The 114,480-nt window shown below is 70.5% G+C and carries 99 protein-coding genes, 3 tRNA genes and 1 other RNA gene (2 of these 103 only partly in view); 66 read left to right on the forward strand and 37 right to left on the reverse strand.

The features are described 5' to 3' along the window. The 7 genes in view from ACFWJ8_RS02040 to ACFWJ8_RS02070 are tightly spaced (at most 52 nt apart) and all read left to right on the forward strand, a layout consistent with a single transcriptional unit that may run on beyond the window. On the forward strand, window positions 1-188 hold the 3' portion of the coding sequence (locus ACFWJ8_RS02040) for a response regulator transcription factor (protein ID WP_378808289.1). It extends 499 nt beyond the left edge of the window; only the last 188 of its 687 coding nucleotides appear in the window; its start codon lies off the left edge, out of view; its stop codon occupies window positions 186-188. A gap of 10 nt (window positions 189-198) precedes the next feature. After that, window positions 199-1,266: a sensor histidine kinase gene (locus tag ACFWJ8_RS02045; RefSeq protein WP_378808291.1), complete on the forward strand. Its 1,068-nt coding sequence runs from the start codon at window positions 199-201 to the stop codon at window positions 1,264-1,266. A gap of 51 nt (window positions 1,267-1,317) precedes the next feature. Further along, on the forward strand, window positions 1,318-1,794 hold the full coding sequence (locus tag ACFWJ8_RS02050) for a VOC family protein (protein ID WP_378808293.1): 477 nt from the start codon (window positions 1,318-1,320) through the stop codon (window positions 1,792-1,794). Continuing rightward, window positions 1,791-2,930: a PQQ-dependent sugar dehydrogenase gene (locus ACFWJ8_RS02055; RefSeq protein WP_378808295.1), complete on the forward strand. Its 1,140-nt coding sequence runs from the start codon at window positions 1,791-1,793 to the stop codon at window positions 2,928-2,930. Before ACFWJ8_RS02050 ends, ACFWJ8_RS02055 begins: the two co-directional genes overlap by 4 nt. Window positions 2,931-2,982: 52 nt before the next feature. Continuing rightward, on the forward strand, window positions 2,983-4,068 hold the full coding sequence (locus ACFWJ8_RS02060; protein WP_378808297.1) for a putative zinc-binding metallopeptidase: 1,086 nt from the start codon (window positions 2,983-2,985) through the stop codon (window positions 4,066-4,068). Window positions 4,069-4,081: 13 nt separating this feature from the next. After that, on the forward strand, window positions 4,082-5,761 hold the full coding sequence (locus ACFWJ8_RS02065; RefSeq protein ID WP_378808299.1) for an acyl-CoA dehydrogenase family protein: 1,680 nt from the start codon (window positions 4,082-4,084) through the stop codon (window positions 5,759-5,761). Window positions 5,762-5,783: 22 nt separating this feature from the next. Next, window positions 5,784-6,983, forward strand: a complete 1,200-nt coding sequence (locus ACFWJ8_RS02070) for a glycoside hydrolase family 3 N-terminal domain-containing protein (protein ID WP_378808301.1) — start codon at window positions 5,784-5,786, stop codon at window positions 6,981-6,983. 1 nt (window position 6,984) lies between these two features. Here the strand turns inward: ACFWJ8_RS02070 and ACFWJ8_RS02075 are convergent, their stop codons facing one another. The 4 genes from ACFWJ8_RS02075 to ACFWJ8_RS02090 are packed head-to-tail and all read right to left on the reverse strand — an operon-like array spanning window position 6,985 to window position 10,395. Then, window positions 6,985-7,881: a 3-methyladenine DNA glycosylase gene (locus ACFWJ8_RS02075; protein ID WP_378808303.1), complete on the reverse strand. Its 897-nt coding sequence runs from the start codon at window positions 7,879-7,881 to the stop codon at window positions 6,985-6,987. A 28-nt stretch (window positions 7,882-7,909) separates the two neighbouring features. Then, window positions 7,910-8,623, reverse strand: a complete 714-nt coding sequence (locus ACFWJ8_RS02080) for an SOS response-associated peptidase (RefSeq protein WP_378808305.1) — start codon at window positions 8,621-8,623, stop codon at window positions 7,910-7,912. Between the two features lie 30 nt (window positions 8,624-8,653). Further along, the gene (locus ACFWJ8_RS02085) at window positions 8,654-9,700 is read right to left on the reverse strand and encodes an App1 family protein (RefSeq protein WP_378808307.1); all 1,047 of its coding nucleotides are present in this window, start codon (window positions 9,698-9,700) and stop codon (window positions 8,654-8,656) included. A gap of 5 nt (window positions 9,701-9,705) precedes the next feature. Beyond that, window positions 9,706-10,395 (reverse strand): DedA family protein, encoded by a 690-nt coding sequence (locus tag ACFWJ8_RS02090; RefSeq protein WP_378808309.1) that lies wholly within the window; start codon window positions 10,393-10,395, stop codon window positions 9,706-9,708. Between the two features lie 42 nt (window positions 10,396-10,437). Here ACFWJ8_RS02090 and ACFWJ8_RS02095 point away from each other — a divergent pair, with 42 nt between their 5' ends. From ACFWJ8_RS02095 to holA, 5 genes are all read left to right on the forward strand, one after another. Beyond that, complete coding sequence (locus ACFWJ8_RS02095; protein ID WP_378808311.1) at window positions 10,438-11,745, forward strand: anthranilate synthase component I family protein; 1,308 nt, start codon at window positions 10,438-10,440, stop codon at window positions 11,743-11,745. Between the two features lie 122 nt (window positions 11,746-11,867). Then, the gene (gene leuS, locus ACFWJ8_RS02100) at window positions 11,868-14,444 is read left to right on the forward strand and encodes a leucine--tRNA ligase (protein WP_378808313.1); all 2,577 of its coding nucleotides are present in this window, start codon (window positions 11,868-11,870) and stop codon (window positions 14,442-14,444) included. 271 nt (window positions 14,445-14,715) lie between these two features. Next, on the forward strand, window positions 14,716-15,267 hold the full coding sequence (locus ACFWJ8_RS02105; RefSeq protein WP_378808664.1) for a helix-hairpin-helix domain-containing protein: 552 nt from the start codon (window positions 14,716-14,718) through the stop codon (window positions 15,265-15,267). 28 nt (window positions 15,268-15,295) lie between these two features. Then, window positions 15,296-17,617 carry a ComEC/Rec2 family competence protein gene (locus tag ACFWJ8_RS02110; RefSeq protein ID WP_378808315.1) on the forward strand — a complete coding sequence of 774 codons (2,322 nt, stop codon included), beginning with the start codon at window positions 15,296-15,298 and terminating at the stop codon, window positions 17,615-17,617. A gap of 38 nt (window positions 17,618-17,655) precedes the next feature. Next, the gene (gene holA, locus ACFWJ8_RS02115) at window positions 17,656-18,693 is read left to right on the forward strand and encodes a DNA polymerase III subunit delta (RefSeq protein WP_378808317.1); all 1,038 of its coding nucleotides are present in this window, start codon (window positions 17,656-17,658) and stop codon (window positions 18,691-18,693) included. A gap of 79 nt (window positions 18,694-18,772) precedes the next feature. Here holA and rpsT read toward each other — a convergent pair whose 3' ends face one another. Together rpsT and ACFWJ8_RS02125 are read right to left on the reverse strand one after the other, a co-directional pair. Next, window positions 18,773-19,033, reverse strand: coding sequence for a 30S ribosomal protein S20 (rpsT, locus tag ACFWJ8_RS02120; protein ID WP_345543335.1), 261 nt, complete (start codon window positions 19,031-19,033; stop codon window positions 18,773-18,775). Between the two features lie 117 nt (window positions 19,034-19,150). Continuing rightward, complete coding sequence (locus ACFWJ8_RS02125; RefSeq protein WP_378808320.1) at window positions 19,151-19,870, reverse strand: alpha/beta fold hydrolase; 720 nt, start codon at window positions 19,868-19,870, stop codon at window positions 19,151-19,153. A 64-nt stretch (window positions 19,871-19,934) separates the two neighbouring features. Here ACFWJ8_RS02125 and lepA point away from each other — a divergent pair, with 64 nt between their 5' ends. The 11 genes from lepA (at window position 19,935) to era (ending at window position 31,020) form a co-directional block, all read left to right on the forward strand. Continuing rightward, complete coding sequence (gene lepA / locus ACFWJ8_RS02130) at window positions 19,935-21,785, forward strand: translation elongation factor 4 (RefSeq protein WP_378808322.1); 1,851 nt, start codon at window positions 19,935-19,937, stop codon at window positions 21,783-21,785. Between the two features lie 10 nt (window positions 21,786-21,795). Then, window positions 21,796-22,446, forward strand: a complete 651-nt coding sequence (locus ACFWJ8_RS02135) for a DUF1990 family protein (protein WP_378808324.1) — start codon at window positions 21,796-21,798, stop codon at window positions 22,444-22,446. A gap of 13 nt (window positions 22,447-22,459) precedes the next feature. Next, window positions 22,460-23,677, forward strand: coding sequence for a radical SAM family heme chaperone HemW (gene hemW / locus ACFWJ8_RS02140; RefSeq protein ID WP_378808327.1), 1,218 nt, complete (start codon window positions 22,460-22,462; stop codon window positions 23,675-23,677). A gap of 122 nt (window positions 23,678-23,799) precedes the next feature. Next, window positions 23,800-24,840: a heat-inducible transcriptional repressor HrcA gene (gene hrcA / locus ACFWJ8_RS02145; RefSeq protein WP_378808329.1), complete on the forward strand. Its 1,041-nt coding sequence runs from the start codon at window positions 23,800-23,802 to the stop codon at window positions 24,838-24,840. Between the two features lie 50 nt (window positions 24,841-24,890). Further along, entirely contained in the window at window positions 24,891-26,006 is a 1,116-nt protein-coding gene (gene dnaJ, locus ACFWJ8_RS02150; RefSeq protein ID WP_378808332.1) for a molecular chaperone DnaJ, read from the forward strand. A 3-nt stretch (window positions 26,007-26,009) separates the two neighbouring features. Continuing rightward, window positions 26,010-26,747, forward strand: a complete 738-nt coding sequence (locus tag ACFWJ8_RS02155) for a 16S rRNA (uracil(1498)-N(3))-methyltransferase (RefSeq protein ID WP_378808335.1) — start codon at window positions 26,010-26,012, stop codon at window positions 26,745-26,747. Window positions 26,748-26,813: 66 nt separating this feature from the next. Next, window positions 26,814-27,161: an HIT domain-containing protein gene (locus ACFWJ8_RS02160; protein ID WP_378808337.1), complete on the forward strand. Its 348-nt coding sequence runs from the start codon at window positions 26,814-26,816 to the stop codon at window positions 27,159-27,161. Next, window positions 27,139-28,251 carry a PhoH family protein gene (locus tag ACFWJ8_RS02165; RefSeq protein WP_378808339.1) on the forward strand — a complete coding sequence of 371 codons (1,113 nt, stop codon included), beginning with the start codon at window positions 27,139-27,141 and terminating at the stop codon, window positions 28,249-28,251. The genes ACFWJ8_RS02160 and ACFWJ8_RS02165 overlap by 23 nt, the downstream gene beginning before the upstream one ends. Then, window positions 28,248-28,718, forward strand: coding sequence for an rRNA maturation RNase YbeY (gene ybeY / locus ACFWJ8_RS02170; RefSeq protein ID WP_378808342.1), 471 nt, complete (start codon window positions 28,248-28,250; stop codon window positions 28,716-28,718). Before ACFWJ8_RS02165 ends, ybeY begins: the two co-directional genes overlap by 4 nt. Further along, window positions 28,715-30,067: a hemolysin family protein gene (locus ACFWJ8_RS02175; protein WP_378808344.1), complete on the forward strand. Its 1,353-nt coding sequence runs from the start codon at window positions 28,715-28,717 to the stop codon at window positions 30,065-30,067. The genes ybeY and ACFWJ8_RS02175 overlap by 4 nt, the downstream gene beginning before the upstream one ends. Before the next feature lie 47 nt (window positions 30,068-30,114). Beyond that, entirely contained in the window at window positions 30,115-31,020 is a 906-nt protein-coding gene (gene era, locus ACFWJ8_RS02180) for a GTPase Era (RefSeq protein WP_378808666.1), read from the forward strand. A 4-nt stretch (window positions 31,021-31,024) separates the two neighbouring features. On the opposite strand, the gene ACFWJ8_RS02185 is transcribed toward era, so the two are convergent. Continuing rightward, window positions 31,025-31,654: a hypothetical protein gene (locus tag ACFWJ8_RS02185; protein ID WP_378808347.1), complete on the reverse strand. Its 630-nt coding sequence runs from the start codon at window positions 31,652-31,654 to the stop codon at window positions 31,025-31,027. A gap of 249 nt (window positions 31,655-31,903) precedes the next feature. Here ACFWJ8_RS02185 and leuA point away from each other — a divergent pair, with 249 nt between their 5' ends. Next, the gene (gene leuA / locus ACFWJ8_RS02190; RefSeq protein ID WP_378808350.1) at window positions 31,904-33,664 is read left to right on the forward strand and encodes a 2-isopropylmalate synthase; all 1,761 of its coding nucleotides are present in this window, start codon (window positions 31,904-31,906) and stop codon (window positions 33,662-33,664) included. Between the two features lie 106 nt (window positions 33,665-33,770). On the opposite strand, the gene ACFWJ8_RS02195 is transcribed toward leuA, so the two are convergent. Next, window positions 33,771-34,457, reverse strand: a complete 687-nt coding sequence (locus ACFWJ8_RS02195; RefSeq protein WP_378808353.1) for a trimeric intracellular cation channel family protein — start codon at window positions 34,455-34,457, stop codon at window positions 33,771-33,773. Between the two features lie 59 nt (window positions 34,458-34,516). On the opposite strand from ACFWJ8_RS02195, the gene recO reads away from it, so the two are divergent. The 5 genes from recO to ACFWJ8_RS02220 all read left to right on the forward strand — a co-directional run bounded on the left by recO (window position 34,517) and on the right by ACFWJ8_RS02220 (window position 38,964). After that, the gene (gene recO / locus ACFWJ8_RS02200) at window positions 34,517-35,260 is read left to right on the forward strand and encodes a DNA repair protein RecO (protein ID WP_378808356.1); all 744 of its coding nucleotides are present in this window, start codon (window positions 34,517-34,519) and stop codon (window positions 35,258-35,260) included. Next, window positions 35,257-36,069, forward strand: coding sequence for an isoprenyl transferase (locus tag ACFWJ8_RS02205; RefSeq protein WP_378808359.1), 813 nt, complete (start codon window positions 35,257-35,259; stop codon window positions 36,067-36,069). The genes recO and ACFWJ8_RS02205 overlap by 4 nt, the downstream gene beginning before the upstream one ends. 110 nt (window positions 36,070-36,179) lie before the next feature. Beyond that, a complete protein-coding gene (locus ACFWJ8_RS02210; RefSeq protein ID WP_378808361.1) occupies window positions 36,180-37,574 on the forward strand; it encodes a glutamate decarboxylase in 1,395 nt (464 codons plus the stop codon). A gap of 26 nt (window positions 37,575-37,600) precedes the next feature. Beyond that, window positions 37,601-38,287, forward strand: coding sequence for a hypothetical protein (locus ACFWJ8_RS02215; protein WP_378808364.1), 687 nt, complete (start codon window positions 37,601-37,603; stop codon window positions 38,285-38,287). Then, a complete protein-coding gene (locus ACFWJ8_RS02220) occupies window positions 38,284-38,964 on the forward strand; it encodes a DsbA family protein (RefSeq protein WP_378808366.1) in 681 nt (226 codons plus the stop codon). The genes ACFWJ8_RS02215 and ACFWJ8_RS02220 overlap by 4 nt, the downstream gene beginning before the upstream one ends. Window positions 38,965-39,026: 62 nt before the next feature. Here the strand turns inward: ACFWJ8_RS02220 and ACFWJ8_RS02225 are convergent, their stop codons facing one another. Continuing rightward, window positions 39,027-39,530, reverse strand: a complete 504-nt coding sequence (locus ACFWJ8_RS02225; RefSeq protein ID WP_378808369.1) for a glutathione peroxidase — start codon at window positions 39,528-39,530, stop codon at window positions 39,027-39,029. Between the two features lie 60 nt (window positions 39,531-39,590). Here ACFWJ8_RS02225 and dusB point away from each other — a divergent pair, with 60 nt between their 5' ends. The 7 genes from dusB to ACFWJ8_RS02260 all read left to right on the forward strand — a co-directional run bounded on the left by dusB (window position 39,591) and on the right by ACFWJ8_RS02260 (window position 46,405). Continuing rightward, window positions 39,591-40,757, forward strand: coding sequence for a tRNA dihydrouridine synthase DusB (gene dusB / locus ACFWJ8_RS02230; protein WP_378808371.1), 1,167 nt, complete (start codon window positions 39,591-39,593; stop codon window positions 40,755-40,757). Further along, window positions 40,747-42,108: a deoxyguanosinetriphosphate triphosphohydrolase gene (locus ACFWJ8_RS02235; RefSeq protein WP_378808373.1), complete on the forward strand. Its 1,362-nt coding sequence runs from the start codon at window positions 40,747-40,749 to the stop codon at window positions 42,106-42,108. The genes dusB and ACFWJ8_RS02235 overlap by 11 nt, the downstream gene beginning before the upstream one ends. After that, on the forward strand, window positions 42,108-43,976 hold the full coding sequence (dnaG, locus tag ACFWJ8_RS02240) for a DNA primase (protein ID WP_378808375.1): 1,869 nt from the start codon (window positions 42,108-42,110) through the stop codon (window positions 43,974-43,976). Before ACFWJ8_RS02235 ends, dnaG begins: the two co-directional genes overlap by 1 nt. Before the next feature lie 81 nt (window positions 43,977-44,057). Continuing rightward, window positions 44,058-44,846, forward strand: coding sequence for an ATP-binding cassette domain-containing protein (locus ACFWJ8_RS02245; RefSeq protein ID WP_378808378.1), 789 nt, complete (start codon window positions 44,058-44,060; stop codon window positions 44,844-44,846). 77 nt (window positions 44,847-44,923) lie between these two features. Then, window positions 44,924-44,996 (forward strand) — tRNA-Asn (locus ACFWJ8_RS02250). A gap of 65 nt (window positions 44,997-45,061) precedes the next feature. Beyond that, window positions 45,062-45,730, forward strand: a complete 669-nt coding sequence (locus tag ACFWJ8_RS02255; protein ID WP_378808380.1) for a hypothetical protein — start codon at window positions 45,062-45,064, stop codon at window positions 45,728-45,730. A 36-nt stretch (window positions 45,731-45,766) separates the two neighbouring features. Beyond that, the gene (locus tag ACFWJ8_RS02260; protein ID WP_378808383.1) at window positions 45,767-46,405 is read left to right on the forward strand and encodes a DUF1345 domain-containing protein; all 639 of its coding nucleotides are present in this window, start codon (window positions 45,767-45,769) and stop codon (window positions 46,403-46,405) included. A gap of 49 nt (window positions 46,406-46,454) precedes the next feature. Here ACFWJ8_RS02260 and ACFWJ8_RS02265 read toward each other — a convergent pair whose 3' ends face one another. The 3 genes from ACFWJ8_RS02265 to def form a co-directional block, all read right to left on the reverse strand. Further along, a complete protein-coding gene (locus ACFWJ8_RS02265) occupies window positions 46,455-47,057 on the reverse strand; it encodes a DUF305 domain-containing protein (protein ID WP_378808385.1) in 603 nt (200 codons plus the stop codon). 84 nt (window positions 47,058-47,141) lie between these two features. After that, window positions 47,142-47,594, reverse strand: coding sequence for a DUF6153 family protein (locus ACFWJ8_RS02270; protein ID WP_378808387.1), 453 nt, complete (start codon window positions 47,592-47,594; stop codon window positions 47,142-47,144). Window positions 47,595-47,684: 90 nt separating this feature from the next. Beyond that, on the reverse strand, window positions 47,685-48,251 hold the full coding sequence (def, locus tag ACFWJ8_RS02275; protein ID WP_378808389.1) for a peptide deformylase: 567 nt from the start codon (window positions 48,249-48,251) through the stop codon (window positions 47,685-47,687). 42 nt (window positions 48,252-48,293) lie between these two features. On the opposite strand from def, the gene ACFWJ8_RS02280 reads away from it, so the two are divergent. The 3 genes from ACFWJ8_RS02280 (at window position 48,294) to nagE (ending at window position 51,615) form a co-directional block, all read left to right on the forward strand. Further along, entirely contained in the window at window positions 48,294-49,412 is a 1,119-nt protein-coding gene (locus tag ACFWJ8_RS02280; RefSeq protein WP_378808392.1) for a DMT family transporter, read from the forward strand. A 28-nt stretch (window positions 49,413-49,440) separates the two neighbouring features. Continuing rightward, a tRNA-Ile gene (locus tag ACFWJ8_RS02285) sits at window positions 49,441-49,514 on the forward strand. A 166-nt stretch (window positions 49,515-49,680) separates the two neighbouring features. Continuing rightward, on the forward strand, window positions 49,681-51,615 hold the full coding sequence (gene nagE, locus ACFWJ8_RS02290) for an N-acetylglucosamine-specific PTS transporter subunit IIBC (protein WP_378808395.1): 1,935 nt from the start codon (window positions 49,681-49,683) through the stop codon (window positions 51,613-51,615). A 56-nt stretch (window positions 51,616-51,671) separates the two neighbouring features. On the opposite strand, the gene ACFWJ8_RS02295 is transcribed toward nagE, so the two are convergent. Beyond that, the gene (locus ACFWJ8_RS02295) at window positions 51,672-53,678 is read right to left on the reverse strand and encodes a DUF262 domain-containing protein (protein ID WP_378808398.1); all 2,007 of its coding nucleotides are present in this window, start codon (window positions 53,676-53,678) and stop codon (window positions 51,672-51,674) included. A 164-nt stretch (window positions 53,679-53,842) separates the two neighbouring features. On the opposite strand from ACFWJ8_RS02295, the gene ACFWJ8_RS02300 reads away from it, so the two are divergent. Both ACFWJ8_RS02300 and ACFWJ8_RS02305 read left to right on the forward strand, forming a co-directional pair. Next, window positions 53,843-54,616, forward strand: a complete 774-nt coding sequence (locus tag ACFWJ8_RS02300; RefSeq protein WP_378808400.1) for a hypothetical protein — start codon at window positions 53,843-53,845, stop codon at window positions 54,614-54,616. A gap of 147 nt (window positions 54,617-54,763) precedes the next feature. Further along, a complete protein-coding gene (locus ACFWJ8_RS02305) occupies window positions 54,764-55,267 on the forward strand; it encodes a DUF3145 domain-containing protein (RefSeq protein ID WP_378808402.1) in 504 nt (167 codons plus the stop codon). A gap of 193 nt (window positions 55,268-55,460) precedes the next feature. On the opposite strand, the gene ACFWJ8_RS02310 is transcribed toward ACFWJ8_RS02305, so the two are convergent. The 6 genes from ACFWJ8_RS02310 to aceE all read right to left on the reverse strand — a co-directional run bounded on the left by ACFWJ8_RS02310 (window position 55,461) and on the right by aceE (window position 63,066). Beyond that, complete coding sequence (locus ACFWJ8_RS02310; RefSeq protein WP_378808405.1) at window positions 55,461-56,699, reverse strand: beta-ketoacyl-[acyl-carrier-protein] synthase family protein; 1,239 nt, start codon at window positions 56,697-56,699, stop codon at window positions 55,461-55,463. A gap of 59 nt (window positions 56,700-56,758) precedes the next feature. Beyond that, window positions 56,759-57,007 carry an acyl carrier protein gene (locus ACFWJ8_RS02315; protein ID WP_013586517.1) on the reverse strand — a complete coding sequence of 83 codons (249 nt, stop codon included), beginning with the start codon at window positions 57,005-57,007 and terminating at the stop codon, window positions 56,759-56,761. Between the two features lie 74 nt (window positions 57,008-57,081). After that, window positions 57,082-58,083 (reverse strand): beta-ketoacyl-ACP synthase III, encoded by a 1,002-nt coding sequence (locus ACFWJ8_RS02320; RefSeq protein WP_378808408.1) that lies wholly within the window; start codon window positions 58,081-58,083, stop codon window positions 57,082-57,084. Window positions 58,084-58,096: 13 nt separating this feature from the next. Continuing rightward, window positions 58,097-59,008, reverse strand: coding sequence for an ACP S-malonyltransferase (locus ACFWJ8_RS02325; protein WP_378808411.1), 912 nt, complete (start codon window positions 59,006-59,008; stop codon window positions 58,097-58,099). Window positions 59,009-59,108: 100 nt separating this feature from the next. Continuing rightward, a complete protein-coding gene (locus ACFWJ8_RS02330; RefSeq protein ID WP_378808414.1) occupies window positions 59,109-60,329 on the reverse strand; it encodes a PucR family transcriptional regulator in 1,221 nt (406 codons plus the stop codon). A 7-nt stretch (window positions 60,330-60,336) separates the two neighbouring features. Then, complete coding sequence (aceE, locus tag ACFWJ8_RS02335) at window positions 60,337-63,066, reverse strand: pyruvate dehydrogenase (acetyl-transferring), homodimeric type (RefSeq protein WP_378808417.1); 2,730 nt, start codon at window positions 63,064-63,066, stop codon at window positions 60,337-60,339. 141 nt (window positions 63,067-63,207) lie between these two features. Here aceE and ACFWJ8_RS02340 point away from each other — a divergent pair. Continuing rightward, a tRNA-Val gene (locus tag ACFWJ8_RS02340) sits at window positions 63,208-63,280 on the forward strand. 23 nt (window positions 63,281-63,303) lie between these two features. Here ACFWJ8_RS02340 and ACFWJ8_RS02345 read toward each other — a convergent pair. Further along, window positions 63,304-64,821: an amino acid permease gene (locus ACFWJ8_RS02345; protein WP_378808419.1), complete on the reverse strand. Its 1,518-nt coding sequence runs from the start codon at window positions 64,819-64,821 to the stop codon at window positions 63,304-63,306. Window positions 64,822-64,910: 89 nt separating this feature from the next. Between ACFWJ8_RS02345 and ACFWJ8_RS02350 the strand changes: the two genes are divergently transcribed. From ACFWJ8_RS02350 to rnpB, 3 genes are all read left to right on the forward strand, one after another. Next, entirely contained in the window at window positions 64,911-65,642 is a 732-nt protein-coding gene (locus ACFWJ8_RS02350; protein WP_378808422.1) for a zinc ribbon domain-containing protein, read from the forward strand. An 18-nt stretch (window positions 65,643-65,660) separates the two neighbouring features. Then, on the forward strand, window positions 65,661-67,388 hold the full coding sequence (locus ACFWJ8_RS02355; RefSeq protein ID WP_378808425.1) for a bifunctional 3'-5' exonuclease/DNA polymerase: 1,728 nt from the start codon (window positions 65,661-65,663) through the stop codon (window positions 67,386-67,388). Window positions 67,389-67,434: 46 nt separating this feature from the next. Further along, window positions 67,435-67,796: RNase P RNA component class A (gene rnpB, locus ACFWJ8_RS02360), an RNA gene on the forward strand. Window positions 67,797-67,825: 29 nt separating this feature from the next. Here rnpB and ppgK read toward each other — a convergent pair. After that, window positions 67,826-68,590: a polyphosphate--glucose phosphotransferase gene (gene ppgK, locus ACFWJ8_RS02365; protein WP_378808427.1), complete on the reverse strand. Its 765-nt coding sequence runs from the start codon at window positions 68,588-68,590 to the stop codon at window positions 67,826-67,828. A gap of 94 nt (window positions 68,591-68,684) precedes the next feature. Here ppgK and ACFWJ8_RS02370 point away from each other — a divergent pair, with 94 nt between their 5' ends. From ACFWJ8_RS02370 to ACFWJ8_RS02380, 3 genes are read left to right on the forward strand one after another with little or no spacing between them, the layout of a single operon-like run. Beyond that, window positions 68,685-68,912 carry an SPOR domain-containing protein gene (locus ACFWJ8_RS02370; RefSeq protein WP_378808429.1) on the forward strand — a complete coding sequence of 76 codons (228 nt, stop codon included), beginning with the start codon at window positions 68,685-68,687 and terminating at the stop codon, window positions 68,910-68,912. Window positions 68,913-68,972: 60 nt separating this feature from the next. Next, window positions 68,973-70,310, forward strand: coding sequence for a type I glutamate--ammonia ligase (glnA, locus tag ACFWJ8_RS02375; protein WP_378808431.1), 1,338 nt, complete (start codon window positions 68,973-68,975; stop codon window positions 70,308-70,310). A 13-nt stretch (window positions 70,311-70,323) separates the two neighbouring features. Beyond that, window positions 70,324-73,326 (forward strand): bifunctional [glutamine synthetase] adenylyltransferase/[glutamine synthetase]-adenylyl-L-tyrosine phosphorylase, encoded by a 3,003-nt coding sequence (locus ACFWJ8_RS02380; protein WP_378808433.1) that lies wholly within the window; start codon window positions 70,324-70,326, stop codon window positions 73,324-73,326. Window positions 73,327-73,368: 42 nt separating this feature from the next. On the opposite strand, the gene ACFWJ8_RS02385 is transcribed toward ACFWJ8_RS02380, so the two are convergent. Together ACFWJ8_RS02385 and glnA (ACFWJ8_RS02390) are read right to left on the reverse strand one after the other, a co-directional pair. After that, the gene (locus ACFWJ8_RS02385) at window positions 73,369-74,067 is read right to left on the reverse strand and encodes a peptidase M23 (RefSeq protein ID WP_378808435.1); all 699 of its coding nucleotides are present in this window, start codon (window positions 74,065-74,067) and stop codon (window positions 73,369-73,371) included. Between the two features lie 131 nt (window positions 74,068-74,198). Further along, the gene (glnA, locus tag ACFWJ8_RS02390; protein WP_378808437.1) at window positions 74,199-75,623 is read right to left on the reverse strand and encodes a type I glutamate--ammonia ligase; all 1,425 of its coding nucleotides are present in this window, start codon (window positions 75,621-75,623) and stop codon (window positions 74,199-74,201) included. A 132-nt stretch (window positions 75,624-75,755) separates the two neighbouring features. Here glnA (ACFWJ8_RS02390) and ACFWJ8_RS02395 point away from each other — a divergent pair, with 132 nt between their 5' ends. Further along, the gene (locus ACFWJ8_RS02395; RefSeq protein ID WP_378808439.1) at window positions 75,756-76,148 is read left to right on the forward strand and encodes an RDD family protein; all 393 of its coding nucleotides are present in this window, start codon (window positions 75,756-75,758) and stop codon (window positions 76,146-76,148) included. Window positions 76,149-76,220: 72 nt separating this feature from the next. Here the strand turns inward: ACFWJ8_RS02395 and ACFWJ8_RS02400 are convergent, their stop codons facing one another. After that, a complete protein-coding gene (locus ACFWJ8_RS02400) occupies window positions 76,221-76,931 on the reverse strand; it encodes a DUF4191 family protein (RefSeq protein WP_378808442.1) in 711 nt (236 codons plus the stop codon). Window positions 76,932-77,055: 124 nt separating this feature from the next. On the opposite strand from ACFWJ8_RS02400, the gene ACFWJ8_RS02405 reads away from it, so the two are divergent. Beyond that, window positions 77,056-78,378 (forward strand): hypothetical protein, encoded by a 1,323-nt coding sequence (locus ACFWJ8_RS02405; protein ID WP_378808445.1) that lies wholly within the window; start codon window positions 77,056-77,058, stop codon window positions 78,376-78,378. Window positions 78,379-78,394: 16 nt separating this feature from the next. Here the strand turns inward: ACFWJ8_RS02405 and sucB are convergent, their stop codons facing one another. From sucB to ACFWJ8_RS02420, 3 genes are all read right to left on the reverse strand, one after another. After that, the gene (gene sucB, locus ACFWJ8_RS02410) at window positions 78,395-80,104 is read right to left on the reverse strand and encodes a 2-oxoglutarate dehydrogenase, E2 component, dihydrolipoamide succinyltransferase (RefSeq protein WP_378808447.1); all 1,710 of its coding nucleotides are present in this window, start codon (window positions 80,102-80,104) and stop codon (window positions 78,395-78,397) included. Between the two features lie 62 nt (window positions 80,105-80,166). Beyond that, the gene (lpdA, locus tag ACFWJ8_RS02415; RefSeq protein WP_378808450.1) at window positions 80,167-81,540 is read right to left on the reverse strand and encodes a dihydrolipoyl dehydrogenase; all 1,374 of its coding nucleotides are present in this window, start codon (window positions 81,538-81,540) and stop codon (window positions 80,167-80,169) included. Beyond that, window positions 81,537-83,024 carry a leucyl aminopeptidase gene (locus tag ACFWJ8_RS02420; RefSeq protein ID WP_378808452.1) on the reverse strand — a complete coding sequence of 496 codons (1,488 nt, stop codon included), beginning with the start codon at window positions 83,022-83,024 and terminating at the stop codon, window positions 81,537-81,539. Before ACFWJ8_RS02420 ends, lpdA begins: the two co-directional genes overlap by 4 nt. Before the next feature lie 85 nt (window positions 83,025-83,109). Between ACFWJ8_RS02420 and ACFWJ8_RS02425 the strand changes: the two genes are divergently transcribed. The 4 genes from ACFWJ8_RS02425 to ACFWJ8_RS02440 all read left to right on the forward strand — a co-directional run bounded on the left by ACFWJ8_RS02425 (window position 83,110) and on the right by ACFWJ8_RS02440 (window position 86,863). After that, window positions 83,110-84,027: a PAC2 family protein gene (locus ACFWJ8_RS02425; protein WP_378808455.1), complete on the forward strand. Its 918-nt coding sequence runs from the start codon at window positions 83,110-83,112 to the stop codon at window positions 84,025-84,027. Between the two features lie 256 nt (window positions 84,028-84,283). Next, a complete protein-coding gene (locus ACFWJ8_RS02430; RefSeq protein ID WP_378808458.1) occupies window positions 84,284-85,618 on the forward strand; it encodes an RNA polymerase sigma factor in 1,335 nt (444 codons plus the stop codon). Further along, complete coding sequence (locus ACFWJ8_RS02435) at window positions 85,615-86,310, forward strand: coenzyme F420-0:L-glutamate ligase (protein ID WP_378808461.1); 696 nt, start codon at window positions 85,615-85,617, stop codon at window positions 86,308-86,310. Before ACFWJ8_RS02430 ends, ACFWJ8_RS02435 begins: the two co-directional genes overlap by 4 nt. 112 nt (window positions 86,311-86,422) lie before the next feature. After that, window positions 86,423-86,863 carry a VanZ family protein gene (locus tag ACFWJ8_RS02440; RefSeq protein ID WP_378808464.1) on the forward strand — a complete coding sequence of 147 codons (441 nt, stop codon included), beginning with the start codon at window positions 86,423-86,425 and terminating at the stop codon, window positions 86,861-86,863. 7 nt (window positions 86,864-86,870) lie between these two features. On the opposite strand, the gene ACFWJ8_RS02445 is transcribed toward ACFWJ8_RS02440, so the two are convergent. After that, window positions 86,871-87,893: a sugar-transfer associated ATP-grasp domain-containing protein gene (locus ACFWJ8_RS02445; RefSeq protein ID WP_378808467.1), complete on the reverse strand. Its 1,023-nt coding sequence runs from the start codon at window positions 87,891-87,893 to the stop codon at window positions 86,871-86,873. 43 nt (window positions 87,894-87,936) lie between these two features. Between ACFWJ8_RS02445 and ACFWJ8_RS02450 the strand changes: the two genes are divergently transcribed. Further along, window positions 87,937-88,617, forward strand: coding sequence for an alanine racemase C-terminal domain-containing protein (locus tag ACFWJ8_RS02450; protein WP_378808470.1), 681 nt, complete (start codon window positions 87,937-87,939; stop codon window positions 88,615-88,617). Continuing rightward, a complete protein-coding gene (locus ACFWJ8_RS02455; RefSeq protein ID WP_378808473.1) occupies window positions 88,614-89,663 on the forward strand; it encodes an alanine racemase in 1,050 nt (349 codons plus the stop codon). Before ACFWJ8_RS02450 ends, ACFWJ8_RS02455 begins: the two co-directional genes overlap by 4 nt. A 21-nt stretch (window positions 89,664-89,684) precedes the next feature. Here the strand turns inward: ACFWJ8_RS02455 and ACFWJ8_RS02460 are convergent, their stop codons facing one another. Then, window positions 89,685-89,903, reverse strand: coding sequence for a hypothetical protein (locus ACFWJ8_RS02460; protein WP_378808475.1), 219 nt, complete (start codon window positions 89,901-89,903; stop codon window positions 89,685-89,687). A 170-nt stretch (window positions 89,904-90,073) separates the two neighbouring features. Here ACFWJ8_RS02460 and ACFWJ8_RS02465 point away from each other — a divergent pair, with 170 nt between their 5' ends. Further along, window positions 90,074-92,155, forward strand: a complete 2,082-nt coding sequence (locus ACFWJ8_RS02465) for a type IIA DNA topoisomerase subunit B (protein WP_378808478.1) — start codon at window positions 90,074-90,076, stop codon at window positions 92,153-92,155. A 64-nt stretch (window positions 92,156-92,219) separates the two neighbouring features. Here ACFWJ8_RS02465 and ACFWJ8_RS02470 read toward each other — a convergent pair whose 3' ends face one another. Continuing rightward, the gene (locus ACFWJ8_RS02470; protein WP_378808481.1) at window positions 92,220-94,679 is read right to left on the reverse strand and encodes a DNA topoisomerase (ATP-hydrolyzing) subunit A; all 2,460 of its coding nucleotides are present in this window, start codon (window positions 94,677-94,679) and stop codon (window positions 92,220-92,222) included. Window positions 94,680-94,747: 68 nt separating this feature from the next. On the opposite strand from ACFWJ8_RS02470, the gene ACFWJ8_RS02475 reads away from it, so the two are divergent. Further along, window positions 94,748-95,863 carry an alkaline phosphatase family protein gene (locus tag ACFWJ8_RS02475; RefSeq protein WP_378808483.1) on the forward strand — a complete coding sequence of 372 codons (1,116 nt, stop codon included), beginning with the start codon at window positions 94,748-94,750 and terminating at the stop codon, window positions 95,861-95,863. Between the two features lies 1 nt (window position 95,864). Here the strand turns inward: ACFWJ8_RS02475 and sepH are convergent, their stop codons facing one another. Then, a complete protein-coding gene (gene sepH, locus ACFWJ8_RS02480; protein ID WP_378808486.1) occupies window positions 95,865-96,911 on the reverse strand; it encodes a septation protein SepH in 1,047 nt (348 codons plus the stop codon). 206 nt (window positions 96,912-97,117) lie between these two features. Between sepH and ACFWJ8_RS02485 the strand changes: the two genes are divergently transcribed. Beyond that, window positions 97,118-97,411, forward strand: a complete 294-nt coding sequence (locus tag ACFWJ8_RS02485; RefSeq protein WP_018170895.1) for a DUF4193 domain-containing protein — start codon at window positions 97,118-97,120, stop codon at window positions 97,409-97,411. Here ACFWJ8_RS02485 and ACFWJ8_RS02490 read toward each other — a convergent pair. Next, window positions 97,386-97,904 (reverse strand): DUF3093 domain-containing protein, encoded by a 519-nt coding sequence (locus tag ACFWJ8_RS02490; RefSeq protein ID WP_378808489.1) that lies wholly within the window; start codon window positions 97,902-97,904, stop codon window positions 97,386-97,388. The two genes, ACFWJ8_RS02485 and ACFWJ8_RS02490, sit on opposite strands and share 26 nt — an antisense overlap. A gap of 12 nt (window positions 97,905-97,916) precedes the next feature. Here ACFWJ8_RS02490 and dut point away from each other — a divergent pair, with 12 nt between their 5' ends. From dut to dxs, 5 genes are all read left to right on the forward strand, one after another. Then, window positions 97,917-98,369: a dUTP diphosphatase gene (gene dut, locus ACFWJ8_RS02495; protein WP_220301396.1), complete on the forward strand. Its 453-nt coding sequence runs from the start codon at window positions 97,917-97,919 to the stop codon at window positions 98,367-98,369. After that, window positions 98,366-98,965, forward strand: a complete 600-nt coding sequence (locus ACFWJ8_RS02500; protein WP_378808493.1) for a DUF3710 domain-containing protein — start codon at window positions 98,366-98,368, stop codon at window positions 98,963-98,965. Before dut ends, ACFWJ8_RS02500 begins: the two co-directional genes overlap by 4 nt. Next, window positions 98,962-99,768 (forward strand): DUF3159 domain-containing protein, encoded by an 807-nt coding sequence (locus tag ACFWJ8_RS02505; protein WP_378808495.1) that lies wholly within the window; start codon window positions 98,962-98,964, stop codon window positions 99,766-99,768. Before ACFWJ8_RS02500 ends, ACFWJ8_RS02505 begins: the two co-directional genes overlap by 4 nt. 135 nt (window positions 99,769-99,903) lie before the next feature. After that, complete coding sequence (acnA, locus tag ACFWJ8_RS02510) at window positions 99,904-102,738, forward strand: aconitate hydratase AcnA (RefSeq protein ID WP_378808498.1); 2,835 nt, start codon at window positions 99,904-99,906, stop codon at window positions 102,736-102,738. A gap of 97 nt (window positions 102,739-102,835) precedes the next feature. Further along, window positions 102,836-104,794 (forward strand): 1-deoxy-D-xylulose-5-phosphate synthase, encoded by a 1,959-nt coding sequence (gene dxs, locus ACFWJ8_RS02515; RefSeq protein ID WP_378808500.1) that lies wholly within the window; start codon window positions 102,836-102,838, stop codon window positions 104,792-104,794. Between the two features lie 15 nt (window positions 104,795-104,809). On the opposite strand, the gene ACFWJ8_RS02520 is transcribed toward dxs, so the two are convergent. After that, window positions 104,810-105,502: a TetR family transcriptional regulator gene (locus ACFWJ8_RS02520; protein WP_378808503.1), complete on the reverse strand. Its 693-nt coding sequence runs from the start codon at window positions 105,500-105,502 to the stop codon at window positions 104,810-104,812. 42 nt (window positions 105,503-105,544) lie between these two features. Here ACFWJ8_RS02520 and pepN point away from each other — a divergent pair, with 42 nt between their 5' ends. After that, window positions 105,545-108,052 carry an aminopeptidase N gene (gene pepN, locus ACFWJ8_RS02525; protein ID WP_378808505.1) on the forward strand — a complete coding sequence of 836 codons (2,508 nt, stop codon included), beginning with the start codon at window positions 105,545-105,547 and terminating at the stop codon, window positions 108,050-108,052. 63 nt (window positions 108,053-108,115) lie between these two features. Here pepN and ACFWJ8_RS02530 read toward each other — a convergent pair whose 3' ends face one another. The 4 genes from ACFWJ8_RS02530 to ACFWJ8_RS02545 all read right to left on the reverse strand — a co-directional run bounded on the left by ACFWJ8_RS02530 (window position 108,116) and on the right by ACFWJ8_RS02545 (window position 113,330). Next, window positions 108,116-110,260: a 3-hydroxyacyl-CoA dehydrogenase NAD-binding domain-containing protein gene (locus ACFWJ8_RS02530; protein WP_378808507.1), complete on the reverse strand. Its 2,145-nt coding sequence runs from the start codon at window positions 110,258-110,260 to the stop codon at window positions 108,116-108,118. Window positions 110,261-110,272: 12 nt separating this feature from the next. Further along, window positions 110,273-111,478, reverse strand: a complete 1,206-nt coding sequence (locus ACFWJ8_RS02535; RefSeq protein ID WP_378808509.1) for a thiolase family protein — start codon at window positions 111,476-111,478, stop codon at window positions 110,273-110,275. A gap of 72 nt (window positions 111,479-111,550) precedes the next feature. Beyond that, window positions 111,551-112,750, reverse strand: a complete 1,200-nt coding sequence (locus tag ACFWJ8_RS02540; RefSeq protein ID WP_378808511.1) for a ribonuclease D — start codon at window positions 112,748-112,750, stop codon at window positions 111,551-111,553. After that, the gene (locus tag ACFWJ8_RS02545; RefSeq protein ID WP_378808513.1) at window positions 112,743-113,330 is read right to left on the reverse strand and encodes a DUF3000 domain-containing protein; all 588 of its coding nucleotides are present in this window, start codon (window positions 113,328-113,330) and stop codon (window positions 112,743-112,745) included. Before ACFWJ8_RS02545 ends, ACFWJ8_RS02540 begins: the two co-directional genes overlap by 8 nt. Before the next feature lie 124 nt (window positions 113,331-113,454). On the opposite strand from ACFWJ8_RS02545, the gene ACFWJ8_RS02550 reads away from it, so the two are divergent. Beyond that, window positions 113,455-114,480, forward strand: the 5' portion of a protein-coding gene (locus ACFWJ8_RS02550) for an alpha/beta hydrolase family protein (protein WP_378808515.1). It continues 129 nt past the right edge of the window; 1,026 of the gene's 1,155 nt are visible here — the first part of the coding sequence; the start codon lies at window positions 113,455-113,457; its stop codon lies off the right edge, out of view.

Consider the following 114,480-nt stretch of genomic DNA (forward strand, 5'->3'; position numbering starts at 1 on the left):
GCATCGTGAGTGCCGAGGACCTGCTCGAACGCGCGTGGGACGAGAACGCCGATCCGTTCACGAACGCCGTGCGCATCACGGTGTCGGCGCTGCGCAAGCGACTGGGAGAACCGTGGGTGATCGCGACCGTGCCGGGGGTCGGGTACCGCATCGATGTGACGACGGACGAGCGGTCACGGGATGACTAGGCGGCCGGGCATGAGCGTTCGGCTCAAGCTGACGCTCAGCTACGCCGGATTCCTGATGGTGGCGGGGGCCCTGCTGCTCGCCGTCGTGTGGCTGTTCCTTCTGCGGTACGTTCCCGACGGCAACCTCACGGGGCCCGGTCCGGTCGTGCCCAACCGCGGCGACCTGGAGCGGGCCTTCGTTCCCCGTGCCGCCTGGGCGCTCGTGGCGCTGCTCGTGTTCGGGCTCGTCGGCGGCTGGATCCTCGCGGGACGCATGCTGGCGCCGCTGCGGCGGATCACGGACGCAACGCGCCGTGCCGCCGCGGGGTCGCTGTCGCACCGCATCGCGCTCGAGGGCCGCGCGGACGAGTTCCGCGAACTCGCCGACAGCTTCGACACGATGCTCGCGAGGCTGGAGGCGCAGGTGGAGGAGCAGCGACGGTTCGCGGCAAACGCCTCGCACGAGCTGCGCACCCCGCTCGCGATCACGCAGACGCTGCTGGACGTCGCTCGCACGGACCCCGACCGCGACGCGGACGAGCTGATCGCGCGGCTGCGCGAGGTGAACACGCGTGCAATCGACCTCACCGAGGCTCTCCTGGTCCTCAGCCGCGCCGAACAGCGCTCGTTCGTGCGCGAGTCCGTGGATCTGTCGCTGGTCGCGGAGGATGCCGCAGAGACGCTCCTCCCGCTCGCCGAGGCGCGTCACGTGACCATCTCGACCTCGGGCGACATCGTGTCAGCGCTCGGATCCCCGACGCTGCTGCGGCAGCTCGCGACGAACCTCGTGCACAATGCGATCGTCCACAACCTGCCGGCGGGTGGAAGCGTCGAGGTCATGACAGCGCGCGACGGCGGCACCGCGCTGCTGACCGTGGAGAACACGGGAGAGCCGCTGAGCCTGCTCCTCGTCGGCACGCTCGCCGAGCCCTTCCAACGCGGCACCGACCGCGCGCGCAGCGACCAGTACGCCGGGGTCGGACTCGGCCTGGCGATCGTGAAGAGCATCGCAGAGGCGCACGACGGCCGTCTCGCCCTCGCCGGCCGAGCCGACGGAGGACTCCGGGTGACGGTGCGCCTCCCACTCGCCCCGGCGTGACGTCCACGGCACCCGTTGCGCGCCCGCCGGGCGTCCGCGAGGGTGGGAGGCATGACCGACGTGACCCCCTTCCTGTGGTTCGACGACGCGGCTGAGGAGGCTGTCACCTTCTACACCGCGCTGGTCCCCGACTCCGAGATCGTCGCGCTGGGGCGCTACCCCGACGAGGTGCCGGGCATGGGCGGCAAGGTCATGCACGTCCACTTCCGGCTCGCCGGGCGCGACTACTTCGGGATGGATGCCGGTCCGCAGTTCCCGTTCACGGAGGCGGTGTCGCTGTACGTGTCGTGCGGCGACCAGGCCGAGGTCGACCGGTACTGGAACGCGCTGGTGGCCGACGGCGGTGAGGAGCAGCCGTGCGGGTGGCTCAAGGACCGCTGGGGCCTGTCGTGGCAGATCATCCCCGATCGGCTGGTCGAGCTGATCCGGCATCCCGATCCGGACGTCGCTCACCGCGCCGTCCAGGCCATGCTCCGCATGCGTCGCATCGACATCGCCGCGCTCGAAGCCGCCGTCGCGGGCACATGACTCCGCGTGCACGGTGTGCGGTGATCGGATGCCTCGTCCTGGCCTCGATCGTCGCGGCCGGGTGCACCGCGGCGCCGCAGCCTGTGCCGTCCAGCGCGGCCCCGACCGTCGGCCTCTCGCCGTCGACTGCGCCAGAGCCGGCATGGTGGCGGACGACGCCCGACGTCGCGACGCTCGCGTCCGGTCTCGCCTCCCCGTGGTCGGTGGTGCCGCTGGACGGCGGCGGCGCGCTCATCTCGCAGCGCGATGACGGCACCGTGCGGGAGCTCACCCCGGACGGCGGGCTGCGGACCGCCGGCACCGTGCCCGGGGTCGTCTCGGGCGGCGAATCCGGTCTGCACGGTCTGGCGCTCCTGCGGACCGCCGACGGCCCTGTGCTCTACGCGTACTTCGGCGCCGCCGACGACAACCGGGTGGTGCGGATGCCGCTGCTCGGCGTCTCCGGGGCACTCGAGCTCGGCGAGCCGGACGTCGTGCTCGACGGCATCCCCAAGGCGCGCAACCACGACGGCGGACGCATCGCGTTCGGCCCCGACGGCTGCCTCTACGTGACGACGGGCGACGCGGGACGCCCCGAGGCCGCGCAGGACCGCGACGCCCTGGGCGGGAAGATCCTGCGCCTCACACCCGACGGCGACGCCGCGCCGGGCAACCCGTGGGACACCCGCGTGTGGTCGATGGGCCATCGCAACGTGCAGGGGATCGCGTGGACGGCCGACGGCACCATGTGGGCCAGCGAATTCGGCCAGAACACGTGGGACGAGCTCAACCGCATCGAGCCCGGGGCGAACTACGGCTGGCCGGTCGTGGAGGGTGCCGCGCAACGGGACGGTTACGTCGATCCCGTGGCGCAGTGGCCGACGAGCGAGGCGAGCCCGAGCGGGCTCGCCTCCGTGGGGTCGACCCTGTTCCTGGCAGGTCTGCGTGGGGAGCGTCTGTGGCAGGTCGACACGGCGGACGGCGAGGCGGCCGGTGAACCCGTCGCCGCCTTCACCGGCCAGTTCGGGCGACTGCGCGACGTCGTCGCCGTGCGGGACCGATCGCTGTGGGTGCTGACGAACAACACCGACGGACGGGGCGATCCCGGTCCCCACGACGACCTGCTGCTGCGGGTGCCGCTGGCGCCGTCGCCGTAGCCCGGGCACGTGGGCGGGCTCCGCGCACCCCGGGGCACGCTACGGTGAGACGGTGAGCTCGCAGCCCCGCTGTCCGCATTGCCGCCACTTCGTGTACCTCGACACGCTCCAGTGTCCGAACTGCGAAGCCGAGATCGGCTACCACCTGCCGTCGCGCGAGTTCCAGGGGCTCCGCCACGGTCAGGCCGTCATCGACGGCGAGGTCTGGTACGCGTGCTCGAACCGCGAGTGGGCGTGCAACTGGCTGGTGTGGGAGAACGCGCCCGCCGGGCGCTGCTTCTCGTGCCGTCTCACGCGCCGCCGTCCTGCCGCAGACGACACCGTCGCGCTCGAGAAGCTCGCCAAGACGGAGGAGGCCAAGCGCCGCCTGCTGCTGCAGCTCGCCGATCTCGGCCTGCCGATCGTCGGGTGGGACGTCGAGAAGGGCGGCCTCGGGTTCGACCTGATCTCCAGCCTGTCCGACGGCAAGCGCGTCACGATCGGGCACGCCAACGGCATCATCACGATCGACCTCGCCGAGAGCCTCGACGACCGGCGCGAGGCGCTGCGCGTGAAGCTCGGCGAGCCGTACCGCACGATCCTCGGGCACCTGCGCCACGAGGTGGGGCACTACTACCAGAACGTGCTGCTGACCGATCCTGCGATGTGGGACCGCTGTCGCGAGCTGTTCGGCGATGAGCGCACCAGCTACCGCGACGCCCTGCAGCGCCACTACAAGGTCGGCGCCCCCGCCGACTGGCACGAGTCGTTCATCTCGGAGTACGCCACGATGCACCCGTGGGAGGACTTCGCCGAGACCTTCGCGCACTATCTGCACATCACCGGGACCCTGCAGACGGCCGCGGTGATCGGCATCCATCTTGACGCCGCCGTCACGAACCTGCGCGACACCGACGTGGTGCCGCTGGACTCGTACGAGGACGAGCCGATCCAGCGCCTGCTGACCGACTGGGAGTGGATGTCGCAGGGATTCAACCGGATCAACCGTTCGATGGGATTCGGCGACCTGTATCCCTTCACGATCGTCACACCGGTGCGCCACAAGCTGGCGTTCATCCACGACATCGTGACGCGCGCGCCCCTCAGCCCGCGCGAGCAGTACGCACTGGCCACTGCCGGCGACTCGGAGCGCTCATGAACACCGAACGCTCATGACGACCTTCGCCCGGGGGCAGCGCGTCATCGGAGCGGCCACGCACTATGTCGAGAACCAGGCGCCCTGGCGCGTGGACGTCGACGAGTACGGTCTCAATACTCCGCTCGTCTCGGCGGTCGCTTCGTTCGGAGGCGGCTGGGCAGACGATGCGCTCCACGAGGCGGGCGGCCTGGTCGGCTCCGCCTCGTTCCAGCGCGACGCGGAACTCGCGAACGTGCACGCCCCGCTGCTGCAGGCCCACGACCGGTGGGGCTTCCGCCTCGACGAGGTCGAGTACGACCCGTCGTACCATCGCGTGATCAGCGAGGCGATCGCGCGCGGCGCGCACACCTCGGCGTGGGCCGATCCACGCGAGGGCGCATCGGTGGCGCGCGCGGCGATGTTCATGCTGTTCGCCCAGGTCGAGCCGGGTCACGCCTGCCCGGTGTCGATGACTCACGCCGCCGTCGCGTCGATCGAAGGGTCGCCGTGGGTGGCGGAGGAGTGGATGCCGCGCCTCCTGTCGCGGGAATACGACCCCCGCCTCGACGTGCCCGGCGGCAAGCAGAGCGCGCTGATCGGCATGGCGATGACAGAGAAGCAGGGCGGTTCCGACGTCCGGGCCGGCACGACAGTGGGCGAGCACATGGGCGGCCACGCCTACCAGCTGACCGGCCACAAGTGGTTCTGCTCCGCACCGATGTCGGACGCCTTCCTGGTGCTCGCACACACGCGCACCAGCGGCAGGGACGAGGGGCTCTCGTGCCTCTTCGTGCCACGCATGCTGCCGCACGGGATGCGCAACGTCTTTCGGATCCAGCGTCTGAAGGACAAGCTCGGCAATCGCTCGAACGCGTCGTCCGAGGTGGAGTTCGACGGCACCGTCGGATTCCTTCTCGGCGAGCCGGGCCGAGGCGTGCGCACCATCATCGAGATGGTCGAGCGCACCCGGCTGGACTGCGTGCTGGGGACCGCCGCGGGCATGCGGCAGTCGGTCGCCGAGGCGGTGTGGCACGCCCGTGGTCGCACGGCGTTCGGCCGGCTGCTCGTCGATCAGCCGGCGATGACGTCGGTACTCGCCGATCTCGCCCTGGACTACGAAGCCGCGATGCTCACCGGTCTGCGCCTCGCGCAGCTGTTCGAAGCCGGCGCCTCCGACCGCGACGTGGCGCTGCGCCGCCTCGCCACCCCCGTGTCGAAGTACTGGATCTGCAAGCGCGGCCCCCACCACGCCTACGAGGCCATGGAATGTCTCGGCGGCAACGGGTACACCGAGTCGTTCCCCCTCGCACGCCGGTACCGGGAACAGCCGGTCATGGCGATCTGGGAGGGCTCGGGCAACGTCATCGCGCTCGACGTGCTGCGTGCTCTCACACGGGATCCCGAATCGGCTGCGGCGTTCGCGGACGAGCTGGCGACGACGACCGGTGCGTCGGGCGTCCTGGATGCGCACGTCGATCGCACGCTCACGCTCCTGGCGCGCCTGTCGGCGGCCGATGTCGAGGAGGCTGCCGCGCAGGCCCGACGACTCAGCGAGAGCCTCGCACTCGCGTTCCAGGCGTCGCTCATGCTCCGCCACGCGCCGTCCAACGCCGCCGAGGCCTTCATCGCGGCGCGGCTCGGCGCCGACCGCGGCGCGCAGTACGGCGTGCTGCCGACCGGGACGGATGCCGCCGCCCTCGTCGCCCGTCACTGATACGGCGCCCTAGGCTGGCAGGATGTGGTTCCCACGGCGAGTCTGGACCGGCGCTCTGGCGCTGGTGGCCGTCTCGGCGCTGGCCGGGACCGCTGCCGCCGCCCCCGCCGTCGCGGCGACGAGCCCGGCCGGGGTGACCGTGCAGCCCGCCGGTGCCGACGCGATCGTCGCAGCGGCCCGCGACCTCGTCGCGGACATGACGGTCCGCGAGCGAGCGGCCGCCGTCGTGATGGGGCATGTCCCGACCACGGATGCCGCCGCCCTGCGCTCGTACATGGAATCCACCCGCATCGGCGGATTCCTGCTGATGGGGGCGAACATCCCCGACGACGACGAGGCGGCGCTGCGCGCACTCACGGCACAGCTGACGATCGATCCGGCCCTGCCCCCGCTCATCGCCGTGGACCAGGAGGGCGGCGACGTGTCGCGGCTGCCATGGGACACGTTCCCGTCCGCGCTCACACTGAAGGGCGCCCCGGCGGCCGCGGTCCAGGACGCGTTCGCCGGTCGTGCCGCGCTCGTGCGACGCGCGGGAATCGGCGTCAACTTCGGCGTCGTCGCGGACGAGACCGACGACCCGGCCTCGTTCATCTATCGCCGCGTGCTCGGCACGACGCCCGACCTGGCCGCCTCGAGCGTCGCGGCCGCGGTCACCGGCGAGGGAGGGGTCGCGGCATCCACTCTCAAGCACTTCCCCGGGCACGGCGCCACCGAGGCCGACTCGCATGCGACGATCCCCGCGACGCCGCTCTCGTTCGACGAATGGCGCGCGACCGACGCCGTGCCGTTCGCTGCCGGGATCGCTGCCGATGCGCCCCTCCTGATGTTCGGGCACCTCGCCTACACCGCCGTCGACCCGGCGCCGGCGAGTCTGTCGGCAGAGTGGCACCGCATCGCCCGCGAGGACCTCGGCTTCACCGGCATCGCCGTCACCGACGATCTCGGAATGCTGCAGTCCTCCGGCGACCCGAGGTACGCCGATCCCGCGGCCAACGCCGTGGCCGCGCTCGCCGCGGGCAACGACGTCGTGCTCACGGTCGTCTCTTCGACGGCGGACACGGCACCCGCCATCGTCGACGCGATCGTCGCGGCCGTCGACTCCGGCGCGCTCCCGGCGACCCGGCTCGAGGAGGCGGCAGAGCGCGTGACCGCGCTGCGGCTGCGTCTGGCAGCCGACGGTCGCGGGCTCGTGCCCTGCGCGGACTGCGCACCCGCGGGCTGAGTCAGGCGTCGACGATGTCGAGCAGCCGCGTGCGCAGCGCCTGACCGCGCTCGGCGAACCCCCGCTGCGCCCGCACGTAGGCGGCCTTCCCCTCGGTGGTCTCGATGCGCACCGGCTCGTACCCCCAGTCAGCGAGGTCGTACGGAGAGGCCCGCATGTCGAGGACGCGGATGTCGCGGGCCAGCTCGAACGCGTCGAGCAGCACGTCGCCGGGCACGAGCGGTCCGAGCTTGACCGCCCACTTGTACAGGTCCATCCCGGCGTGCAGGCACCCCGGCTGCTCGAATGCGGCCTGGCGCTCGCGGGTGGGCAGGTCGCGGTTGAGCGGAACCGCCTCGGGGGTGAAGAAGCGGAACGCGTCGAAGTGCGTGCACCGCAGGTCGTGCGCCTCGACGACGGCGTCGGTCGCCTCGCGTCCGAGACGAAGCGGAACGGGATGCCGGTGCTCGCGCTGCCGGTAGACCATGGCCCACTCGTGCAGGCCGAAGCAGCCGAAGCCCGGCGCACGGTCGGCCGTGGCGCGCAGAATCGTCCCCACATTCGCGATGAGCGTGCCCCGCTCGGCGCGGAAGGCCGCACCGTCGACGCGCAACGAGTCGGTGGCGGACCCGGGTGCGTACCAGCGCCACGAGGCGCGCGCGTCGGCTGCGGCATCCCTCAGCTCGACATCCTCACCGGGATGCCAGCGATGCAGGATCGCCGGCTTGTAGGAGTAGTACGTGAACAGGAAGTCCTCGACCGGGTGCGACTCCTGGCGCGCCGAGCGCCGGCGGTGCGCCAGCGTGAGCGCGTGTGCGCGCTCAGTGTGCGCGGCCTCGCGCGCCCGCCACTCGTCGGCGGCGAGCACCGTCGGGTCCGGGGGAGCGATGGTCACCGCTCGAGGATACGCGGACGGCATCCGCGCTCCCTGGGTGGGTGGGTCCGAATCAGTCCTCGACGGGCTCGATCAGCTCGGGCGAGTTGTTGCGGACGTTGCCCACGGCTTTCGAGACGACGTGGTCGTCGAGCGTGTCGGCCAGCGCCGGAGCCGCGTCGATCGCGGCGTCGAGGACGTCGCGCACGTTGTCGGTCGTGGGGTCGAGCCACGCGTCCGCGTGGTCGGGGTCCAGGAAGAGCGGCATGCGGTCGTGGATCGAGCCGAGGTGGCCGATCGCATCGCGCGTGAGGATCGTGAAGCTCAGCAGCCACCGCTCGGGGTCGTCGTCGCCCTTGGTCTGGTCCCGCCACCACTCGTACAGACCCGCGAGGAACAACGGCTCGCCGTCGGCGGGGTGGATGTAGTGCGGGGTCTTGACCCCGTCGACCGTCTTCCACTCGTAATACCCCGACGTGGGCACGACCGCGCGGCGCTTCTCCAGCGCTCCGCGGAACATCGGCTTGTCTTCGAGCTCCTCGGCACGGGCGTTGAAGGCGCGCACGCCGATCTTGGTGTCTTTCGCCCACGACGGGATCAGGCCCCAGCGGGCCGACTCGAGACGTCGCGTCGGCGGCTCCGTCTTGGCCGAGTCGAGCACGATCGCGGCGCGATCGGTGGGGGCGACGTTGTACGAAGGCTCCGGCAGGTCATCGCCCTCGACATCGACGCGCAGCACGCCGACGAGATCGGAACCGGCACTGGCCACCACGAAGCGTCCGCACATGGCAGTCAGCCTACGCGGGGCCTCCGACGCTCAGGCCTGCGCGGCTCCGACGACGCCGACGTCCTCGAGCCGCTCCAGCAGCCCGGCGCCGTCGCTGTCGCTCACCCACGGGACGGCGGCGGCGGCATGGTCGTTGACGGCGGTGCGGCCACCGGCCAGAACCGCCTCTGCGGGCGAGAGACGTCGGATCGCGACGGCCACCACCTGGCTCGGGTGCTCGTCCGTGAAGGTCGTGTAGATCGCGTCGTCGTGCTGGCCGTCGTCGCCGATGAGCAGCCACCGCACGTGCGGGAACTCCTGGGCGAGGCGGCGCAGATTCGACAGCTTGTGCGCGATGCCGCTGCGGAACCAGCGGTCGTGCGTAGGACCCCAGTCGGTGAGCAGCATCGCACCGGGCGGGAACACGTGCCGCCCGAGGAACCGCATGAGCGTCGGGGCGATGTTCCAGGCGCCGGTCGAGAGGTAGACGAGCGGCGCACCGGGGTTCTCGCGCACGACGCGCTCCATGAGCACCGCCATGCCCGGCACCGGCTGGCGGGCGTGCTCGTCGACGACGAACGAGTTCCAGGCGGCGAGCAGCGGACGGGGGAGCGCCGTGACCATGACGGTGTCGTCGACGTCCGACACGACGCCGAAGCGCACATCCGGTGCCACGATGAAGGCGCGGGTCTCCACCGGATCACCGCCCTCGACCGACATCGTGAAGGTCTGCCAGCCCGGTTCGAGCTCCGCCGGGATCTTGGTGTCGATCACCCCGCCGCGATCGGCGACCACCTCGTGCGCCACGCCCCCGATCGTGATCGTGACCTGTGCGTAGCCGATCGGCACGGCGACGAAGCTGCGCCATCCGCGGACACCGGCGTACTCGCCGTCGCCTACGGGCTTGACCGGAGGCACGATCATGACCCGGCCGAGCACGCGCACCCAGTCTGGCGCGCCGTACCCGGGGAACGGGGTGACGGTCGGGATCTGTCCACGCCGGCGCGCGCGACGCTCGCGCCACGCGTGGAACCGGTACTCCAGACGCGCGAGCCAGAGGACTTTGGCGCGCTCGGTGGACGTGTCGGTTTCGGGCATCCCCCTCAGTCTTTCACGTCCGGCGTCGGCGCTTCCGCCGTGCCGTCCGCCGAGGGGTCGTGTTCGAGGTGCCTGCGCTCGCTGCGCTCGATGATCTTCTTCGCCACGAACACCAGCACGAGGAACACGACGATGACCGCGACGAAGATGTAGCCGGCGTAGTGCAGCTGGTCGGCGAGCTCGCGGTACGTGCCGGCCGCGGCCGCCGCGACCGAGATGTACAGCGTCGACCAGATGACGCACGCGGGGATCGTCCACGCGAGGAACCGGCGATACGAGTACCCGCTCATGCCGACCGTGAGCGGCACGAGGGAGTGCAGCACCGGAAGGAACCGGGAGAGGAAGATCGCGGGTCCGCCGCGGCGCTGGAGATAGCGCTCGGAACGCGCCCAGTTGTCCTCGCCGATCCAGCGGCCGAGCCGCGAGTGACGGATGCGGGGACCGAGCACACGCCCCAGCCAGAACCCGATGCTCTCGCCGGCGATCGCCCCCGCGACCACCGCGACGCCGAGCAGGACGGCCTCCAGCGGCGAGGAGACCGCCGTCGCCGCCACGATCACCACCGTGTCGCCGGGCACGACGAGGCCGATCAGCACGCTGGTCTCCAGCATGATCGCGACGCCGGCGAGGAGCGTCCTGACGAGTGGGTCGACGCTCTGCACGGCGTCGAGCAGCCACGACAGGAACTCGTTCACGGCACGAGCCTAGAGGGCCGGCCGTCCCTCTAACCTGGGAACATGTCGGAGGCTCTCGTCGCGGTCGACCTGCCGGAATGGGTCGACCCGGCAGACGCCTTCGCGACGCTGTTCGCGGACGCCCCGCATGCGTACTGGCTGGATGCCGGACCGGGTGCCGCGGCCGGGCTCAGCTGGATGGGCACGGGTGTTCCCGCCGATCCGGCGGACGTGCGGGCGACGGTGATCGAGCCGCACGGCGCGGCAGGGTTCCGCGGCGGCTGGGTCGGCTGGTGGGACTACGACGAGGCGGCCGCACGCGCAGGGGCGCCGGCACGCCACGACGACGGCGCGGTGCCGTCGCAGCTGTGGCTGCGAGCGGACCGGGTCGTCGCGTTCGACCACGCCGCCCGGCGGGTCACCGTGCACGCATCGCAGGATGCGGCGGCACGCCTTGTGACGGCGATCGGCGTGCTCGCGGCATCCCCTCCCGTCCCGGCCGGCCCGCTCGACCCGCCGCGTCGCACCGCACGGGCACGACATGCGCCGCACGAGTATGCGGCGCTCATCGAGCGCTGCCGCGACGCGATCCGCGAGGGCGACGCCTACCAGCTGTGCCTCACGACGCGGTTCGAGGTCGAGGGCGACGTCGATCCGCTCGAGACCTATCTGCGGCTGCGACGGGCGACCCCGGCGCATCACGGCGGATTCGTGCGATCCGGCCGCACGGCGCTGCTGAGCGCGAGCCCCGAGCAGTTCCTCGAGGTCGAGCAGGGCGGGAAACGCCCCACGGTGCGCACGCGCCCCATCAAGGGGACCCGTCCGCGCGGGGAGGACGCCGCCGCCGACGCCGCGCTCGCCGCCGAACTGCGCGCGAACGAGAAGGAGCGCGCCGAGAACGTCATGATCGTCGACCTCATGCGCAACGACCTGTCCCGCGTGTGCGAGCCGGGGACGGTGGGAGTGGACGCGCTGCTGGAGGTCGAGTCGTATCCCGCGGTGCACCAGCTCGTGAGCACCGTGTCGGGTGCGCTCGCCGCGGGGACGACGGTCGGCGGACTGCTCGACGCGACCTTCCCGGCCGGCTCGATGACGGGTGCCCCCAAGCTCTCGGCGATGACGATCCTCGAGCGCCTGGAGCAGGCCGCGCGGGGCGTGTTCGCGGGATGCTTCGGGTGGGTGGGGGACGACGGCACCCTCGATCTGGCCATGGTGATCCGTTCCATCGTCGTGCACCCGGGCGGCGCCTACGTGGGAGCCGGCGGCGGCATCACGTGGCGCTCCGACGCCGCGGCCGAGGTGGCCGAGGTCGGGATCAAGGCGCGTGGACCGCTTGCCGCCTTGGGCGCGACGCTTCCGCCGGGCTGGTGAGGCGGCTGGTCCGCTGACCTGGCCCGTCCGCTAATCTGGAATATGCGCTGGTCGGCGCGTTCTGTGTCGCGCCGCCCGCATTCCGGCATCCCAGGATTGGTACTTCCCACGTGAGTCAGACCATGTCTTCCGACACCACTGCGCCCGCCGAGGGCTACGACGCGTATGCGATCCAGCAGAAGTGGCAGGCGCGCTGGGCCGAGACCGACCCGTTCCGCGCGGGCGGCGCCGAGGACACCCGGCCCCGCAAGTACGTGCTCGGCATGTTCCCGTACCCGTCGGGAGACCTGCACATGGGCCACGCCGAGAACTACGCGTACGTGGACGTCGTGGCGCGCTTCTGGCGCCACCGCGGCTACAACGTGCTCAACCCGATCGGATGGGATTCGTTCGGCCTGCCCGCCGAGAACGCGGCGATCAAGGGCGGTGCCGGCTCCGACCCGCGTGAGTGGACGTACGCGAACATCGAGCAGCACAAGAAGAGCTTCCGCGAGTACGGCTCGTCGTACGACTGGTCGCGCATCCTCCACACCAGCGACCCCGAGTACTACCGCTGGAACCAGTGGCTGTTCCAGCGCCTCTACGAGCGCGGCCTGGCGTACCGCAAGGCGAGCCCGGTCAACTGGTGCCCCAACGACCAGACGGTCCTGGCGAACGAGCAGGTCGTCGACGGCCACTGCGAGCGCTGCGGCGCCGAGGTCGTCAAGAAGAACCTGACGCAGTGGTACTTCAAGATCACCGACTACGCCGACCGCCTGCTCGACGACCTGAACCAGCTCGAGGGCTTCTGGCCGCAGAAGGTCCTCCGCATGCAGCGGAACTGGATCGGCCGCTCGATCGGCGCCGACATCGACTTCGAGATCGAAGGCCGGGCCGACAAGGTCACGGTCTTCTCGACGCGCCCCGACACGCTGCATGGCGCGACCTTCATGGTCGTGGCCCCCGACAGCGACCTGGCAGCAGAGCTCGCTGCGGGCTCGACCGCCGAGGTGCGCATGCGCTTCCAGGACTACCTCGAGCGCGTGCAGCGCGAGACCGACATCGAGCGTCAGTCGACCGACCGTCCCAAGACGGGCGTCTTCCTCGACCGCTTCGCGATCAACCCTGTCAACGGCGACCGCCTGCCGATCTGGGCTGCCGACTACGTCCTCGCGGACTACGGTCATGGGGCCGTCATGGCCGTGCCTGCGCACGACCAGCGCGACCTGGACTTCGCCCGGGCGTTCGATCTGCCCGTGAAGGTGGTCGTCGACACGACGGCATCCATCACCGGCGCGATCCCGGTGATCGAGCTGGACGACGAGGGTGTGCCGCTGGATCCGGGTCCGCTCGAGGGCCTGGCCGACGTGGATCCCGCGAAGACGGGCATCGCGCTGACCGGCGAGGGGCGCCTGATCAACTCGGGTCCGCTCGACGGACTGTCCAAGCGCAACGCGATCGCGCGCATGATCGAGCAGCTCGAGGCTGCCGGCACAGGCCGCGCGGCGAAGTCCTACCGCCTGCGCGACTGGCTGATCTCGCGTCAGCGCTTCTGGGGCACGCCGATCCCGATGATCCACACCGAGGACGGCCGCATCGTCCCGGTGCCCGACGACCAGCTCCCGCTCGAGCTGCCGGACGCGCGCGGACTGGATCTGAAGCCGAAGGGCACGTCGCCCCTGGGCGGCGCCACCGAGTGGATGCAGACGACCGACCCCGCGACCGGGGAGCCGGCGCTGCGCGATCCCGACACGATGGACACGTTCGTCGACAGCTCGTGGTACTTCCTGCGCTTCCTGGCGCCGAACGACCCGACGCAGGCGTTCCCGTCGGCCGAGGCCGACCGCTGGGCGCCCGTCGATTCGTACATCGGTGGCGTCGAGCACGCCATCCTGCACCTGCTCTATGCGCGCTTCATCACGAAGGTGCTGTTCGACATGGGCCTGATCGACTTCACCGAGCCGTTCACGAGCCTCATCAACCAGGGCATGGTGCTGCTGGGCGGCTCGAAGATGTCCAAGTCGAAGGGCAACCTCGTCGAGTTCGCCTCGAGCATGGTCGACCCGGGCGCCGATGCATCCCGCGTCGCGATGGTGTTCGCGGGCCCGGTCGAGGACGACATCAACTGGGAGGACGTCTCGACGACGGGCGCCCAGAAGTTCCTGGCACGCGCCTGGCGTGTCGCGAACGACGTGACCAGCTCGCCCGACGTCGTGTGGGCGGAGGGCGACGAGGCGCTGCGCCGCGTGACGCACCGGCTGCTGGCCGATGCCCCGGGCCTCGTCGAGCAGACGAAGTTCAACGTCGTGGTCGCGCGCCTCATGGAGCTCGTCAACGCCACCCGCAAGGTGATCGACACCGGCGCGGGCCCTTCCGACCCCGCCGTGCGCGAGGCCGCCGAGGTCACCGCGATGGTCCTCGACCTGTTCGCCCCGCACACCGCAGAGGAGATGTGGGAGATCCTCGGCTACGACGGCTTCGTCGGCCTCGTGCCGTGGCGGACCGCCGACCCGACGCTGCTGGTCGAGGAGCGCGTGACGGCCGTCGTGCAGGTCGACGGCAAGGTGCGCGGCACGCTGCAGGTCTCGGCCCGCATCGACGCCGCCGAGCTCGAGCGGCTCGCGCGCGCCGACGAGAAGGTCGTCCGTGCGCTCGGCGACCGCGAGATCGTGCGCGCCGTCGTGCGCCCGCCGAAGGTCGTGAGCTTCGCCACGAAGTGACGCCCCGTGCGATGACGGATGCCGTGCCCGCGACCTGCGGGCACGGCATCCGTCGTTCGCCCGCGCAAGGATGATCGGCACCGTGCGATCCGCATGACGGCCCTGCCCTGACCGTCCTCCACAGATCCCGCCGTGTCCGAACCCTCCACAGAACGCAGGAAGGTGTCGCGGGACGTGGTGCCGCCCCGCCTAGCGTGGCGGCGTGACCCCCGGTGAGCCCTCGCATCGTGCCGAGGAGAAGGATGCCGCCTCCCCACGCCGGAGGCTCGGCATCGGCGCCGTCGTGGTGCTCGTCGTCGCCGCCCTGGCCGTCACCGTGGGCATCGGGATCGTGCGCGGGGCGATGGCGCCGACGCAGGAGGTGCCCGTCGCCGTCACGCCCACGAGGACTCCGACCACCACGGCGGACCTGTACGTGCATGTGTCGGGTGCGGTGCGGACGCCCGGGCTCTACGTGCTGCCGCAGGGGTCGCGCGTCGTCGACGCGGTGGCCGCCGCAGGCGGGTTCACCGACGACGCGGATCGGGATGCCGTCAACCTTGCGCGCGCCGTGAGCGACGGCGAGCAGCTGCCGGTGCCGCGCGTGGGCGAGACGGCGGTGACGACCGGCACGGCCGGCACGACCGCCGACGGCCGCGTGAACCTCAACACGGCGGACGCGGCGGCGCTCGAGGAGCTGCCGCGCATCGGTCCGGCCCTGGCCGAGCGCATCATCGCGTGGCGCGACGACAACGGGCGCTTCACGAGCGTCGACGATCTGCTCGCGGTGCCCGGGATCGGCGACAAGATGCTCTCGTCGCTGCGCGATCTCGTCACGGTGTGACGTGTCGCACGCTCCACGTCTCCGACTCGTGCCCGTCGCGGCGGCGGCCTGGGCGACGGCAGGTGCGGCGATCATGCTGCCGACCTGGTCGCCGGTGCTCGCCGTGAGCCTGTGGACCGTCGTCGCTGCCGCGATCGTCGTGGTCGCCGCCCGCCGTCGGCGTCGAGGCATGCGCGGTCGCCGCCCGTCGACCGCAGCCCTCGTGGCGATCCTCGCGCTCGCCGCGGCCGCAGCCGTCTCGTCGCACGTGGCCCTCGCCCAGCCCGCGCGGACCCACGTCGCCGCCGAGGCGCTCTCGGGCGGCCGGGCCGTGGAGGTGACGGCCGAGGTCGTGGGCAAGGTCGAGCGCCGCGCGGACGGCACGCTCGCGTTCGACGCCCGTGCGACGCGGATCACGACAGGGCCGGCCGTATACGACGCCGGCGTGGAGGTCGTGGTGCGCGTCGCCCCGGACGACGTCGACAGGCCGGCCGCGCTGGAGGTCGGTGCCGTGGTGATCGCGCACGGCACCGCAAAGCCGGCGCGCGCGGGGGAGAGGGCTGTCGTCACCGTGTGGGCGTCGCGCGGGGTGGAGGTCGTTGCCGCGCCCTCCGGTGTGGCGGCCGCCGCGGCGGGGCTGCGCGCTGGTCTCGTGCGGGCCGTCATGGGACTCCCCGGCCCCGGGGCGGGGCTCGTCCCGGGGCTCGCCGTCGGCGACACGTCCGTCGTCGTTCCCGAGCTCGATGCCGCGATGAAGGCATCCTCGCTCTCGCACCTCACCGCGGTCTCAGGAGCGAACTGTGCACTGGTCGTCGGGATCGCCTTCGCGCTGGCCGCCATTCTCGGCGCCTCGCGCGCGCTCCGCGTCGGCATCGGCCTGGCAGTGCTCGTCGGGTTCGTCGTGCTGGTCACGCCGGAGCCGAGCGTCGTGCGGGCCGCGGCGATGGCAGCCGTCGCGATGCTCTCGGTGCTGCTGGGCCGCACGGGCGCCGGCGTGGCGATCCTCGCGCTCGCCGTGACAGCCCTGCTCGCCGTCGATCCGTGGCTGGCGGCATCCCTCGGCTTCGCGCTGTCTGTCGCGGCCACGGCCGCGCTGCTGCTGCTCGCGCGACCGCTCGCCGCCGGGCTCGCGCGCGTCATGCCCCGGATGCTCGCCCTCGCCCTCTCCATCCCGCTCGCCGCGCAGCTCGCGTGCGGCCCCCTGCTGGTGCTCATCGAGCCGTCGATCCCGGTGTACGGCGTGCTGGCAAACCTGCTCGCCGAGCCGGCCGCGCCTGCCGCGACAGTGCTCGGGCTCATTGCCTGCCTGGCGCTGCCGCTGCCGTGGCTGCAATCCGGCCTCGCGGCTCTCGCGTGGGTTCCTGCATCGTGGATCGCGGGTGTCGCGGACACCGTGTCTGCGCTGCCCGCCGAGGCGCTGCCGTGGCTCGAGGGGTGGCCGGGTGCCGTGGCGCTCGGTGCGGTGGGCGCCGCGATCGCCACGATCGTCGTGCTGCCGCGCGGGGGCGGACGCCGCCGGCGCCTGGTGCGCGGCGGCTCGGTGGTGGTCGTGGCGGTGCTCACCGGGAGCGTTCTGGGCTCCGGGGCGCTCGCCTCGGTCGCCGGGGGCTGGACGATCCCGCGCGAGTGGAGCGTGCTGGCGTGCGACGTGGGGCAGGGCGACGCGGTGCTGCTGCGCTCCGCCGGAGTCGTCGCCCTCGTCGACACCGGCCCCGATCCTGCGCCGCTCGGCGCGTGCCTGGATCGGGTCGGCGTGTCACGCATCGACCTCCTCGTCCTCACGCATTCCGACCTCGACCACATCGGCGGCGTGGAAGCGGTGACGGGGCGCGTCGGCACCGTCCTCCACGGCCCCGACGACGCACCCGGCCGCGCCGCCGTCGCGGCTCTCACGACGAGTGGGGCAGAGGCGGTCGAAGCGTCCGCCGGAATGTCGGGCTCGCTCGGGGAGGCGACGTGGCGGGTCCTGTGGCCGAGACCCGCCAGTCGTGCGTTCGCCGTCGGCAACGACTCCAGTGTGGTCCTGGACGTGCGCGGCGGGTCGATCCCGCCGATCCTCCTGCTCGGCGATCTCGCGGCCTCGCCGCAGCAGGCGCTGACGGCATCCGGAGCCCTGGATCCGCCGTACGCCGTCGTCAAGGTCGCCCACCACGGCAGCGCGGATCAGGATGCCGCCCTCTACGCCGCGATCACACCCGCGGTCGCGCTGATCACCGTGGGCACCGGCAACGACTACGGTCACCCGCGCGACGAGACACTGGCGGTGCTCGACCGGGTCGGTGCGGTCGTCGCCCGCACCGACCGGGACGGCATCGTCGCATTGTGGACGGGTCGCAGCGGCGTCGCCGTGTGGCGCGAACGCGGCGGCTGAAGCGGCGGCGATGTCGGAGGCGTCGGTAGGCTGGAGCAATGGCATCCTCTGCGCGTCGCCCCGCTTCGAAGGCTCCGCGCAGCGCGATTCCGCAGCTCTCCTGGCGCGCCCCGCAGCCTGCGCCCGTCGTGCTCGTGTCGGGCCCCGAAGAGGTGTGTGCCGAACGGGCGATCGCCGGGGTGCGCGACTACCTGCGCGCCGAGGACCCGACGCTGGAAGTCACCGACATCCGTGCCGACGACTACGCTGCCGGCACGCTCCTCACCGTCACCTCGCCGTCGCTGTTCGGCGAGCCGCGGCTGGTGCGCGTGAGCGGCGTCGAGAAGTGCTCCGACACGTTCCTCGCCGAAGCCGTCTCGTACCTCGCCATGCCGCAGGACGGTGCGACCGTCGTGCTGCGGCACACCGGCGCGAGCGTGCGCGGCAAGAAGCTGCTGGACGCGATCCGGGCAGGCGAAGGCTCCGGCGTCGAGATCGCGTGCCCCGCCATCAAACGCGACTCGGATCGCTTCGACTTCGCGGCAGGCGAGTTCCAGGCTGCGAAGAAGCGCATCGCGCCTCCCGCACTGCGCGCTCTCGTGTCGGCCTTCACTGATGACCTCACCGAGCTGGCCGCCGCGTGCCAGCAGCTGATCGCCGATGTCCCCGGTGACATCACGGAGCAGGTCGTGGAGCGCTATTACGGCGGACGCGTCGAGACCTCCGCGTTCACGGTCGCCGACACCGCGATCGCGGGGCGCTACGGAGAGGCGCTCATCGCTCTGCGTCACGCACTCGCATCGGGCGCCGATCCGGTGCCGCTGGTGGCCGCGGTGGCCATGAAGCTCCGGTCGATGGCCCGCGTCGCGGGCACGCGCGAGTCGTCGTCGGCGCTCGCCGCACGCCTGGGCATGAAGGATTGGCAGATCGACCGCGCCCGTCGCGACCTGGTGGGCTGGAACGAAGAGAGCCTCGGTCGCGCGATCCAGGCGACGGCGCGGGCGGATGCCGAGGTCAAGGGCGGCTCGCGCGACGCCGTGTTCGCCCTGGAGCGGATGATCACCGTCATCGCGACGCGCGCTCCGTACGGCTCCTGATCCCCGCCCTTCCGCCGCATGCGAAAGGCCCGCCCCTTGCGGGACGGGCCTTTTCAAGCTCGTGTGAGCGGGCGGTGCGTCAGAGCGCCGCGACCTGCTTCGCGATGGCCGACTTGCGGTTCGCAGCCTGGTTCTGGTGGATGACGCCCTTGCTGACGGCCTTGTCGAGCTTCTTCGACGCGGTCTTCAGCGCCTTCTCGGCGGTGGCCTTGTCGCCCGAGGCGATGGCCTCGCGGGTGCGGCGCACCTCGGTCTTCAGCTCGCTCTTGACGGCCTTGTTGCGCTCGCGGGCCTTCTCGTTGGTCTTGTTGCGCTTGATCTGCGACTTGATGTTCGCCACGTGTCGACGGTTCTTTCGTTCGGAGGTGAATCGGATTGATTGTGCCGTTCGGCGAGAGAGGGCGCCTCGCGGCGGTCGTGAGGGACGAACCCACACGCAAGCCAAACAAGGATTCTATCAGGTCTGTTCGAGCGTCGTGATCGCCAGCTCGAGAAGCGCGTTGAAGACGCGTGGCCGCATCGCTGTCACGAGGTGGCTGGTGCGCGGCACGACGATGAGCTCGGCATCCGTCGCGATGCGCAGGAACAGCTGCTCATTGGCGCGGAGCTGATCGAACTGTCCGTTGATGAACCACAGGGGCACGTCGATCCGCCGGAGCGCCGCCAGCAGGTCGAGCACCGACAGGCTGCGCAGCGCGGTGTCCTGGGCGTCGAAGGCGTAGCCGCCGGCGCCGAAGTCGGCACGCGTCTCGAGCGGGAGCGTGCGGTCGAGCACCCGGTTCGTCAGCCACATGCCGCGGTCGGGCAGCGAGTCGAACCCGCGGGCGAGCACCCGGTAGGTCGCGAGCCCCACGCCGCGCGGGATGGCGGTACAGGACGCGGCGATGAACGCATCCACAGGAGGGCGATCCTCGCGGCCCACGTAGTCGATCGACAGCAGCCCGCCCATGGAGTGCCCGACGAGCAGGACGGGGCCGCGGGTGGCGGCATCCCGCACGGCGTCGTCGATCGTCGCGAACGCGGCATCCAGCGTGAACGTCTCGGCCATGCGCGTGCCGTGGCCGGGCAGATCGACGGCGACCACGGGGTTGCCGCGTGCGCGGAGGTACTCCTGCTGCGCCCGCCACATGGTCGCGGACGTCCGGATGCCGTGCACGAGCACGACCTGAACCCCCATGCAGCCAGGCTAGTCACCCCGTTCGCAGGGTCCCGGCATCCGGCACCCGTAGAATCGTCTGGACATGTCACCCCGCGCCCTGAAGTCTCTCGAGCCGTCTGCGACCCCTCCTGAGCTGATCCGCAATTTCTGCATCATCGCCCACATCGACCACGGCAAGTCCACGCTGGCCGACCGCATGCTGCAGATCACCGGTGTGGTCTCCGATCGCGACATGCGCGCCCAGTACCTGGACCGAATGGACATCGAGCGCGAGCGCGGCATCACGATCAAGTCGCAGGCGGTCCGCATGCCGTGGGCGACCGCCGAAGGCACCTTCGCGCTGAACATGATCGACACGCCCGGCCACGTCGACTTCACCTACGAGGTCAGCCGCTCGCTCGCCGCGTGCGAGGGCGCGATCCTGCTCGTCGACGCGGCCCAGGGCATCGAGGCGCAGACCCTCGCGAACCTGTACCTCGCGCTCGAGAACGACCTGCACATCATCCCCGTCCTCAACAAGATCGACCTGCCGGCCGCGGACCCCGAGAAGTTCGCCGCCGAGCTCGCCAACCTCATCGGCGGCTCGCCTGACGACGTTCTCCGCGTCTCGGGCAAGACCGGCATGGGCGTCGAGGACCTGCTCGACCGCATCGTCGAGCAGATCCCCGCTCCGAAGGGGAACGCGGATGCCCCGGCCCGGGCCATGATCTTCGACTCGGTGTACGACTCATACCGGGGTGTGGTGACCTACGTCCGCATGGTCGACGGCAAGCTGGAGCCGCGCGAGCGCATCCAGATGATGTCGACGAAGGCCACGCACGACCTGCTGGAGATCGGCGTGTCGAGCCCCGAGCCGATCCCCACCAAGGGGCTCGGCGTGGGCGAGGTCGGCTACCTCATCACGGGTGTGAAGGACGTCCGCCAGTCCAAGGTCGGCGACACGATCACGAACGCCCGCAAGCCCGCGGCAGAGTCGCTCGCCGGCTACACGGATCCCAAGCCGATGGTCTTCTCGGGCATCTACCCGATCGACGGCAGCGACTACGGCGACCTGCGCGAAGCGCTCGACAAGCTCAAGCTGTCGGACGCATCGCTGCAGTACGAGCCCGAGACGTCCGTCGCGCTCGGATTCGGCTTCCGCTGCGGGTTCCTGGGCCTGCTGCACCTCGAGATCATCACCGAGCGCCTGTCGCGCGAGTTCGACCTCGACCTCATCACCACGGCGCCGTCGGTGATCTACGAGGTCACGACCGACACGGGTGAGCACGTCACGGTGACGAACCCGAGCGAGTACCCCGACGGCCGCGTGGCCTCGGTGTCGGAGCCCATGGTGAAGGCCGCGATCCTGCTGCCGAAGGACTACGTCGGCACGGTGATGGAGCTGTGCCAGTCGCGCCGCGGCAGCCTCCTCGGCATGGAGTACTTCAGCGAGGAGCGCGTCGAGCTGCGCTACAACATGCCGCTCGGCGAGATCGTCTTCGACTTCTTCGACCAGCTGAAGTCGCGCACGCAGGGCTACGCGAGCCTGGACTACGAGCCCGCCGGCAGCCAGGAGTCGGATCTCGTGAAGGTCGACATCCTGCTGCAGGGCGACAAGGTCGACGCGTTCAGCTCGATCGTGCACCGCGAGAAGGCGTACGCCTACGGCACGATGATGACCGAGCGCCTGCGCAAGCTCATCCCGCGTCAGCAGTTCGAAGTGCCCATCCAGGCGGCGATCGGTGCCCGCATCATCGCCCGCGAGAACATCCGAGCCATGCGCAAGGACGTGCTCGCCAAGTGCTACGGCGGTGACATCACCCGCAAGCGCAAGCTGCTGGAGAAGCAGAAGGAGGGCAAGAAGCGCATGAAGATGGTCGGTCGTGTGGAGGTGCCCCAGGAGGCGTTCATCGCCGCACTGTCGGGCGACGTCGAGGGCAAGGGCGCCAAGTAGGCTGGTTCATATGCGTCGAGGAACATTCCGTGACGACACCGTCGACTACGCCGCCGTCGGGGCGACGCAGGCGCCGGATCTGATGCAGTATCCGCCGGAGCGCAGCATCCCGGCGGAGGAGTCGTGGCGCATCGGCAGCGGCGAGACCCGCTTCCGCGCCGCCTCCGAGGCCCTGATGTCGTGGACCGCCCAGCGCGGTGCCGGCCTCGAGGTCAAGGACGTGCGGCCGGCGTCGGGTCCTGCGTACTCCGGCGTGAGCTTCGATGCCGAGGGCAACCCGATCGCGCCGAGTCGGTCCGAGGCCGAGCAGCGGTTCGACGCCGACGGCACACCGTACGTGGGCGCCGGTGCGACCGTGCGGCTCGACGGCCGTGTGAGGGGGCTCAAGGCCGACGCCGAGCTGCGCGTCATCTTCGCCGTCGAGGAGCCCCGACGCGTCGGCTTCGCCCTCGGCACCGTGAGCGACTCCGTCGTGAGCGGCGAGGAGTCGTTCATGCTCGAGTGGTACGACAACGACGAGGTGTGGTTCACCGTGCGTGCGTTCGACGCGCCGCACGCCTTCCTGTACAAAGTGCTGCCGGCCTTGACGAAGCGGCGGCGTCGCGAGCTGTTCACGCGCTACCTGCGCGCGATCTCGCCGCTGTACTCGACGCCCGCGTGAACGCGAGACGCTGATGGGCTCGGCGCTGCCCTTGGGTGACCCGATGCCGACGGACGGAGCCCTGCCCGACGGCATCCACGTCGATCCCGCCGCACCGTTCGGCGTGTACCTCCACGTGCCGTTCTGCCGGGTGCGGTGCGGCTACTGCGACTTCAACACCTACACGTCCTCGGAGCTGCGCGGAGCGCGCCAGGACCAGTACGCCGACACGCTGCTGCGCGAGGTGGAGCTCTCGAGGTCGGTGCTCGGCGCGGCGGGCGGCCTGCGCCCCGCGTCGACGGTGTTCTTCGGCGGCGGCACGCCCACCCTGCTGCCCCCGGGCGACCTCGCGCGCATGCTCGACGGCGTGCGCGGCGCGTTCGGTCTCGCCGACGGCGCCGAGGTGACCGTCGAGGCGAATCCCGACACCGTGTCGCCGGCCGTCGCGCACGAGCTCGCGGCCGCCGGAGTCACGCGGCTGTCGATCGGCATGCAGTCCGCCGTGCCGCATGTCCTCGCCGCGCTTGATCGCACGCACGACCCCGACAACGTGCGCACCGCGGTCGCCGCGGCGCGTGAGGCGGGGCTCGACGTCAGTGTCGACCTGATCTACGGCGCACCGGGCGAATCGCTCGAGGACTGGCGCGCGTCGCTGGAGGCCGCGGCGGCGCTGGAGCCCGACCACATCTCGGCGTACGCCCTCATCATCGAGGACGGCACGAAGCTCGCGCGACAGATCCGCCGCGGCGAGGTGCCCGCACCGGACGACGACCTGCAGGCCGACATGTACGAGCTCGCCGACGATCTGCTCGCCGCCGCGGGGTACGACTGGTACGAGGTGTCGAACTGGTCGCGCGGTGTCGAGCACCGCTCGCGGCACAATCTCGCCTACTGGACGGGTGCCGATTGGTGGGGCTTCGGCCCGGGCGCGCACAGCCACATCGCCGGCGTGCGCTTCTGGAACGTCAAGCATCCGGCCGCGTACGCTCAGCGGCTGGCGGCGGGGGAGTCGCCCGGCGCCGGACGCGAGATCCCGGATGCCTCCGCCCGAGCTCTGGAGGGCGTGCTGCTGCGCACCCGGATCCGGGAGGGCCTCGACGTCTCGGAGCTTCTCGGCGAGGGCCGCCACGCCGTCGCGGCGCTCATCGCGGACGGGCTGATCGAGGGCGCGGACGCCCTCCGTGGGCGCATCGTGCTGACCCGCCGAGGCCGGCTGCTGGCGGATGCCGTCGTGCGAGCCCTCACCGACTGACACCGGGTCCTCGACTCGCGCCGTGCGCTCGGCGATCACGCGATGCCGATCGGATAGAATTGGCACTCCAGACATGTGAGTGCCAGAAGCGCACGGCGTCCACGGCGAGGCGAGGAGGCGGGATGGTCAGCGAACGAGGTCTGCAGGTGCTGCGGGCGATCGTCCAGGACTACGTCGACACGCGCGAGCCCGTCGGCAGCAAGGCCATCGTCGAGCGCCACGCCTTCGGCGTGTCGGCCGCGACCATCCGCAACGACATGGCGCTGCTGGAGGACGAGGATCTCATCGTCGCCCCGCACACGTCTTCCGGCCGCGTGCCCACCGACAAGGGGTATCGCGTCTTCGTCGACCACCTCGCCGAGCTGCGCCCGCTCAGCAGCGGGCAGCGGGCCGCGATCGCGTCGTTCCTCGACGGCTCCGGCGACCTCGACGACGTGCTCGTGCGCACGGTGCGGGCGCTCACGCAGCTGACCGGCCAGGTCGCGATCGTGCAGTACCCGTCCTTCGCGCGCGCGAACGTGACGCACGTCGAGCTCGTGCAGCTCGGCGGCGGACGCATGCTCGTGATCGTCGTCACCGACACCGGACGCGTCTCGCAGCGGCTGACGTTCGTGGGCGACGAGTTCGACGATCCAGACCTCGCCCGCATCCGCGCCGAGCTCGGCACGCTCCTGGTCGGCCGCCCGGTCCGCGATGGACTGCAGCGGATCGCCGACCGGCTGGCCGCGCCGTCGGCGCAGGCTCCCGCCCACGTGCGCGCGACCGATGAGATCGTCCGGGCCGTCGCGGAGGAGCTCGAGGAGTTCCGGCAGGACAAGCTGGTGATGGCCGGGAGTGCCAACCTCGCGCGGCGCGAGGCGGACTTCCGCGGCAGCATCTACCCGCTGCTGGAGGCCATCGAGGAGCAGGTGACGCTGCTGCGTCTGATGGGCGAGATGGTCGCCGACGAGCATGGCCTCGCCGCCAGCATCGGTCGCGAGAACGAGCCGTTCGGCCTGGCCGAGGCGTCAGTCGTGACGAGCGACTACGACGCGACGGGCTCCCGTGCCCGCGTCGGCGTGCTCGGTCCCACGCGCATGGACTATCCCACGAATCTCGCGGCGGTCCGTGCCGTCGCGCGCTATCTCACGCGCATGCTCGAGCAGGACGACAGTTCCCGCTGACGCGGACGCGCACACGATTTCCGCGGCGCGGCCGCGGCAGGAAGGCGAAAGTGGCTGACCACTACGAGGTCCTCGGCGTCTCACGCGACGCCACCCCCGACGAGATCAAGAAGGCGTACCGGCGACTCGCGCGCCAGCTCCACCCGGACGTGAACCCCGGAGAGGAGGCATCCGAGCGGTTCAAGCTCGTGACGCACGCCTACGACGTCCTGAGCGACCCCGACCAGCGGGCGCGGTACGACATGGGCGGCGGCGACTCGCCGTTCGGTGGCGGCGCGGGCGGCTTCGGCGGATTCGGCGACATCTTCGAGACCTTCTTCGGCGCCACCGGTGGCGCGCGCGGCGGACGACCGCGCTCGCGCCGCGAGCGCGGTCAGGACGCGCTCGTGCGCGTGACGCTCGAGCTCGGCGACGTGGTGTTCGGCGTGCACCGCGACATCGAGGTCGACACGGCCGTGACGTGCGAGACGTGCGAGGGCTCGTGCTGTCAGCCCGGCACGACGCCGGTCACGTGCGACATCTGCCACGGCACCGGTCACGTGCAGCGCCAGGTCCGCAGCCTCCTCGGCAATGTCGTCACCACCCAGCCCTGCAACGTGTGCCAGGGCTACGGCACGACGATCCCGTACCCCTGCGCCACGTGCCAGGGTCAGGGTCGCGTGCGCTCGCGCCGCACGGTGTCGCTCGACATCCCGGCGGGCGTCGAGACCGGGCTGCGCCTGCAGCTGCCGGGCTCCGGCGAGGTCGGTCCCGCCGGCGGCCCCAACGGCGACCTCTACATCGAGGTTACCGTCACGCCGCACGAGGTCTTCAGCCGCGACGGCGACGACCTGCTGGCGACCCTCGAGGTCTCGATGCCCGATGCGATCCTCGGCACCACCACCACGATCGAGTCGCTCGACGGCCCTGTCGAGCTGGAGGTGCGCCCCGGAGTCCAGGGCGGCGACATCCTGACGATCAAGGGCCGCGGCATCACACCGCTGCGCGGCTCGCAGCGCGGCGACCTCAAGGTGGGCGTGCACGTCGTGACCCCGACGCGCCTCGACCACAAGGAGCGCGCCCTCATCGAGGACTTCGCCAAGCGCACGAAGGCCCCGGCCCCGAAGCTCGCCGAGTTCCATCAGGGCCTGTTCTCCAAGCTGCGCGACCGGTTCCGGAACGGCTGACCCGTGGCCCTGCACTTCCTCCTGGACGAACCGGCAGCGGCGGGCCCCGGCGACGCCGTGACCCTCACCGGAGCAGAGGCGCACCACGCAGCGACGGTGCGCCGTGTCCGCGTCGGCGAGGAGGTGACCCTCGGCGACGGCCGGGGTGCCCGGCTGACCGGCCGTGTCGAGTCCGTCGCGCCGCGCGAGGTCATCGTCCGCGTCGAAAGGCGAGTGGATGCCGCCGCCCCGAGCCCGCGCGTCGTGCTGGTGCAGGCGCTCGCCAAGGGCGACCGCGACGAACTCGCGGTGCAGGCTGCGACCGAGCTCGGCGTCGACGAGATCGTGCCGTGGCAGGCGTCGCGCAGCGTGTCCCGGTGGGATGCGGCCAAGGCCGCCAAGGGCCGGGCGCGCTGGGCGACGATCGCCCGCGAGGCGGCCAAGCAGGCGCATCGCGCGTGGCTGCCCGAGATCTCGGAGCTCACCACCACGCGTGCGCTCGTGCAGCGGGCCGCGGCATCCCTCGTCCTCGTCCTGGAGCCGACCGCCGCGGACGCGCTCAGCACGCTCGAGCTCGACGCCGCCGATGCGCGCGACATCGTGCTCGTCGTGGGTCCCGAGGGCGGGATCGCTGCGGACGAGCTGGAGGCCTTCGTCGCCGGCGGTGCACGGCTGGTGCGCCTGGGCGACACCGTGCTGCGCACCTCGACCGCGGGCCCGGCCGCCCTCGCCGTCGTGAGCACGCGGCTCGGACGCTGGTGAACGTCGGGCGGGTCGACCGACCGGGCGCCGGGCCCGACGGAGGGGCGCGTCGGTAGACTTGCCGACATGAGCGAACCCTCGATCTTCACCCGCATCCTGAACGGCGAGATCCCCGCCGACGTGGTCGGCGAGACCGAGAACGCGGTGGCGATCAAGGACATCGCTCCCAAGGCCCCCGTGCATGTCGTGGTCTTCCCCCGCACGCAGGAGTACCGCAACGTCGTGGAGCTCGCCGCCGCGGACCCGGTCCTCATGGCCGAAGTCGTGGGGCTGGCCAACACCGTCGCCGCCCAACTGTCGGACGGCGACTTCCGCCTCGTATTCAACACCGGCCCCGACGCGGGCCAGACCGTCTTCCACGTGCATGCGCACGTCCTGGCAGGCGGACTCGATGAGAAGAGCCTCGGTGCCTGAACACCCCTCTGAGAACGCCGTCACCGACCGGGTCTACGCGGATGGCGTCGCCATGGTGCAGCTGCTCGGCCCGCAGGACCGGCTGCTGCGCGTCGTCGAGAAGGAGCACCCGGGCGTCGACGTCCACGTGCGCGGCAACGAGATCACGCTGACCGGGGATGCCGACGCCGTCGCCGCGGCCCGATCCCTCGTCGACGAGCTCCTCGCGATGACCAAGGCCGGCCACGCGCTCGGCGAGTCGGACGTGACCTCGTCCAACCGGATCCTCCGCAGCTCGCCCGACGGCGGCCCACGGCCGTCGGAGGTGCTCGGCGAGGCGATCCTGTCGTCGCGCGGACGCGTGATCCGCCCGAAGACCCTCGGGCAGAAGGCGTACGTCGACGCGATCGAAGAGCACACCATCGTCTTCGGCATCGGCCCGGCGGGCACGGGCAAGACGTACCTGGCGATGGCGAAGGCCGTGCAGGCCCTCCAGCGCAAGGAGGTCGACCGCATCATCCTGACGCGTCCTGCGGTCGAGGCGGGGGAGCGGCTCGGGTTCCTGCCCGGCACGCTCACCGACAAGATCGACCCGTACCTGCGTCCGCTGTACGACGCGCTCAACGAGATGATGGACCCCGAGATCGTGCCCAAGCTCATGGCGACGGGCACGATCGAGGTCGCGCCGCTCGCCTACATGCGCGGCCGCACCCTCAACAACTCGTTCGTCGTGCTCGACGAGGCGCAGAACACCACGCCCGAGCAGATGAAGATGTTCCTCACACGACTGGGCTTCGGCACGCGCATGGTCGTGACCGGCGACATCACGCAGGTCGACCTGCCTCAGGGCGCCTCCGGACTGCGGCTCGTGACCCGCGTCCTGCACGACATCGACGACATCCACTTCTCCTACCTCACGAGCGACGACGTCGTGCGCCACAACCTGGTCGGCCGCATCGTCGACGCGTACAGCGAGTACGACGAGCTGCGGCTGGCCGCCCGTCGTGAACGGGACGAGGCATCCGAGTTCGCCAACCGCGCCGAGCGGCGCGCAGGGATGCCGCGCTCCGGCGGCCCCCGTGATCACCTTCCGAAGCGAGGACGCTCATGACCATCGAGATCGGCAACGAGTCGGGGATCGCCGTCGACGAGGCGGTGCTGCTGCGTCTCATGGAGCACAACCTGGCCGAGCTGCACGTGAGCGCGGACGCCGACGTGGCGATCCTGCTCGTGGACGAGGGCGCCATGGAGGCGCTCCACGTGCAGTGGATGGACGAGCCCGGTCCGACCGACGTGCTCAGCTTCCCCATGGACGAGCTGCGCCCCGGCACCGAGGACATGCCGACGCCGGCGGGACTCCTCGGCGACATCGTGCTGTGCCCGCAGGTCGCCGAGACCCAGGCGGTCGCGGCGAGGCACTCGACGCTCGACGAGCTCATCCTGCTGACCACGCACGGGCTGCTGCACCTCCTCGGCTTCGATCACGCCGAGCCCGAGGAGGAGCGCGAGATGTTCGGCCTGCAGCGCGAGCTCATCGCGTCGTTCCAGGCGTCCGAACGCCGACGACCCCGCGCATGACCGCTGCCCTCCTCCTCGTCGCCGCGGCGCTGCTGCTGGCGTTCGGCGCCCTCATGGTCGCGATCGACGCGGCGCTGGGCGTCACCTCGCGCGCCGACCTCGCAGAGCTCGGCTCTTCCGGCCGCAACGCCAAGGCTCTGCAGCGGATCGCCGCCGACCCCGAGGCGCACAGCAACGCGGTGCTCTTCATCCGTGTCCTCGCCGAGACGACGGCCGCCGTGCTCGTGACGGTGGCGTTCACGCTGCTGTTCTCCAACATCTGGTGGGCCATGCTCGCCGCGGCCGTGCTGATGACGGGCGTGTCGTACGTCGTCGTCGGTGCGAGTCCCCGCACCGTCGGGCGCCTGCACGCCAAGGGGCTGCTTCGCAGCGCGGCGCCGGTGATCCGCGGCGTCCGCATCATCCTCGGCCCGCTCGCCCACGGCCTCGTGGCGCTCGGGACGCGCATCACGCCGGGCGCGTCGCGCGGCTCGTCCTTCGCGTCCGAGGAGCAGCTGCTCAGCATCATCGACGAGGCGGCCGAGAACGAGCTCATCGAGCAGGACGACCGCGAGCTGATCCACTCCGTCTTCGACTTCACCGACACGTTCGTGCGCGCTGTCATGGTGCCGCGCACCGACATGGTGACGGTGGATGCCTCGACCTCGACGCGTGAGGCGATGACGATCTTCCTAGAGAAGGGGGTGTCGCGCGTGCCGATCGTCGACGACGACGCCGACGACGTGGTGGGCGTGCTCTACCTCAAGGACCTCGTGCAGTTCGGGTTCCGCGACGAGTCCGGCTGGCGGGATGCCCCGATCTCGCGCATCGCCCGGCCGGCCGTGTTCGTCCCCGAGTCGATGAAGGCCGAGACGCTCCTGCAGCAGATGAAGCGCGACGCCGTGCACGTCTGCCTCGTCGTCGACGAGTACGGCGGCGTGTCGGGTCTCGTGACCCTGGAGGACCTCATCGAGGAGCTCGTCGGCGACATCTCGGACGAGTACGACCCCCGCGGCGAGGAGGTCACCGAGCTCGAACCGGGCCACTATCGCGTGAGCGCGCGGCTGGGGCTCGACGAGGTCGGCGACCTGTTCGGCCTGGAGCTGGAGGACGAGGACGTCGACTCGATCGGCGGGCTGCTCGGAAAGGCGCTCGGCCGCGTGCCGCAGCCCGGCGCGACCGCGGAGTACGCGGGCCTCGTCATGACCGGCGGCGCTTCGCGCGGCCGAGGCCGCGGCATCTCGACGGTGTTCGTCGAGCGCGGCGCCGCCACGGCCGACATCGGCCGTTCCCCGCGGACGGGAGAGATCCGCATCGTGACCCCGCGGACCGGAGAGATCCGGCTGCCGAAGAAGGAGGAGACGCCGTGAGCGAGTCCCCGACCACCCCGGTCCCTGAGCCTGCAGAAGGGTCCGACATCGCCGCCGAGTCCGCCGAGGGGCGTTCCGGCTTCGTCACCTTCGTCGGCCGCCCCAACGTCGGCAAGTCGACGCTCACGAACGCGCTCGTCGGCGAGAAGGTCGCCATCACCAGCGACAAGCCCCAGACGACGCGACGCGCGATCCGCGGCATCCTGAACCGTCCCGGGGGTCAGCTCGTCATCGTCGACACTCCGGGGCTCCACAAGCCGCGCACGTTGCTGGGTCAGCGCCTCAACGACCTCGTCGAGCAGGTGCTGGGCGACGTCGACGTCATCGGGTTCTGCGTCCCCGCGACCGAGAAGGTGGGTCCGGGCGATCGTCGCATCGCGGAGTCGCTGAACGGCTACGGTCGCGCGAAGAAGGTCGCGATCGTCACCAAGACCGACGCGGCATCGCGCGACCAGATCACCGAGCGGCTCATGGAGGTCGACAGCCTGCGCGAGGACTGGGCCGCCGTGATCCCGCTCTCCGCGTTCACCCGCGAGCAGCTGGACGTGCTGAGCGACGAACTGCTCGCGCTCATGCCCGTGGGTCCTGCGCTCTATCCGGACGATGTCGTGACCGACGAGTCGACCGAGGACCGGATCGCCGAGATCATCCGCGAAGCCGCGCTCGAAGGCGTGCGCGACGAGCTCCCGCACTCGATCGCGGTCACGATCGAGGACATCGCGGAACGGGAGGACGGCGGGCTCACCGACGTCTATGCGAACATCGTCGTCGAGCGCGACAGCCAGAAGGCGATCATCATCGGGCACAAGGGTTCGCGTCTTCGGGATGTCGGGACGCGGGCCCGCGCGCAGATCGAGCCGCTGCTGGGCACGAAGGTGTTCCTGAAGCTCCACGTGCGCGTCGCAAAGGAGTGGCAGCGCGACCCCAAGCAGCTCGGCCGCCTCGGCTTCTAGGCGCTCAGCCGTCCATGTCACGGATCGCGGAGCGGATGACCACGAGGTCGGAGCCGTACTCCGCGGCCGCGGCGTCCTGCCATGTGCCGTCGTCCCACACGACGTCCACCCAGAGCCACCCGTCCTGCGGCGTGGACGCCAGGTAGGAGTCGCCGAGCCGGTCGGGGAGCTCCGCCTGGATGCCCTCGAGCGTCGCGTCGTCGCCCGTTCCGGGCCGGCCTTCGGTCGGGTCCGGCAGGGGGATCGGGTCGTACAGCGCGAGCAGGATGGGCGGCTGTGTCGCGGTGAACGACTCGCCGTCGTACGTACCGCGAACGGCATACGCGCCCCAGGTGGTGTCGCCGGAGGTCTCGGCGCCGTCGACACCGTCCCACGACCACCCTTCGAGCGGGATGCCGGAGCACTGGGGCGGATACGACTCGGCGACCGGGCCGAGGCACAGCCGGACGTCGCCGCCGAGGTCGAGGACGGTCCCCGTGGCGGTCACCTCTCCGTCGGGCGGCACCGGTGTGACCGCCCCGAGCGAGGCGCGCGGGGCGTCCGAACCGGGGGTCGAGGTGGCGCACGCGGTCACGGCGAGCAGGACGAGGGCACCGGCGGCGACGATGCCGAGCGGTCGACGAAGACGTCTCATACTGTGCTGGTGTCGGCGCGGCGCGGATCGTCTCACAGCCTCGGAGCACGGCATCCCGCGCCATCCGGTTCGCGCTCGTGGCGATCGCGGGTGTAGCCTGGCTGCATGCGCTTCGGCGGGCTCCTCCTTCTTAGCCGCCGCGACGAGACCTCGTTCTAGGGCCTTCCTCGTCGCGGAGCTTCTTGTTGGCCCGCACCATCAGGCATTGACCGCCCCTCGGGCGCCGCCGACAAGAGAAGCGACGAAATCATGGAGAACACCCAGAAGCCTTCGGGCATGCCGATCCACAAGTACCGGCCGTTCCACGAGCAGATCCGGGTGGATCTGCCCGACCGCACGTGGCCCGACCAGCGGATCACGACCGCACCGCGCTGGTGCGCCGTCGACCTGCGGGACGGCAACCAGGCGCTCATCGACCCGATGAGCCCCGAGCGCAAGCGCATCATGTTCGACCTGCTCGTGCAGATGGGCTACAAGGAGATCGAGGTCGGGTTCCCGTCGGCGAGCCAGACGGACTTCGACTTCGTGCGCCAGCTGATCGAAGAGGACCTGATCCCCGACGACGTCACGATCCAGGTGCTGACGCAGGCGCGCGAGCACCTCATCGAGCGCACGTACGAGTCGATCGCGGGCGCGAAGCAGGCGATCGTCCACCTGTACAACTCGACCAGCGTGCTGCAGCGCGAGGTCGTCTTCCGCACCGACGAGCAGGGCATCATCGACATCGCCCTCGAGGGCGCGCGACTGTGCCGCGAGTTCGAGAAGCGCATCCCCGAGACCAAGGTTTTCTACGAGTACTCGCCCGAGAGCTACACCGGTACGGAGCTCGAGTTCGCGCTGGACGTCTGCAATCAGGTGATCGAGATCTTCGAGCCGACGCCGGAGCGCAAGGTCATCATCAACCTGCCTGCGACGGTCGAGATGGCCACACCGAACGTGTACGCCGACTCGATCGAGTGGATGAGCCGTCGTCTGGCCCACCGCGAGAACGTCATCCTGTCGCTGCACCCGCACAACGACCGCGGCACCGCGATCGCCGCGGCCGAGCTCGGCTACATGGCCGGCGCGGACCGCATCGAAGGGTGTCTGTTCGGCAATGGCGAGCGGACGGGCAACGTCGACCTGGTGGCGCTCGGCATCAACCTGCTGACCCAGGGCATCGACCCGCAGATCGACTTCAGCGACGTCGACCAGGTCAAGCGCACCGTCGAGTACTGCAACCAGCTGCCTGTCCACGAGCGCAGCCCGTGGGCCGGCGACCTGGTGTTCACCGCGTTCAGCGGCTCGCACCAGGACGCCATCAAGAAGGGTTTCGAGGCGATGGAGGCGCGCGCGGCCGAGGCCGGCGTCACCGTCGACGAGATCGAATGGGCCGTGCCGTACCTGCCGATCGACCCGAAGGACCTGGGCCGCTCGTACGAGGCCGTCATCCGCGTCAACTCGCAGTCCGGCAAGGGCGGCGTCGCCTACCTGCTGAAGACCGACCACTCGCTCGACCTGCCGCGCAAGCTGCAGATCGACTTCTCCGGCGTCGTGCAGGCGAAGACCGACGCCGAGGGCGGCGAGATCACGAGCGACCAGATCTGGAAGATCTTCACCGACGAGTACCTGCCCTCGGAGGTCGCCGACGAGCGCTGGGGCCGCTTCGAGCTGCTGGCCACCAGCACCCGCAGCGACCTGTCGGGCGATGTCGCGCTCGACATCACGCTGCGCGACGGCGACGAGCGGCATGAGGCGTCGGGCCGCGGCAACGGCCCGGTCGCGGCGTTCCTCGAGATCGTGCGCGCGCAGGGCTTCGAGGTGACGCTGTACGACTACGTCGAGCACGCGCTCAGCGCCGGCGGCGACGCCCAGGCGGCCGCCTACATCGAACTCCAGGTCGACGGCGAACGCCTGTGGGGCGTCGGCATCGACTCAGACATCTCGACCGCATCGCTCAAGGCGATCGTGTCGGGGGTGAACCGCGCCATCCGTACGCGGGAGCGCTCAGAAGCCCTCGCGGGCGTCTGAACGCTGACCGTCGACGGGTGTGCGCGGGCGATCCCCGCGTGCACCCGTCGGTGTTCGCCCGGAGCCGGGTCTCGGCTGCGCCGGTGCGCGACCGTGAGCGGATGCCTCAGTGCTTGACGATCGGGATCGCCGAGGTCTCCACCGCCACCTTGCGCCGGTAGAGCGCGCGCTGCTCGGGCAGCGAGATGTCGAAGATCACCGCCAGCAGGCGGATGACGGTGGTGACCGCGATCCCGATCACCGCGGCGACGACGACGTTCACGCCGAGCAGTTCGGCGACCGCCAGGACCAGGCAGCCGACGGCCGCGGCCACGGCGTAGAGCGACCCGACGTGCATGATCGCGACGGGAAGACCCATGATCATGTCGCGCAGGATGCCGCCGCCGACGGCCGCGCAGACACCGACGAACACGGCAGGGATCAGCGGCAGTCCCAGCACGATCGCCTTGCTCGTGCCGAACGCGCCGAACATGCCGATGACGAGCGCGTCGAGGCCGACGATCACGGCGTTGAGGCGCTGGAAGAGTCCGGCCAGCAGCATCCCGAACAGCGCCGCACCTCCCGCCGTCAGCAGGTACCAGTTGCTCTGCAGCGTGGTCGGGGTGACGTTGAGCAGCAGATCGCGGATGAGTCCGCCGCCCATGCCGACGACGATGCCGATGATGGCGACGCCGAGCATGTCGAGGCGCTGCTGACCTCGGAAGCCCGAGGCGAACAGCGCGCCCTGGATGCCGCCGAGGCCCACTGCGATGAGATCCGCCCACAGCGGAATCACGAAGACCGGCTCGTTCACCTCTCCATTCTCGCGGTGCGCGGCGCCCGGGAGCGGGGCGACGCGACGATAATTGATGCGTGCCCACCTACCGCGATGAAGTCGTGGTCCTGCGCACCCACAAGCTGGGGGAGGCCGACAGGATCGTGACGATGCTCAGCCGTCGTCACGGCAAGGTGCGCGCCGTCGCGAAGGGCGTGCGGCGCACGACGTCACGCTTCGGCTCACGACTGGAGCCCTTCATGGTCGCGGATGTGCAGCTGTACCAGGGCCGTTCGCTCGACATCGTGCAGCAGGCCGAGTCGCTCGGCTCGTACGGCGCCGACATCGTGGCCCACTACGACCGCTACACGTCGGCTCACGCTATGGTCGAGGCGGCCGACCGGCTCAACGAGGCCGAGGCGACGCCCCAGCAGTATCTGCTGCTCGTGGGCGGCCTGCGTGCACTCTCGCGCGGCGAGCATGCCGCGCGCAGCGTGCTGGACTCCTACCTCCTGCGAGCCATGGCGCTGTCGGGCTGGGCTCCGGGCCTCGGCGAGTGCGCCCGCTGTGGACGCACCGGGCCGCACGACACGTTCGTCGCACAGCAGGGCGGCATCGTCTGCCGCGACTGCGCGCCGGTCGGCGCGGCGCGCGTGGACGCAGCCACGGTGTCGCTCCTGCAGTCGCTGATGGCGGGGGAGTGGGACGCAGTGGATGCCGCCTCCCCGGGCTCGACGGCGGCCGCATCCGGTCTCATCGCCGCGTACGCCCAATGGCATCTGGAACGCGGCATCCGCTCGCTCTCGCACGTCTCGGCAGCTCCACCGGAAGGCCCCAGGTGACACCCAAGCCCTACACGCATCGCGACGCGGTGCCGTATCGCCCGCTCGACTGGACCGGCCTCTACCCGCCGGAGTACCCGAAGGGCTCCGTGCCGAATCACGTCGCGATCGTGATGGACGGCAACGGGCGCTGGGCGAACCGCCGCGGCCTCACCCGCATCGAGGGGCACAAGGCCGGCGAGGCGGCGCTGCTCGACGTCGTGGCCGGAGCGATCCAGGCGGGCGTGAAGCACCTGTCGGTGTACGCGTTCTCGACCGAGAACTGGTCGCGCTCGCCCGACGAGGTGCGCTTCCTCATGGGGTACAACCGCGACGTGCTGCACCGCCGGCGCGATCAGCTCAATGAGTGGGGCGTGCGCATCCAATGGGCCGGGCGCAAGCCGCGCCTGTGGGGCTCGGTCATCAAGGAGCTGCAGTTCGCCGAGCGGCTCACCGCCGGCAACGACGTGCTGACGCTCACGATGTGCGTGAACTACGGCGGGCGCGTCGAGCTCGTGGACGCCATGCGGTCGATCGCCGACGACGTCGCGGCCGGGAGGCTCAAGCCGTCGGCGGTCTCGGAGAAGCTCATCCAGCGTCGCCTCTACCGGCCCGGGATGCCCGACGTCGACCTGTTCCTGCGCTCCAGCGGCGAGCAGCGCACATCGAACTTCCTGCTGTGGGAGTCGGCCTACGCCGAGTTCGTGTTCCTCGACACGCTGTGGCCGGACTTCACGCGCGCAGACCTGTGGCACGGCATCGACGTGTACCTCGGGCGCGACCGCCGCTTCGGAGGCGCCGTCGACACCCCCGGCGCGACCCCGGCCTGACGCCCGGTCCGCGCCCCTCCGCTGCGAGGGCGACCCTGGGCAGGCGCGCCGAACGGGGCTACCATCGGGGCTGTCGCGTGCGGGGCGCGGCCTGACTGGGGGGTGGCGGCATGCTGCACAAGCGCGATTCGATCCGGGACGAGATGCTCGACGAGATCTACTCGTCGGGAGATCTGTCGGGCTCATTGCCGAAGTACCGGATTCCCGAGAGGGAGCAGCTGCCGCGGCACGCGTACCGCGTGATCTCGGACGAGCTGATGATGGACGGCAACTCCCGCCAGAACCTCGCGACGTTCTGCCAGACCTGGCTCGAGCCCGAGGTCCTCCTCATCATGGCCGAGACGCTCGACAAGAACATGGTCGACAAGGACGAGTACCCGCAGACGGCCGCGATCGAAGAGCGCTGCGTGCACATCCTCGCGGACCTCTGGAACTCGCCGGATGCCGCGAACACCCTGGGCACGTCGACGACGGGCTCCAGTGAGGCGGCGATGCTCGGCGGCATGGCACTGCTGTGGAACTGGCGGGCACGGCGTCGCGCGGCGGGGCTGCCCACCGACAAGCCGAACATCATCACGGGTCCGGTGCAGGTGTGCTGGCACAAGTTCGCCCGCTACTGGGACGTCGAACTGCGCGAGATCCCGATGGAGGGCGACCGGTTCCTCATGACGCCCGAGCAGGTGATGAAGCGCGTCGACGAGAACACGATCGGGGTGGTCCCGACGCTGGGCGTCACGTTCACCGGCGGGTACGAGCCGGTGCAGGCCGTGAGCGACGCCCTTGACGCGCATCAGGCCGAGACCGGTCTGGACATCCCGATCCATGTCGACGGCGCCAGCGGCGGCTTCCTCGCGCCGTTCACCGCGCCCGAGATCGTGTGGGACTTCCGGCTGCCACGAGTGAAGTCGATCAACACGTCAGGCCACAAGTTCGGGCTGGCGCCGCTCGGCGTGGGCTGGATCGTCTGGCGCGACGCCGAGGATCTCCCCGACGAGCTGATCTTCGACGTGAACTACCTCGGCGGCAACATGCCCACGTTCGCCCTGAACTTCTCCCGCCCGGGCGGGCAGATCGTGGCGCAGTACTACAACTTCGTGCGGCTCGGACGGGAGGGCTACCGCAAGGTCCACCAGGCCTGCTACGACACCGCCATGTTCCTCGCGGATGAGATCGGCAAGCTCGAGCACTTCGACATCATCAACGACGGAAGCCCGCTGTCGGGGATCCCCGCGGTGTCGTGGAAGCTGAAGGAGGATGTGGAGCACCCGTTCACCCTCTTCGACCTCGCGGACCGGCTGCGCGCCCGTGGCTGGCAGGTGCCGGCCTATACGATGCCCGCGCACCGCGAGGACCTCGCGATCCAGCGGATCCTCGTGCGCGTCGGGTTCGGCCGGGACGAGGCATCCCTCCTCATGGACGACTACCGTGCCGCGATCGAGCACTTCGACAAGCACCCCATCACCGTGCCGATGAGTGAGGCAGAGGCCGGGTCGTTCCACCACTGAGTAGCACGTCGAGACCGGGGAGCACGGTGAGCACGCACCACGAGCGGCCCCCGCGGCCGCCGCGGACCCGGATCATGCGGCTGCGACGCGAGTCGTGGGGCTTCGCCGTCGGATCCGTCCTCTTCGCCGTCGGCGTCGTGCCCTGGTATGTGGACGCCGTCGGAGCCGTATGGGACGCGGCGACCTTCTTCGCGGGGTCGGTGTTCTTCACCCTGGGCGGCTTCATCCAGCTCGCTCTGAGCGGCCGCCGACCGCCGAGACGCTCCTCGTCGCCCGCGGACTTCGCCGACTGGTGGTCGGCGGCGGTCCAGTTCGTCGGCACGCTGCTGTTCAACGTGAGCACCGCCGCCGTCCTGATCGGCGCCATCCGGTCGACCTCGACGCCGTCGACGGGCTGGACGCCGGACGCCTGGGGCTCGGCCGCGTTCCTCGTGGCGAGCGTCCTCGCGCTCGTGGCTGCGCGACGCCGGCACGAGCTGTGGGATCCGGACGCCCGCACCGCCCACGGCACGTGGCTGAACATGGCGGGCTCCGTCGCGTTCGGGTTCTCCGCGGTCGGCGCCTACGTGGTTCCGGCGTCCGGGACGATCTACGACCTCCACTGGGTGAACCTCGGCACGTTCCTCGGCGCGGTGTGCTTCTTCCTCGCGGCGGTGCTCGCCCGGCGGTCGATGGAATACGAGGCGCACCACCCGGGGTTGTCCACCACATGACAGACGCCATCAAGATCGACGTGTGGAGCGACATCGCCTGCCCGTGGTGCTACATCGGCAAGCGCAACCTCGAGAACGGCCTGGCCGCGGCATCCACCGATGAGGACGCCCCCGCCGTCGAGGTGACCTTCCACTCGTTCGAGCTCTCTCCCGACACCCCCGTGGACTTCGAGGGCGATGAGCTCGACTTCCTGGCCTCGCACAAGGGCATGCAGCGCGAGCAGGTGCAGCAGATGCTCGAGCGCGTCACCGGCGTCGCCGCCGACGCCGGCCTGGAGTACCGCTTCGACCTCCTCAAGCACACCAACACGGTGAAGGCGCACGAGCTGCTCCACTTCGCGAAGGAGCAGGGTCGCCAGCACGAGCTCGCGGAGCGCCTCATGGCCGCCTACTTCACCGAGGGCCGTCACCTCGGCCGCGAGGACGAGCTCGTCGCGCTCGCCGCGGACGCCGGCCTGGACGCCGACGCGGCGCGCGTCGCGCTGCAGAGCGGTCGCTACCTGGATGCCGTCCGCGCCGACCAGGCGCAGGCCGCCGCCTACGGGATCAACGGCGTGCCGTTCTTCGTGATCGACGGCAAGTACGGTGTCTCGGGTGCGCAGCCGGCCGACGCGTTCGCGCAGATCGTGCGCCAGGTGTGGGCGGAGCACCGCGAGCCCGCGGAGATCGACGCCTGAGTCCGCCCCTCACGACGACGGCCCGCCACGATCGATCGTGACGGGCCGTTCGCACGTGTGTGTCAGCGCGGGAGGTTCGACTCGATGACCTCGACGATCGCGGGGTCGTCGGGCTTCACGTTCGGACGGAAGCGGTGGATACCGCCCTCCGGCGTGAGCACGAACTTCTCGAAGTTCCAGAGCACCGGCCCGCGACCGCCCTCGGCGTCCCTCGACTTCTTGAGCGCCTTGTACAGGGGCGCGGCGCCTCCGCCGTTGACCTTGACCTTGTCGAAGACCGGGAACGTCACACCCCATGTGACCGAGCAGTACTCGAGGATCTCGTCCATCGACCCGGGCTCCTGGCCCATGAACTGGTTGCACGGGAAGCCCAGGACGGTGAATCCGCGGTCGGCATACGCCCGCTGCAGCTCCTCGAGCTGCTCGTACTGCGGGGTGAGTCCGCACTTGGACGCGACATTCACCACGAGCAGCACCTGGTCGCCGTAGTCGGCGAGCGTCGCGGTTCCGCCGTCGGCGGTCTGGAAGGGGATCTGGCGCAGGTCGGTCGTGGTGGCCTCGGTCATATCCCCAGGCTAAGCCGTCGCGTACAGCCAAGCGTCGGATTCCTGTAAGAGAATGGACTCGTGACGACTGCCATCGCCCCCGCGCCCACGCTGCGCATCGGGCCCATCGAACTCGACGCCCCCGTGGTGCTCGCGCCGATGGCGGGCATCACCAACACCGCCTTCCGTCGTCTGTGCCGCGAGTACGGCGCCGGGCTCTACGTGAGCGAGATGATCACGACCCGGGCCCTCGTGGAGCGCAACGCCACCACGATGCGGCTGATCACGCACCACGAGTCCGAGACGCCCCGCTCCATCCAGCTGTACGGCGTCGATCCCGCGACCACCGAGGCCGCCGTGCGCCTCCTCGTCGAGGAGGACCGTGCCGACCACATCGACCTGAACTTCGGCTGCCCCGTCCCCAAGGTCACCCGCAAGGGTGGGGGAGCGGCGCTGCCCTGGAAGCTCGGGCTGTTCCGTGAGATCGTCACGAGGGCTGCGCGCGCGGCCGGTGACATCCCCCTGACCGTCAAGATGCGCAAGGGCATCGACGGCGACCACCTGACGTACCTCGACGCCGGGCGCATCGCGGAGGACGCCGGCGTCGCCGCCGTCGCCCTGCACGCCCGCACGGCGTCGGAGTTCTACTCCGGCAACGCCGACTGGTCCGCCATCACGAAGCTCAAGGAGACCGTCACGAGCGTCCCCGTGCTGGGCAACGGCGACATCTGGTCGGCCGAGGACGCCGCGCGCATGATGGCCGAGACCGGCTGCGACGGCGTCGTGGTGGGCCGCGGCTGCCTCGGACGACCGTGGCTGTTCGGCGACCTCGCGCGCGGTCTGGGCGGCCCGGGAGCCGCGCCGGCCGAGCCCGTGGATGCCACGCTCGGCTTCGTCGCCGACGCGTTCCGTCGTCACGCCGAGCTGCTCGTCGAGTTCTTCGACGACGAGGGTCGCGGGTGCCGCGACATCCGCAAGCACGTCGCCTGGTACTTCAAGGGCTACCCGGTCGGCGGCGAGCTGCGCGCCAGTCTCGCGACGGCGTCGTCGCTCGCCGAGATCGACGACCTGCTCGCGACGCTCGACCTCGACGCGCCCTACCCGGGCGCCGCAGCCGAGGGCCAGCGCGGACGCGCAGGCACGCCGAAGCGCCCCGCCCTGCCCGACGGCTGGCTGAACTCCCGGGAGCTCGGGGCCGAGGCATCCATCGCCCTCGCCGAAGCGGAACTCGACCACAGTGGCGGGTGACGAGGCGGGCGCGTCGGAACGGCCTCTCGGGTACGACGACGCGGATGCCGCACGGTTCCACGCCGAACGCCACCGCTCGCAGCGCGACGACTTCGCGCGCGACCGCGCCCGCGTGCTGCACTCGGCCGCACTGCGGCGTCTGGCCGCCAAGACGCAGGTGCTGAGCCCGGCGAGTCCGGCCGACTTCGCCCGCAACCGGCTGACGCACTCGCTCGAGGTGGCGCAGGTCGGTCGTGAGCTGGCCACCGCGCTGCACCTGGCCGCGGACGTCGTCGACACCGCGTGCCTGAGCCACGACCTCGGCCACCCGCCGTTCGGCCACAACGGCGAACGGGCGCTCAACGAATGGGCAGAGGACTTCGGCGGCTTCGAGGGCAACGCGCAGACGCTGCGCATCCTCACCCGCCTGGAGCCGAAGGTGATCGATGCTGAGGGCCGCAGCTTCGGGCTCAACCTCACGCGCGCGAGCCTCGACGCCTCGTGCAAGTACCCCTGGACGGCCGATCACCCGCTCCCGGATCCGGGGGGACGTCTCAAGTTCGGCGTGTACCCCGAGGACGAGGACGTGTTCCGCTGGCTGCGCGCAGACGCCCCCGGACGGGTGCGCTGCATCGAGGCCGAGGTCATGGACCTCTCGGACGACATCGCGTACTCGGTGCACGACTTCGAGGACGCCATCGTCAACGGTTACCTCGACCCCGAGCGCCTGGTCGACCCGCGCGAGCACGAGGCGCTGCTGACCGCCATCCAGTCGTGGGTCGGCTTCGACTTCGCGCGCGACGAGCTGGACGACGCGCTGTTCCGGCTCACGCGCATGCCTGAGTGGATCGACTCGTTCGACGGGACGCGCGCGGCGCTCGCCCGTCTGAAGAACCTCACGTCCGACCTGATCGGCCGGTTCGCCCGTGCCGCGACGACCGCCACGCGCGAGTCCTACGACCTCGCGGTGCTGACACGCTATCGGGGGCACCTGATCGTGCCGCGCATCGTGGAGGCCGAGATGGCGGTGCTCAAGGGCATCATCGGTGCGGCCGTCGTCTCCATCGAGGGCCGCAAGGACCTCTACAAGGAGCAACGGCGCCTGCTGAAGCGCCTGGCGACCGCGCTGTGGGAGCATCCTGAGGCGCTCGACGCGATCCACGCGCAGGACTTCGCCGCAGCCGGATCGGATGCCTCCCGCCGTCGCGTCGTCGTGGACCAGGTCGCGAGCCTCACCGACCAGCTCGCCATCGCGTGGCACGGCTCGCTCGTCGCGCCCGTGGACGCGGCATCCGTCGGCGTCTGGGCGCCCGGCGCGCGTCCGATGGACGCGCCCGCCCACCCGCACGCGGCATCGTACGGAGACCGCTGATGGCGGGACGCATCCGGCAGGCCGACGTCGACGAGGTCAAGGCGCGCACCAACATCGCCGACATCATCGGCGAGCGGGTCGCCCTCAAGTCCGCCGGGGTCGGGTCCCTCAAGGGGCTGTGCCCGTTCCATGACGAGCGCAGCCCGAGCTTCAACGTGCGTCCGCAGGCCGGCTTCTACCACTGCTTCGGCTGCGGCGAGTCGGGCGACGTGTACTCGTTCCTGCGCGCGATGGACCACGTGACGTTCACCGAGGCCGTGGAACGGCTTGCGGGACGCATCGGCTACGCGCTGCACTACGAGGACGGCGGCGCCGCCCCCGAGCACACCGGGCGCGCGCGCCTGTTCGCCGCCAACTCCGCGGCCGCGGAGTTCTTCCGGGCCCAGCTCATGACGCCGGAGGCCGACACGGCACGCCGGTTCCTCGGCCAGCGCGGGTTCGACGCGGGCGCCGCCGGGCACTTCGGCGTCGGCTACGCCCCGAAGGGCTGGGAGGGCATGACGAAGGCGCTGCGCGCGCAGGGCTTCACCGACGAGGAGCTCTCGTCGGCGGGACTCGTGTCGCAGGGCCAGCGCGGGGTGTACGACCGGTTCCGTGGGCGCGTCGTGTGGCCGATCCGCGACGTCACCGGTCAGGTGATCGGGTTCGGCGCCCGCAAGCTCTACGACGACGACAACGGGCCCAAGTACCTCAACACGCCCGAGACGACGCTCTACAAGAAGACCAACGTCCTCTACGGCCTCGACCTCGCCAAGCGCGACATCTCGCGCGAGCACCGCGTGGTGGTCGTCGAGGGCTACACGGACGTGATGGCCTGCCATCTTGCGGGCATCACCACCGCGATCGCGACGTGCGGCACAGCCTTCGGCGCCGACCACATCACCGTGCTGCGACGCGTCATGGGCGACGACTCCACCGCCGGCGAGGTCGTCTTCACGTTCGACCCCGACGCGGCCGGGCAGAAGGCCGCGCTGCGGGCGTTCGCCGACGCCAAGCGCTTCAACGCGCAGACGTACGTGGCCACGGGCCCTGAGGGCCTCGACCCCTGCGACCTTCGTCTCGCGCGCGGCGACGGCGCGGTGCGGGCGCTGCTGGAGACCAAGGTGCCGATGGTCGAGTTCGTGCTCGACCAGCGCATCGGCGGCTTCGACCTCGCGAGCGTCGAAGGGCGCGTGGGGGCGCTGCGCACGGCCGCCCCGGTCGTCGGAGAGCTGCGCGACCCGCTGCTGCAGCCCGAGTACGTCCGCGTGCTCGCCCGGCGCCTGGGCATGGACACCGAGGACGTCCGCCGCGAGGTCGAGCGCGCCGGCCGCGGCGGTGCACGCGACGACCGCCGCCGCGATCCGGCGCCGTCCGACGCCGTCCCCGAGTCCGCCGACGACGCATCGCTGCGCGTCACGCTGGCGACGCTGCCTCGCACCCCCGAGGCCGCCCTCGAGCGCGACGCGCTCATGGGGGTGCTGCAGTTCGGCCACCGCATGGACCCCACCCTCGTCACTCGGGCGCTCGAGCTGCCGTTGCGCCTCCCGCCGCTGGAGGCTGTGCGCGTGGCCGTGTTCGCCGCGGCCGGGACGATGCAGCGACCCGGATGGTCGGTGGATGCCGTCGCCACCGTGCGCGAGCCTTACCGGTCACTCGCGGCCGAGCTGCTCGCCGGCAACTTCCCGGCGCTCGACGACGACGCTGCCGTGGCGTCCGCGAGCGATCTCCTCCGCCGGCTGGTGCTGCGGGGACTCGATCGAGAGAAGGCCGAGATGCTCGGCGCGATCCAGCGGGTGCCGGCCGACTCCGAGGAGGGACGCGGCATCCGCCTGCGCCTGCGCGAGCTCGACGCCCGGAGGCAGACGATCGCCGACGAGGGCTCCTGAACCGTTCCTCTCCGATCGCCGTCGACCGTCGATCCGGACTGTCGGGTGGTGCGTCCGCGCGCCGCAGGGCAGGATGAGGGGATGGCTCGCCGACGAGATGCAGAGATGGCGATCGACTGCTCGGACCTGTCGATCGCCCGGGCAGGACGAGGCGGGCCGGCGCAGCGCGTCGTGGACGGTGTGACCTTCCGCGTGCCGCACGGCGGCACGCTCGCGGTGATGGGCCCGACGGGCTCCGGCAAGTCGTCGCTGGCCGCCGTGCTCGCGGGTTCCGACGAGAACGGCCTCGCAGTCGTCGGCGGGGACGGCACGGTGGAGGGGATCCCGGTGCGGCGTCCGGGACGCGCCCACCGCTACCTGACGTACTACGCCGGGTACCTGCCGCAGTCGGCAGGGGCCCATCTGCCGGCGCGCCTGACCGTGGCCGAGGTCATCGGCGAGCCGATCACGAGCCGCGACCGCCGGGTGAGTCCGCGCGGCCTCGCGGTGCGGATCGCGTCGCTGCTCGACGAGATGATGCTGCCGCTCGGCGCCTCGGCGAAGTATCCGTACGAGCTCAGCGCCGGCATGCGCCAGCGGGTCGCCTTCGCGCGGGCGCTGGTGCTGCAGCCGCGGGTGCTGATCGCCGACGAGCCGTTCGCGAACATGGACGTCGAGGTGCGGAAAGCCGCGCGGGACGCGATCCTGCGACGCCGCCACGAGCTCGGCATGGCTGCGCTCGTGGTCACCAACGAGCCCGACGTCGTGAAGGAGCTGGACGCCGACGTCCTGGTGCTGCGCGCGGGGCACCCGGTCGCGTACGGGCACGGTACGCACGACCTCCTGTGGACTCCGAGCGCGGACGCGGATCGCCGCCTTGTCGGATCGTGATCATGCCGCCGATGGTCATGAGCATGGGTTGAGCTTTGCTAGTATGGACTGGTTGCCCGCACGAGAGTGCGGAACATTCCTCCATAGCTCAATTGGCAGAGCAATCGGCTGTTAACCGATAGGTTCTTGGTTCGAGTCCAAGTGGGGGAGCGAAGGCCTCGGGGCTCCACCCCCGGGGCTTTCTTCATTCTCGGACCAGTTCTTCGAGGGGTGTCATGCCGGGTCGAGCGAAGTCCGCGCCGCCGGTCGCGGTCGAGGGATCCGTTCCCGCGCCGCGGCCCATCTACCGCTCCGTGCCGTTGCTGACGGCCCTGGCGGTGTATCTCGGTGTCGTCGCGTGGGTCTGTCTCATGGTCCTGCTCGGCCACGAGCCCTGGATGTTCCCCGTCTCCGCCCCGGCTCCGTGGCTCTTCCTCGCGCTCGTGCCCTCAGTCGCGGCGATCCTTCTCGCCTTCCGCGGCAACCTGCTCTGGTCCGCGTTGCTCGCCCTCGTGAGCCTGTGGCTCGTTCCCACCGGGCTCGCGACGATCGTGGTCGTGATCGTCGCCCTCGTCACCGTCCGCGGCATCCGCCGGCAGTGGGCTGCCCACGACCTCGACACGGTCCTCGCGACGGCCTCGGCGCATGGGCTCCCGGTGCTCGTCGTGCAGCACGTCGCCGGGAAGGCACGCCGCCGTTCGGCATCGGACACGACGCAGATCCAGGTCCGCGACGTCGATACCGGCGCGCTGTCGACCGCGAGGGTGTGGGGTCCGGTGCGCGTGGGCACGCATCTCGTGCGCCAAGGGATGAACGTGATCGCCCAGGCGCCGCCCGGGGCGGACGCCGAGCTGCGGCGCTGGGTCGAGCGGCAGAACCGACGCGCCGACGCGCCCGCAGCGTGACGGGTCGGGCCGGCGTCCCGGTGTCATGATGCGGGCATGACCCGTCCTCGCCCGGCGATCCTCACCCGGGGCGTCTCCTCGCTCGCCGTCGGGGTGGTCGCCGGCGTCCTCGTCGCCCCGTTCCTCGGCCTCGCGGCCGGTCTGCTCGCCGGGTGGGCCGCGCTGTCGCTGACGAGCATCCTCTTCGTGCTGCCGTTCGTGTGGCGGATGGATGCCGCGCAGACACGCGCCCACGCGACCGTCGAGGACCCGAGCCGCCGGCTGACGCGGCTCATCGCGCTGATCGGGAGCATCGCGAGCCTGGGCGCGGTCGCCGTCGTGCTGTTCCAGGCGCGGCATGCCGGCGAGCTGCTCTCGTTCCTGCTCGCGGGCATCTCGGTGATCGCCGTCGCCGCGTCGTGGGGGCTGATCCAGGTGGACTACCTGCTCCGCTACGCCCACATGTATTACACCCCGCCGGTCGGGGGCATCGTGTTCAACCAGGACGAGGATCCGGACTACAGCGACTTCGCCTACTTCTCCGTCGGCCTCGGCATGACCTACCAGGTCGCAGACACCAACGTCACGGTCAACGCGATCCGCCGGACGGTGGTGGCCCAGACGCTGCTGGCGTACCTCTTCGGCGCCGTCATCCTCGCCACGGTGATCAACCTCGTGACGGGGCTCGGAGGCTGACGGGCCGTCGGGGCCGGGACAGCGCGCAGGCGCGTCCCGGCCCCTCCGCTCACAGGCTGCCGGCCAGCTGCTGCATCTCGGCGATCTCGGCCGTCTGGTCGTCGATCACCTGCTGGGCGAGCGCGCGCACGTCCACATCCGCCGCGTCGTCGAGCGCGGCCTGCGCCATCTGGACCGCGCCTTCGTGGTGCACGACCATCTGCTCGAGGAACAGGCGGCCTGCTGTTGCGCCGTCCGCGTCCTCCAGAGCGGTCATGTCGTCCTCGGTCATCATGCCGTCGCCGTGGTCCATGCCGCCGGCGCCGGTCCCGGGGTCGACGCCCCAGTCCTCGAGCCAGCCCTGCATGCGCTCGATCTCCGGCCCCTGCGCCGCCTGGATGCGCTCGGCGATCGCGACGACGCGCGGGTCGACGTCGTCCTTCGTGAGCACGATGTCGGCCATCTCGACGGCCTGCTCGTGGTGCGGGATCATCATCGTCACGAACATGACGTCAGCGTCTGTCGACCCCGCGGCGGACGCGGTGTGGCTGCCGGAGCCGTGGTCCATCCCGGGCATGTCGCCGGCGTCACGGGCGGCGCCGGCGCAGCCGGCGAGTCCCAGCGCGGCGACGAGGGGGAGCGCTGCGAGCAGCGTGCGGGTACGGGTGTTCATCGTTTCTCTCTTCGATCGGTTGTCGTCTGATTCCGCGCGACGGCGCGGCGGTGCCTCGCCCGGGCGTGCCGGGCGCAGGGCGATTCAGGTCCGACTGATGGAGAGGACGATGAGAGAGGGGGGATGCCGCGACACCTGCTCCGCCGTGACGCGGCGACCGTCGACCTGCACGGGTGCGCGCCGAGGCGCTCGCCAGTACCCGGCGGGTCGTGCGGCCAGGAGGGCCGTGAGCAGCAGGGCCAGGACGCACACGACGGCCCAGACACCGGGGTCCGAGGCCGGCACGGCGTCCGCGCACCCCGACGGCGCACACGGAGACTCCGCGGCGAGCGGGACGGACCGGGCGTCCGCCGTCGTGTGGTGCGACGACGGTGGAGCGTCGGCCATGGCGGTCGGCGACGAGGCGTGCGCGGAGTGCGCGCCCGGCGACATCAGGACGTGCATGCCGAGGAGTCCCGCGATGAGCGCGGCGGCCAGCAGCAGCCGCATCGTGAGCCCGGTGCGTGGAGGGCGGGGGAGGACGTGGGGGTGCGGCATCCACTCTCCTCCCGAGGCGCGGCACGCGCGGCCGCTCGTGCGCACCACTCTACGGCATACCCCTACCGGGTATGGGCCGGGGAAGAGGGATCAGGCCTCGAGGTCGTCGACGCCGGGCGTCCAGGCGCTCCCGGGGCGGCCCCAGCCGCGCTTGCGCGCGATCTTCTGCACGGTCTTCCAATCGCCGTCGTCGAGACGGTCGACGTACAGGATGCCGTCGAGGTGGTCGAACTCGTGCTGCATGATGCGTGCGCGCCAGCCGTCGACCTGGATGTGCACCGGCTCGCCCTCGAGGTCCATGCCCGTGACGAGGACCTCGTCGGACCGGCGGAGCGGGAACCGCTCGCCGGGGAACGACAGGCAGCCTTCCGACTCTTCGTCGGGATCGGGCGCGCCCGGCTCGGCCGGACGCATCCACAGTTCGGGGTTGATGATCACGCCGCGCCACGGGTTGCCGTCGTCGTCGGCGTACGTGTACGTGTAGATGCGCAGCGGCACGCCCACCTGCGGGGCCGCCAGGCCCACGCCGGGTGCGGCATCCATCGTCTCGAACATGTCGGCCACGAGCGTCCGGACCTCGTCCGTGATCTCGCCGACGGGCGACGCGGGGGAGTGCAGGACGGGGTCGCCCATGATGCGAATCGGAAGAACAGCCACGCCTTGAGCCTACCGAGCGGCGCCTCCGGCTAGGGTCGAAGGGTGGTGTGGAGTGCGGATGAGCTCGGGGACGTCGGCGATCAGCTCGTCGGCGCGTTCCAGAACCCCGGGATCCTCATCGGCATCCCGCTGGCCCTGCTCGGCGCGGTGTTCATGTCGTTCGGTGCGCAGTACCAGCATCGCGGCGTCACCAAAGTAGAGCGCCTCACCGGGTCGTCAGGCAGCGGCGGGCTGCAGGCGAGCCACCTGCTCAAGCTGCTCGCCCGCCCCTCGTGGGTGATCGGCACGCTGATGCTGGGGCTCGCGATCGTCTGCCAGCTCTCGGCTCTCGCGTTCGCGCCGCTCATCGTCGTGCAGCCGCTGGGCGCGATCGCCCTGGTCATCACGACGCTGCTCAACGCCCAGATCAGCGGGCACAAACCGACCAAGCGCTCGCTCATCGCGATCGGCGCCTGCGTCGGCGGCATCTTCGTGTTCGTGGCCATCGCCGCGCTGTTCGCGACCGAGAAGCCGGTCTCCGACGCCGAGCTCATCACGATCCTGGTGCTGCTGGCGGTCGTCGCGATCGTGTTCACGGGCCTGTGGATCTGGCTGCGGACCCGCATCGGCGCGCTGTTCTACATCATCGCGGCCGGCGTCCTGTACGGCTTCGTCGCGACGCTCGCCAAGGTGGTCATCGAACGGATCAAGGTCCAGGAGTTCGACTGGCTCACGCTCGTCTGCGTCATCGCCCTCGTCGTGGCGGCGATCGTGGGCGCGTACTTCGTGCAGAGCGCGTACGCCTCCGGACCGCCCGACCTCGTCGTGGCGGGCCTCACCGTGGTCGACCCGATCGTGGCCATCATCATCGGCCTCACGATCCTGCAGGAGGCCGCGGGGGCACCGCTGTGGGTGTTCATCTCGTTCGGCGTCGTGGGAGCGATCGCGGTGTGGGGCGTGTTCCAGCTGGCCCGCCATCATCCGCAGGTCGTGAGCGACAGTCAGGAGCTGCCGATCCAGCGGGGCAGTCACGGCGGATCGATGGATGCCGCCCACCCGCGCACCGGGTCAATCAAGGTCACCGAAGCCGTGTCGAAGGTGTGGCCCGAGCCTCCCGTCAAGGATCGTGCCGACAAGGGCGCCGCCGGCAGAGACGGCAACGGCGACCACGACGACCGCTGACGGTAGGCTCGTGTGCGCGCACGCGCGCGGGGCGGTGGCCAAGCTGGTCAAGGCAGCGGGCTCATAACCCGACGATCGTGGGTTCAAGTCCCACCCGCCCTACCCTCACGAACGCCGCTGCTCGCCCGAGCAGCGGCGTTCGTCGTCTGTGTCGCCACTATTTCGTTCACCCTCCTTACTTTCGGAGGGAGAACTACTGACTTGGCGGGTGGATTGGCTGTAGCGTCATCGACAGCAACCTGTCCCTGACTCCTCGACGGAGGCAACAATGAAGTTCTTGCAGAGGCTCGGCAGATCGATCATGCTCCCGGTGGCTGTGCTGCCGGTCGCCGCGATCCTCGCCGGCATCTCTTACTGGATCAAATCCGCGGCCGGAGACAACATCGTCTCGGCGTTCCTGGGGGCCGCCGGAGGCGCGCTCCTCGACAACATGGCGCTGCTGTTCGCGGTGGGCATCGCGATCGGCATGGCGAACAAGTCCGACGGCACCTCCGCGCTCGCGGGCCTCGTGTCCTGGCTCACCGTCACGACGCTCCTGAAGCCCGAGACGGTGGCCCTCTACACCGGCATCGCCGACGTGAACGAGGTCGACCCGGCATTCCTCAAGGTGCAGAACGTCTTCGTCGGCATCATCTGCGGCCTCATCGGCGCGTACTGCTACAACAAGTTCAAAGACACGAAGCTTCCCGACGCACTGTCGTTCTTCTCGGGGAAGCGCTCGGTGGCGATCGTCACGGCCGCCGTGTCTCTGGTCGTCGCCATCGTGCTGTACTTCGTGTGGCCGTGGGTCTACGGCGGTCTTGTGACGTTCGGCGAGTGGATCGTGACGCTCGGGCCCTTCGGCACCGGCATCTACGGCTTCCTGAACCGACTGCTGATCCCCGTCGGCCTGCACCATGCGCTCAACTCGGTGTTCTGGTTCGACGTCGCGGGCATCAACGATCTGAACAACTTCCTCGCGGGTGAAGGCACCTACGGCGTGACCGGCCAGTACATGACGGGCTTCTTCCCGATCATGATGTTCGGCCTCCCGGGCGCGGCCCTGGCCATGTACCTGACGGCCAAGACCACGAAGAAGAAGATCGCCTACGGCATCCTGCTCGCCGGCGCCATCTCGTCGTTCTTCGTCGGCGTCACCGAGCCGCTCGAATTCGCGTTCATGTTCGTCGCGCCGCTGCTGTATGTGGTGCACGCGATCTTCACGGGCATCTCGATGGCGATCAGCCAGATCCTGCCGGTGCGCATGGGCTTCGGCTTCTCTGCCGGCTTCATCGACCTGGTCCTCGGCTGGATGAACCCGATGGCGCAGAACCCGTGGCTCATCCCGGTCATGGGCGTGTTCTGGTTCTTCGTCTACTTCGGCGTGTTCTACTTCCTGATCAAGCGGTTCAACCTCAAGACCCCTGGTCGTGAAGACGACGACACGCTCACGCAGGGTACGGAGTACGACACGTCGTCGAGCGACGACAAGTACCTGGTCACGGCGGGCCGCTTCCTCACGGCCCTCGGCGGCAAGGAGAACATCACCGACCTGGAGAACTGCGCCACCCGCCTGAGGCTGGAGGTCGCCGACGTCAGCAAGGTCGACGACGCCGCTCTCAAGCGCGCCGGCGCCGCCGGCACGATGAAGCCCGGGGGTACCTCGGTGCAGGTCGTCTACGGCACCAACGTCCAGTTCGTGAAGGACGCCATGGAGGCCATCATGACGGGCCAGGCCGAGGCGCCGCAGGGCGCCACCGCCGAGCCCGCCGTCGAGGCAGCCGCCGGCAGCACCGCTGTGCTGACCGACACCGCGAAGGCCACTGTCACGCTGCGCCAGCCGCTCGAGGGCAAGGTCGTCCCGCTCTCGGAGGTGCCCGACCCCACGTTCGCCCAGGGGATCATGGGCCCGGGCGTCGCGATCGAGCCGACCGGTGACACGGTCGTCGCGCCCGCCGACGGCACCATCGGCGCCACCTTCGACAGCAGCCACGCGGTCGCACTCGTCCTCGAGGACGGCACCGAGCTGCTCATCCACGTCGGCATCGACACGGTGGGCATGAAGGGCGACGGCTTCCAGACGCTGGTCGAGAAGGGTCAGAAGGTCACGGCGGGCACGCCGCTGCTGCGCTTCGACCTCGAAAAGATCCAGGCTGCCGGCCACCCGTCGATCACTCCGGTGATCGTGCTCAACAACGAGAACGCGACGGTCGCGTTCGAGTAGGAGCGGAACGACAGCGAGGGAGTGGATGCCGCGGATCGCGGCATCCACTCCCTCTCTCACATCGCGGAGCCGATGTACGAGTACTTGACGAAGACCTCGGGGGCCAGCCCCGCCTCTTCGAGCACCCCCTGGACGGCGGCCAGCATGTAGCTGGAGTCCCACCCCATGTAGAGCGAGTGCTCCGCATCGAGGCGATCCCACTGGCCGTTCCACGACTGGGCCGTGTACACCGGCCCGCCGCGCCGTGCGCTGTACGCGACCACGGCCTCACGCGCATCCGCCCACAGCCGCTTGAAGATGCGGTTGAAGAGGTACTTCACGTCGGGCACCTCCCAGTGCTCGCCGCAGTACTCGACATAGGACCACTCGCGGTGCCATCCGGCGGGCCAGCCCCTCCGGCGGACGGCGTCGAGGATCGGAGTGAGCCCGTCGTCGTCGATCGCGGGGCCGCCGGGCCGGCGCCAGACCTCGACGAAGCGATCCGTGAGCCGCGTCGACCGCTCCGCGATCGCGGCGGTGCCCCACGTGGGAAGCTCGGCGAGCTCGGCGGTGGTCGGCACCGTGCTGCGGGCGTAGAGAGCCTGCTTGTCGGGGAACGACCGGTCGAAGGCCCGGAAGGCGAGGTCCTCTTCGAGGACGGTCAGGTTTCCGATCGTCTTCGCCAGGGCTCGATGGCTGTTCTGCTCGTCGTCGCTGTAGGCCGACCACTCGCGCACGCCGTCGCCCGACCAGCCGTCTCCGGGCGCCAGCGGGAAGATGTGCTCCACGTCCAGCCCGGTCGCCCCGTCGACGCCGGCGATCCGGCCGAGGATGTAGGCCGCGTGGGGGAGCTCGGAGTACTTCAGCGCCACCGCGATGCGCTCGTCCGACGGAGTGATCCGCGAGATCGCCGAGACGAGCGCGTCGCGGCCTTCTGCGCGCGCCCGGCAGAGACGGGCGACGAGTCGCTCGGTGCCGGTGCCCACCACCGAACGACGTGCGAGGAGCGACTGGACCATCTCCAGGGTCTCGACCAGCTCATCGGGTTCGGAGACGCCGAGCTCGACGTCGCGATAGGCCCGCATCACGAGCGGGTGCATGCCGGTGCCGAACGTGCTCAGATACTCCAGCTGACGCGCGATGACGGCATCCGGAGCCTCCTGCGGGTGCAGCAGCACGCGGTACACGCGCGAGAAGGCCCGCCACTCATCGGCGTGCCCGATGAGGTCGGCGAACTCCAGTCGCGGGAACTCGGCGCGGAACGCGTCGTAGACGCCGCGGCCGCCGACCACGGTCACCTCACGCCCCGTCCGCATGACGAGGTACTGGCGCCAGAACTCGGCGATCGCTTCGCCGGTGTCGCGCTCGATGGGCTGCCAGTAGTCCGACTCGATCTCGCGCTGCTCGGCGTGGGTGAGCCCCATCAGCACGTAGTTGTGGATGAGCTCGTGATCGCGCAGCGGCTCACCCGTCGAATTGAGGCTCTCGAAGATCTGCTGGGCGTTCGCCCCCGCGCCGAGGGTGATCGCCACGTGCTCGAGCTTCTGCAGGCCCCGCCAGACGTGTGCGGCCTCGTCGGGGCTGATCTGGCTCCGGAAGAACGCGTAATTGTCATCGAACCGCGAGTCCCGCTGCTCGCCGGGCGGAAGGGGGAGATCCAGCACGACGCGCTCGAACACCGACGCCCACGCCCGGTGCGGCCGCAGCTTGGTGCGCGTCGCATCGTGCGAGTGCACGAGCACTCGCTGGAGCTCGTCGGCCAGCGCGGGGTCGGACTCGCGCACCGTGTGGTGCAGCGCCGCGACCAGGAGCATGAGCGTCGTCGTCCGCTGCTGGCCGTCGATCAGCACCAGCTCCGCGTCGGACCCCTCGCCGCTGGCGGACGAGAGGATGGACCCGATGAAGTGCATGTGACGGTCGTCGAGGTCTGCCACCGCGCGGACGTCGGCCAGGAGCTGCTCGCACCCGCCGATGTCCCACCGGTACTGCCGCTGGTAGACCGGCACGACGATCGTCCAGTCCGCGGCTGACAGCCACCCGACCGTGTTGACAGCAGTTGCGTCGACGTTCGTGGCAGTGACCATAGCCGTTCCAGTCTAGGAGGGGAGCACGCGCCCGAGCCGGTCGCCGGGCGGCCGCGGGTTATTCACGGCCGCCCATCCGGGTCGCTTCAGGGCCCCGATGTAGGCTTGCCTAAGTTGAGCCTGTTAAAACGTGCTGGCTCACTGACCGAAAGGCATGATTCGTCATGGGTTACATCAAGTCCGCCGTTCTCGACGAGACCGGCTTCGTGGTGCTCGACTCCTACGGCAAGGAGATCGACCCGAAGGAATGGCTCGACATCGAGTACGTCGACTGGAAGTCGTCGGGTGACACGCGCTTCGCGCCGCTGGCCTCGGCCAAGGGCGAGATCGAGTGCAACGGCTTCTGGAACCACACGCCGCCGCGCACCGACAAGGACGGCGTCTGGATCCCCGCGCAGACCGACCTCGCACCCACGCTCACCGAGCGTGCGCAGGAGCCGGGCGCCAACGTCGGGCGCTGCCGCATCATCGAGCTGCAGCCGAACTCGTACGCGGACGCGCTGTACAACCTGCACCAGGACGACAACAACCGTCTGAACCCGGACGGCACCGGCTGGGTCGTGCGTGGCTTCTTCAACCTCACCGACGACAAGAACAGCTACTTCGTGCTGCGCGAGAACCGCACCGACCCGAGCATCGAGTACCGCGTGGCCCTGCCCGCCGGCGCCCAGCTCATCGTCGACACGCAGCGTCTGTGGCACGCGGTGCACCACGACGGCACCGAGCCCCGCTACTGCCTCATCACGTCGTGGGAGTCGGGCCCCGAGCTCGACGCCTACATCGAGAAGTACCACGGTGTGAAGACCGCACCGCAGTTCGAGGTCGCACAGGACGTTCTCGACGCCGGTCAGGCCGAGCAGACCCGCCGCGACGCGGCTCGCGCCGCGTACTACGCCGCGAAGGGCAAGGCCGAGGTCCAGGCGATGAGCGAGGCCTGAGCCTCCACCCCGGTCCGAGAGGGCGTGGGAATCACAGTCTTGTGATTCCCACGCCCTCTCGGCGATAATGGCGGCAGCACAACCGAACAACAGCCGTGACACCGTCTCAGGTCGTAGGGGAAGACGCACCTGACGAACGGAGAGATCATGGCGACACCACAGGCGCGCGGGGTGATCTTCATCCACTCTGCGCCACGAGCGTTGTGCCCCCACCTGGAGTGGGCGGTGGGCCGCGCACTCGGTCGTGCAGTGAACTTCGACTGGGCCGATCAGCCTGTCCTGACCGGCAGCCGTCGTTCGGAGTTCTACTGGGAAGGCTCGGCCGGCACCGGCGCTGCACTCGCGACGGCCATCCGCGGCTGGGAGCACCTGCGCTTCGAGGTCACCGAGGATCCCACGCCGCGCAGCGACGGCGGCCGATGGCTGCACACGCCGGGGCTCGGCATCCACTACGCCCAGACCGACACCGCAGGCAACGTGGTCATCGGCGAGGACCGCATCCGGTACGCCCTGGAGATCTCCGGCAGCGACCCGCTCGAGCTGAACCGCGAACTCCAGGTCGCGCTCGGCTCCGCGTGGGACGAGGAGCTCGAGCCGTTCCGCCATGCCAGCGACGACGCGCCCGTCGTGTGGCTCCACAAGGTGGGCTGACGCACCGCCTCCCCAGAACGCAGGCGGCGCGAGGCGCCACTACCGAGGCTCGGAGGCCATGAATCCCGGGTCGCGGGACCGCGAACCACCGCCTGACACGACAGACGCCCCCGGACCCTGAGCTTGTCGAAGGGTTCCCGGGGGCGTCTGTCGTGTATGTCGGGTCGACGGATCTGGCCGGCGACCGGATGCCTCAGACCGAGGCGAAGGCGGCGACGGCGTTGTGACCGCCGAAGCCGAAGGAGTTGCTGATCGCGAGCTGCTGCCCGTCGCCGAGCGGCGTCGGGGTGCCCGAGACGCGGAAGGGCACCTCGGGGTCCTGCGTCGTCAGGTTGATCGTCGGGGGAGCGACCCGGTCGCGCAGCGCGAGGACGGTGAAGATCGCCTCGAGCGCGCCGGTGCCGCCGAGCAGGTGCCCCGTGGACGCCTTCGTGGCCGACACGATGATGTCGTCGATGCGACCGCCGAACACGGCCTTGAGAGCCTTGTATTCGTTCGGGTCGCCGACGGGAGTCGAGGTCGCGTGGGCGTTGATGTGGGTGACGTCGCCGGGCGAGGCGTCCGCCATCTTCAGCGCGAGCTCGACGGCGCGAGCGGCACCCAGCCCCTCGGGGTCGTTTGCCGTGATGTGGTACGAGTCGGCGGTGACGCCGCCGCCCACCACGGCCGCGTAGATCTTCGCACCGCGGGCACGGGCGTGCTCCTCGGTCTCGAGCACGAGCGCACCGGCGCCCTCGCCCATGACGAAGCCGTCACGGTCGATGCTCGTCGGACGCGACGCGGTGGCCGGGTCGTCGTTGCGCTTGGACAGCGCCTGCATCGACGCGAACGACGCGACCGTGATCGGGTGGATCGCCGACTCGGTTCCGCCCGCGATCACGACGTCTGCGTAGCCGGCGCGGATGTGCTCGACGGCGTTCACGATCGACTCGGTGCTCGATGCGCACGCGCTCGCGACGGTGCGCGCGTAGGCGCGCGCGCCGAAGTGGAGCGACAGGTTGCCGGCCGCGGCGTTGGGCATGAGCATCGGCACCGTCATCGGCAGGACGCGACGCGGGCCCTTCTCGCGCAGCGTGTCCCACGCGTCCAGGAGCGTCCAGACGCCGCCGATGCCGGTCGCGAAGTCGACGCCCAGACGTTCGGGCTCGACCTCGGGGCTGCCGGCATCCGCCCACGCCTCCATCGCCGCGACCAGCGCGAACTGGGAGGACGGGTCGAGGCGCTTGGCGATGGGACGCTCGAGCACGGTGTCGGGGCGGACCTTGGCCTCGGCCGCGAAGGTGACGGGCAGCTGATACTGCTCGACCCAGTCGTGTTCGAGGGTGCGGGTGCCGGAGACGCCGTCCAGGAGCGCGGACCAGCTCTCGGGTGCCGTGCCGCCCAGCGGCGACGAAGCGCCGATGCCGGTCACGACGATGCGGGAGTTGCTCATGTCGTTCTAGATCCTCGTGGGGTTCATGCCGGTGGGGGCCGCAGCCCCCACCGGAGGGATTACGCCTGGTTGGACGTGATGAAGGTGACGGCGTCGCCGACCGTCTTGAGGTTCTTGACCTCGTCGTCCGGGATCGTCACACCGAACTTCTCCTCGGCGTTGACGACGATCGTCATCATCGAGATCGAGTCGATGTCGAGGTCGTCGGTGAACGACTTCTCGAGGGCGACCTCGTCGGCCGAGATGCCCGTCTCGTCGGTGATGAGCTCGGCGAGTCCGGCGAGGACCTCGTCGTTGGTGAATGCCATGGGATTCTCCTGTTTGTTAGGGGTACGGGTGCCCGGACGGGCCGGGAATCAGTCTAGAGTCGCGGCTCGCGTGGTCAGGGAAGGACGACGACCTGGGCGCCGAACACCAGTCCTGCGCCGAATCCGATCTGCAGCGCAAGTCCGCCGCTGAGCTCGGGGTGCTCCTCGAGCAGGCGATGCGTGGCCAGCGGGATCGAGGCCGCCGACGTGTTGCCCGTCGTCTCGATGTCGCGGGCGATGACGACGCTCTCCGGCAGCTTCAGCTGCTTCGCGAACTCGTCGACGATGCGCATGTTGGCCTGGTGGGGGACGAACGCGGCGAGATCGGATGCCTCGACGCCGGCCTCCTCGAGCGCCTGGCGGGCGACCTTCACCATCTCCCACACCGCCCACCGGAACACGGTCGGGCCCTCCTGGCGGAGCGTCGGCCACGGCGCGGCGCCGTCGCGGAACTCGGTGAGGGTGTGGTTCATGCCGACGGCGTCGGCCTTCGAGCCGTCCGAGCCCCACACGGTCGGGCCGATGCCCGGGGTGTCGCTCGGCCCCACGACGGCGGCGCCCGCGCCGTCGCCGAGCAGGAACGAGATGCTCCGGTCGGTCGGGTCGACGATGTCACTGAGCTTCTCGGTGCCGATCACGACGGCGTAATGCGCGGCGCCCGCGCGGATCAGGGCGTCGGCCTGCGCGATGCCGTACGCGAAGCCGGCACACGCGGCGTTGAGGTCGTAGGCCGCTGCCGGGTTGGCGCCCACGCGGTCGGCGACGATCGCCGACACCGACGGCGTCTGCTTCGGGTTGCTGATCGTGGCGACGATCACGGCGTCCACCTGGCTCGGGTCCACCCCGGAGCGCTCGATGGCCTCGCGTGCGGCATCCGTCGCGAGGTCGATCGCGTCGGTCTCGGGCACCGCGCGCATGCGCGTGACGATGCCGGTGCGCTGACGGATCCACTCGTCGCTGGAGTCGATCGGACCGATGAGGTCCTCGTTGGGGACCGCGATCTCACCGCGCGCGGCGCCGTAGGCGTAGATGCGGGTGTGGGCGGGCCCGGTGGGCTGGACGAGGGTGGGGGTCATGCTTCTCTCCGGGTCAGGCGTCGACGGCCACCAGCGCTGCGGCGGCCTCCAGGTCGTCGGGTGTCTTGACGGCGACGGCCGGGGTCCCGCGCAGCGCACGCTTCGCGAGCCCGACCAGCGTCCCCGCCGGCGACAGCTCCACGATGCCCGACACACCGGCATCCGCGAAAGACGCCATGCACAGGTCGCAGCGCACCGGGGAGGCGACCTGGGCCACGAGCAGTTCCACGAACGCGGCGCCCGAGGCGACGGCCGAACCGTCGCGGTTGGTCCAGATGGTGATGGAGGGGTCGGATGCCGCGACCTCGGCTGCCGCGGCGCGGAGCGTCTCGACGGCCGGAGCCATGTACTGCGTGTGGAAGGCTCCCGCGACCTGCAGCGGAATGACGCGCGTACCGGCGACCGGCTCGGCGGCGAGGGCGCGCAGTGCCTCGACCGCTCCCGCCACGACGAGTTGTCCGCCTCCGTTGTAGTTGGCCGGAGACAGGCCCAGCTCGGCCAGGCGCGCGAGCACGGCCGCCTCGTCGCCGCCGATCACGGCGCTCATGCCGGTCTCGGCGGCCGCGGCCGCCTCCGCCATGGCGCGACCGCGGATGCCGACGAGCGTCAGCGCCGCCTGCTCGCTGAGGATGCCGGCGGCCGCTGCGGCGGCGAACTCGCCGACGGAGTGACCGGCGACACCGGCGATGCCCGAGCGGTCGGGGATCGCGTTCCACGACAGCAGGCTGGCAGCGACGATGAGCGGCTGCGCCACCTGGGTGTCGCGGATGCGGTCGGCGTCCCACTCGGTGCCGGCGGCGACCAGGTCGACGCCCGACCACTCGGAGTACTGCGCCAGCCGATCGGCGGTGCCGTCGAGCTCGAGCCAGGGAGTCAGGAAGCCGGGGGACTGAGAGCCCTGCCCCGGGAAGACAGCGATACGCACCGTTCCATCCTGCCAAGGATCACGACGCGCGTTCTGGCGACACCGTCACAAGAATTCCGAGGAGCTTTGTGCGCGTCCCACACTGCCGTGGGCGCGTACGTCAGAGCGGGCCGCGCCGGGCGGCCGCAGGACGCCGGCGGGTGGCATCCGGCCCGATGGATCCGAGGACGAGCGCGGTCTGCAGGATGAGCGCCTCGCGCGGACCCGTCGCATCCCACCCGATCACCTCGGACACGCGCTTCAGGCGGTAACGCACCGTGTTCGGGTGGACGAACAGCTCGCGTGCCGTCGCCTCCAGCGAACGACCGTTGTCGAGGTAGGCCCACAGCGTCGAGACGAGGTCCGCGCTGTGGGACTGCAGCGGGCGGTAGATGCGCTCGACGAGGGTGAGCTTGGCGAGCGGGTCACCCGCCAGGGCGCGCTCGGGCAGCAGGTCGTCCGCCTCCACGGGGCGCGGCGCGTGCCGCCAGGCCCGCGCGACGGCGAAGCCGGCCAGCGCCGCCCGGGCGCTCTGGCTCGCGTCGACCAGTGCCGGCACCGTCGGGCCCAGCACGAGGTACCCCGCACCGAAGCCGGGTTCCAGCCGCTTCGCGATCTCGCCGAACGGCAGTTCGGCGACGATGTCGTCCGTCCCCGCAGGCGGCTCGGCACGCCCGAGGACGAGCACGAGTCGCGAACCCTGGACACCGATCAGCACGTCGACGTCGAGTTTGCGCGCGGTGCGGCGCAGCTGGTCGACGTCGAACTGTGCCGGAGTCGTGCCCACGAGCACCGCGACCTCGCCATGACCGTGCCACCCGAGGGCGGCGATGCGGCTCGGCAGCTCTTCGTCGGCCTCGCCGGTCAGGATGGAGTCGACGACGAGCGCCTCCAGGCGCGCGTCCCAGAGCCCCCGCGCCTCGGCGGCGCGCGCGTACACGTCGGCGGCCGCGAAGGCGACTTCGCGCGAGTACAGCAGGATCGCTTCGCGCAGGTGCTCGCCCTTGCCGGCGACGCGCTCCTCGGTGACCTCGACGGTCACCCGGATGAGCTGCAGCGTCTGCTGCAGGCTGACGCTGCGCAGCAGCTCCCGAGGGGCCGCCGCGAAGATGTCGGAGGCGATCCACGGCGTCGAGCCGGGATCGTCGTACCACTGGATGAACGAGGTGATGCCGGCCTGGGCCACCAGCCCGACGGCGGACCGTCGGGCCGGTGGCATCTCGGCATACCAGGGCAGCGTGTCTTCGAGGCGCTTGATGGTGACGGTCGCGATGTCGCCCGAGATGCGCCGCAGCCACGCGAGCGTCTCGGTCTTGTCCATCACCTCGACAGGCTTGCCCATCCGCGGATCAGCTCTCGCCGCCCGCGTTCCCGCTCGTGCCGGCGGTCACGTCGTGCAGGCGGTACTTCTCGATCGCCTGCGCGGCGAGGCTGCGGTCCACCGCGCCCTCGTCGGCCAGGGCCTGGAGAGTGCGGACCACGACCGACGGACCGTCGATCTTGAAGAACCGGCGCGCCGCGGCCCGCGTGTCCGAGAAGCCGAAGCCGTCGGCACCCAGCGTCGCGAAGCGGTTCGGCACCCACGGGCGGATCTGGTCCTGAACCGCGTGCATGTAGTCGCTGACGGCGACCACGGGACCGGCGGCATCCTTCAGCTTCTCGGTCAGGTACGCCGTGCGCGGCTCCTCGCCGGGGTGGAGGAAGTTGTGCTCGTCGGCGGCCAGGCCGTCGCGGCGGAGCTCCGCCCACGAGGTCACCGACCACACGGCGGCCTGCACGCCCCAGTCCTCCCGCAGCAGCTGCTGCGCCTCCAGCGCCCACGGCACACCCACGCCCGACGCGAAGATCTGCGCACGCGGACCCTCGCCCTCGGCGACCGAGATGCGGTGGATGCCGCGCAGGATGCCGTCGACGTCCACATCGGCCGGCTCGGCCGGCTGCACGAGCGGCTCGTTGTACACCGTGAGGTAGTACATGACGTTGGGGTCGGGGTGGTTGCCGCCGTACATGCGGTCGAGGCCGGCGCGCACGATGTGGGCGATCTCGTAGCCGTACGCCGGGTCGTACGACACGGTGGCGGGGTTGGTCGACGCCAGCAGCGGCGAGTGGCCGTCGGCGTGCTGCAGGCCTTCGCCGGTGAGCGTCGTGCGACCGGCGGTGGCGCCGATGATGAAGCCGCGCGCCATCTGGTCGCCGGCGGCCCACTGCGCGTCACCGGTGCGCTGGAACCCGAACATCGAGTAGAACACGTACACCGGGATGAGCGGCTCGCCGTGCGTGGCGTACGAGGTGCCCGCCGCGGTGAACGCGGCGACGGCTCCGGCCTCGTTGATGCCGACGTGGACGATCTGCCCCTGCGGGCTCTCCTTGTACGCCAGCAGCAGCTCGCGGTCGACCGACGTGTAGTTCTGGCCGTGCGGGTTGTAGATCTTCGCCGTCGGGAAGTACGCGTCCATGCCGAACGTGCGTGCCTCGTCGGGGATGATCGGCACGATGCGGTGACCGAAGTCCTTCGCCCGCAGGAGGTCCTTCAGCAGTCGGACGAACGCCATCGTCGTGGCGATCTCCTGCGTGCCCGAGCCCTTCTTCGGCAGCGCGTAGGCGTCGTCGCCGGGCAGCTGAAGGCCGACGTGGTGGCTGCGACGCTCCGGCAGGAAGCCGCCGAGGCCGCGGCGGCGGTCCAGCATGTACTGGATCGTCTCGTCCTGCGCACCGGGGTTGTAGTACGGCGGGAGGTACGGGTTCTCTTCGAGCTGTGCGTCCGAGATCGGGATGCGCATCGAGTCGCGGAAGTGCTTCAGGTCCTCGAGCGTCATCTTCTTCATCTGGTGCGTCGCGTTGCGCCCCTCGAAGTGGTGGCCGAGGCCGTAGCCCTTGATCGTCTTGGCCAGGATGACGGTCGGCTGCCCCTTGTGCTCGACCGCGGACTTGTAGGCGGCGTACACCTTGCGGTAGTCCAGGCCGCCGCGACGCAGCTTGCCCCAGATGTCGTCGTCCGACCAGTCCTTGACCAGAGCGGCCGTGCGCTCGTCACGTCCGAAGAAGTGCTCGCGGATGAACGCGCCGTCCTCGGCCCGGTACGTCTGGAAGTCGCCGTCCGGGGTCGTGTTCATGAGGTGGACGAGCGCGCCGTCGACGTCCTTCGAGAGCAGCTCGTCCCAGCCCGAGCCCCAGACGACCTTGATGACGTTCCAGCCGGCGCCGCGGAAGTAGCTCTCCAGCTCCTGGATGATCTTGCCGTTGCCGCGCACCGGGCCGTCGAGCCGCTGCAGGTTGCAGTTCACGACGAACGTCAGGTTGTCGAGGCCCTCGTTTGCTGCGACCTGCAGCTGACCGCGGCTCTCGACCTCGTCCATCTCGCCGTCGCCGAGGAACGCCCACACGTGCGAGTCCGAGAGGTCCTTGATGCCGCGGTTGGTGAGGTACTTGTTCGACATCGCCTGGTAGATCGCGTTGATCGGGCCGAGGCCCATCGACACGGTCGGGAACTGCCAGTAGTCGGGCATCAGCCGCGGGTGAGGGTACGAAGGCAGCGCGTCCGGCGCCTTCGACTTCTCCTGCCGGAAGCCGTCGAGCTGCGTCTCGGACAGTCGCCCCTCGAGGAAGGAGCGCGCGTAGATGCCGGGCGACGCGTGGCCCTGGATGAAGATCTGGTCGCCGCCGGTGGGGTCGTCCAGGCCACGGAAGAAGTGGTTGAAGCCCACCTCGTAGAGCGAGGCCGAGGAGGCGTACGTCGAGATGTGGCCGCCGACGCCGATGCCGGGGCGCTGTGCGCGGTGCACCGTGATGGCCGCGTTCCAGCGGATCCAGCGGCGGTATCGGCGCTCGAGCTCCTCGTCGCCGGGGAACTCGGGCTCGTTCTCGGGGGCGATGGTGTTGATGTAGTCCGTGGTGGGGACCTGCGGCACGTTCAGCTGGAGCTCGTGCGAGGTCTGCAGCAGACTCAGCATGATCTCCCGGCCGCGACCGTGGCCCTTGGCCTGCACGAGCTGCTGCAGGGATTCCTGCCACTCGGAGGTCTCGTCGGGATCGCTGTCGAGGGGGTCCTGCGAGTACGGATCCTGATCGTTGACAGTCACAGATGACCTTTCGTCGTCTGGCAGATCGTGCCAGGGAATCGCTACCGGAGCGGGGCGGGCTTTGTCAGCCCGCCACAACGCACCACCTGCCAGCCTAGCGAGTTCGAGAGCGTGCGGACGCACCTCGTAGACTGACGGCGAGGGCCTTTAGCTCAGCTGGTAGAGCGCCACGTTTACACCGTGGATGTCGTCGGTTCGATCCCGGCAGGGCCCACCGTCACGATCAGTGGATGCCGCTCACCCGCGCTCCTCGTCTCCTTCGCGCTGGTGCGACACGACGTGGGGGAGCGCGAACTCCTCGTAGCCGGGCTGTCCGATGCGCGAGTGCCGGTGCGAATACGCGAAGTAGATCACGAAGCCGATCACGAGCCACACCAGGAAGCGCAGCCATGTCTCGACCGTCAGGTTGAGCATGAGGTAGATGCAGATCGCTGCTGACAGCCCCGGCAGCCACGGGTTCAGGGGCACGCGGAAGCTGCGGTGCAGGTCGGGCCGCCGCCGGCGCAGCACGATCACGCCGACCGAGACGAGCACGAAGGCCGACAGCGTGCCGATGTTGACCATCTCCTCCAGGAGACCGACCGGCGTGAATCCCGCGACGATCGCGACGATCACGGTCACGATGATCGAGATGACCCACGGCGTGCGGCGGCGCGGGTGCACCTTCGCGAGCCCCACCGGCAGCAGCGCGTCCCGCGACATCGCGAAGATGATGCGTGTCGCGCCGATCAGCAGCGTCAGCACGACGGTGGTGAGGCCCGCGACCGCGCCGGCCGAGATGAGCGTCGCCATCCACGTCGCGCCGTGGAACGCGAACGCGTTCGCGAGCGCGGCTGCCGGGTCGAGGTCCTGGTAGGGCACCATGCCGGTCACCACGAGCGCCACGGCGCAGTACAGCAGCGTGCAGATCACCAGCGAGGCGATGATGCCGATCGGCAGGTCGCGCTGCGGGTTGCGCGTCTCCTCCGCGGTGGTCGCCACCACGTCGAACCCGATGTAGGCGAAGAAGACGAGTGCGGCCCCGGCGAAGATGCCGCCGACGCCGAAGGCCGTCGGGTCGATGCCGGAGAAGAACTGGAGCAGCGGCTGGCTGAGGCCCGTCGCGGCCTCGCGGGGCGCCGGATCGGGGATGAAGGGCGACCAGTTCGCGGGGTTCACGAACAGCAGCCCCGCGACGATCACGAACAGCACGATGAAGAGCTTCACGGCGACCAGCACGAGGTTCACCCGGAGCGATTCCTTGATGCCGAACGTCATGAGCCCGCCGAGCACGAGCACCAGCAGGATGGCCATGAGGTCGACCGTGCCGCCGTACCCGATCTCTGCGGGGATCGGGATGCCGAGCTGGGCGAGCAGCGTGCCGAGATAGGCGCTCCAGCCCTGCGCCACGACGCTCGCGCCGAGGAACATCTCCAGGATCAGGTCCCATCCGATGATCCACGCGAACAGCTCGCCGAGGGAGGAGTACGAGAAGGTGTACGCCGATCCCGACACCGGCACCGTCGAGGCGAACTCCGCGTAGCAGAGGGCCGCGAGCGTGCAAGCGATCGCTGCGACCACGAAGCTGATCACGATCGCCGGCCCCGCCACCTCGTGTGCGGCGCGGCCGGTCAGTGTGAAGATGCCCGCTCCGATGACGACGCCGATGCCGAAGACCGTGAGGTCCAGGGCCGTCAGGGACTTCTTGAGTCGGAATTCCGGTTCGTCGGTGTCGGCGATCGACTGCTCGACGGACTTCGTACGCAGAACACCCATCGTTCGTGCCTTTCGTCGTCGGAAGGGCCGGTCGTCGAATGCTAGTCCTCGCCGTTCTCGGCGTCGACGCCCCACGGTAGGTTTGTTGCGTGAACGCCAGCCATGCAGACCAGCGCCGCCTCGTCGAGGTCGCCCAGCTCGACGCCCGCATCCGACAGGCAGACCGCGCGCGCAAGAACCCGCCGCAGGCTGCCCGCGTGCAGGAGCTGCTGGGACGCCGGCAGGAGCTCTCGCAGGAGCTCTCGGTCCGCCTCGGCGCCCGCGACGACATCCGCACCGAGCTGTCGCGCATCGAATCCGACGTCGCCGTCGTCGACGCGCGAGCCGCGCGCGACAGCGATCGGCTGGCCGCCTCCACGAACCCCAAGGAGGCGCAGAGCCTCGAGAGCGAGCTCGCCTCGCTGGCGCGCCGCAAGGACGATCTCGAAGATGCGGAGCTCGCGGTCATGGAGCGGCTCGAGGCGGCCGACGCGGCCGTCGCGGAGCAGGAGGCGCTGATCGCGACGACGAACGCCGAAGGCGCGGAGCTCAGCGCCGACGGCAAGCGCGCGGTGGCCGAGGCCACCGCCGCGTTCGAAGCCGCCGAGCGCGACCGCGCCGCCGTCGCCGGCACCGTTCCGGCCGATCTCCTGGCGCTCTACGACCGCCTCGCGACCCGCAGCGCGGGTGCGGCCTTCCTGCGCGCGCGCACGTGCGAAGGCTGCCACATGGTGCTGGCCGGCACGGACCTGCAGGTCCTCCGCCAGGCCGCCGACGACGCCGTGGTGAACTGCCCCGAGTGCGGGTGCATTCTCGTCATCGACGTCGACTCGGGCTTGTGAGCACCTCCCGCTCCCGCCGTGGACGCCGCTGACGCACCCGCCTGGATCGTCCTGGGTCGGGCTGCGCGAGGTGCGTCGGCAGTCCTGCTCGACGCCGCGGCGTCCGAGACCCGCCGCCTCGAACTCGACGACAACGACCTCGTGTCGTGGGTCGCCGACCTCGAAGCCGCGCACGCGCCGCGGTGGGTCTGGAACGACACCGCGCGCTGGTACGCGCCGCTCCTCGCCGAAGGCGTGAGGGTCGCACGCTGCCACGACCTGCGCCTGAGCCATGCGATCCTGCGCGATTCCGCCCTCGTCGAGCCCGATGCTCCGATCCGCGATGCGAGCGGATGGGATGCCGCACCCCACGTCCCGGACGATGCCGCCCCCGCCCTGTTCGAGCTCGAGGGCGCCACGGCGCGCCCGGGACTGCCGGACGGAGTGGACGCCGCGCACGCCGAGTTCGCCCGCCAGCGCGCGGCGATCGCGGGCGCACAGGACGCGGGCCGGCTCCGCCTGCTGACGGCGGCGGAGTCCGCCGGCGCCCTGGTGGCGGCGGAGCTTCGCGCCGCGGGACTGCCGTGGGATGCGGCGGAGCACGATCGGATCCTCGTCGAGACGCTGGGCGAGCGTCCGCGGGCCGGCGGCCAGCCCGCCCGCCTGGCGGCGGCTGCCGCCCGGGTTCGTGAGGCCCTCGGCGACCCGGGCGCCAGCCTCGATTCGCAGCCCAAGCTGCTGCGCTCCCTGCATCGTGTCGGCGTGCTGGTCGAATCGACCAGCCGGTGGGAACTGGCCGAACAGCGGCATCCCGTCATCGAGCCGTTGCTGGAGTACAAGAAGCTCTCGCGGCTGCTGTCGGCGAACGGCTGGTCCTGGCTCGCGGAATGGGTCGCGGACGGTCGCTTCCGGCCCGTGTACATCCCGGGCGGGGTCGTGACGGGCCGCTGGGCGTCGTCCGGCGGCGGCGCGCTGCAGCTTCCGCGCCAGCTGCGCGAGGCGGTCCGCGCCGACCCCGGCTGGCGGCTCGTCGTCGCCGACGTCGCGCAGCTGGAGCCGCGCGTGCTGGCCGCGATGTCGGGCGACACCGCCCTCGCCGACGCGGCCCGCGGACGCGACCTCTATGCCGGCATCGTCGAGAGCGGCGCCGTCGCCTCGCGCCAGGAGGCGAAGATCGCGATCCTGGGAGCCATGTACGGCGCCACGACGGGGGAGTCGGGGCGTCTCGTGCCACGGCTGCGCCGAGCGTATCCGCGCGCGATGGGTCTCGTGGACGAGGCAGCACGCACCGGCGAGGACGGCGGCGTCGTCTCGACGTGGCTCGGCCGCAGCTCCCCGCCCCCGTCCTCGGACTGGTCGGCGCTGCAGTCACGCGCGACCGAGGCGGAGGCATCCGGAGCCGACGAGACGCGCGCCAAGCGCTGGGCGCGCGACCGGGGCCGATTCACCCGCAACTTCGTGGTGCAGGGCACGGCGGCCGAGTGGGCGCTCGCGTGGCTCGCGGACCTGCGCACGCGCCTGGCCGCGATGGCCCCCGTCGACCCCGAGAAGTCGGCGGCGCGGTCGGGCCCGGTGTTCGCGCGGCAGCCGCACCTCGCGTTCTTCCTGCACGACGAGGTGATCGTCCACACTCCCGAGGAGCATGCGGATGCCGCCGCCCAGGCCGTCGTCGAGGCCGCGGCATCCGCCGGCCGCCTGCTGTTCGGCGGGTTCCCGCTCGATTTCCGGCTCGATGTGCGCATCGCCGAGACCGCGCTGAAGGACTGACGCGGAGCGGGCACCCAGCGCATCCCGATAGACTCGCCGACGCGAATGGGTCGGCTGGACGGTCGCGTCGCGGGTCTCCCGCGCCGAGGAACGTCCGGGCTCCACAGGGCAGGGCGGTGGGTAACACCCACCCGGAGCGATCCGCGAGACAGTGCCACAGAGAGCAGACCGCCTCGGCCTCGGCCGGGGTAAGGGTGAAAGGGTGGTGTAAGAGACCACCGGGGTCGTGGTGACACGACTCGCACGGCAAACCTCGCCCGGAGCAAGGCCAGACAGGGGATGACGACGCGGCTCGCCGAGTCCCCGGGTAGGCCGCTGGAGCGGCACGGCAACGTGTCGCCGAGAGAGATGACCGTCCACGGGGCGTCAGCCCCCGGACAGAACCCGGCGTACAGGCCGGCCCATTCGCCTCTCAGCCCCGCCGGACGGCGGGTGGATCAGTCGCGCGCGAGCGCCGCCGCGCCGATGATGCCCGCGTTGTTGCGGTGCACCGCCGGAACGATCGGCGTGTTCAGGTCCAGCAGGTGGAGGAACTGGTCGGCGTGCTTGGACACGCCGCCGCCGACGACGAACAGGTCGGGGCTGAACAGGAATTCGATGTGGCTGTAGTACCACTGCAGCCGCTTGGCCCACTTCTCCCACGACAGGCTGTGACGTTCCATCGCCGAGTAGGCCGCGTACGACTCGGCATCGCCGCCGTGCTTGGCGCGCTTCACGTGTCCGAGCTCGGAGTTGGGCACGAGCACGCCGTCGTACAGCAGTGCCGAGCCGATGCCCGTACCGAGGGTCGTGAGGATCGTGAGGCCCGGCTGGTCCTTCGCCGCGCCATAGCGCACCTCGGCCACACCGGCGACGTCGGCGTCGTTGGCGAAGTGGATGTCGCGGCCCAGGCCGTCCTCGAAGAACTTCTCGGCCTCGAACCCGATCCACTGATCGGAGACGTTCGCCGCCGACAGGGTGCGCCCGTGCTTGATGATGGCGGGGAAGGCGACGCCGAGCGGCACCGAGGCGTCGTCAGCGACCCCGAGGATCGAGAGGACCTCGCGCACGGCGGTGAGCACGTCCGGCGGGTGGGCCCCCGCGGGGGTGGCGACCTTGACCCGGTCGCTGATCAGCTCGCCCCTCTCGAGGTCCACGATGCCCGCCTTGATGCCGGTGCCGCCGATGTCCACGCCGACGGCGCGTGCCGCGTCAGATGCCATGCCCTCAGCCTATCCAGGACGCGCCGTCCAACCGGAGCGCCTCTCAGTAGGATCGTCGTGAAACGACCAGCCCCCGCGATCCGAGGAGCACACGATGACGGACGGCAGCGAGAAGTACTGGTACAACCTCAAGACCGGCGAGGTCGAGAAGGGCTTCGAATCGCCCGCGCCCGACCGTGCCGGCCCGTTCGACACGCCTGAGGAGGCAGCGAAGGCGCCCGAGGTCATCCGCGAGCGCTCGCGCGCGTGGGCGGACGAGGAGTCCCGCGAAGACTCATGGGGGAGCACCCCTGTGTCGGACGAGTCCGACGCCGACCAGTAGTCTGGCTTCGACCCGACTCATCCGGACGAGCGGGCCGGATCGGGCACCGGAGAGGACGCGATGGACAAGCAGCGTGACTTCGTTCTGAGGACCATCGAGGAACGAGGCGTCAAGTTCGTCCGCCTGTGGTTCACAGACGTGATCGGCACGCTCAAGTCGGTCGCGATCGCGCCGGCCGAGGTCGAAGGCGCCTTCGCCGAGGGACTGGGCTTCGACGGCTCTGCCATCGAGGGCCTCACGCGGTCGTACGAGTCGGACCTGCTGGCGCACCCCGACCCGACGACGTTCCAGATCCTGCCCTGGCGCGGTGAGATCGACCCGACCGCACGCATGTTCTGCGACATCACCACGCCCGACGGGCAGCCTGCGGTCGCAGACCCCCGGCATGTGCTCAAGCGCACTCTCGCGAAGGCCGCCGACGCGGGGTTCACGTTCTACACGCACCCCGAGATCGAGTTCTACCTCCTGAAGTCGTCCTCGTTCGGCACCGACGGCCCCGAGCCCGTCGACTCCGCCGGCTACTTCGACAACGTGCCCGGGGGAACGGCGCACGACTTCCGTCGTCGCTCGGTGCGCATGCTCGAAGACCTCGGCATCTCGGTCGAGTACAGCCACCACGAGGGCGGCCCCGGCCAGAACGAGATCGACCTCCGATACGCCGATGCACTGACCACGGCCGACAACATCATGACGTTCCGCACGGTCATCAAGGAGGTGGCGATCGAGCAGGGCGTCTACGCGACGTTCATGCCGAAGCCGCTGACCGGCAAGCCCGGCAGCGGAATGCACACCCACATGTCGCTGTTCGAGGGCGACGTCAACGCGTTCTACGAAGAGGGCGCGCAGTACCAGCTGTCGAAGGTCGGTCGTCAGTTCATCGCGGGCCTGCTGCGCCACGCGAACGAGATCTCGGCCGTCACGAACCAGTTCGTCAACTCGTACAAGCGACTGTGGGGCGGCGACGAGGCGCCGAGCTTCATCTGCTGGGGCCACAACAACCGCTCCGCGTTGGTGCGCGTGCCGCTGTACAAGCCGAGCAAGGGGCAGTCCTCGCGCGTCGAGTACCGGGCGCTGGACTCCGCCGCCAACCCGTACCTCGCCTACGCGCTCATGCTCGCAGCCGGCCTGAAGGGCATCGAGGAGGAGTACGAGCTCCCGACCGAGGCCGAAGACAACGTGTGGTCGCTCACCGATGCCGAGCGTCGTGCGCTCGGCTACGCGCCGCTGCCGGCCAGCCTGGACCACGCGCTGGAGTACATGGAGGAGTCCGAGCTGGTCGCTGAGACGCTGGGGGAGCAGGTCTTCAACCACGTCCTCCTCAACAAGCGGCGCGAGTGGCAGGAGTACCGGTCGCAGGTCACGGCGTTCGAGCTCAAGAGCAACCTCGAGCTGCTCTGAGACCGCCTGACGCATGTCTGCGAGCGATCGGCCGAGCTCCCTCACCCCGCTCGCGCGCGTCGGCTTCAGCCGGCTCGGTGACGCCGAGCAGCTGCTCGACGAGCTCGCCGGGCTGACCGGCATCCCGCGCGAAGACGTGCTGGAGCACGCCGCGATGGCAGCCGATCCCGACGAGGCGCTGCACGCGGTCACCAAGCTGGCACGCCGCGACGACCAGGCTGTGCGGCGCGCGCACCGTCACCGGAGCGCGTGGCGGGCGCTCTGGGCGCTGCTGGGTGCGTCGTCGGGCTTCGGCGAGTTCTTCGCCCGGCACCCGGCCGAGCTCGACGAACTCGTCCACGCCGGCGAGCGGCTGCCCACCGAGGACGAGCTGCGGGCATCGCTGCTGGAGGCGGTCGGCGCGGTCGACGGGTTCGCCGCAGACGGCGGCGAGAGCGCATGGGTCGCGCTGCGGGTGCGCTACCGGCGCCTGCTCGCACGCATCGCGGCGTTCGACCTGCTGAGCCCCTCCCCGGTGGACGAGATCGCCGCCGTGTCGGCCCGGCTCGCGGATGCCGCGGGGGCGGCGCTGGAGGCATCCCTCGCGGTCGCCCGCACGCGCGTGTCGGGCGGTGCGGCCGGCGCGGGGCTCTTCCCGCGCGAACAGGTCGCCGAGACCGGCCTCGCCGTCATCGGGATGGGCAAGACGGGCGCGCGGGAACTCAACTACGTCAGCGACGTCGACGTCATCTTCGTCGCCGGCGGGTCGGAGACGGCCGTGGCGGAGATCGGCGAGAGCCGCATCGTCGACATCGCCACGCGTCTGGCGGTGCAGACCATGCGCGGGATCTCCGGCGTCGAGATCGAGCCGCCGCTGTGGGAGGTCGACGCCAACCTCCGGCCCGAGGGCAAGCAGGGCGCGCTCGTGCGCACCGTCGACTCTCACGTGGCGTACTACGAGCGCTGGGCGAAGAGCTGGGAGTTCCAGGCGCTGCTCAAGGCACGCCCCATCGCGGGCGACCCGGTCGTCGCGGCGCAGTACATCGCAGCCGTGCAGCCGAAGGTGTGGACGAGTGCGGCCCGCGAGAACTTCGTCGACAGCGTGCAGCGCATGCGCGAGCGGGTCACCGAGCACATCCCCGCGAGCGATGTCCCGTACCAGCTGAAGCTCGGGCCGGGCGGCATCCGCGACATCGAGTTCACCGTTCAGCTGCTGCAGCTCGTGCACGGCCTGTCGGACGACCGCATCCGCCAGCGAGGCACTCTGGCAGCCCTCGACGCCCTCGTCGCGGAGGGGTACATCGGCCGGACCGAGGCATCCGCGTTCTCGCGCGATTACCGCGTGCTGCGCCTTCTCGAGCACCGCGTGCAGCTGCGGCACCTGCGGCGCACCCACCTGATGCCCGAGCGCCCCGACGACCTGCGCGTGCTCGCCCGGGCCAGCGCGCTGGCCGACACCGGCCAGGGCGTGTGGGACCTGTGGGAGTCGGTCAAGCGCGAGGTGCGCGACATCCACGTGCGCCTGTTCTACCGTCCGCTGCTGTCGGCGGTGGCCGCGCTCCCCGCCGACGAGCGCGTGCTGTCGACCGCGCAGGCGCACGATCGGCTCGCGGCGATCGGCTTCGCGGACCCCGCGGGCGCGCTGCGGCACATCGCGGCCCTCACGAGCGGCCTGAGCCGCAAGGCGACGATCCAGCGCCACCTCATGCCGGTCATGATCCGGTGGTTCGCGGACGGCGTGGACCCGGATTACGGCCTGCTCGCGTTCCGCCGCCTCAGCGAGCGGCTGGGCGACACCCACTGGTTCCTGCGGATGCTCCGCGACTCGTCCGGCGCCGCCGAGAGCCTGTCGCGCGTGCTGTCGGGCTCGCGCTACGTGGGCGAGCTCATGGAGTGGATCCCCGAGTCGGCGGCTTGGCTCGACGATCCCGACCTGCTGCGTCCGCGGTCGGGCCGCGCACTGCAGGAGGAGGCGCGCGCCATCCAGACGCGCCACGCGACGGTCGTCGAGGCGATGCGCGCGGTCCGGGCGCTGCGCCGACGCGAGCAGCTGCGGCTCGCACTGGCGGCGATCCTCGGCGCCGTGACGATCGAGGAGGTCGCCGAGGCGCTCACCACGATCACCGAGGTGACCATCCAGGCGACCCTTCGCGCGGTGCGACGCGACATCGTGCCGCCGGAGGACGCCGCCCTCGACTTCTCCGTGATCGCGATGGGCCGGTTCGGCGGTGCCGAACTCGGTTTCGGATCGGATGCCGACGTCATGTACGTCTACCGCGCGAACGGCATCGACCCGCAGCGCGCGCACGAGCTGGCGCTCAAGCTCGTCGCCGGGCTGCGCACCCACTCCGAGGATCACCGGGTTCCGCTCGAACTCGACGCCGATCTCCGCCCCGAGGGCCGCAACGGCCCCCTCGCGCGATCGCTCGACGCCTACGCGGAGTACTACCGGCGGTGGGCCCTGTCGTGGGAGGCACAGGCCCTGCTGCGGGCGCGCGGGGTCGCGGGCAGTGTCAAGCTCATCCACGACTTCATGCAGCTGGCAGATCAGGTGCGCTACCCCGAGCAGGTCGACCTCACCGCCGTTCGCGAGATCAAGCGCATCAAGGCGCGCGTCGAGAGCGAGCGCCTGCCGCAGGGCGTCGATCCGTCCCGGCACCTCAAGCTCGGCCCCGGCTCGCTGAGCGACGTCGAGTGGCTCGTCCAGCTGCTGCAGCTGCAGCACGCCCATGACGTTCCGGCGATGCGGACCACCTCGACGCTCGACGCGCTCCGCGCGGCCGTCGACGCGGGACTCCTTCCGGCGAACGCCGCCGACCGGCTGGCCGAGGCGTGGCGCCTGGCGAGCCGCCTCCGTTCCGCGAACACGCTGCTGTCGGGTCAGACGAGCGACGTGCTGCCCGTCGACCGCAACAAGCTCGACGGCATCGGGCGGCTCCTGGAGTACCCGCCCCGCTCTGCCACACGTGTCGAGGAGGACTATCTCGGCACCACGCGCCGCGCGCGTCGGGTCTTCGAGAAGCTCTTCTACGGATAGGGGATGCCGCGGCTCCCGGCATCCCTCACGGTGCAGGCCGACTCACGAGACGGGGCACTGCGGGATGCCGTCGGTGCTGTCGCCTCCGAGAGGCGCGCCGCTGACGGCTGCGACGACGCGCACCGCGCGGTCCCAGAAGCGGGCGTAGTGAGAGGGGTCCTGATTCACCTGCGTGCGGTGGGCGACGAGGGTGGGCTCCAGTGCGGCGCGGTCGGGCACGCGCTCGGCCATCGCGCGGTAGAACACCGCGGCAGACGTGTACGGGTCCAGACGGGCCTCTCTCGTTCCCCACGAGTCCTGCTGCTGGAACAGGCCGATCGAGGTCGTGCGGGAGCCGTCGGGGTTGGTCGCCCCGCTGGTCTCCCAGTCGCCGTAGTCGAGGTTGCGCAGCGACGATTCGCCCATGGCGGTCATCACGGCGATGGTCTGGTCGCGCTGGTCGAACCCCAGGTCCCGGCCGGCGGTGAGGATCGTGCACGCGTTCTGGAGCTGCTCGTCACGGTATCCGGCGACAGCGGGCACGGAGACGTGCGACCGGTAGTCGGGGAACGTCTGGTCCAGTGAGCGGGCGAGGTGGCTCGTGCCGACGAAGAACCCGGCGACGAGCGCGGCCGGCACCGCGATCGCCCACGCGATCCGGATCCGCCGTGCCCGCGAGCGGGTGCGAAGACGGCGAGGCCGTTGCCGCCGCGCCGGGCGCGCGCGACGCGACCGGGTCGTCGCGGTGGTGCGGGTGGGCATCGTCGTCGCCTTCGATCGGGAGCGCGGACGTCCGTCCAGCCTATGCCGCTCGTCCGGGAGGCGGCATCCATTCCGCTCACGGCATGCAGAAGGGCCCCGGTCTCCCGGGGCCCTCGTGCGGTGCTGGAACGTCAGACGCCGAAGTACAGCTCGTACTCGAACGGGTGCGGACGCGCGTTGAGCGGCTGGATCTCGTTCTCGATCTTGTACTCGATCCAGGTCTCGATCAGCTCGGGCGTGAACACGCCGCCCTTCAGCAGGAACTCGTGGTCGGCGCGGAGCGCCTCGAGCGAGTCGAGCAGCGAGTTCGGCACCTGCGGGATGTTCTTCGCCTCCTCGGGGGGAAGCTCGTACAGGTCCTTGTCGACCGGCTCGTGCGGCTCGATGCGGTTCTGGATGCCGTCGAGACCGGCCATCAGCTGCGCGGCGAACGCGAGGTACGGGTTGCCGGAGGCGTCGGGCGCACGGAACTCGATGCGCTTGGCCTTCGGGTTGGAGCCCGTGATCGGGATGCGGATGGCCGCGGAGCGGTTGCCGGCCGAGTAGACCAGGTTGACCGGGGCCTCGTAGCCCTTGACGAGACGCTTGTACGAGTTCAGCGTCGGGTTCGTGAACGCCAGCAGCGCGGGAGCGTGCGCCAGGATGCCGCCGATGTACCAGCGAGCCAGGTCGGAGAGCTGGGCGTAGCCCTTCTCGTCGTAGAACAGCGGCTTGCCCTCGAGCCAGAGCGACTGGTGGGTGTGCATGCCCGAGCCGTTGTCGCCGAACAGCGGCTTCGGCATGAAGGTCGCGACCTTGCCCCACTCCTCGGCCACGTTCTTGACGATGTACTTGAACTTCAGGATGTCGTCGGCCGCGTGCACCATGGTGTCGAAGCGGTAGTTGATCTCCTGCTGACCGCCGGTGCCCACCTCGTGGTGCGCGCGCTCGAGGTGCAGGCCCGCGTCGATGAGACGCAGGCTGATGTCGTCGCGGAGGTCGGCCGTCTTGTCGACGGGCGAGACCGGGAAGTAGCCGCCCTTGTACGGGGTCTTGTTGGCAAGGTTGCCGCCCTCTTCGACGCGGCCGGTGTTCCACGCGCCCTCTTCGGAGTCCACCGAGTAGAAGCTGGAGTTCTGCTTCACCTCGTAGCGGACGTCGTCGAAGATGTAGAACTCCGCCTCGGGGGCGAAGAACGCGGTGTCGGCGATGCCGGTGGACGCGAGGTACTTCTCGGCCTTCTTGGCGACCTGACGCGGGTCCTTCGAGTAGATCTCGCCGTTGCGCGGGTTGTAGATGTCGAAGACCATGATGAGCGTCTTCGCCTCGCGGAACGGGTCGAGGTAGGCCGTCGACACGTCCGGGATGAGCTGCATGTCCGATTCGTGGATGTTCGCGAATCCTCGGATCGAGGAGCCGTCGAACAGCTGGCCGACCGTGAAGAACTCTTCGTCGACGGTCGAGGCCGGGATGTTGAAGTGCTGCTGCACGCCAGGAAGATCCGTGAAACGGATGTCGAGGAACTTGACGTCCTCGTCCTTGATGAACTTCAGCACCTCGGATGAATCTTTGAACATGAAGACTCCAGAGGTAGGGCAGTCGGATCCGCCCGTGCGGGCCGGGCTCTTTGGCAAGCTACCGGCAGGGGATTGCCCGACAGTATCACTTGTGTTTCGGGGATGTTACGACGGCCTGGGTACGCTGGAGAAGTGACGCAGAGCACTCAGGACTACCCCGGCGAACGCCTCGGCCTCCCTCGGGAGGGCAGCGGGTCGATCGGCCACCTGGGCCGCCGCGTCGGTGCGCTGTTCATCGACTACGGCGCCGCCTACCTCATCTCGGGGTTCTTCGGATGGGACCCGCTGGCGATCCTCGCGCTGTTCGCCGCGATCCAGCTGGTGTTCCTGCCGACGCTGCAGGGAAGCCCCGGTCACCGGCTCTTCGGCCTGCGACTCGTGCGCCTCGACGGTGCCTGGGTGGGGCTGTGGCGTCCGATCGTGCGCACGGCGCTGCTGATCGTGGTGATCCCGGCCGTCATCTGGGACGCCGACCACCGGGGTCTGCACGACAAGGTCGCAGGCACCGTGCTGCTGCGCGCCTGAGCCGAGACCGCACGCAGAAAGCAGTCGCGCCCGGCACGTGGCCGAGCGCGACTGCAGAGCCGTCGAGGCGGATCAGCGCGGACGCGGTGCGCGCGCCCGCGTCGGGTCGATGCCCTTGGGGATCGGCAGCGACGTGAGCGACTGCGAGACGGAGTCGATGCGCTTGATCACCGCAGCCTGCGTGGTGCGGTCGATCTTCTTGGGCAGAGCCTTGATGGTGGGGGCGAGCTTCGCGATCGGCACATCGCCCTCGCCGTGACCGACGTAGAGCACGGTGACCGGCACACCCGCGGCGACGCGCTGCACCTTGGAGCGCTCGTCGTTGACGAGGCGGGTCAGGCGTCCGCGGGCACCCTCGCCCACGATCACGACGCCGCCCTTGCCGACGGCGCGGTAGACCGCCTCCTGCGTCTTGGGGTTGATGCCGACGGGCATCTCGCTGGCCTGCCAGGCACGGCCGAGCGACGTCGACAGCACGTGACCCGTGGCCCCCGGCATCCCGTCGATCTTCTTGTACATCGCCTGCGTCGACAGTCGGGTCATCGTCATCATCGACGCGAGGATGCCGAGCATGAGGCCCGTGATGCCCCACAGGATGATGCTCCACACCGCCACGGGCGGGAGGAGGAACCCGATGCCGACGCCGATACCGGCGCCCAGGAGGAGGATGCCGCCGAGCACGTACGGCAGCCAGCGGAACTCCTTCTGCGTGAAGGTGTACAGGGTACGGATCTGGGAGAAGAAACCCGGGCTCTTCTCGGGTGCGGAACTGCGCGCGGCCATGCCTTCCAGCCTACCTTTTCGGAGGGTGTTCCTCGGTTCCTCCCCAGACAGACCTCAGCCGACGGCATCCACAATTCCTCCGTCACGGGGTTGGGAAGCGGTCGAACCTGGCGAAGCTGGATGCGTGACCACCGATGAGAGCCTGCTCGGAGCCTCCTACCGCCCTGTCCGCAGCGTGCGGGCGAAGGAGGACGCGCCGTGGCCGGGGATCCTGGCACGCGAGACCGACGGCGTGATGAGGCTGCTCGTCGACGCCCAAGAGCTCGGCACCGAATGGACCGGATGGGATGCCGCTCGCGGCGGTCACGTCCTCGCGCCGGTCGACATCGCCCGGCGCCGCGACGGCCACGACGTCGTGCTGCCCGTGTGCGTGGAACGACTGGACGGCTTCGTGCGCCGGCGCGAGGCACGGCTGCCCCTCACCGCGGGGGAGGCGGTGACTCTCGGCGTCAGCCTGCTGCGCGGATGCGGGCAGCTCGTGGCCGCACCGCACACTGCCGGCGAATGGTGGCTCGACGACGGCGGGCGTCCGCTGCTGGCCACCGAGGCCGCACCCGGGCGGGCACTCGACGCCGCCGCCGACGTGATGGCGTCGCTGACGCTCGAGGCCCCGCTGCAGCGCACGTGGGAGACGGCGCTGCGCGCCGTCACGGCGGAGCGACTCTCGATGCCCGATCTCGTCGCCGCAGAGGACGCGCTGTTCGCCCTCGCGACTCCGGAGCCGCTCGGCACCACTGCGCTCGGGCCCCGTTCAGCCGTCGAGGTCGCCGCTGCGGTCCCGGCGGAGCGCACGGCCGCCGCCCCGGATCCCCCGATCCGATCGCTGTGGCAGACCCTGTTGCACGGTGTGGACGCGGACCTCGCCGACACCGTGTCGCAGGCGACGACCGCCGTGTGGCGTCGCTGGGGCGGAAGACGTCCCTCATCTCCATCGCACAAGCGACCCCGACGCGCCCCCTTGATCGTCGGGGGAGCCGTCGCCGCCGCAGTACTGGCGGTCGGCGCGCTCTGGCCCGCGGGCGGCCCTGCCACGGCCGACGGCACCACGCCGAGTCCGACCGCCCCCACAGCCTCGCCTTCAGCAGATGCCTCCCGCGCGGTCGCCGCACCTCAGGATGCCGAGGGCGCCGCGAGCTCATCGGACGGCTCGCCTGCCGACCTGGCCGCGGTCACGGCGACCCTGCTCGACGCACGGGCGGCGTGCTCAGGCGACGACGAGTGTCTCGCGGAGGTGGCGGTCGAGCCGGCGGCATCGCTCGCGCAGGGCGGGGCGGTGGATCTCCCGCCGGCGGCCCGCACGGTCGTGCTGCTCGATGACTTCGGGGATGTCGCGGTGTTGCGAGTCGAGGCCGTCGATGCCGGCGTCGCCGCTCAGCTCGTGGTGATCGTGCGCGCAGACGAGAAATGGCTGCTGCGCGACGTCCATGACGTCGCGCAGCAGCCGTGATGATCCGCGGAGCGGATCAGATGCCGAGCTGGCCCTCGAAGGCCGCCGCCTCCAGGCGCGTCTTGACCGCGCCGAGGAAGCGGGCGGCGTCCGCGCCGTCGACCACGCGGTGGTCGTACGACAGGGCCAGGTACACGTACGAGCGGACCGAGATCGCGTCCTTGCCGTCGACGCTCACGACGCCGGGGCGCTTGACCACGACACCGGTGCCGAGGATCGCCGACTGCGGCAGGAACACGACGGGCGTGTCGAACAGCGCACCGCGCGAACCCGTGTTCGTCAGCGTGAAGGTTCCGCCGGCGAGCTCGTCGGGCTTCAGCTTGTTGTCGCGCGTGCGCGCAGCGAGGTCGGCGATCTCGTGGGCGATCTGCGCGAGGTCCTTCGACGCCGCGTCACGCAGCACCGGCGTCAGCAGGCCGCGCTCGGTGTCGACCGCGATCGAGAGGTTCTCGGTTGCCGGGTAGACGATCTGGTCGCCGTCGACGGTCGAGTTGATCACGGGGTACGCCTGCAGCGCCTCGGCCGCGGCCAGAGCGAAGAACGGCAGGAACGACAGCTTGTCGCCGGTCTTGGCCAGGAAGTCGTTCTTCACCTTGTCGCGGAACGTCGCGAGCTTGGTGACGTCGACCTCGACCACCGTCGTGAGCTGAGCGGTCGACTGCATCGACTCGACGGCACGCTGGGCGAGCACCTTGCGCAGACGCGACATCGGCTGGGTCGTGCCGCGCAGCGGCGAGACCTCGAGCGGAGCCGGGGCAGCGGCTGCCGGAGCAGCAGCGGCCGGAGCGGCAGCCGACTCGGCTGCCTTGAGGACGTCCTCCTTGCGGATGCGACCGCCCACGCCGGTGCCCTTGACCGATGCCAGGTCGACGCCCTGCTGCTGCGCCAGGCGACGCACGAGCGGCGTCACGTACGTGACGGCGTCCTCGTCTGCGACCACCGCGGCGGCGGGAGCAGCCGCAGCCGGAGCAGCGGCCGGAGCCGGAGCAGCGACCGGAGCCGGGGCGGGGGCAGCGGCCGGAGCGGCAGCGGGTGCCGGAGCCGCAGCCGGAGCGGCCGCGGGTGCCTCCGCGGCCGGAGCAGCAGCCGGAGCCGGAGCAGCGCCCGCCTCGCCGATGCGGGCGAGAGCTGCGCCGACGGCGACGGTCTCGTCCTCGCTCACGAGGATCTCCTGCAGCACGCCGGCGAACGGCGACGGGATCTCGGTGTCGACCTTGTCGGTCGAGATCTCGAGCAGCGGCTCGTCGACCGCGACATCGTCGCCGACCTGCTTCAGCCAGCGGGTCACAGTGCCCTCGGTGACGCTCTCGCCGAGCTCGGGGAGCACGACCTCCTTGCCTGCGCCGCCGGCTGCGGGAGCCGCGGCCGGAGCGGGAGCGGGAGCGGGAGCGGGGGCCTCGGCGGCGGGCGCGGGGGCGGCAGCAGCGGCGGTCTCGGCCGGAGCGGCGGGGGCGGCCTCGGGGGCCGGGGCCTCGGCGGGAGCGCTCGAACCGTCGCCGATCTTGGCGAGGACCGCGCCGACCTCGACGGTCTCGTCCTCCTGCACGAGGATCTCCTCGATGACGCCGCTCACCGGCGAGGGGATCTCGGTGTCCACCTTGTCCGTGGAGATCTCGAGCAGGCCTTCGTCGGCCTGGACCGTGTCGCCGACGTTCTTGAGCCAGCGGGTGACCGTACCCTCGGTGACGCTCTCGCCGAGAGCGGGGAGGACCACGGATGTGCTCATGAGGATGTCTCCTTCTGAATGAATATCGGATCTAGCTTAGTGATGGGGGGCGGTCTGGAGGGTCAGAGCGCGTGCAGGGGCTTGCCCGCGAGGGCGAGGAATGCCTCGCCGAGCGCTTCCGACTGGGTGGGGTGCGCGTGGATGAACGGCGCGAGGTCTTCGGGGTGCGCCTCCCATCCCACGGCCAGCTGGCCTTCGGTGATGAGCTCGCCGACGCGGTCGCCGATGAGGTGGACGCCGAGGACGGGTCCGTCCTTCTCGCGCACCACCTTGACGACGCCGCTCGTGCCGAGGATCTCGCTCTTGCCGTTGCCGGCCAGGTTGTACTCGTACGCGACGATGCCGTCGGCGCCGAGTCTGTCGGCGGCCTGCGCCTCGGTCAGCCCGACCGAGGCGACCTCGGGGTGGCTGTAGGTCACCTTGGGGATCTGCGTGTCGGGGATCACGACGGGGGAGAGCCCGGCGATCTCCTCGGCGACGAAGATGCCCTGCTGGAAGCCGCGGTGCGCGAGCTGCAGGCCGGGCACGATGTCGCCGACGGCCCACACATGCGGAACCCCGGTGCGCAGGCGCTCGTCGGCCACGACGAAGCCGCGGTCCAGCGCGACGCCGGCTTCCTCGTACCCGAGACCGGCGGTCGCGGGGCCGCGGCCGACGGCCACGAGCAGGTAGTCGGCGGTGAAGGTCTTGCCGTCCTCGAGCGTCACGGTGACGGCATCCGTCGTCTGCGTCGCGGACTGGAAGCGCACGCCGAGGGAGTACTGGATGCCGCGGCGACGGTAGGCGCGTTCGAGGCCCTTGCTGAGCGAGAGGTCCTCGTTGGGCACCAGGTGGTCGAGGGCCTCGACGATCGTGACGTCGGCGCCGAACGAGTGCCACACGCTGGCGAACTCGACGCCGATGACGCCGCCGCCGAGGATGACGACGCTCGACGGGATCTCATCGAGCTCGAGCGCCTGCTCGCTCGTGAGGATGCGCCCGCCGATCTCGAGGCCGGGGAGCGTGCGGCTGTACGAACCCGTGGCGAGGATCACGTCGGTGCCGCGGTAGAGGTCGTCTCCGACGCGGACCGCGGGGCCCGCTTCGAGGCGGCCTTCGCCGGGCACCACGGTGATGCCGCGCGCCTTCACGAGACCCTCGAGACCCTTGTACTTTTTCGCGACGATGCCCTCGCGATAGCTGCGGACGCCTGCCGCATCGATCCCCTCGAGGGTTGCCCGGATGCCGTACGCGGCGGCCTCACGGGCGGTGTCGGCCACCTCCGCCGCGTGCAGCAGCGCCTTGGTGGGGATGCAGCCGCGGTGCAGGCACGTCCCGCCCACCTTGTCCTTCTCGATGAGGGCGACGGTCTTGCCCAGCTCTGCCGCGCGGAGCGCGGCGGCGTAGCCTCCGCTGCCACCGCCCAGAACGACGAGATCGAAGGTGTGGTCGGTCATCGTGCCTCCTCATCGAGGTCAGTCAGGACGAAGCGGATCAGGCTGCGCACCGTGGCGGCAGTCGGTCCCTTGTCGGTGTAGCCGTACGGCGCGCCCTTGTGGGTCCCGCTGCCGGCGATGTCGAGATGCACCCAGGGGATTCGGGGGGCATCCGCTTCGTCGCCCGTGCGGCCGACGAAGTGACGCAGGAACAGGCCTGCGAAGAGGGACCCGCCGGCGGGATCGCCGATCTTGGCGTTCTGCAGGTCGGCGATGGGGGAGTCGAGCTCCTCGACCATGTGCGCGGGGAGCGGCAGCTGCCAGGCGGGCTCGCCGGCGACCGCGGCGGCGGCGAGGTACTCCGCGACGGCGGCGTCATCGCCCATGACGCCGGTGTGGCGGGTGCCGAGCGCGACGAGGATGGCCCCGGTCAGCGTGGCGACGTCGACGATCACGTCAGGGTGCTCGCGGCTGGCGGCCACGAGACCGTCGGCGAGCACGAGGCGTCCTTCGGCATCCGTGTTGAGCACCTCCACGGTGCTGCCGTCCAGCATGCGCAGCACATCACCGGGGCGCGTGGCGCGGCCCGAGGGCATGTTGTCGGCGACGCACAGCCACGCCGTGACGCGCACGGGAGCTTGCACGGCCGCGGCCGCGCGCACCACGGCGAGCACGGTCGCCGCGCCGGCCATGTCGTACTTCATGCCGACCATCGAGGCGGCGGGCTTGAGCGACAGCCCGCCGGTGTCGAACGTGATGCCCTTGCCGACGAGCGCGATGTGGCGCGTGGCGCCGGCGGGCGCGTAGTCGAGGCGCACGAGGCGCGGCGGCCGGTCGGAGCCCTGCCCGACGCCGAGGATGCCGCCGAAGCCCTGCTCGCGCAGCGCCTCTTCGTCGAGCACCTCGACCTGCACCGGCAGCTCCGACACGGCGTCGGCGGCCTTCTGCGCGACGTCCGCCGGGCCGAGCCATTCGGCGGGGATGTTCACCAGGTCCTTCACGAGTGCGACCGATGCCGCAGTCTCGAAGGCGAGGCGAAGCGCGGCGTCGTCCGACTCGGCCGTGCCGTGCACGACCACGCGGGAGGCACGGGCCTTCGGCGCCTCCGACTTGTAGCCGTCGAACCGATATCCGCCCAGCGCGGCGCCCTCTGCCGCGGCGGTCCACAGCACGGCGTCGGCGAACGGAGCGGTGACGGCGACGGTCGCGTAGCCCGTGAGGGAGCGGATGCCGGCGCCCACGGCGTCACGCAGCGCAGAGGCATCCGGGTCCGCGCCCGTGCCGACGACTGCCAGTGGGAGCGTCGTGGACCCCGGCGCGAACACGCGCAGGAAAGCCCCGGTCGCGCCGCTGAAGCCGAGCGCGGAGAGCGCGTCACGCAGCCCGGGCCAGTCCGACAGGTCGGGCGCGCCGTCGCCGTCGATCGGCGGCAGCGCCAGGAGCAGGGCGTCGGCTTCGGACTCTCGGACGGGGGTGGTGCGGTACTCGAGGTCGGGGAACGACATGGTGTCCATCCTACGGAGCATGCGTGTTCGCTCTGAGCGCGACCGCCCCGACCCGGGGCCGTCCGACGGCTCGTAGCATGGGTGCATGCCTTTCTCCGGCCCGCTGTTCGAGCGCGCGGCATCCGCGCCCCCGGTACCGCGCGGTCTGCCGCTGGTGATCGCCCTGACGGGCTTCACCGATGCGGGCAGTGCCGTCAGCCGTGTCATCGACTACGTGCGCGACGATCTGTCCCCCTCTCCGCTCGTCGTGTTCTCGAACGACACGCTGCTCGACTACCGCGCACGGCGCCCGATCGTGTCGTTCGAGAAGGACCACCTCACGGACTATCGCCCGCCGCGGCTTGAGCTTTCGTTCGCGCACGATTCGCTCGGGCAGCCGTTCCTGGTCCTTGCCGGCTATGAGCCCGACTTCGCATGGGACGCGTTCGCCGCGGCCGTGGTCGACCTCGCCGAGCTGTACGGCGTATCCACCGTCACGTGGGTGCATGCGATCCCGATGCCGGTGCCGCACACGCGTCCGATCGGCACGACGGTCAGCGGGACCCGTACCGAACTCACCGAGGCGCACTCGGTGTGGCAGCCGCACACGCAGGTGCCGGCCACGGCGGGTCACCTCCTCGAGTACCGGCTCGCGCAGGCGGGCGCCCGCGTCGCGGGGTTCGTCCTGCTCGTGCCGCACTACCTCGGCGACTCGGAGTACCCGGCGGCCGCCCTGGCCGCACTCGACAGCCTCACCGTCGCGACCGGGCTGGTCTTCGCCGGCGACGAGCTGCGCGAAGAGAACCGCGAGTACCTCGAGAAGGTCACCGAGCAGATCGAGGGCAGCGACGAGCTGGCCCGCATGGTCCAGGGGCTCGAAGAGCGCTACGACTCCTATATGGCCGGTTCCACGCTCGCGACGCCGATGATCCACACCGGAGATCTTCCGAGCGCCGACGAGCTCGCGGCCGAGCTCGAGCGGTTCCTGGCCACGAGGCCCGAGGACGACAAGCGCGGGTCCTGACCCGCAGACTCCGTCCGCGCGCGCGCGCCGCGGAATTCTCGTTCCGGCCTGCGCGTTGTGACAGATACGGAGGTGCGCCGGCCCGGGCGGGGCGATGCTGGCGGCGCACGGCAAGTATGAGATACTAGACGCTCTGACCCGTTGTCAACCGTCCTCGCGAGACCTCTCTGCGAAGCACGGGACTTGACAAGGGTCTTACTAGTGTCCGAAACCGACCGGAGACGCGCCGAGCGCGTCGACCGGTGAAAGGCGAAACGTGACTCCAGGCACGAACACCAAGGCTCGCTCGGCCGCGAAGGACACCGAGTCGGACGAGACGAAGACCACAGCCGCGAAGAAGGCTCCCGCAGCGAAGGGCGCCACCAAGGCCAAGGCTGCGCCCAAGACCGCTTCCAAGCGCGCGAAGAAGTCGGACGACGAGTTCGAGGACGACGTCGAGGAGCTCGACGAAGACGTCGAACTCGACGACGAGGCCGCCGACGACGAGTCGGGCGACGCGACGGACGCCAAGAGCGCGGGCAAGCCGGCCTCCGGCGACGACAGCGCCTCCGAGGACGACGAGGAGGACGAGGAGAGCACCAAGCCCGCGTTCACCGAGCCGCTCCCCACGGGCGCGATCGTCATCTCGTCGAGCGACGAGGACGACGTCCCCGTCTACTCGACCCAGATCACCGGCGCGACCGCCGACCCGGTCAAGGACTACCTCAAGCAGATCGGCAAGGTGCCGCTCCTGAACGCGGCCGAAGAGGTCGAGCTTGCGATGCGCATCGAGGCCGGTCTGTTCGCCGAGGAGAAGCTGTCGCACATGTCGGCGGCGGAGAAGACCTCGCAGCTCGGACTCGACCTGCAGTGGGTCGCCCGCGACGGCCAGCGCGCCAAGAGCCACCTGCTGGGCGCAAACCTTCGTCTCGTCGTGTCGCTCGCCAAGCGCTACACCGGCCGCGGCATGCAGTTCCTGGATCTCATCCAGGAGGGCAACCTCGGTCTCATCCGCGCGGTCGAGAAGTTCGACTACACCAAGGGCTTCAAGTTCTCGACGTACGCGACCTGGTGGATCCGTCAGGCGATCACCCGCGCCATGGCCGACCAGGCCCGCACCATCCGCATCCCGGTGCACATGGTCGAGGTCATCAACAAGCTCGCGCGCGTCCAGCGCCAGATGCTGCAGGACCTGGGCCGTGAGCCCACGCCCGAAGAGCTCAGCCGCGAACTCGACATGACCCCCGAGAAGGTCATCGAGGTGCAGAAGTACGGCCGTGAGCCGATCTCGCTGCACACGCCTCTCGGCGAGGACGGCGACAGCGAGTTCGGCGACCTCATCGAGGACACCGAGGCCGTGGTCCCCGCCGACGCGGTGGGCTTCACGATGCTGCAGCGTCAGCTCGAGTCGCTCCTCGACTCGCTCTCGGAGCGTGAGGCGGGCGTGATCCGCATGCGCTTCGGCCTCGGCGACGGCCAGCCGAAGACGCTCGACCAGATCGGCGACACGTTCGGCGTCACGCGTGAGCGCATCCGCCAGATCGAGTCGAAGACCATGGCCAAGCTGCGGCACCCCTCGCGTTCGCAGTCCCTGCGGGACTACCTCGAGTGAGTGAGGCGAACGCCGGCAAGGCGCTCACCGTCCAGGTCGAAGGTTCGTCGTTCGCTCGCATCCCGATCCGCACGCGGGTCGTGATGCCGGGCGACGATCTCGATGAGTTTGTCCGCGAGTACGCGACCGACGTCGTGCGCAAGGACGACCTGCTGTTCGTGACGGAGAAGATCGTCGCGATCACCCAGGGCCGCTCGTACCTCGTGGAAGACATCAAGCCGCGCAAGCTCGCGTTCTTCCTCTCGAAGTACGTGACGCGCACGCCGTACGGCATCGGACTCGGCATGCCCGAGACCATGGAGATGGCGCTGCGCGAGTGCGGCACGCTGCGGATCCTGTTCGCCGCGGCCGTCTCCGCGGTGACGAAGCTGTTCGGCCGCAAGGGCGACTTCTACCGCATCGCCGGCGACAAGGCCCGCGCCATCGACGGTCCGACGTCGGGCACCATCCCGCCGTACAACAAGGCGGTCGTGCTCGGTCCCGAGCGTCCGCGCGAGGTCGCCCAGCATCTGAAGGCGCTCCTCGGCGACGTGCCCGAGGTCGCGGTGGTCGACATCAACGACCTCGGTGGCAACATCCTCGGCTCGACGCTCGACAAGGCCGGCGAGAAGCAGCTCGTCGCGATCCTCAAGGACAACCCCCTCGGTCAGGGCCACCAGTCGACGCCGCTCGGCGTCGTCCGCGCGGTCTGACCGTCCTCCACGCGAAAGGCGCGGTGCCCTCGGGCACCGCGCCTTTCGCGTTCCGGCGACCGAGCGCAGAACGCATACGCTCACGCAACATCCGGTCGGGTGAGGTGGAGGGATGACCCGATCCACCCAAGACGTCTCACCCCTCGTCCCGCGACTCGTGCTCGCCGGTCTGTCGGCGGCAGTCGTGCTGGTGCTGACGCTCGCACCGCGCAGCGTCGTCGCACCTGCGCGCGGCGCTGTGATGGCTCTCGCCGAGCGCCTCGCCGCACCGCTCGTCGCCGACGTCGGCTACCTGCAGCTGGAGAGCGGACTGAACGCGCTGCTGTTCGTCCCGCTCGGCGCAGCCCTGGCGCTGCTGCTGGGCCGGCGGCTGTGGGTCTTCGCGCCGCTCCTGGGCCTCGTCGTCTCGTTCGCCGTCGAGTGCGCACAGGTGCGGATCCCCGGGCGCGTCCCCGACCTGCAGGACGTGGCCTGGAACACGATGGGCGCCACCGTCGGCGCGGCAGCGGCGGCGCTCGTCCTCCTGCGAGGCCGAGTCCGCCGCGGCGCCTGAGGCGACGTCAGAAGCCGATGGCCTTGCGGTAGCGGGCCTTGTGGCCGGTGCGGATCCCGGTGACGCTCGGCTTGTTCTCGTACACGCCGGCGCCCCAGTTGCCCTCGACGAGGACGGGGCCGTCGGGGCTGACGACGATGTCCCAGCCCACGTACTGGACCTGCGGCACGACGCGCGCGACCTGGTCGACGAACGCCTTGACCTCGTCGATCATCGGAAGCTGGAAGTCGGCGATCACGAACCCGCTGTCGGGGTGCGTCACGTGCACGTGCGCGTGGGAGTCGTAGCCGGGCCCGACGGCGTGGCCGTTCTCATCGAGCATCGTGTAGAAGCCGCCGAAGGTCATCTGGTCGCTCACCGCGCCGCGGCCGAACTTCTGCGCCATCGCGAGGATGTGGGTCTGCTGACCGTCGAAGAACGCCGTGACGCGGGTGGTGTTGACGGTGCCCGGGCACACGGCGGCGAGATCGGCGTGCTGGCGGATGACCTCTTCGACGAGCAGCTCGCCGCGCTCGAGGAGCCCGCGGTGGAAGCCGTCCCAGTCGGTGATCTCGGCCGCGTGATAGCGGTGCACGCCGGTGCCGGCCTGACCCACCGGCTCCTTGGTGACGATCGTGCCGTGCTTCTCGGCGAACGCGCGCACCTCGTCGGCGTTGCCCGCTTCGACGACCATCCAGTCCCGGCGCAGGAAGTCGCTGAACCTACGGTCGAACTCGACCTTGTCCTGGAACAGACCGCGATAGTCGGGGTGGTCGTACTTCTGCGACAGCTCGTTCGAGACCGGGTGCGTCATGTAGGTGGCGCGCTCGGCTCGGTTGAGGATCGCGAAGTCGTAGTCCACGTAGTCCTGGAATCCGACCTGCCGGAACCCGGCCGACCACAGCATGTCGACCACCACCGCGGGCGTCCACTTGCCGTGTTCGTGGGCGGTCTCCTTCGCACGCTCCAGCACGGATCCGACATCGATGCGGCGGACGCGCCAGGCGAGATAGCGAAGGCGGTTCGAGAGGGCGAGGCCCTGAGAAGACATGCGTGCTCCGGGTTCGGTTCGGGGACCCCGATAGTCTAGAGGCGTGAGTTCCGCTATCCCTGGGCACGACATGTCGACGCCGGGATCCGGACCCCGCAGCGCGCCGGTCGCGCACATCTCGCGTGCGGTGCTCACCGCGAACGCCCGTGCGGCGCGGGCGCGCGGCATCCACTCGTTCTCTCCGCAGATCTTCGCTGAGGATGCCTGGGGCCACGGTGCCGGTCTCGTACGCGCCGTGCTCGTGGCCGAGGGGCTGACCGCCGGCGACCATGGAGACGGCCCGACTCTCAGCGCGCCGGAGCTGCTCGGCGTCGCACATCCGACCGCGGCGCCCGCGCTGCGGCTCACCGGCACCGTGCTGTCGGTCAAGGACCTGCGCGCCGGCGAGGGCGTCTCGTACGGGTTCGCCTTCCGCGCACCGGCCGACACGCGCGTCGCACTGGTGACCGGCGGCTACGCGCAGGGCATCGTGCGGGGTCTCGGCGGCGCCGTCGACGTGGCGATCGCGGGGGAGCGGCATCCGATCGTCGGGCGTGTCGCGATGGACGTGTGCGTGGTCGAGATCCGGGATGCCGTCGTCGGGCGCGGCGACGAGGTGCTGTTCCTCGGCGATCCCGCGAAGGGCGAGCCCGCCCTGGCCGACTGGGTGCGGGCGACGGGCATGCTCGCCGGCGAGCTCATCACCCCGGTCGGCCTGCGATCGATCCGCGAGGAGGCACCGTGACCGCTCGGCTGCACGTGGACCTGACAGCCCTGACGGCGAACCTCGACCGTGTGCGCGCCGCCGTCGCCCCGGCCGCACTCATGCTCGTCGTGAAGGACGACGCGTACGGGCACGGCCTGGAGCCGGTCGTCCGCACAGCCGCGGCAGCCGGTGTCGACTGGTTCGGGGCGTTCGACGTCCGCACGGGCGCCGCGGTGCGGGCCGTGGTCGGCGAGGGCCCCCGCATCTTCGCGTGGATCGCCGCGTCGCGAGACGACCTCGACACCGCCATCGCCGCCGACCTCGATCTCGGCATCGGCGACGCGGAGCTGCTCGAAGAGCTCGTGGATGCCGCACGCGCCGCCGCCGCGACGGTCCGGGTCCACCTCAAGATCGACACCGGGCTTCACCGCAACGGCGTGCGTCCCGAGGCGTGGCCCGCGTTCGTGACGCGTGCGGCAGAGCTGGCGAGGGACGGCGCGATCGACGTCGTCGGCGTCTGGAGCCACATCGCCGAAGCCTCCGACGCCGAGGACGACGACGCCCGGGCCCTGTTCGACGCGGCGCTCCGGGAGGCTGCGGCCGCCGGCATCCACGTCTCCGTCCGTCATCTCGCCGCGAGTGCGGCGTCCTTCGCCCGGCCCGAGTTCCGGTACGACATGGTGCGCGTCGGAGCGTTCTGCTACGGCATCCGCTCGGCCGGCGGACCGGCGGCCGGCGAGCTCGGCCTCCAGCCGATCGCGCGCCTGGAGGCCGATGTCACCGCCGTGAGCGCCGACGGCGTGCGGATCGGGATCGGGGCGCTGGACGGGCTGCCGACGTCGCTGCGCGGTGGCCGGGCTCAGGTCGGAACGCCCGCAGGCGGTCGCCGGCTGGAGGTCGTGGGGGAGCGCGACAGCCTGATCGAGGGGTGGCCGGGAGCCGTCGTCGGCGACACGGTCACCGTGTTCGGCGCGGGAACGCGCGGCGAGGGGTCCAGCACGGACCTCGCCGAGCTCATCGGCACGATCGGCGAAGAGATCGCGGTGCGGGTGTCACCGCTGGTACCGCGCGTCCACTCGCAGTGAGCGGGCCGCGCGGCCTGCGGATCACTCCGAGAGGCGGGCCGTCTCGTCGTGCCACGACGTGGCGATGGCACGGAGCTTCTCTTCGTACTTGCGGCCGTGGTGGGCGCAGAAGAGCATCTCGGTGCCGTTGACCTCGGCCGCGATGTAGGCCTGGGCGCCGCACGAGTCGCAGCGGTCCATGGCCGTGAGACGGTACTCGAGGACGGCGGAGGTCTCGGTGGGTGTCGATAGCGTGGTCATCTCGGTGCCTCCTCGTATACGTAGAACGTCGTTGCCGGTCATGAAATACAACCACGCCGGGGATCGGAGAATGCCGCAAGTCGCTGACATTTCGCTCAGCGCGTACGTGACCGCGCGCGCGACGCGTGTCTGCGCGAGGGTGTCGGGGACCCCGATTACGATGGGAGATTGTGACCGCCGAGTACTCAGCCCATCATCTCCAGGTGCTCGAAGGGCTCGAGGCGGTCCGCAAGCGCCCGGGCATGTACATCGGCTCGACCGATTCGCGCGGCCTCATGCACTGCCTGTGGGAGATCATCGACAACGCGGTCGACGAGGCCCTCGGCGGCTTCGGCACGCGCATCGACGTCATCCTGCACGCCGACGGCAGTGTCGAGGTGCAGGACCGCGCGCGCGGCATCCCGGTCGACATCGAGCCGCGCACGGGCCTCTCCGGTGTCGAGGTCGTCTTCACGAAGCTCCACGCCGGCGGCAAGTTCGGCGGTGGCTCGTATGCGGCCTCCGGCGGTCTGCACGGCGTCGGCGCGTCGGTCGTCAATGCGCTGTCCGAGCGCCTGGACGTCGAGGTCGACCGCGGTGGCAAGACCTGGGCGATGTCGTTTCACCGCGGCGAGCCCGGCGTCTTCTCCAACGGCAGCCCCGCGTCGGCCTTCACGCCGTTCCAGGAGCGAAGCGAGCTGCGCGTCGCCGGCCGCGCGGCCAAGGGCGCCACGGGAACCCGCATCCGCTACTGGGCCGACCCGCAGATCTTCACGAAAGACGCAGCGTTCAACCTGCAGGAGCTCGAGCAGCGCGCCCGTCAGACGGCGTTCCTCGTGCCCGGCCTCGAGATCGTCATCCGCGACGAACGCCCCGGCCGCGAGACCGAGGAGCCCGTCGAGACCAGCTACCGCTTCGACGGCGGCATCTCGGAGTTCGCGGACTTCCTCGCCCCGGACTCGGGCATCACCGACACCTGGCGGCTCACCGGCACCGGATCGTTCACCGAGACGGTGCCCGTGCTGCAGCCCTCCGGCGCCATGGTGCCCACCGAGGTGCAGCGCGAGTGCCATGTCGACATCGCCGTGCGCTGGGGCACCGGCTACGAGACGGTGTCGCGCTCGTTCGTCAACATCATCGCCACACCCAAGGGCGGTACCCATCAGCAGGGCTTCGAGCAGGGGCTCATGAAGGTGGTTCGCGACCAGGTGACGCAGAACTCGCGCCGCCTGAAGGTGGGCAATGACAAGCTCGAGAAGGACGACATCCTGGCGGGCCTGACCGCGGTGCTCACGGTGCGCCTGCCCGAGCCGCAGTTCGAGGGACAGACGAAGGAGGTGCTCGGCACCCCCGCTGTCCGGCAGATCGTCACGAACGTCGTCACCCGCGAGCTGACGGCGCGTTTCACCTCCACCAAGCGCGACGACAAGGCGCAGACCGCGCTGCTCCTCGACAAGGTCGTCTCCGAGATGAAGGCGCGAATCTCAGCGCGCACCCACAAAGAGACGCAGCGGCGCAAGAACGCGCTGGAGTCCTCTTCGCTTCCCGCCAAGCTTGCGGACTGCCGCTCCAACGACGTGGCCGAGTCCGAGCTGTTCATCGTCGAGGGGGACTCGGCCCTCGGCACCGCCAAGCTCGCCCGTAACAGCGAGTTCCAGGCGCTGCTGCCGATCCGCGGCAAGATCCTCAACGTGCAGAAGGCGTCGATCAGCGACATGCTGTCGAACGCGGAGTGCGCCGCGATCATCCAGGTGATCGGTGCCGGCTCGGGTCGGTCGTTCGACCTGGACGCGGCCCGCTACGGCAAGATCATCCTGATGAGCGATGCGGACGTCGACGGCGCCCACATCCGCACGCTGCTGCTCACGCTGTTCTTCCGCTACATGCGTCCGCTCATCGACGAGGGCCGGGTGTACGCGGCCGTGCCGCCGCTGCACCGCGTCGTCGTGATGAACCCGGGCTCGAAGCCCAACGACACGATCTACACGTACTCCGAGCAGGAGCTCCACACCTTGCTCACCAAGCTCACGAAGGCCGGCAAGCGCTGGCAGGAGCCGGTGCAGCGCTACAAGGGCCTCGGCGAGATGGATGCCGACCAGCTGGCCGTCACCACGATGGACCGTGCGGGGCGGACGCTCCGTCGCGTGCGCATGCAGGACGCCGAGGCCGCGGCGAGCGTGTTCGAGCTCCTCATGGGCAACGACGTCGCTCCGCGCAAGGAGTTCATCATCGACTCGAGCGACCGCCTGGTTCGCGAGCGCATCGACGCCTGACGACGGCTTCCACGCCGACACGAGAGAGGCGCACCGGCTCGGCCGGTGCGCCTCTCTCATCAGATCAGCGGATGCCCGTGCCCACGGCGCCGATGACGCCGTCGAGCGGTACGCCCGAGGCATCCCGCTTGGCGCCGGACTCGGGGAGGGTGCGGGTCGCACCGTCCGATCCCACGGCACGCGGGTCCGAACCGACCCAGGCGAGCGTGAGGGCGTCCTCGCCCTTCAGGAGTCGCTGGGCACGCACGCCGCCGGTCGCACGCCCCTTGGCGGGGAACTCGCTGAACAGCGACACCTTGGCGCTTCCCGCGTCCGTGCCTGCGATCGCGCTGCCCGATCCCGCCACCGTCACCACGACGGCGTCGAACGCTGTCGGCCCGACGACGTCGAACGCGATGACCTCCGCGTCGTCGGTCAGCCGGATGCCGGCCATTCCGCCGGCCGAGCGGCCCTGCGGACGCACCGACGACGCGTCGAACCGCAGCAGCTGGGCGTCGGTCGTGACGAAGACGAGCTCCGCGCCGTCCGACGCGGGAGCGGCGCCGACCACCCGGTCGCCGTCCTTCAGCGTGACGATCTCGATGTCGTGCTTGTTGCCGAGCTCGGTCGCCGCGACGCGCTTGACGACGCCCTGGGCCGTGCCGAGGGCGATGGGCGGCGCATCCGTCAACGGCACCAGGGCGACCACGTGCTCACCCGCGCCGAGGCCGAGGTACTGGTCGACGCGGGTCCCGGCTGCGAGCTGCACCGAGTTGCCCGGCACGGACGGCAGGTCGACGGGCGTGAACCGCACCAGTCGGCCGAGGCTCGTGACCGCACCGACGTCGCCGCGGGTCGTGGTGTCGACCGCCGAGCGGACCGCGTCGTGCTTGGAGCGGCGCGCCGGGGCGACGATGCCGCCGCCGGGGGCCGTCGCATCCAGCTCTGCGCGCACCATTCGCCCCGTCGCCGAGAGGTAGACGCGGCAGGGCGAGTCCGCGATCTGCAGGTCGGCCACCGCGGCAGCCGCGCGCGAACGCGGCTGCACGGGTCCGCCGTTGAGCAGGAGCGTGCGCCGGGGCGTGCCGAAGGCCTCGGCGGAGGCATCCAGCTCCTTCGCGACCTGCGCGCGCAGCAGCACATCACTGCCGAGCAGCTCCTCGAGCTGAGCGATCTCGGCCTTGAGGTTGTCGCGTTCGGCCTCGAGCTCGATGCGCGAGAACTTCGTCAGCCGGCGCAGTCGCAGCTCGAGGATGTACTCCGCCTGCGGCTGCGACAGATCGAACACGTCCATGAGGCGCGTGCGCGCCTGCTCGCCGTCGTCGGAGGCGCGGATGACCTGGATGACCTCGTCGATGTCGAGGATCGCTATGAGGAGGCCCTCGACGAGGTGCAGGCGCTCTTTGCGGCGCTCCAGGCGGTAGCGGCTGCGGCGCGTGACCACGCTGATGCGGTGATCGAGGTAGACGCGCAGCAGCTCGCGGAGACCGAGCGTCTGCGGCTGGCCCTCGACGAGGGCCACGTTGTTGATGCTGAACGAGTCCTCCAGCGGCGTCAGCCGGTAGAGGTGGTCGAGCACCGCCTGCGGGTCGAAGCCGGTCTTGATGCCGATGACCAGGCGCAGTCCCTTGTGACGGTCCGTGAGGTCGTTGACGTCCGAGATGCCCTGCAGCTTCTTGGCGTTGACCGCATCCTTGATCTTCTCGATGACGCGTTCCGGGCCGACGAGGTACGGCAGCTCGGTCACGACGAGGCCGGTGCGCCGCGGGCCGAGCGACTCGATCGACACCTTCGCCCGCGTGCGGAAGCTGCCGCGGCCGTTCGTGTATGCGTCCTTGATGCCGTCGAGGCCGACGATGATGCCGCCGCCGGGCAGATCGGGGCCCGGCACGAACTCCATGAGCTCCTCGACGGTGGCCTCGGGGTTCTCGAGAAGATGCGTCGCCGCTCCCACCACCTCGATGAGGTTGTGAGGCGCCATGTTCGTGGCCATGCCGACCGCGATGCCCGTGGTGCCGTTGACGAGCAGGTTCGGGAACGCGGCGGGCAGCACCTCGGGCTGCTGGAACTGGCCGTCGTAGTTCGGGATGAAGTCGACGACGTCCTCGTCGAGGTTCTCGGTCAGCGCGAGCGCGGGCGGTGCCAGGCGCGCCTCGGTGTAGCGGGGCGCGGCGGGGCCGTCGTCGAGCGAGCCGAAGTTGCCGTGGCCGTCGACCAGCGGCACCCGCAGTGAGAACGGCTGCGCGAGACGCACGAGCGCGTCGTAGATGGGGGCGTCTCCGTGCGGGTGCAGCTTTCCCATCACCTCGCCGACGACGCGGGCGCTCTTCACGTGGCCGCGGTCGGGCCGGAGCCCCATGTCGGCCATCTGGAACAGGATGCGGCGCTGCACCGGCTTGAGGCCGTCGCGCGCATCGGGCAGTGCGCGCGAGTAGATGACCGAGTACGCGTACTCGAGGAACGACGTCTGCATCTCCGAAGAGACGTCGACGTCCTCGATGCGTCCGTGGTCGGCGGGAGAGGAGTCGGTGCGGGATGCGGGCATATGACCTGAAAGCCTCGGGTGACGGCGGGAGAGAAGGGGCGCTGTCGCGGTGTGCGAGACTGGCCCCGATGTCACTCAGCCTACCCGTGGACCCGCCCCGCGCCCGGAGCCTCACCCGTGTCGTCCCCGAGATGTCGGCGGCCCTGGACGGCGCTTCGGAGTGGTTCGCGCCGGCGCGCAGTGCCATCGTCTGGGTGCTGGACGGACTGGGCGCGCACAACCTCGCCCAGCGCGCGGGCCACGCCCGGTTCCTCTCCGAGGCGCGGACCAAGAGGGATGCCGCGCGCACCGTCTTCCCGTCGACGACGGCCGCCGCCCTCACGAGCCTGCTGACGGGCACGCTGCCCGGCGAGCACGGCATCGTCGGATACCGCGCCCGCGTGCCCGGCACCGACGATGTCGTCAACCAGCTGCGCGGCTGGGACACCGACGGCCTGCCGCTGTCGTTCCAACGTGCAGCGCCCCTGCCGACGACGCTCGGACGCCCCTTCTTCGCGGTGTCCCGCCGTGAGTACGCCGGCACCGGCTTCACCGCCGCCACCCTCGGCGGCGCGGAGTTCCACGCCGCCGACGACCTCGACGAGCGCGTCCGCACGGCCGCCGACCTCGCTGCGCGCAACACCGGCTCGCTCGTCTACCTGTACGCCCCCGACCTCGATGCCATCGGGCACCGGCGCGGGTGGGAGTCCGACGAGTGGGTCGCGGCGCTCGAGAGAGTGGATGCCGCCGCCCGCACGCTCTCGGGCGCCCTCGACCGCGGCACCGGGGTCGTGGTGACGTCAGACCACGGAATGATCGACGTTCCCCGCCACCGGCACGTGCTGCTGCAGGAGGGCGACGAGCTCGTGGCCGGCGTGCGCCTCATCGGCGGGGAACCGCGCATGCTGCATCTGTACGCCGAGCCTGGTGAGGCCGACGCAGTGCTGGCACGGTGGCGCGAGGCCGAGGCATCCCGGTCCTGGGTGGCGTCACGGGACGAGCTGATCGCTTCGGGATTGCTCGGCGAGGTCGCGCCAGAGGTGCGCGACAGGATCGGCGATGTGATCGTCGCCCCGCGCGCAGGCATCGCCTATTACGACGACCGTGTCGCGGACAAGGCGCCGCAGAAGATGGTCGGACAGCATGGCTCGCTCACCGACGAGGAGCGGACGGTGCCGCTCATCCGGCTGGGGGCATTCGCCTGAGTCAGTCCTCGGTGCGCGCGCCGAAGACGATCTCGTCCCACGAGGGCATCGAGGTGCGACCTTTCCGCCGGCCCGCCTCGGCGGCGACGACGGCGGGGGAGGGCGTCTGGAAGTCCGACGGGGTCGGCTCGTCGTCGGTGGACGATTCGTCGTAGCCCGGCTCGAGCGCGTCGAAGAGGGCGACGGGCGCGGACCCGCGGGGCGCGGCGGCCGCTTCTTCGGCGCCGGGCAGCGGCTCGCGCTGACCCCGGCGACGACGGAGCGCCTCGAGGAGGTCGGCCGTCTCGGCGGACGTCACGACGGCGGGCTCGGTCGCGCGCTTGATCGCCGCTTCCTGCACCGCGGGAGCCGCCGGTGCCGGCAGGTCGGGGGATTCGAGGTCGGCGTCGGGAAGCCTGCGCGGACCGAAGGCGCCGCTGTCGAAGCGCGAGTCGTCCTTCGGATGCACGGCGTCGAGTGCCCGCAGCCGGGGGATCAGCCCATCGGGCAGCGACCCCTGGCGCGAGAGCTGCACGGCGTCGGAATTGAGCGGGCTCAGCGTGCTGCGGCGTGGATCGAAACCCCAGCGGGCGTCGTGATCGACCTCCACGGCGGTGAACTCGAGCTTCACGATCCAGCCCGTGGGCTCCTTCCAGCTGGTCCACCGCTCGCCCGCCGCACCCGCCTCGGCGAGCTTGACGCGCAGCGCCGACCCGAAGGTCGACTGACCGTCGCCGTCGAAGTCGCCGCCCAGCAGGACCGGCACGGCCAGCGCCTGGCCGACGATGTGTTCGCGCTCGGCGAGGACGGGGCCCTCGAACCGCTCGACGTCCTCGACGCGGGCGCCCAGAAGCTCTGCCACCTCGCGTGCCGACAGGCCGGCGCGGATGTGCGACTGGATCTCGCGGGGACTGGGTCGTGGCGTCTGCGCCTCGGGGTCGCGATCGCGCCGCGCCTTGCGGAGTTCGATCCGCAGCACGTCGTCGACATCGAGCGAGAATCTGTCGCCCGACTCGGTCGCCAGGATGAGCTTGTCGTCCTCGGTTCCGATGACCTTGAGCTGTTCCATGCGAACGCCCCTTCCAGCTGTCCCGCCCATGCTGTCACAGGGCATACCGTGGGCCGGGAATATCCCACGCGTGGCGCGAGTTTCACGCGAACGCACGGTGTGATGCCGGAACTCCGCATTTGCGAAAACCAGAGCCGTCGTGCAAACTATCGCCGCCCGTAAGGGCGAGCGCAACCGCGATACCCCGGAAGTTGAGATCTTCACGCATGGCCACCGATTACGACGCCCCCCGCAAGACCGAGGACGACAGCGAGTCGATCGAGGCGCTCAAGGAGCGAGTTCCCGACAAGCTCTCGGGCTCGGTCGACGTGGAGGACGCCGACAACCCGTCGGGCTTCGAGCTGCCGGGAGCCGATCTTTCGGACCTCGAGCTCGACGTCGTCGTTCTCCCCGCACAGGAGGATGAGTTCACCTGTGCCAACTGCTTCCTCGTGAAGCACCGCTCGCAGCTCGACCACGAGAGCGCAGACGGTCCTATCTGCGCAGAGTGCTCCGCTTGACCTGAGCCCGCCGCACTGCGGCAGCAAGCCGATCCGGCGTCCGCGAGGAGATCACCCACGCGGTCGTCGGATCGTCTGCGTCTACGACCGGGATCACGACCACGCCGTCGATCCCGCCGCGGATGAGATGCCACGCCCGGGGATCCAGGCCCGCGCCCCGCTGGTGACGCGCGTCGTCGCCGGTGTGCACCGCAGGCTCTCCGAGGAACTCGACGCCGATGTGCGCGCGGCCCGCGCGCAGCTCGCCGTCCTCGACGCGGACCGTGGGCGCCGCGAAGACCATCAGCGCGATCACGAGCACGCTGACGGCGGCGCCGATCACCAGTGCGACCGTGGTGTCGATCGGAGTGAAGACGAGCGCGGCCATCGGGCCGGCCAGAGCCGCGGCCACCAGGATCCACAGCGACGGCCCCAGTCGCTCTCGGTATCGGTCCGCCGGGGCTCGTCCGGCGGCGGCCTCTTCGGGCCCGGCATTGCGCGCTGTGTTCTGCATTACCCTCGTTGGGTGACTGAAACGGTGGACGTCCCCATTATCGCCTCCGACGTCCCGGTGTACGCGCACCCGGGCGACGCCGGGGCCGACCTCGTCGCCGCCGAGGCGGTGCGCCTCGAACCGGGCGCGCGAGCCCTCGTCGGCACCGGCGTGCGCATCGCACTGCCCGACGGACATGTCGCCTTCGTGGTGCCGCGCAGCGGTCTGGCCGCCAAGCACGGCATCACGGTCGTGAACGCCCCCGGAACCATCGACGCCGGCTACCGCGGCGAGATCAAAGTCATCCTGCTCAACACCGACCGCGAGCACGCGCACGACATCGCAGTCGGCGACCGCATCGCACAGATCATCGTGATGCCGGTGCCCCGCGCCCGCTTCATCCCCGTGGAGGAGCTGCCCGACAGCGTCCGCGGCGAGGGCGGCTTCGGCTCGACCGGCTACCAGAAGGACGGAGTCCTCGCATGACCGACCCCACGCCCGCCGACGGCCCCCGCAAGATCGCCCCCGAGGATCGCGCGACGTCCGGACCGTTCGACGAGTCCGAGGCGAACCCGGTCCGCCCGTACATCGACCTCGGCGGCATCAAGATCCTGCCGCGCGAGGGCCTGAACCTGCGCCTCGAGGTCGAGGAGCAGACGAAGCGCATCGTCGCCGTCGGGCTGGACTACGCGGGTTCCACGCTGCAGGTGCAGCCGTTCGCGGCGCCGCGCTCGGCCGGCCTGTGGGAGGAGACGCGCGAGCAGATCCGTCAGCAGATCCGTCAGCAGGGCGGCCGCGTCGAGGAGCGGGACGGGCCCCTCGGCCCCGAGCTGCTCGCCGAGGTCCCCGTCATCGCCGGTCCTGAGGCCACCGCGGGCAAGCGCCTCGCGCGCTTCGTCGGCATCGACGGGCCGCGGTGGTTCCTGCGCGGCGTGATCGGCGGCGCCGCGACGGCCGACGTAGAGGCGGCTGCGGCCGTCGAGGACCTGTTCCGCTCGATCGTCGTCGTCCGCGGCGGGTCGCCGATGCCGCCCCGCGACCTCATCCCGCTGAAGATGCCGGCGACTCCGGGCACCGCGTGAGCGAGGTCCCGCGTCCCGACGACGCGCCGGGCGAGTCCTCGCCCGAGCGTCCGTCCACGACGCCGCCGGATGCACCGTCGTCGACGTCCGAGATCCTCGGCGCCGCCCTCGGCGGCGCCGCCCGTCGTGCGGGCCTCGATCCCGCCAGCGGCAAGAGCACGGGCCACGTCGTCTGGGCCGCGATGGGCGGCTGGCGCGGCATCCTCGAGTCCGTCCTTCCCGGCGTCGTGTTCCTTGTGGTGTGGACCGCGACCTACGACCCGGACCCGGATGTGCGTTCGGGAAACCTGCTGCTGAGCCTCGGGCTGTCTGTCGGGCTGGCCGCGGTGTTCACCGCGGTGCGGCTCGTTCAGCGGCAGTCCGCGAGCGCCGCGATCGGAGGACTCGTCGCCGCCGCCGCGGCGGCCGCGCTGTCGCTGTGGACGGGCCGAGGTGAGGACAGCTTCATCCCCGGCTTCCTCACCAATACGATCTACGGCACGGCGTTCCTGGTGTCGGCCCTGATCGGGTGGCCGCTCATCGGCCTGGCCGTCGGCTTCCTGATGGGGGAGGGCACCGCGTGGCGCGCCGACAAGCGCAAGCGCCGTGCCTTCTTCTGGCTGTCGATCGCATGGGCCGGGCTGTTCGCCGCCCGCCTCATCGTGCAGCTCCCGCTCTACTTCTCGGGCAACGTGACGGCGCTGGGCACGCTCAAGCTGGTCATGGGCCTGCCGTTGTTCGCCCCCCTCGTGGCCGTCACGTGGCTCGCTGTCCGCGCCCTCTACCCGCGCCGCGAGTCGGACGCGAAGACCGGCGACGAGTGATACATTTATCTTGACATCAAGATAAATTTCCCTCACCGGGATTAGGGCGACCTCACTAGCCGAGGGCCTCGCCGCGGGGGAAGATGGGGATGCCGGGGTTCCGGCCAGCTCCCGCCGCCGACGAAGGAGACAGACGTGTCCACGGTTGACAGCTTCGGTGCCAAGGGCACCCTGACGGTCGGCAGCACCGACTACGAGATCTTCCGCATCGCGACGGTCGAGGGCTACGACAAGCTCCCGTTCAGCCTCAAGGTGCTGCTGGAGAACCTGCTCCGCACCGAGGACGGCGCGAACGTGACGCAGGAGCAGATCCGCGCGCTCGGCTCGTGGAACCCCGCCGCCGAGCCCGACACCGAGATCCAGTTCACGCCGGCCCGCGTCGTGATGCAGGACTTCACCGGCGTGCCCTGCATCGTCGACCTCGCCACGATGCGCGAGGCGGTGACCGCCCTCGGCGGCGATCCCAGCAAGATCAACCCGCTCTCGCCCGCCGAGATGGTCATCGACCACTCCGTCATCGCCGACCTGTTCGGCCGCGAGGACGCTCTCGAGCGCAACGTCGAGATCGAGTACGAGCGCAACGGCGAGCGGTACCAGTTCCTCCGCTGGGGCCAGACGGCGTTCAACGACTTCAAGGTCGTGCCCCCGGGCACCGGCATCGTCCACCAGGTCAACATCGAGCACCTGGCCAAGGTCATCTACGACCGCGAGGTGGGCGGAGTGCTGCGCGCCTACCCCGACACCTGCGTCGGTACCGACTCGCACACCACGATGGTCAACGGCCTCGGCGTGCTCGGCTGGGGCGTCGGCGGCATCGAGGCCGAGGCCGCGATGCTCGGCCAGCCCGTGTCGATGCTCATCCCGCGCGTCGTCGGCTTCAAGCTGACCGGTGAGATCCCCGCCGGGGTCACCGCGACCGACGTCGTGCTCACGATCACCGACATGCTGCGCAAGCACGGCGTGGTCGGCAAGTTCGTCGAGTTCTACGGCGCGGGCGTGGCCTCCGTGCCGCTCGCGAACCGCGCCACGATCGGCAACATGAGCCCCGAGTTCGGCTCGACCGCCGCGATCTTCCCGATCGACGACGTGACGCTGGACTACCTGCGCCTCACGGGTCGCGACGAGGACGCCGTGGCGCTCGTCGAGGCATACGCCAAGGAGCAGTCGCTCTGGCACGACGCCGCCAGCGAGCCCAACTTCAGTGAGTACATGGAGCTCGACCTGTCGACGGTCGTCCCCTCGATCGCCGGCCCGAAGCGTCCCCAGGACCGCATCCTGCTGTCGGAGGCCAAGGCCCAGTTCGAGAAGGACATCGTGGGCTACGCCACGCCGTCCACGACCGACGACATCGTCGACCTCGACAGCAAGCACTCGTTCCCGGCCTCCGACCCCGGCAGCGTCCCCGGCGAGGAGACGCCCACGACGCGCCCCGTGCACATCAACAGCGGCGCTCCCGCGACGGCGTCCAAGCCGATCAAGGTCACCACGCCCGACGGCGAGGCGTACATCCTCGACAACGGCGCGGTCACGCTCGCGGCGATCACGTCGTGCACGAACACGTCGAACCCCTCGGTCATGATCGCGGCCGGCCTGCTGGCGAAGAAGGCCGTCGACAAGGGCCTCAAGCGCAAGCCGTGGGTCAAGACCACGCTCGGCCCGGGCTCGAAGGTCGTCACCGACTACTACGAGAAGTCCGGCCTCGACAAGGCGCTCGAAGGCCTCGACTTCTTCACCGTCGGGTACGGCTGCACGATCTGCATCGGCAACTCGGGTCCGCTCATCGAAGAGGTCTCGGCCGCCATCAACGAGAACGACCTGGCCGTCACGGCCGTCCTCTCGGGCAACCGCAACTTCGAGGGCCGCATCAGCCCCGACGTGAAGATGAACTACCTGGCCTCGCCGCCGCTGGTCGTCGCGTACGCCCTGGCCGGCTCGATGAACTTCGACTTCGAGACCGACCCGCTCGGCAAGGACACCGATGGCAACGACGTGTTCCTGAAGGACATCTGGCCGTCGCCCGAAGAGGTGCAGCAGATCATCGACACGTCGATCTCGCGCGAGCAGTTCATCACGCAGTACGCCACGGTGTTCGAGGGCGACGAGCGGTGGAAGAACCTGCCGACGCCTGAGGGCCCCGTGTTCGAATGGGACGCCGACTCGACGTACGTCCGCAAGGCGCCGTACTTCGACGGCATGTCGATGGAGCTGACCCCGGTCGCCGACATCTCGGGCGCTCGCGTCATGGCCACGCTCGGCGACTCGGTCACGACCGACCACATCTCACCCGCCGGCAACATCAAGGCCGGCACGCCGGCCGCGCAGTACCTCACCGAGCACGGTGTCGCGCAGAAGGACTTCAACTCCTACGGCTCGCGCCGCGGCAACCACGAGGTCATGATCCGCGGCACCTTCGCGAACATCCGACTGAAGAACGAACTCGTATCGGCGGTCAACGACGGCCAGGTCGTCGAGGGCGGCTTCACGCGCGACTTCACGCAGGAGGGCGGCCCGCAGTCGTACATCTACGACGCGAGCATGAACTACCAGCAGCAGGGCACCCCGCTCGTCGTCTTCGGCGGCAAGGAGTACGGCTCCGGCTCGTCCCGCGACTGGGCGGCCAAGGGCACGAGCCTGCTGGGTGTCAAGGCGGTCATCACCGAGAGCTTCGAGCGCATCCACCGCTCGAACCTCATCGGAATGGGTGTCGTTCCGCTGCAGTTCCCGGCCGGCCAGACGTGGAAGTCGCTGGGCCTGGACGGCACCGAGATCGTCTCGATCACGGGCCTGGAGCAGCTCAACGAGGGCGTCACGCCCAAGACCGTGCGCGTCACGGCCGAGCCGAGCGAGTTCTCGCCGGAGGGCAAGCAGACCGTCGAGTTCGACGCGGTGGTCCGCATCGACACGCCGGGTGAGGCCGACTACTACCGCAACGGCGGCATCCTGCAGTACGTGCTGCGTTCGCTCGTCTGACAGCCGATTCACGGGGGACCGGATGCCGCGGCATCCGGTCCTTCGTCATGCCGCAGGTAGACTGACAAGGCCCGTCCGGGCCGGGAAAGGAGCGGGGATGTCGCTGTTGTCGTCCATCACCGGACCCCGTGACCTCGATGCTCTGAACATCGATCAGCTCGAGCAGCTGGCGGGCGAGATCCGCGGCTTCCTCGTCGAGAACGTGTCCCGTACGGGGGGCCACCTGGGCCCTAATCTGGGAGTCGTCGAGCTGACGATCGCGCTGCACCGCGTGTTCGACTCGCCGAACGATCCCATGGTGTTCGACACGGGTCATCAGTCGTACGTGCACAAGCTGCTCACGGGCCGTCAGGACTTCACGGGGCTGCGCACCCGTGGCGGCCTCGCCGGCTATCCGCAGCGGTCCGAGAGCCCGCACGACGTCGTCGAGTCCTCACACGCCTCGAGCTCGCTGAGCTGGGCCGACGGGGTCTCCCGCGCGCTCACCCGCACGGGCCGCAAGGACCGTCACGTCGTGGCGGTCGTCGGCGACGGCGCGCTGACCGGCGGCATGACGTGGGAGGCGCTCAACAACATCTCCGACGACAACGACCGCAACCTCGTCATCGTCGTGAACGACAACGGGCGCTCGTACGCGCCGACCATCGGCGGCATGGCACGCTATCTCAATCGCGTGCGGACTGCCGATTCGTACCGCACGCTGCACCGCGGCTCCGACACGCTCTTCCGCCGATTCGGTCCGGCCGGCCGCGCGGTGTACCGCGGGATCCGCGGCGGCACCCACGGCTTCCTGTCGCGGTTCACGAACAACGCCGCGCTGTACTCGAACCTCGACATCAAGTACCTCGGCCCTGTCGACGGCCACGACCTCACGGCGCTCCTCGAGACGCTCGAGCTCGCGAAGTCGTACGGCGCCCCCGTCATCGTCCACGCCATCACCGAGAAGGGCCGCGGCTATGCGCCGGCGCTCGAGGACGAGGCCGATCAGTTCCACGCCGTCGGCAAGATCGATCCCGTCACGGGGGAGTCGCTGGGCGGAGGCGGCGGCACCGCCTGGACCGACGTGTTCGCCGACGAACTGGTGCACGTGGGGGAGGAGCGCCCCGACGTCATCGCCATGACGGCGGCGATGCTGCGGCCGACCGGTCTGCTGCCGTTCGCGCAGCGGTTCCCCGATCGCGTGTACGACGTCGGCATCGCCGAGCAGCACGCCGTGGCCTCCGCGGCCGGGCTCGCCTTCGGCGGCCTGCATCCCGTCGTCGCGATCTACGCCACGTTCATGAACCGGGCGTTCGACCAGGTTCTCATGGACGTCGCGCTCCACAAGGCGGGCGTGACGTTCGTGCTCGATCGCGCCGGGGTGACCGGTCCCGACGGCCCGAGCCATCACGGCATCTGGGACCTCGCGATGCTGCAGATCGTGCCGCACATCCGCATCGCCGTGCCGCGCGACGAGGTCCGGCTGCGAGAAGAGCTGCGCGAGGCCGTCGCCGTCGACGACGCGCCGACGGTCATCCGCTTCCCGAAGGGCGGCGTCAGCGCCGAGATCCCGACGCTGGAGCGCCTGGCCGACGGGGTCGACGTGCTCGTGCGCTCCGACACTCCTGATGTGCTGCTCGTCGGCATCGGCCCGATGGCCCACATCGCCGTCGACGTCGCGGACCGCCTGCGTGCGCAGGGCATCGGTGCGACGGTCGTCGATCCGCGATGGGTGGTGCCCGTGCAGCCGTCGATCGTCGAGCTGGCGGCATCCCATCGCCTCGTCATCACGATCGAGGACGGGATCCGCGTGGGCGGCATCGGCACGCGCGTGCGGCAGGTGCTGCGCGAGGCGGGCGTGGACACCGCGGTCGACGAGCTCGGCGTCCCCGACGCGTTCATCGATCACGCGTCCCGTGAGCAGATCCTCGAGGACGCCGGGCTCACGGCGACGAAGATCGCGCACGACGTCGTGGCGCAGGTGCTGGGCACCCGCATCCCGGTCGCGCGCGGCGCGCAGACGTCGGAGATCGCCACGCTGCCCGGCCTCGCCCGCAGTCGCGACGAGCACAGCTGACGCGACGGATCGCGCTCAGGCCTTGACAGAGGCAACGAGCTCGAGCAGCTCCTGCAGGGGTTTGCGCAGCAGCGGCATGCGCGCGAACGGCAGCGCCATGCGGAGGAGCCGCAGCCCACGATCCAGGAGCGCACGCGTGCGCTCCTGGCCGGGCGAGCGGTCGTACACCCAGAACAGGGCGAGCAGCAGGTGCCCCAGTACGAGTGCGTCCGGCAGGCTCGCCCGGAAGTCGTCGGGCAGTCCGGTGCCCGCCGCGCCGTCGACCGCCTCACGGAAGAGTCCCTCGATCACGCCGAGCGCGGGCGCCGATTCCTCCGACAGCGGGTTGATCGGCGATCGGGGCGACACCGCTGCCGACAGGAACTCGGGCGCGAACGGGTGGTAGGGCGTCAGCTGGTCGAGCCCGGTGCGGTAGACGATCGACAGCCGGTCGACGAGATCCGTGGATGCCGCCAGCGCCGGCTCCGCGGCAGCCCGGTGCTTCTCCTGCACGTCGAGATACAGCTCCTGCACGAGGTGGTTCTTGGTCGCGAAGTGGTAGTGCGTCGTGCCCACCGAGACGCCCGCCTCTTCGGCGATCAGCCGGATGGTCGTCGCATCGTAGCCGCGTTCACGGAAGGAGCGCAGGGCGATGTCACGCAGCCGGGCGCGTGTGCGCTCGCTCTTGGTGGGGAGGATCGCGGGGGTCGAGGCATCCGAACTGAACATGTTCGGAAGCTAGCACGGACACCGGCGTGAAAGCATGGTGACATGACTTCGGCGAACCTCACCCGCGACGAGACGGCCGCCCGATCGGCCGCGATCCGACTGGACACCGTCGAGGTCGACCTCGACGTGCGCGACGCGCCCGACCTGGGGACGCAGACCTTCCCGACGACCGCCACGTTGACGTTCACGGCCGCGGCGGATGCGACCTGGATCGACTTCCTCGGCGACGCGGTCGACAGCGTCACGGTCAACGGCACGGCACGCGACGTCGAATGGGACGGCTCCCGCATCCGCATCGACGGCCTCGCGGCCCACAACGTGGTGACCGTACGCGGTCGCGGTCGCTACAGCACCTCCGGCGAGGGGCTGCATCGCTTCCGCGACCCGGTCGACGGCGCGGTCTACCTCTACACGCAGTACGAGCCCGCCGACTCGCGGCGCGTCTACCCGGTGTTCGAGCAGCCCGATATGAAGGCGAGGTGGCGGTTCACCGTGACCGCGCCGGCCGGGTGGCAGATCCTCTCCAACGGCGCCGAGACGGCCCGCGAGGACGTCGCCGGCGGCGTACGCGTCCGCTTCGCCGAGACGCTGCCGCTGTCGAGCTACATCACGGCCGTCGCCGCGGGGCCGTACCACCGCGTGGACGGCGAATGGCGCGATGCCGCGCGGACCGTGCCGCTCGGCGTGCTCTGCCGCGCCTCACTCGCGCCGCATCTCGACGCCGACGAGATCCTGGACATCACCCGGCGCGGCCTCCAGTTCTTCGAGCGCGCGTTCGCGTATCCGTACCCGTGGGGCAAGTACGACCAGATCTTCGTGCCCGAGTACAACCTCGGGGCGATGGAGAACCCCGGGCTCGTGACGTTCACCGAGGGCTACGTCTTCCGCGGCGCCTCGACGGCGGCGCAGCACGAGGGACGCGCGAACACGATCCTGCACGAGATGGCGCACATGTGGTTCGGCGACCTCGTGACGATGCGCTGGTGGGACGACCTGTGGCTCAAGGAGTCGTTCGCGGACTTCATGGGTGCCCACGCGGCCGTCGTCGCCGGCGGGTTCCCTGACGCATGGGTGACCTTCGCCAGCCGCCGCAAGGGCTGGGCCTACGTCCAGGACCAGCTGCCGACGACGCATCCGATCGTCGCGGACATCCCGGATCTCGAGGCGGCCAAGCTGAACTTCGACGGGATCACGTACGCCAAGGGTGCTTCGGTGCTCAAGCAGCTCGTCGCGTTCGTGGGGGAGGAGGCCTTCTTCCGCGGTGCGCAGCGGTACTTCGCGGACCATGCCTACGGCAACACGACGCTGCCCGATCTGCTGACCGCGCTCGAGGCCGAGTCCGGACGCGACCTCATGGCCTGGAGCCGCGCATGGCTGCAGACGACCGGCGTATCGGAGATCGCCGTCGAGCGCGACGCCGCAGGTGCCCTCGTGCTGACGCAGACCGACGCACGTCCCCACCGGCTCACCTGCGGACTGTTCACCGCCGCCGACGGGCGCCTCGTCCGGCAGGGCGGCCTCGAGGTCGATGCCGTCGACCCGCGCACGCCACTGGTCGGCGCGACGGATGCCGGGATCGATCTCGTGCTCCCCAACGTCGACGACCGCACTTACGCGAAGGTGCGCCTCGACGCCCGCTCCACCGACGCGGCCGCCGCGCATCTGTCGACGATCGACGACGCGGTGGCGCGAGCCGTGATCTGGGCGTCACTGTGGAACGCCACGCGAGACGGGGACCTGCCGGTCGCCCGCTTCGTGGAGATCGCCTCGCGGCATGCCGCGTCCGAGTCGAACGTCGCGCTGGTCAGTGATGCCCTCGCACACGCCGACGTCGCGATCGGGCGCTACGCAGCCGTCGATGCGCGCGGTCCGCTGGCCGACGCGTGGCTCGAGACGTGCTGGGCGGCGCTCTGGGCAGCCGAACCCGGCTCGGACGCCCAGCTGGCCTGGGCCCGCGCCCTCGGCGCTGCTGCGGCGCGGTCCGCGAACCGGGCGGACGAGATCCGGCGGATCCTCGCGCACACGGCTCCCGCGCCGGACGGCCTCCCGCTCGACCCCGAGCTGCGATGGGCATGGCTCATCGCGCTGACCGCCACCGGAAATGCCTCGGTCGACGAGGCTGATACTGAGCTCGCTGCGGACCCGTCGGCCCAGGGACACGTCGCACATCGGACCGCCCTCGCCGCCCGGCCCGACGGCGCCGTCCGCCACGCAGCCTGGTACGCCGCGTGGGACGACGAGACCCTCACGAACGACCACCTCGCCGCGACGATCGCGGGCGTGCGCGCGGGCGATCGTCGTGACCTCGTCGCGGGCCTCGACGCCGAGTACTTCTCGCGGATCCGCCCCGCGTGGACCGCACGCAGCATCGAGATCGCACGACGGCTGGTGGTCGGGCTGTTCCCGTCCTCGGACTCGCTCGCCGACGTCGACACGTGGCTCGCCTCGAACGAGGATGCGCCCGCGGCGCTCCGTCGGCTCGTGATCGAGCAGCGCGACGGCCTCGCGCGCGAGTTGCGAGTGCGCGCCGCCCAGCCGACCGGGCGCTGAACCACACGCCCCGAAACGCGGACGACCCCGGGCATCACGCCCGGGGTCGTCTCATCGTCGGGGTCAGCCGCCGATGCCCTTGATCACCGGGTGGTGGAAGGTGTCGCCGAACACGCGCTGCGAGGCGCCTTCGCGGTCGAGGTACGGCGAGGCCCCGCCGTCGATGAACGGCCAGCCTGCGCCGAGGATGAGGCACAGGTCGATGTCCTCGACCTCGGGCACGACGCCCTCGTCGAGCATCAGCTTGATCTCCTGCGCCAGGCCGTCCTGCACGCGCGCGAGGATCGTCTCGGCGGACGCCGGCGACGACCCCACGGCGGGCTTCAGGAGCTTCTCGGCAGCCTTGGTCCAGCCGGTCACGCGACCGCCCTTGTCCTTCTCGACGACCTCCGGCAGCTCCGCGAGCGCGTGGAAGTTCTCGTTCGCGTAGAAACGGTCGGGGAACGCGCGCACCATCGTGTCCTGCACGTGGGCGGCGACCTTCCAGCCGACCAGATCGATCAGCTGGAACGGTCCCATCGGCAGGCCGAGCGGCGCGAAGGCCTTCTCGACGTCGGCGACCGGCGTGCCCTCGTAGACCGCACGCGCGGCCTCGCCCATGACCTTGGCGAGGAGGCGGTTCACGACGAACCCGGGCGCGTCGGCGGTCAGCACCGCGTTCTTGCCGAGATTCTTCGCGACGACGAACGCGGTCGACAGTGCGGCATCCGACGTCTGGGGCGTCTTCACGATCTCGATCAGCGGCATGACCGCGACCGGGTTGAAGAAGTGGAAGCCGACCAGCCGCTCCGGGTGAGCCAGCTTCGCGCCGATCTCCTCGACCGACAGCGACGACGTGTTGGTCGCGAGGATCGCGTCCTCGGCGATGATCTGCTCGATCTCGCCGAACACCTGCTGCTTGACGCCGACCTCTTCGAACACGGCTTCGATGACGAAGTCGCAGTCCGCGTAGAGACTCTTGTCGGTCGTGCCCGTGACGAGGGCCCGCAGCTTGTTGGCCGCGTCACCGTCGAGACGGCCCTTCGCCTCCAGCTTGCCGATCTCGTCGTGGATGTAGGCCACGCCCTTGTCGACGCGCGCCTGGTCGAGGTCGGTGATGAGCACCGGCACCTGCAGCTTGCGCACGAACAGCAGCGCGAACTGGCTGGCCATGAGGCCGGCGCCGATGATGCCGACCTTGGTGACCTTCTTCGCGAGCTCCTTGTCGGGGGCGCCGACCGGTCGCTTCGCACGCTTCTGCACCAGATCGAAGGCGTAAATGGATGCCGCGAACTGATCGCCCGTGACGAGCTCGGCGAGAGCCTCGTCCTCGCGTGCGAAGCCCTCGGCCTTCGTGCCGCTCTTGGCCTTGTCGAGCAGGTCCAGCGCGGCGTACGGCGACTTCGGCACGGTGCCGATCTTCGACTCGAGCATGCCGCGCGCCATCTTGATGGCGATCGGCCACTTCGTGAGGCGCTCGATCTTGCCGGGCTCGTTCTTGCGCTCGACCTTGACCTTGCCGCTGAGGACGCCGTCGGCCCAGGCCAGCGAGTCCTCGAGGTAGTTCGCCGCCGGGAAGATCGCGTCGACGATCCCGTAGTCGAACGCCTGCTGGGGCTTCAGCATCCGGTTCTGCTTGAGCGGGTTCGAGATGACCACCTCGAGCGCGTTCTCGATGCCGATGAGGTTCGGCAGCAGGTAGGCGCCGCCCCAGCCGGGGATGATGCCGAGGAAGACCTCGGGCAGCGCGATCGCCGCGGCCGAGGCATCCACCGTCCGGTACGCGCTGTTGAGCGCGATCTCGAGCCCGCCGCCGAGCGCGAGCCCGTTGACGAAGGCGAACGTCGGCACGCCGAGGTCGGCGATCTTGCCGAACACCTTGTGGCCGAGCTGCGCGACGAGGCGCGCGTTGTCCTTCGAGCCGACCTTGGTGATGTCGCTGAGGTCGGCGCCGGCGGCCAGGATGTACTGCTTGCCGGTGATGCCGACGGCCTGGATCTCACCCGCCGCGACGCGCGCCTTGAGGGCGTCGAGCGTCTCGCCGAGCTGGAACATCGTGGCCGGGCCGAGCGTGTTCGGGCGCGTGTGGTCGCGGCCGTTGTCGAGCGTGATGAGTGCGAGCACCTTGCCCGACGCGAGACGGATGTCGCGCACGCGGGAGTGCGTGATCACCTCGCCGTCGGTCAGGGCGAGGATCGGCGAGAAGTCGATGTCGTCGTAGTTCGTCATTCGTGCAGGCCCTTACTTGCGCTTCTTGCCGTCGTAGAACGGGTTCTCCCAGATGACCGAGCCGCCCTGGCCGAGGCCCACGCACATCGCCGTGAGGCCGTAGCGGACGTCGGGGCGCTCGGCGAACTGGGCCGCGAGCTGGATCATCAGGCGCACGCCGGATGCGGCGAGCGGGTGGCCGAGGGCGATCGCGCCGCCCCACTGGTTGACGCGCGGGTCGTCGTCGGCGATGCCGAAGTGGTCGAGCAGCGAGATCACCTGGATGGCGAACGCCTCGTTGAGCTCGAACAGGCCGATGTCGCCGATGGTGAGACCGGCCTTCTTCAGCGCCTTCTCGGTCGAGGGGATCGGGCCGATGCCCATGATCTCGGGCTGCACGCCCGCGAAGGCGAACGAGACGAGCTTCATCTTGGGACGCAGACCCAGCTCCTTGACGGCGCCGCCGCCCGCGAGGAGCGACATCGTGGCGCCGTCGGTGAGCGGGGAGGAGGTGCCCGCCGTCACGCGGCCGTGCGGCCGGAACGGGGTCTTGAGCGCGGCGAGGTCATCCATCGTGGTCTGCGGGCGACGGCCTTCGTCCTCGGTGGCCAGACCCCACGAGCCGTCGGCGTCCTTGGTGGCGACCGACACCAGGTCGGGCTGGATCTTGCCGGCGTCGTACGCCGCCTGCGCCTTGTGCTGGCTCAGCATGCCGAAGCGGTCCGAGCGCTCCTTGGTGAGGTGCGGGAAGCGGTCGAAGATGCGCTCGGCCGTCACGCCCATGTTCAGCGCGCCCGGGTCGACCATGCGCTCGGCGACGAAACGCGGGTTCGGGTCGGCGTTGCCGCCGATGGGGTGGTGTCCCATGTGCTCGACACCGCCGGCGAGGGCGACGTCATACATGCCGACGCCGATCGAGCCCGCCATGGTGGTGACGCTCGTCATCGCGCCCGCGCACATGCGGTCGATCGCGAAGCCCGGGACCGTCTGGGGGAGCCCGGCGAGGATCGCGACGCTGCGCCCGAGCGTGAGCCCCTGGTCGCCGGTCTGCGACGTCGCGGCGATCGCGACGTCGTCGATGCGGTCCTTCGGAACGTTCGGGTTGCGTTCCATGAGCCCGATCGTCGCCTTGACGGCGAGGTCGTCCGCTCGGGTGTTCCAGTACATGCCCTTCTCGCCGGCGCGCCCGAACGGGGTGCGCATTCCATCGACGAAGAAGACGTCCGAGATCTCGGCCACTCTGCCTCCAAAAATAGGGATGCCGCCAGCCTAGGAGGGGGCGCAGAGCGACTGGAATCGAGTGGCGGAAACCTACGAAGCCGCTTCGGACGCCCTCGAGGCCTCTTGCACGGAATCCACAAAGGCATCGGCGATCACCTGTGCGGTCTGCTCAATCTGCCACCGGCGCGCGCCGAGTTCTGCGAGAGCGTCGCCGATGGATGCCGCCGACAGCGGCAGCGGCGGTGCCCACGCGACCCGGCGCAGCAGCTCGGGGGTCAGCAGGTTCTCGGTCGGCATGTGCAGCTCTTCGGCGCGGTGCTCGACGAGCGGTCGCGCCGTCTTCAGGCGCGCGTCAGCCTCGGGATTCCGATCGACCCACGCACGGGGCGGGGGGAGCGAGTCGCCACCGCTGGCGCGCTCGAGGGGGAGCTGGGTGACGGCACGGCCCGCCTCCATCGCCGCCCACCAGCGGTCCAGCTGGCTGCGGCTCGCCCGGCCGGTGAAGTCCTTCACCGCGGCCAACGCGCTTTTGGACTTGGGGTCCGCGAGCACCGCGGCGACGAGCGCACGGTCGGGTACCAGTCGCCCGGGGGCGACGTCCTCCTCACGGGCGTACTCCTCGCGGGCCGTCCACAGCTCCCGCGCGACAGCGAGCGCCTTGCGGCCGCGGACGGTGTGCAGTCCGCTCAGGCGCCGCCAGGGCTCCTCCCGCGGTGGCTTGGGCTCGCGCTCGAGCACGGCCTGGAACTCCTGCGCCGCGTACTCGGTCTTGCCCTGCTCGTCGAGCTCGATCGCCAGCTTGTCGCGCACGTCGACCAGGTGCTCGACGTCGAGCGCGGCGTACTCCAGCCAGGACTGGGGGAGCGGACGCGTCGACCAGTCGGACGCGGAATGGGCCTTGGCGAGCGTGATGCCCAGGGTGTCCTCGACGACGGCGCCGAGGCCCACGCGCTCGTGGCCGAGCAGGCGGGCCGCGAGTTCGGTGTCGAAGATCCGCGGCGGCTCGAGGCCGAGCTCCCGCAGCGACGGCAGATCCTGGCTCGCCGCGTGCAGCACCCATTCCTCGCCCCCGATGGCGTCCTCGAGCGGGCGGAAGTCGGCGATGGGCGGCGGGTCGAAGAGGAAGACGCCTGCGCCGCGGCGGTACACCTGCACGAGATAGGCACGCTGCGAATAGCGGAAACCCGACGCGCGCTCGACGTCCACGGCCACCGGGCCCGTGCCGTCGGCGAGACGACGGGCGGCCTCGGCGGCGGCGCCTGCTTCATCGATGACGTCGTAATCAGCCACGCGGCGACCTGCGCGAATCGAGCATCGCGATCCCTTCCGAGCCGGGCGGAAGACCCGCCAGCATGCAAACCAACTCCGCCCATGCTTCCACGTGCGGAGCGATCGCGCCCTCCGGGGACCATGAAGCCCGCAGCTCGATCTGCGCGCCATCGCCTTCTGCGGCCAGCGACCCGAAGCCCTTGGAGAGCGTCTTCGTCGCGGTGCCCGATGCCGAATGGAAGCCGGCGCGGCGCGACTGCAGCGCGTCGGTGAGCCACGTCCAGGCCACGTCGGCGAGCAGCGGATCGATACCGATCTCGGGCTCCAGCGGAGCCTGCGCGAAGCACACGATCCGCCAGGGCCCGTTCCACGGAGCCGGCTCGTCCGGGTCGTGCAGCAGCACGAGTCGCCCGGTGCCGTACGGCGAGTCCTCGCCGGCATCCGACCGCACGTCGCCGGCGATCGCGACGGCGTCGGGGGCGAGTCCCTGTGGCGCCGCGATCTCGCGCACCGTCAGGTCATCGCGGAACACGATCGCACGCAGCTCGTCCGCCGCCTGCTCGAAGGAGCCCGGTGCCGCGGGGGGACGCTGCTCAGCCACGCGGACAGACTAGAGTGATGCCTCGATGGTCGTCTCCAGGCGCGCCGCGAGAGACGGCGCAACACCCACACACAGCCGGCCGAGGGCCTCTCGCCCCGATCGGGCGCTGCGCCCCTCTGCCTACGTGCTGGGCGTCAAGGCTGCGCTCACGGTGCTGAGCCTCGGGCTCGCCGCAGCGCTGGGCGCCCTCGCCGCAGGGTCCGTGGTCATGGCCCGCCGCGTCGTCACCCCGTCGCGGCGCGAGCCCGACACCCGAATCCTCGCCCTCGACACCGCCGCGCAGACGATCACGCTCTCGCGCACGCCTGACACCGAGCTGCCGGGGCGCTACGGCCTGTTCACGACCGGCACATCCGACTACGTGAAGCTCGGGTCGGTGCTGTCGGAGGACGCGACGAGCGTGAAGCGCAAGCTGCTCACCCACGTCGGCTCCGATGCCCGCCTGGAGCCGGAGGCCGCGTTCAGCGGCTGGTACTTCGACCGGCCCGAGCAGCTGCAGCTGCCGTTCACGCCCGAGCTGATCGGCTCGACCGTCGGACCGTGCCCGGCGTGGCTGTTCCCCGCCGGCGACGGCGAGACGTGGGTCATCCAGGTGCACGGCCGCGGGACCACCCGGGCCGAGTGCCTGCGCGCCGTCCCGGTGTTCCACGGCCTCGGCATCACGTCGCTCGTGGTGTCGTACCGCAACGACGGCGAGGCGCCGCGCAGCCGCACCGGCACATACGCGCTCGGCGACACCGAGTGGCGTGACGTCGATGCCGCCGTCGGGTTCGCCCGGCGCCGCGGCGCACGTCGGATCATCGTCATGGGCTGGTCGATGGGCGGCGCGATCGCGCTGCAGCTGTCGCTCAATTCGGCGCACGGCGATGCGATCGCCGGCCTCATCCTGGAGTCGCCCGTCGTCGACTGGCGGGTCGTCCTGGAGTTCCAGGCGCGGGCGGAGCGCGTCCCCAGCGCGGTCAGCCGATTCGCCATCGGAGCGCTGCAGTCGGAGTGGGCGGCACCGCTCGCGCGGACGGGCGGTGCGATCGACCTCGACCGGCTCGACGTCGTCGCGCGGGCGGCCGAGCTGCGGCATCCGATCCTCATCCTGCACAGCGACGACGACGGCTACGTGCCGTCGGATGCGTCGCACGACCTGGTCGCGGCG

It is taken from the genome of Microbacterium sp. NPDC058389 (assembly GCF_042722305.1).
In the GTDB taxonomy this organism is placed as follows: domain Bacteria; phylum Actinomycetota; class Actinomycetes; order Actinomycetales; family Microbacteriaceae; genus Microbacterium.

Bases quoted from the DNA above. Each gene is read 5' to 3' on its own strand.
- ACFWJ8_RS02045 (WP_378808291.1), top strand. From the start codon at position 199: ATGAGCGTTCGGCTCAAGCTGACGCTCAGCTACGCCGGATTCCTGATG.
- ACFWJ8_RS02050 (WP_378808293.1), top strand. From the start codon at position 1,318: ATGACCGACGTGACCCCCTTCCTGTGGTTCGACGACGCGGCTGAGGAG.
- ACFWJ8_RS02055 (WP_378808295.1), top strand. From the start codon at position 1,791: ATGACTCCGCGTGCACGGTGTGCGGTGATCGGATGCCTCGTCCTGGCC.
- ACFWJ8_RS02065 (WP_378808299.1), top strand. From the start codon at position 4,082: ATGACGACCTTCGCCCGGGGGCAGCGCGTCATCGGAGCGGCCACGCAC.
- ACFWJ8_RS02070 (WP_378808301.1), top strand. From the start codon at position 5,784: ATGTGGTTCCCACGGCGAGTCTGGACCGGCGCTCTGGCGCTGGTGGCC.
- ACFWJ8_RS02075 (WP_378808303.1), bottom strand. From the start codon at position 7,881: ATGCCGTCCGCGTATCCTCGAGCGGTGACCATCGCTCCCCCGGACCCG.
- ACFWJ8_RS02080 (WP_378808305.1), bottom strand. From the start codon at position 8,623: ATGTGCGGACGCTTCGTGGTGGCCAGTGCCGGTTCCGATCTCGTCGGC.
- ACFWJ8_RS02085 (WP_378808307.1), bottom strand. From the start codon at position 9,700: ATGCCCGAAACCGACACGTCCACCGAGCGCGCCAAAGTCCTCTGGCTC.
- ACFWJ8_RS02095 (WP_378808311.1), top strand. From the start codon at position 10,438: ATGTCGGAGGCTCTCGTCGCGGTCGACCTGCCGGAATGGGTCGACCCG.
- leuS (WP_378808313.1), top strand. From the start codon at position 11,868: ATGTCTTCCGACACCACTGCGCCCGCCGAGGGCTACGACGCGTATGCG.
- holA (WP_378808317.1), top strand. From the start codon at position 17,656: ATGGCATCCTCTGCGCGTCGCCCCGCTTCGAAGGCTCCGCGCAGCGCG.
- ACFWJ8_RS02125 (WP_378808320.1), bottom strand. From the start codon at position 19,870: ATGGGGGTTCAGGTCGTGCTCGTGCACGGCATCCGGACGTCCGCGACC.
- lepA (WP_378808322.1), top strand. From the start codon at position 19,935: ATGTCACCCCGCGCCCTGAAGTCTCTCGAGCCGTCTGCGACCCCTCCT.
- ACFWJ8_RS02135 (WP_378808324.1), top strand. From the start codon at position 21,796: ATGCGTCGAGGAACATTCCGTGACGACACCGTCGACTACGCCGCCGTC.
- hemW (WP_378808327.1), top strand. From the start codon at position 22,460: ATGGGCTCGGCGCTGCCCTTGGGTGACCCGATGCCGACGGACGGAGCC.
- hrcA (WP_378808329.1), top strand. From the start codon at position 23,800: ATGGTCAGCGAACGAGGTCTGCAGGTGCTGCGGGCGATCGTCCAGGAC.
- ACFWJ8_RS02160 (WP_378808337.1), top strand. From the start codon at position 26,814: ATGAGCGAACCCTCGATCTTCACCCGCATCCTGAACGGCGAGATCCCC.
- ACFWJ8_RS02165 (WP_378808339.1), top strand. From the start codon at position 27,139: ATGAGAAGAGCCTCGGTGCCTGAACACCCCTCTGAGAACGCCGTCACC.
- ybeY (WP_378808342.1), top strand. From the start codon at position 28,248: ATGACCATCGAGATCGGCAACGAGTCGGGGATCGCCGTCGACGAGGCG.
- ACFWJ8_RS02175 (WP_378808344.1), top strand. From the start codon at position 28,715: ATGACCGCTGCCCTCCTCCTCGTCGCCGCGGCGCTGCTGCTGGCGTTC.
- ACFWJ8_RS02185 (WP_378808347.1), bottom strand. From the start codon at position 31,654: ATGAGACGTCTTCGTCGACCGCTCGGCATCGTCGCCGCCGGTGCCCTC.
- leuA (WP_378808350.1), top strand. From the start codon at position 31,904: ATGGAGAACACCCAGAAGCCTTCGGGCATGCCGATCCACAAGTACCGG.
- ACFWJ8_RS02210 (WP_378808361.1), top strand. From the start codon at position 36,180: ATGCTGCACAAGCGCGATTCGATCCGGGACGAGATGCTCGACGAGATC.
- ACFWJ8_RS02220 (WP_378808366.1), top strand. From the start codon at position 38,284: ATGACAGACGCCATCAAGATCGACGTGTGGAGCGACATCGCCTGCCCG.
- ACFWJ8_RS02225 (WP_378808369.1), bottom strand. From the start codon at position 39,530: ATGACCGAGGCCACCACGACCGACCTGCGCCAGATCCCCTTCCAGACC.
- dnaG (WP_378808375.1), top strand. From the start codon at position 42,108: ATGGCGGGACGCATCCGGCAGGCCGACGTCGACGAGGTCAAGGCGCGC.
- ACFWJ8_RS02245 (WP_378808378.1), top strand. From the start codon at position 44,058: ATGGCTCGCCGACGAGATGCAGAGATGGCGATCGACTGCTCGGACCTG.
- ACFWJ8_RS02255 (WP_378808380.1), top strand. From the start codon at position 45,062: ATGCCGGGTCGAGCGAAGTCCGCGCCGCCGGTCGCGGTCGAGGGATCC.
- ACFWJ8_RS02260 (WP_378808383.1), top strand. From the start codon at position 45,767: ATGACCCGTCCTCGCCCGGCGATCCTCACCCGGGGCGTCTCCTCGCTC.
- ACFWJ8_RS02265 (WP_378808385.1), bottom strand. From the start codon at position 47,057: ATGAACACCCGTACCCGCACGCTGCTCGCAGCGCTCCCCCTCGTCGCC.
- ACFWJ8_RS02270 (WP_378808387.1), bottom strand. From the start codon at position 47,594: ATGCCGCACCCCCACGTCCTCCCCCGCCCTCCACGCACCGGGCTCACG.
- nagE (WP_378808395.1), top strand. From the start codon at position 49,681: ATGAAGTTCTTGCAGAGGCTCGGCAGATCGATCATGCTCCCGGTGGCT.
- ACFWJ8_RS02295 (WP_378808398.1), bottom strand. From the start codon at position 53,678: ATGGTCACTGCCACGAACGTCGACGCAACTGCTGTCAACACGGTCGGG.
- ACFWJ8_RS02300 (WP_378808400.1), top strand. From the start codon at position 53,843: ATGGGTTACATCAAGTCCGCCGTTCTCGACGAGACCGGCTTCGTGGTG.
- ACFWJ8_RS02305 (WP_378808402.1), top strand. From the start codon at position 54,764: ATGGCGACACCACAGGCGCGCGGGGTGATCTTCATCCACTCTGCGCCA.
- ACFWJ8_RS02310 (WP_378808405.1), bottom strand. From the start codon at position 56,699: ATGAGCAACTCCCGCATCGTCGTGACCGGCATCGGCGCTTCGTCGCCG.
- ACFWJ8_RS02315 (WP_013586517.1), bottom strand. From the start codon at position 57,007: ATGGCATTCACCAACGACGAGGTCCTCGCCGGACTCGCCGAGCTCATC.
- ACFWJ8_RS02320 (WP_378808408.1), bottom strand. From the start codon at position 58,083: ATGACCCCCACCCTCGTCCAGCCCACCGGGCCCGCCCACACCCGCATC.
- ACFWJ8_RS02330 (WP_378808414.1), bottom strand. From the start codon at position 60,329: ATGGGCAAGCCTGTCGAGGTGATGGACAAGACCGAGACGCTCGCGTGG.
- ACFWJ8_RS02345 (WP_378808419.1), bottom strand. From the start codon at position 64,821: ATGGGTGTTCTGCGTACGAAGTCCGTCGAGCAGTCGATCGCCGACACC.
- ppgK (WP_378808427.1), bottom strand. From the start codon at position 68,590: ATGGCATCTGACGCGGCACGCGCCGTCGGCGTGGACATCGGCGGCACC.
- ACFWJ8_RS02370 (WP_378808429.1), top strand. From the start codon at position 68,685: ATGACGGACGGCAGCGAGAAGTACTGGTACAACCTCAAGACCGGCGAG.
- glnA (WP_378808431.1), top strand. From the start codon at position 68,973: ATGGACAAGCAGCGTGACTTCGTTCTGAGGACCATCGAGGAACGAGGC.
- ACFWJ8_RS02380 (WP_378808433.1), top strand. From the start codon at position 70,324: ATGTCTGCGAGCGATCGGCCGAGCTCCCTCACCCCGCTCGCGCGCGTC.
- ACFWJ8_RS02385 (WP_378808435.1), bottom strand. From the start codon at position 74,067: ATGCCCACCCGCACCACCGCGACGACCCGGTCGCGTCGCGCGCGCCCG.
- glnA (WP_378808437.1), bottom strand. From the start codon at position 75,623: ATGTTCAAAGATTCATCCGAGGTGCTGAAGTTCATCAAGGACGAGGAC.
- ACFWJ8_RS02400 (WP_378808442.1), bottom strand. From the start codon at position 76,931: ATGGCCGCGCGCAGTTCCGCACCCGAGAAGAGCCCGGGTTTCTTCTCC.
- sucB (WP_378808447.1), bottom strand. From the start codon at position 80,104: ATGAGCACATCCGTGGTCCTCCCCGCTCTCGGCGAGAGCGTCACCGAG.
- lpdA (WP_378808450.1), bottom strand. From the start codon at position 81,540: ATGACCGACCACACCTTCGATCTCGTCGTTCTGGGCGGTGGCAGCGGA.
- ACFWJ8_RS02420 (WP_378808452.1), bottom strand. From the start codon at position 83,024: ATGTCGTTCCCCGACCTCGAGTACCGCACCACCCCCGTCCGAGAGTCC.
- ACFWJ8_RS02425 (WP_378808455.1), top strand. From the start codon at position 83,110: ATGCCTTTCTCCGGCCCGCTGTTCGAGCGCGCGGCATCCGCGCCCCCG.
- ACFWJ8_RS02440 (WP_378808464.1), top strand. From the start codon at position 86,423: ATGACCCGATCCACCCAAGACGTCTCACCCCTCGTCCCGCGACTCGTG.
- ACFWJ8_RS02445 (WP_378808467.1), bottom strand. From the start codon at position 87,893: ATGTCTTCTCAGGGCCTCGCCCTCTCGAACCGCCTTCGCTATCTCGCC.
- ACFWJ8_RS02460 (WP_378808475.1), bottom strand. From the start codon at position 89,903: ATGACCACGCTATCGACACCCACCGAGACCTCCGCCGTCCTCGAGTAC.
- ACFWJ8_RS02470 (WP_378808481.1), bottom strand. From the start codon at position 94,679: ATGCCCGCATCCCGCACCGACTCCTCTCCCGCCGACCACGGACGCATC.
- ACFWJ8_RS02475 (WP_378808483.1), top strand. From the start codon at position 94,748: ATGTCACTCAGCCTACCCGTGGACCCGCCCCGCGCCCGGAGCCTCACC.
- sepH (WP_378808486.1), bottom strand. From the start codon at position 96,911: ATGGAACAGCTCAAGGTCATCGGAACCGAGGACGACAAGCTCATCCTG.
- ACFWJ8_RS02485 (WP_018170895.1), top strand. From the start codon at position 97,118: ATGGCCACCGATTACGACGCCCCCCGCAAGACCGAGGACGACAGCGAG.
- ACFWJ8_RS02490 (WP_378808489.1), bottom strand. From the start codon at position 97,904: ATGCAGAACACAGCGCGCAATGCCGGGCCCGAAGAGGCCGCCGCCGGA.
- ACFWJ8_RS02500 (WP_378808493.1), top strand. From the start codon at position 98,366: ATGACCGACCCCACGCCCGCCGACGGCCCCCGCAAGATCGCCCCCGAG.
- dxs (WP_378808500.1), top strand. From the start codon at position 102,836: ATGTCGCTGTTGTCGTCCATCACCGGACCCCGTGACCTCGATGCTCTG.
- ACFWJ8_RS02520 (WP_378808503.1), bottom strand. From the start codon at position 105,502: ATGTTCAGTTCGGATGCCTCGACCCCCGCGATCCTCCCCACCAAGAGC.
- pepN (WP_378808505.1), top strand. From the start codon at position 105,545: ATGACTTCGGCGAACCTCACCCGCGACGAGACGGCCGCCCGATCGGCC.
- ACFWJ8_RS02530 (WP_378808507.1), bottom strand. From the start codon at position 110,260: ATGACGAACTACGACGACATCGACTTCTCGCCGATCCTCGCCCTGACC.